At 68.4% G+C, this 80829-nt stretch carries 70 protein-coding genes and 1 riboswitch (1 of these 71 only partly in view); of the genes, 22 read left to right on the top strand and 48 right to left on the bottom strand.

The window, feature by feature from the left end:
• Positions 1-337: 337 nt before the first annotated feature.
• The 3 genes from DI276_RS45185 to DI276_RS45175 are packed head-to-tail and all read right to left on the bottom strand — an operon-like array spanning position 338 to position 3512.
• Complete coding sequence (locus DI276_RS45185) at positions 338-1693, bottom strand: polysaccharide lyase 6 family protein (RefSeq protein WP_232837356.1); 1356 nt, start codon at positions 1691-1693, stop codon at positions 338-340.
• Positions 1690-3033: a polysaccharide lyase 6 family protein gene (locus DI276_RS45180; protein WP_112275731.1), complete on the bottom strand. Its 1344-nt coding sequence runs from the start codon at positions 3031-3033 to the stop codon at positions 1690-1692. Before DI276_RS45180 ends, DI276_RS45185 begins: the two co-directional genes overlap by 4 nt.
• Positions 3034-3077: 44 nt before the next feature.
• Entirely contained in the window at positions 3078-3512 is a 435-nt protein-coding gene (locus DI276_RS45175; protein WP_112275729.1) for an NUDIX domain-containing protein, read from the bottom strand.
• 72 nt (positions 3513-3584) lie between these two features.
• Between DI276_RS45175 and DI276_RS45170 the strand changes: the two genes are divergently transcribed.
• From DI276_RS45170 to DI276_RS45145, 6 genes are all read left to right on the top strand, one after another.
• Positions 3585-4508: an SPFH domain-containing protein gene (locus DI276_RS45170; protein WP_112275727.1), complete on the top strand. Its 924-nt coding sequence runs from the start codon at positions 3585-3587 to the stop codon at positions 4506-4508.
• A complete protein-coding gene (locus tag DI276_RS45165; RefSeq protein WP_112275724.1) occupies positions 4508-4717 on the top strand; it encodes a hypothetical protein in 210 nt (69 codons plus the stop codon). Before DI276_RS45170 ends, DI276_RS45165 begins: the two co-directional genes overlap by 1 nt.
• Before the next feature lie 17 nt (positions 4718-4734).
• Positions 4735-6120, top strand: coding sequence for an AAA family ATPase (locus DI276_RS45160; RefSeq protein WP_232837355.1), 1386 nt, complete (start codon positions 4735-4737; stop codon positions 6118-6120).
• Between the two features lie 115 nt (positions 6121-6235).
• On the top strand, positions 6236-8500 hold the full coding sequence (locus tag DI276_RS45155; RefSeq protein WP_157985351.1) for a beta-glucosidase: 2265 nt from the start codon (positions 6236-6238) through the stop codon (positions 8498-8500).
• Positions 8501-8623: 123 nt separating this feature from the next.
• Positions 8624-8884 (top strand): 30S ribosomal protein S20, encoded by a 261-nt coding sequence (rpsT, locus tag DI276_RS45150; protein ID WP_112275720.1) that lies wholly within the window; start codon positions 8624-8626, stop codon positions 8882-8884.
• Between the two features lie 195 nt (positions 8885-9079).
• Entirely contained in the window at positions 9080-9901 is an 822-nt protein-coding gene (locus tag DI276_RS45145; RefSeq protein WP_112275718.1) for a class I SAM-dependent methyltransferase, read from the top strand.
• 30 nt (positions 9902-9931) lie between these two features.
• Here the strand turns inward: DI276_RS45145 and holA are convergent, their stop codons facing one another.
• Positions 9932-10909, bottom strand: a complete 978-nt coding sequence (gene holA / locus DI276_RS45140; RefSeq protein WP_112275716.1) for a DNA polymerase III subunit delta — start codon at positions 10907-10909, stop codon at positions 9932-9934.
• Between the two features lie 78 nt (positions 10910-10987).
• Positions 10988-11120: riboswitch (SAM riboswitch) on the top strand.
• Between the two features lie 11 nt (positions 11121-11131).
• On the opposite strand from holA, the gene thrC reads away from it, so the two are divergent.
• On the top strand, positions 11132-12388 hold the full coding sequence (gene thrC / locus DI276_RS45135; RefSeq protein WP_112275714.1) for a threonine synthase: 1257 nt from the start codon (positions 11132-11134) through the stop codon (positions 12386-12388).
• A 51-nt stretch (positions 12389-12439) separates the two neighbouring features.
• Here the strand turns inward: thrC and DI276_RS45130 are convergent, their stop codons facing one another.
• The 11 genes from DI276_RS45130 to DI276_RS45075 form a co-directional block, all read right to left on the bottom strand.
• Positions 12440-12661 (bottom strand): hypothetical protein, encoded by a 222-nt coding sequence (locus DI276_RS45130; protein WP_112275712.1) that lies wholly within the window; start codon positions 12659-12661, stop codon positions 12440-12442.
• On the bottom strand, positions 12619-15186 hold the full coding sequence (locus DI276_RS45125; protein ID WP_112275710.1) for a ComEC/Rec2 family competence protein: 2568 nt from the start codon (positions 15184-15186) through the stop codon (positions 12619-12621). Before DI276_RS45125 ends, DI276_RS45130 begins: the two co-directional genes overlap by 43 nt.
• A gap of 822 nt (positions 15187-16008) precedes the next feature.
• Positions 16009-16698, bottom strand: coding sequence for a helix-hairpin-helix domain-containing protein (locus DI276_RS45115; protein WP_112275706.1), 690 nt, complete (start codon positions 16696-16698; stop codon positions 16009-16011).
• 87 nt (positions 16699-16785) lie between these two features.
• A complete protein-coding gene (locus DI276_RS45110; RefSeq protein ID WP_112275704.1) occupies positions 16786-17679 on the bottom strand; it encodes a DegV family protein in 894 nt (297 codons plus the stop codon).
• 55 nt (positions 17680-17734) lie between these two features.
• Positions 17735-18430, bottom strand: coding sequence for a diglucosylglycerate octanoyltransferase (gene octT, locus DI276_RS45105; RefSeq protein ID WP_112275802.1), 696 nt, complete (start codon positions 18428-18430; stop codon positions 17735-17737).
• On the bottom strand, positions 18427-19032 hold the full coding sequence (locus tag DI276_RS45100; RefSeq protein WP_112275702.1) for a histidine phosphatase family protein: 606 nt from the start codon (positions 19030-19032) through the stop codon (positions 18427-18429). The genes octT and DI276_RS45100 overlap by 4 nt, the downstream gene beginning before the upstream one ends.
• Before the next feature lie 8 nt (positions 19033-19040).
• Complete coding sequence (gene rsfS / locus DI276_RS45095) at positions 19041-19424, bottom strand: ribosome silencing factor (RefSeq protein WP_112275700.1); 384 nt, start codon at positions 19422-19424, stop codon at positions 19041-19043.
• A gap of 141 nt (positions 19425-19565) precedes the next feature.
• Positions 19566-19769 (bottom strand): transcription antiterminator/RNA stability regulator CspE, encoded by a 204-nt coding sequence (gene cspE / locus DI276_RS45090; protein ID WP_030468099.1) that lies wholly within the window; start codon positions 19767-19769, stop codon positions 19566-19568.
• Between the two features lie 85 nt (positions 19770-19854).
• Entirely contained in the window at positions 19855-20436 is a 582-nt protein-coding gene (gene nadD, locus DI276_RS45085) for a nicotinate-nucleotide adenylyltransferase (protein WP_112275688.1), read from the bottom strand.
• A 179-nt stretch (positions 20437-20615) separates the two neighbouring features.
• Complete coding sequence (locus tag DI276_RS45080) at positions 20616-21785, bottom strand: cytochrome P450 (RefSeq protein WP_112275686.1); 1170 nt, start codon at positions 21783-21785, stop codon at positions 20616-20618.
• 16 nt (positions 21786-21801) lie between these two features.
• Entirely contained in the window at positions 21802-23067 is a 1266-nt protein-coding gene (locus DI276_RS45075) for a glutamate-5-semialdehyde dehydrogenase (protein ID WP_112275800.1), read from the bottom strand.
• A gap of 62 nt (positions 23068-23129) precedes the next feature.
• Between DI276_RS45075 and DI276_RS45070 the strand changes: the two genes are divergently transcribed.
• From DI276_RS45070 to DI276_RS45055, 4 genes are all read left to right on the top strand, one after another.
• Complete coding sequence (locus DI276_RS45070; protein ID WP_112275684.1) at positions 23130-25214, top strand: RecQ family ATP-dependent DNA helicase; 2085 nt, start codon at positions 23130-23132, stop codon at positions 25212-25214.
• A gap of 305 nt (positions 25215-25519) precedes the next feature.
• On the top strand, positions 25520-26176 hold the full coding sequence (locus DI276_RS45065; protein WP_157985350.1) for a hypothetical protein: 657 nt from the start codon (positions 25520-25522) through the stop codon (positions 26174-26176).
• A gap of 236 nt (positions 26177-26412) precedes the next feature.
• On the top strand, positions 26413-26622 hold the full coding sequence (locus DI276_RS45060) for an amidase domain-containing protein (RefSeq protein ID WP_112275680.1): 210 nt from the start codon (positions 26413-26415) through the stop codon (positions 26620-26622).
• A 118-nt stretch (positions 26623-26740) separates the two neighbouring features.
• Positions 26741-27652, top strand: coding sequence for a PrsW family intramembrane metalloprotease (locus DI276_RS45055; RefSeq protein WP_112275678.1), 912 nt, complete (start codon positions 26741-26743; stop codon positions 27650-27652).
• 1 nt (position 27653) lies between these two features.
• Here DI276_RS45055 and DI276_RS45050 read toward each other — a convergent pair whose 3' ends face one another.
• On the bottom strand, positions 27654-28376 hold the full coding sequence (locus DI276_RS45050) for an alpha/beta fold hydrolase (RefSeq protein WP_112275676.1): 723 nt from the start codon (positions 28374-28376) through the stop codon (positions 27654-27656).
• A gap of 40 nt (positions 28377-28416) precedes the next feature.
• On the opposite strand from DI276_RS45050, the gene DI276_RS45045 reads away from it, so the two are divergent.
• Positions 28417-29601, top strand: coding sequence for a cytochrome P450 (locus DI276_RS45045; RefSeq protein WP_112275798.1), 1185 nt, complete (start codon positions 28417-28419; stop codon positions 29599-29601).
• Here DI276_RS45045 and DI276_RS45040 read toward each other — a convergent pair.
• Positions 29579-29989: an anthrone oxygenase family protein gene (locus DI276_RS45040; RefSeq protein WP_112275674.1), complete on the bottom strand. Its 411-nt coding sequence runs from the start codon at positions 29987-29989 to the stop codon at positions 29579-29581. The genes DI276_RS45045 and DI276_RS45040 overlap by 23 nt on opposite strands.
• An 82-nt stretch (positions 29990-30071) precedes the next feature.
• On the opposite strand from DI276_RS45040, the gene DI276_RS45035 reads away from it, so the two are divergent.
• On the top strand, positions 30072-30971 hold the full coding sequence (locus tag DI276_RS45035; protein WP_198681296.1) for an AraC family transcriptional regulator: 900 nt from the start codon (positions 30072-30074) through the stop codon (positions 30969-30971).
• Here the strand turns inward: DI276_RS45035 and DI276_RS45030 are convergent.
• The gene (locus DI276_RS45030) at positions 30953-31327 is read right to left on the bottom strand and encodes a VOC family protein (RefSeq protein WP_198681303.1); all 375 of its coding nucleotides are present in this window, start codon (positions 31325-31327) and stop codon (positions 30953-30955) included. The genes DI276_RS45035 and DI276_RS45030 overlap by 19 nt on opposite strands.
• A gap of 77 nt (positions 31328-31404) precedes the next feature.
• Here DI276_RS45030 and DI276_RS45025 point away from each other — a divergent pair, with 77 nt between their 5' ends.
• Positions 31405-32670 (top strand): MFS transporter, encoded by a 1266-nt coding sequence (locus DI276_RS45025; protein ID WP_112275667.1) that lies wholly within the window; start codon positions 31405-31407, stop codon positions 32668-32670.
• Here DI276_RS45025 and proB read toward each other — a convergent pair.
• The 6 genes from proB to DI276_RS44995 form a co-directional block, all read right to left on the bottom strand.
• Positions 32663-33790, bottom strand: a complete 1128-nt coding sequence (gene proB, locus DI276_RS45020) for a glutamate 5-kinase (RefSeq protein ID WP_112275665.1) — start codon at positions 33788-33790, stop codon at positions 32663-32665. The genes DI276_RS45025 and proB overlap by 8 nt on opposite strands.
• Before the next feature lie 3 nt (positions 33791-33793).
• On the bottom strand, positions 33794-35245 hold the full coding sequence (obgE, locus tag DI276_RS45015) for a GTPase ObgE (RefSeq protein WP_112275663.1): 1452 nt from the start codon (positions 35243-35245) through the stop codon (positions 33794-33796).
• 103 nt (positions 35246-35348) lie between these two features.
• Complete coding sequence (rpmA, locus tag DI276_RS45010) at positions 35349-35606, bottom strand: 50S ribosomal protein L27 (RefSeq protein ID WP_030468120.1); 258 nt, start codon at positions 35604-35606, stop codon at positions 35349-35351.
• Positions 35607-35620: 14 nt separating this feature from the next.
• Positions 35621-35932: a 50S ribosomal protein L21 gene (gene rplU, locus DI276_RS45005; RefSeq protein WP_030468121.1), complete on the bottom strand. Its 312-nt coding sequence runs from the start codon at positions 35930-35932 to the stop codon at positions 35621-35623.
• A gap of 238 nt (positions 35933-36170) precedes the next feature.
• Positions 36171-39173: a translation initiation factor IF-2 N-terminal domain-containing protein gene (locus tag DI276_RS45000; RefSeq protein ID WP_112275661.1), complete on the bottom strand. Its 3003-nt coding sequence runs from the start codon at positions 39171-39173 to the stop codon at positions 36171-36173.
• A 216-nt stretch (positions 39174-39389) separates the two neighbouring features.
• The gene (locus DI276_RS44995) at positions 39390-40115 is read right to left on the bottom strand and encodes a TIGR03936 family radical SAM-associated protein (RefSeq protein ID WP_112275659.1); all 726 of its coding nucleotides are present in this window, start codon (positions 40113-40115) and stop codon (positions 39390-39392) included.
• A 204-nt stretch (positions 40116-40319) separates the two neighbouring features.
• On the opposite strand from DI276_RS44995, the gene DI276_RS44990 reads away from it, so the two are divergent.
• Positions 40320-41738 (top strand): S8 family peptidase, encoded by a 1419-nt coding sequence (locus tag DI276_RS44990; protein ID WP_232837354.1) that lies wholly within the window; start codon positions 40320-40322, stop codon positions 41736-41738.
• 86 nt (positions 41739-41824) lie between these two features.
• Here DI276_RS44990 and DI276_RS44985 read toward each other — a convergent pair whose 3' ends face one another.
• Genes DI276_RS44985 through DI276_RS44970 form a run of 4 tightly spaced genes read right to left on the bottom strand, consistent with a single transcriptional unit; the run spans position 41825 to position 46381 of the window.
• Positions 41825-43786 (bottom strand): TIGR03960 family B12-binding radical SAM protein, encoded by a 1962-nt coding sequence (locus DI276_RS44985; RefSeq protein ID WP_112275657.1) that lies wholly within the window; start codon positions 43784-43786, stop codon positions 41825-41827.
• A 60-nt stretch (positions 43787-43846) separates the two neighbouring features.
• Positions 43847-44692 carry an ABC transporter permease gene (locus DI276_RS44980; RefSeq protein ID WP_112275655.1) on the bottom strand — a complete coding sequence of 282 codons (846 nt, stop codon included), beginning with the start codon at positions 44690-44692 and terminating at the stop codon, positions 43847-43849.
• A 1-nt stretch (position 44693) separates the two neighbouring features.
• The gene (locus tag DI276_RS44975) at positions 44694-45467 is read right to left on the bottom strand and encodes an ABC transporter permease (RefSeq protein ID WP_112275653.1); all 774 of its coding nucleotides are present in this window, start codon (positions 45465-45467) and stop codon (positions 44694-44696) included.
• A complete protein-coding gene (locus DI276_RS44970; RefSeq protein ID WP_198681295.1) occupies positions 45467-46381 on the bottom strand; it encodes an ABC transporter ATP-binding protein in 915 nt (304 codons plus the stop codon). Before DI276_RS44970 ends, DI276_RS44975 begins: the two co-directional genes overlap by 1 nt.
• Positions 46382-46436: 55 nt before the next feature.
• Here DI276_RS44970 and DI276_RS44965 point away from each other — a divergent pair, with 55 nt between their 5' ends.
• Positions 46437-47030 (top strand): GNAT family N-acetyltransferase, encoded by a 594-nt coding sequence (locus DI276_RS44965; RefSeq protein WP_112275649.1) that lies wholly within the window; start codon positions 46437-46439, stop codon positions 47028-47030.
• A gap of 439 nt (positions 47031-47469) precedes the next feature.
• Here DI276_RS44965 and ndk read toward each other — a convergent pair whose 3' ends face one another.
• The 14 genes from ndk to DI276_RS44895 all read right to left on the bottom strand — a co-directional run bounded on the left by ndk (position 47470) and on the right by DI276_RS44895 (position 66907).
• Complete coding sequence (gene ndk / locus DI276_RS44960; RefSeq protein WP_112275647.1) at positions 47470-47880, bottom strand: nucleoside-diphosphate kinase; 411 nt, start codon at positions 47878-47880, stop codon at positions 47470-47472.
• Between the two features lie 78 nt (positions 47881-47958).
• Positions 47959-49401 (bottom strand): DHA2 family efflux MFS transporter permease subunit, encoded by a 1443-nt coding sequence (locus tag DI276_RS44955; protein ID WP_112275645.1) that lies wholly within the window; start codon positions 49399-49401, stop codon positions 47959-47961.
• A 40-nt stretch (positions 49402-49441) separates the two neighbouring features.
• Positions 49442-49924 (bottom strand): MarR family winged helix-turn-helix transcriptional regulator, encoded by a 483-nt coding sequence (locus DI276_RS44950; RefSeq protein WP_198681294.1) that lies wholly within the window; start codon positions 49922-49924, stop codon positions 49442-49444.
• Between the two features lie 48 nt (positions 49925-49972).
• Positions 49973-55372 (bottom strand): pullulanase-type alpha-1,6-glucosidase, encoded by a 5400-nt coding sequence (pulA, locus tag DI276_RS44945; protein ID WP_112275640.1) that lies wholly within the window; start codon positions 55370-55372, stop codon positions 49973-49975.
• A gap of 94 nt (positions 55373-55466) precedes the next feature.
• On the bottom strand, positions 55467-57392 hold the full coding sequence (locus DI276_RS51665) for a hypothetical protein (protein WP_198681293.1): 1926 nt from the start codon (positions 57390-57392) through the stop codon (positions 55467-55469).
• A gap of 21 nt (positions 57393-57413) precedes the next feature.
• Complete coding sequence (locus DI276_RS44935; RefSeq protein ID WP_112275638.1) at positions 57414-58922, bottom strand: alkaline phosphatase D family protein; 1509 nt, start codon at positions 58920-58922, stop codon at positions 57414-57416.
• Between the two features lie 51 nt (positions 58923-58973).
• Complete coding sequence (locus DI276_RS44930; protein WP_112275635.1) at positions 58974-59399, bottom strand: hypothetical protein; 426 nt, start codon at positions 59397-59399, stop codon at positions 58974-58976.
• Positions 59400-59438: 39 nt separating this feature from the next.
• On the bottom strand, positions 59439-60143 hold the full coding sequence (locus DI276_RS44925) for an ESX secretion-associated protein EspG (RefSeq protein WP_112275633.1): 705 nt from the start codon (positions 60141-60143) through the stop codon (positions 59439-59441).
• Positions 60140-61408, bottom strand: coding sequence for a hypothetical protein (locus DI276_RS44920; RefSeq protein ID WP_112275631.1), 1269 nt, complete (start codon positions 61406-61408; stop codon positions 60140-60142). The genes DI276_RS44925 and DI276_RS44920 overlap by 4 nt, the downstream gene beginning before the upstream one ends.
• A complete protein-coding gene (locus DI276_RS44915; protein WP_157985349.1) occupies positions 61405-62007 on the bottom strand; it encodes a DUF3558 domain-containing protein in 603 nt (200 codons plus the stop codon). Before DI276_RS44915 ends, DI276_RS44920 begins: the two co-directional genes overlap by 4 nt.
• A 4-nt stretch (positions 62008-62011) precedes the next feature.
• On the bottom strand, positions 62012-62317 hold the full coding sequence (locus tag DI276_RS44910) for a PE domain-containing protein (protein WP_112275627.1): 306 nt from the start codon (positions 62315-62317) through the stop codon (positions 62012-62014).
• Between the two features lie 215 nt (positions 62318-62532).
• Positions 62533-62940, bottom strand: a complete 408-nt coding sequence (locus DI276_RS44905) for a DUF4233 domain-containing protein (RefSeq protein WP_408610636.1) — start codon at positions 62938-62940, stop codon at positions 62533-62535.
• A complete protein-coding gene (folC, locus tag DI276_RS44900; RefSeq protein ID WP_112275791.1) occupies positions 62937-64268 on the bottom strand; it encodes a bifunctional tetrahydrofolate synthase/dihydrofolate synthase in 1332 nt (443 codons plus the stop codon). The genes DI276_RS44905 and folC overlap by 4 nt, the downstream gene beginning before the upstream one ends.
• Before the next feature lie 11 nt (positions 64269-64279).
• The gene (locus DI276_RS44895; protein WP_112275625.1) at positions 64280-66907 is read right to left on the bottom strand and encodes a valine--tRNA ligase; all 2628 of its coding nucleotides are present in this window, start codon (positions 66905-66907) and stop codon (positions 64280-64282) included.
• A 170-nt stretch (positions 66908-67077) separates the two neighbouring features.
• Here DI276_RS44895 and DI276_RS44890 point away from each other — a divergent pair, with 170 nt between their 5' ends.
• On the top strand, positions 67078-67980 hold the full coding sequence (locus tag DI276_RS44890; protein WP_112275623.1) for a hypothetical protein: 903 nt from the start codon (positions 67078-67080) through the stop codon (positions 67978-67980).
• 148 nt (positions 67981-68128) lie between these two features.
• Entirely contained in the window at positions 68129-70417 is a 2289-nt protein-coding gene (locus tag DI276_RS44885; protein WP_112275621.1) for an FdhF/YdeP family oxidoreductase, read from the top strand.
• Here DI276_RS44885 and DI276_RS44880 read toward each other — a convergent pair.
• From DI276_RS44880 to DI276_RS44875, 3 genes are all read right to left on the bottom strand, one after another.
• Positions 70410-72617: a glycosyl hydrolase family 28 protein gene (locus tag DI276_RS44880; protein ID WP_112275619.1), complete on the bottom strand. Its 2208-nt coding sequence runs from the start codon at positions 72615-72617 to the stop codon at positions 70410-70412. The two genes, DI276_RS44885 and DI276_RS44880, sit on opposite strands and share 8 nt — an antisense overlap.
• Before the next feature lie 67 nt (positions 72618-72684).
• Complete coding sequence (locus tag DI276_RS50590) at positions 72685-72840, bottom strand: hypothetical protein (RefSeq protein WP_157985348.1); 156 nt, start codon at positions 72838-72840, stop codon at positions 72685-72687.
• Positions 72841-72898: 58 nt separating this feature from the next.
• Entirely contained in the window at positions 72899-73456 is a 558-nt protein-coding gene (locus DI276_RS44875) for an ArsR/SmtB family transcription factor (RefSeq protein ID WP_112275617.1), read from the bottom strand.
• A 94-nt stretch (positions 73457-73550) separates the two neighbouring features.
• Between DI276_RS44875 and DI276_RS44870 the strand changes: the two genes are divergently transcribed.
• The gene (locus DI276_RS44870; RefSeq protein WP_112275789.1) at positions 73551-74135 is read left to right on the top strand and encodes a DUF2238 domain-containing protein; all 585 of its coding nucleotides are present in this window, start codon (positions 73551-73553) and stop codon (positions 74133-74135) included.
• Here DI276_RS44870 and DI276_RS44865 read toward each other — a convergent pair.
• Positions 74080-74571, bottom strand: a complete 492-nt coding sequence (locus tag DI276_RS44865; protein WP_112275615.1) for a hypothetical protein — start codon at positions 74569-74571, stop codon at positions 74080-74082. The two genes, DI276_RS44870 and DI276_RS44865, sit on opposite strands and share 56 nt — an antisense overlap.
• A 45-nt stretch (positions 74572-74616) precedes the next feature.
• Positions 74617-76131, bottom strand: coding sequence for a phytoene desaturase family protein (locus DI276_RS44860; RefSeq protein WP_112275613.1), 1515 nt, complete (start codon positions 76129-76131; stop codon positions 74617-74619).
• 65 nt (positions 76132-76196) lie between these two features.
• Between DI276_RS44860 and fdhD the strand changes: the two genes are divergently transcribed.
• The 3 genes from fdhD to DI276_RS44845 are packed head-to-tail and all read left to right on the top strand — an operon-like array spanning position 76197 to position 79068.
• A complete protein-coding gene (gene fdhD, locus DI276_RS44855; protein WP_112275611.1) occupies positions 76197-77024 on the top strand; it encodes a formate dehydrogenase accessory sulfurtransferase FdhD in 828 nt (275 codons plus the stop codon).
• Positions 77011-78141 (top strand): CaiB/BaiF CoA transferase family protein, encoded by a 1131-nt coding sequence (locus DI276_RS44850; RefSeq protein ID WP_112275600.1) that lies wholly within the window; start codon positions 77011-77013, stop codon positions 78139-78141. The genes fdhD and DI276_RS44850 overlap by 14 nt, the downstream gene beginning before the upstream one ends.
• Positions 78142-78180: 39 nt before the next feature.
• Positions 78181-79068 (top strand): alpha/beta hydrolase, encoded by an 888-nt coding sequence (locus DI276_RS44845; RefSeq protein WP_112275598.1) that lies wholly within the window; start codon positions 78181-78183, stop codon positions 79066-79068.
• A gap of 94 nt (positions 79069-79162) precedes the next feature.
• On the opposite strand, the gene DI276_RS50585 is transcribed toward DI276_RS44845, so the two are convergent.
• A protein-coding gene (locus DI276_RS50585; protein WP_157985347.1) for a serine hydrolase domain-containing protein crosses the window boundary here: on the bottom strand, positions 79163-80829 show its 3' portion. Its footprint extends 910 nt past the window's final position; only the last 1667 of its 2577 coding nucleotides appear in the window; its start codon lies beyond the right edge, outside the window; the stop codon is at positions 79163-79165.

Here is an 80829-nt window from a genome sequence, read left to right as displayed (position 1 = left end):
TCAAAGGAATACTCCTGACGAGGAGTATTCATATTACTGGCTGTGTTTCGGCACGCTGTTGAGTTCTCAAAGAACACGCGCTCACCGAGGTCGATCTCCGTTTCCGGAGACTTCCTAGCGGGGCTGGTGTGTCTCAAGCTTATTTGGTGTTTCTCGCCGGTGTCAAATCGGCCTCTAGGAGGCTTTCTCTCTCCGGCTTGTGCCCCGCTCGTTCCGGTTTTGATTTCCGGCCCGTTCCGCGCTGGCAGAGAGAACATTACACAAGCCCGTTTCGATCTCCAAATCGGGGGGTCCCAGTAGCCGCGAAACGTGCGACTACCAGGACATATGCGGTACGTCAGGGTGCCGTAGGCCCGACATCGGCCTTCGTGAGCGGCCGACGGACGGCCGCAACGTTGTACTCATCAGCCCCGACATCCGGCTTCCCCACCCGAGGCTGTGGGTCGAAGTCCGCCGTCACGTACGGGAACGAGGCGGCAGACGCGTCCACGGCAGGACTCCCCGGCGACAACCGCAGCAAGCCGGCCGAGTCCCGCACCAACCGCGGGTCGACGGTGCGATACCCGCCGGACGGCATCCCGGCAGCTCCGCCGAACACGATGTTGCCCTCGTACCGCACGACCGAGCCGGACTTCATGTCCACGAACTTCGCGGACGACCCGGTGATGACGTTGTTGGAGAGCACGCAGTCCTTCGGCAGGAACGCGCCACCGTCGCTGTCCACCACCGCCCCGGTGCCGATCAGCGTGTTGAACGCGACCGTCACCCGGTCCGGCCGGTCGTGCAGCTTCGACGTCGGCCCGGAGTCGGCCTCCTTGCCCGACCCGAACACCAGCTGCCGGTCCCGCCCGCCCTCGACGTAGTTGTTGATGATCCGGTGGTCGTTGCCGTGAAACCGGATGCCGGTGCCGAGCAGGATGTTGCCGTCCACCAGCGTTCGGTCGCCGTGGCGCAGCACGAGGAAGCCGCGGCTGTCGCGCATGGTGTTGTGCCGCACGACGTTGTCCGACGACTTGACCGAGATCGCTTCGGAGTCGCCGTTCGCCTTCTCGAAGAGGTTGTGCTCCAGCAGCGTCTGGGCTGACCCCTTCTGCCGGTCGCTGTTGCCGATGCGGACCGACTCACCGCCGTTGCCGCCGCTGAACCGGTGGTTGAAGAAGTAGTTGTGGTGCGCCCACGTCCGTTTGGCCATACCGCCGCGCGGACCGCCCACGTGCAGATAGACGCCCTCGTTCGTGCGGTTCTGGAACGTGTTGTGGTCCACCTCGGCGTCGTCGCCGTTCACCTCGACGAAGCCGCCGGCGTCATCGGGCACGACCGGCACGTTCAACTCGAAGGTGTTCCGCGTGATCCGCACCCGGTTCACGCCGACGGGTACCGCGAGCCGTCCGTCGTGCCGCAGGTCGAAGCCCTCGATCACCACCTGCGCAGATCCGGCGGCGAACACGAAGCCCGCCTTGCCGCGGATCTGCACCTTGCCGACGTGCTCGGCGGCGACCGTGAAGCCGGAGCGGCGGATCGTGATCGCGCCGGACGACGTGTACGTGCCGTCGGCGAGCTCGATCCGGTCGCCCGGCTGGGCCTTGTCCAGTGCCGTCTGCAGCGCGGCCAGCGATGTCACCCTGGTGACCGTGGTGGGCGCGGGCACCGCCGCACCCACCACGATCAACAGGCCGGCTAAGAGGACGTTCACGGCGCCGAGACGCCGACGTCGGCCTTCGTCAGCGGCTTGCGGGTCGCCGACGTGCTGTACTCGTCCGCCCCGACGTCCGGCTTGCCGGAACGGGACTGCGGGTCGAAGTCGCGCGTCACGTAGGAGTACGTGCCGACCGAAGCCTCGATCGCCGGGCTGCTCGACGCGAGGCGCAGCAGGCCGTTGCTGTCACGCACGAGCTTCGGGTCCGCGGACTTGTAACCGGACGACGGCATGCTGCCGCCGGAGCCGCCCCAGATGAGGTTGCCCTCGTACTTCACGGTCGAACCGCTGTGCATGTAGACGACACCGCCCGACGAGCCGCGGATGATGTTGTTCGCGAGCACGCAGTCCTTCGGCTTGAAGTCACCGCCGTCGCTGTCCACGACCTCGCCGGTGCCGATCAGCGTGTTGAACGCGACCGTCACGCGATCCGGGCGGTCGTGCAGCTTCGAGGTGGGGCCGCTGTCCGCTTCCTTGCCCGAGCCGAACACCATCGCGCGGTCACGGGTGTTCTCCACGTAGTTGTTGTAGATCTTGTGGTCGTTGCCGTGGAACCGGATGCCGCTGTTGAACAGCAGGTTGCCCTCGACCGTGGTGCGGTGGCCGTGGCGCAGCACGATGTAGCCCTTGCTGTTGCGGATCGTGTTGTAGCGGACGGTGTTGTCCGACGCCTTGACCGAGATGGCCTCGGCGTCACCGTCTGCCTTTTCGAACAGGTTGTGCTCGATGGTCGCGTACGCGGACTTCGACTGCTTGTGGCTGTAGCCGAGCCGGATCGACTCGCCGCCGTTCGAGCCGGAGAACTGGTGGTTGTAGAAGTAGTTGTGGTGGACACGGGTGCGCTTGGCGATCTCGTCGCCGGGCCCGGTGATCTGCAGGTACACGCCCTCGTTCGTGCGGTTCTGGAACGTGTTGTGGTCGACCTGCACGTCGTCGGCGCTCACGCTGAGCGAGGCGCCGTCCTTGTTGCCGGAGTACGTGTTGCGGGTGATGCGGGTGGCCTGCGCCTCGACCGGCACGTCCAGCGTGCTCGTGCCGTCGAAGACGAAGCCCTCGATGGTCACGTTCTGGACCTTGCCGAGCCGGAAGCCACCGCTGGTGAACACCGTGCCGCCGACGGTCTGGGCGGCGATGGTGATGCCGGACCTGGTGACCTCGACCGGCTGGGTCAGCCGCAGGCCGTTCGCGAGCACGATCCGCTGACCAGGTCGAGCGGTGTCGATGGCGGCCTGCAGGGAGGACGCGCTCGACACGCCGACAACAGCGGCGTACGCGGGCACGTGGACGAAGGACGACAGCAGGGCGGCCGCGCCGACGGCGGCCAGTGATCGGATCATTCGCCAACTCCGTTGATGGGCGAGCTGACGGCGGTAGTCGTAAGTTACCGCAAGATTCCGGCAGGTGGTGCAGTTCGATACAAACCAAGGGCCGTATCGACCGAGCGCAGGCGATCCAGTTGTCCGATGTCTGCGAGTGGGAACCACTGGGCGAGGTCGGTCGTGCCGCCTACCTCGTGGCGTAGTTCGCCACCCACGATCCGGACCTCGTACATGATCCGCAGCGCGTGGTAGTCGCGTTCTGGCTCCTCGCGGAACTCGGAGTCGATGCCGAGCAGCCGCAGCACCTCGACCTCGAAGCCGGTCTCCTCCTCGAACTCCCGGATGACCGCGTCGTACGGGTGCTCGCCGTGGTCGAGGCCGCCGCCGGGGAGGATCCAGTGTTTGCCCTCTCGGGCAATGAAGCGCGCGAGCAGGATCTCGTCGTCCTCGTTGATGCACACCCCGTACGCGGCCACGCGCTGCTTCTTCGCCTTCATGCGGATCAGCCTAGCTGGCGATCATGGCGAAAAAGTGATATCACTTAGATACTACTTCGCTAGGGGGTCTGGATGGTCGAGACAACAGTGCACATGCCGGCACCTGCTGTGCGTGAGAAGCACGCACGGGAGCTGCCCGGTCTGCCGATGTTCTTCGCAGGACTGGTGGTGTTCGCGGTGGGCGTGTGGATGCTGGTGGACGGCGTGATCAACGTGGTGGACGTGGATTTGACGCCGTCGCCCGCGATCCTGATCCTCGTGGTGCTGCTGTTCCTGGCGGCGGCGCTGATCATGAGGGGCCTGTTCACCGTCGCGCCCGGCGAGGCGCGGGTGCTGCAGTTCCTCGGCCGGTACGTGGGCACGGTGCGCACGGACGGGCTGCGGTGGGCGAACCCGATCACCACGCGCGAGAAGATCTCGACCCGGATCCGCAACCACGAGACGGCGACGCTGAAGGTCAACGACGCGGACGGCAACCCGATCGAGATCGCCGCTGTCGTCGTGTGGCAGGTGGAAGACACCGCGCGCGCACGGTTCGAGGTGGACGACTTCGTGCGGTTCGTCGGCATTCAGACGGAGACCGCCGTACGGCACATCGCGACCAGCTACCCGTACGACAACCACGAGGAAGTCGGGCTGTCGCTGCGGGAGAACGCGGACGAGATCACCGAGACGCTCGCGATCGAGATCTCGGCACGCGTGCAGTCCGCAGGCGTGAAGGTGATCGAGTCGCGGCTCACGCATCTCGCGTACGCGCCGGAGATCGCGCACGCCATGTTGCAGCGGCAGCAGGCTTCGGCCGTCGTGGCAGCACGGACCCGGATCGTGGAAGGCGCCGTCGGCATGGTCGAGCTCGCGCTGCACCGGCTCGCCGAGCAGGACGTCGTCGAGCTCGACGAGGAACGCAAGGCGGCGATGGTCTCGAACCTGCTCGTCGTCCTGTGCGGTGACCGCTCCACCCAGCCCGTGGTGAACGCCGGGTCGCTCTACACCTGATGGCTGAGCGTAAAAGCGTTCTGCTCAGGCTCGATCCGGCCGTGCACGACGCGTTGAGCAGGTGGGCGAACGACGAGCTGCGCAGCACGAACGCGCAGATCGAGTTCCTGCTGCGACGTGCGCTGGCGGACGCGGGCCGGTTGCCCGGCGAGGCGAAGAAGATGCCTCGCCGAGGCAGGCCGCCGAAGAAGGCCGAACCGGACGAATAGTGCGTACGGTGGGGTGGGTGGATCTCCATGACGCACGATCGCTCGCGTCGGCTCTGCGGGGGTTGTTCGACGAGGCCAGGAACCTGGTCTCCGAGGACGCGGAGTCGACGCTCGTCCGGATGGTCACGGGGCATCTCGGGTGCCCGATGACGCAGGTACCGACTGTGACGGCGAGGTTCGAGGGCTGGGAGCACGCGAACGTGCACCGCGGCATCGAGGCCTACCTCGCCGACCACTCGCCTGAGGCGGAGTGGCACGGCATCAGCGGCAACAAGATGCACATGTCCGTTGTGGACATGCTGGGCGCACAACACCAGCACTTCAGCTTCGAGCTGGGTGCGGTCGACTACATGACCGTGGCGACCGGCCCGGACACCACGATCGACGCGGTGCAGCTGGGCCTGGTCGCCACGTTCGCGCCGGACGGCTCACCGGTGGTGGTCGCCGTGCAGGGCCCGCACGAGGAACGCGGCGACTTCCGCTGCACCCTCCAGGTGCTCGCGGGGACCAGGGAGGCCTCGGCCGCCGTGCGGGAGGCGATCGAACGGCACATGCGCGAGCACGACCTGTTCCGCGGCCAGGTGATGGCGTTCGGGATCAGTGAGCACCGGGGGAACCAGCTGCTCACGTTCCTGCCCCGGCCGGCGCTGCGACCGACGGACGTGGTGCTGCCGGACGGGGTGCTGGACGCGATCGAACGCCACGTCGTGCGCACGGCGTCGCAAAGTGACCGGCTGCGCGCGCATGGGCAGCATCTGAAGCGAGGGCTGCTCTTGTACGGGCCGCCGGGCACTGGCAAGACGCACACCGTCCGGTACCTGATGGGACGCCTTGAGTCGACGACGGTGCTTCTGCTGAGCGGTGTCGCGATGCTCCGCTACCTGCGCGCCGCCACCTCTCTCGCGCGACGACTCGCGCCGTCGGTGATCGTGGTCGAGGACGTCGATCTGATCGCGCAGGACCGTTCGCACACCCATGACGGCAACCCCGTGTTGTTCGAGCTGCTGAACGAGATGGACGGCATCGGTTCCGAGGCGGACGTGACGTTCGTGCTCACCACCAACCGCGTCGAGGTCATGGAGAAGGCGCTGTCCGAACGGCCGGGGCGCATCGACCTCGCGATGCAGGTGCCGCTACCGGACGAGGTGGGCAGGGAACGGCTGCTGCGGCTCTACGCGGCGGGCACGGAGCTCGACCTGCCGGACGCCTCTTCGATCGTGGCGGCCAGCGACGGCGTGACGGCGTCGTTCGTGAAGGAACTCGTGCGGCGGGCGACGTTGACGGCGCTCGACGACCAGCCCGGCGTTGCCCGCGTCCGGCTGGACGAGGCGGCGATCGGGGCGGCACTGGCTGATCTGCTCGACGAAAAACAGGCGTTGACGCGCAGTCTGCTGGGTGGCTGAACAGGCGTTTCACCAGCATGAAACCGCTTCCACGGAGTTCCTCCGTTCGGCGGGTGTGCTGCCCGACTCCTCCACGCGATCGTGTGCGGCGGGCGCACGGGAACGTGGAGGAGTCTTGTCTTTGTTTTCCCGCAAGCGCGCCGGTTTCGGCGTGCTGGGCGTTGCTGTGCTTATCGCGTCGCTGACACCGGCAGGTGGTGTGGCGGCGGGCAAGGAGATCTATCTGGACGCTCGGGCGTCGACCGAGCGGCGGGTCGAGGACCTGCTGCGGAGGATGTCGCTCGAGGAGAAGATCGGGCAGATGGTGCAGATCCGCGTCGGGAAGCTGCGCGGTGACTGCAACAACGTCAACGGGCCGTTGGTCGAGTCGTGTCTGAAGGCGGTGCTTTCGGACGCACACACGGGCTCGATCCTGTCCGGTGGTGGTGACGCGCCGGTCGACAACACGCCGCGTGCGTGGGCGGAGATGAACAACGCGATCCAGCGCTATGCGTTGGAGCACAACAGGTTGAAGATCCCGATCATCTACGGTGCTGATGGCGTGCACGGGCACAACAACGTCATCTCCGCGACGATGTTCCCGCACCAGATCGGCCTTGGCGCCACGTGGAATCCCACGCTGCAGGAGCAGATCGGTGTGTCCGCGTCGAAGGCGTTGCGCGCCACTGGTGTGTTCTGGAACTTTGCGCCGGTGTCGGACATCGCGCGTGACACGCGTTGGGGGCGTTACTACGAGACGTACAGCGAGGATCCGTTCCTCGCCGGGCAGTTGGCCGCCGCGAACGTGCGCGGGCAACAGTCGCGTGTGGACGACACGGCGCAGTTGACCGCTACTGCCAAGCACTTCGCGGGCTACTCGGCACCGGCGAACGGGCACGACCGTGCGGCCGCGCAGATTCCGATCCGCCAGTTGCAGGACGTCGTGCTGCCGTCGTTCCAGGCGCAGTTCGACGCGGGTGTGCGCACAGTGATGATCAATTCCGGGTCGGTCAACGGCGTGCCGGTGCACGCGTCGAAGTACATGCTGCAGAAGCAACTGCGTGAGCGCATGGGCTTCAAGGGCGTGGCGGTCTCCGACTGGCAGGACATGAAGTACCTGGTGGACCGGCACAAGGTCGCGCCGGACTACAAGACGGCGATCGCGATGAGCGTCAACGCCGGCGTGGACATGGCGATGGAGCCGTCGAACGCGGCGGAGTTCACGTCGCTGCTGCTGGCGAACGTGCGCGACGGGTCGGTGTCGCGCGGGCGGATCGACCAGGCGGTGCGGCGGGTGCTGAAGCTCAAGTTCGACCTGGGGCTGTTCGAGAAGCCGTACGTGGACCCGGCCAAGGCTGAGGGCAATGTCGTCGGTGTCGACCGGTCGTTGGCGCGTCAGGCCGCCGCTGAGGGCACGGTGCTGATGAAGAACGACGGAGTGCTGCCGCTTTCCGGCGGTGCGAAGAAGATCGTCGTGACCGGGGAGACCGCGGACGACGTGCGACGCCAGCTCGGTGGCTGGACCGTCGAGTGGCAGGGCGTTCCGGACGACTCGCCGTTGCCGCCGACCGCGACCGTGCTGACCGGCGTGCGTGAGGCCGCTCCGGGTGCGTCAGTCGTGCACGCTGCTACGCCTGCGGCTGCTGCTTCGGAGGCTGCCGGTGCGAACGCGGTCGTCGTCGTCCTGGGTGAGAAGCCGGGTGCGGAGGGTCCTGCCGACACGGAGAACCCGGTTTTGACGCCCGAGCAGCAGGCGTGGGTGGACGCGGTGCAGGCCACCGGCAAGCCGGTGGTCGTGGTGCTGCTGACCGCGCGTCCGCAGGTGCTCGGGGCGGCGGCGGACGCGAACGCGCTGGTCGCGGGCTGGTTGCCGGGCAGCGAGGGTGGCCGGGCGATCGCCGACGTGCTGTTCGGCGCGGTGAACCCGAGCGGCAAGCTGCCGATCTCGTGGCCCAAGGCGTTGGGCGACCCGACGCTGACCTACGACCAGTTGCCGGGTGCGAACACATCGGCCGGGGCCAAGTACGACCCGCTGTACACGTTCGGCCACGGGCTGTCATATACGTCTTTTGCGACCTCGGGGGCTTCGGTGTCCGTAGATCGTCGGGACGGCGTGGTGAAGTTCACGGTGGCGAACACCGGTGGGCGTGCGGGCACTGTCGTGGTGCCGGTCTACGTGCGCCAGCCAGCCTCGCCTGTTCTGACGCCTGACCAGCGGTTGGTGGGCTGGACGCGCGTCGAACTGGCTGCCGGACAGTCGAAGCAGGTCGAGGTGTCGTTCAAGCTCTCGCAGCTCGCGCTGACCGTGGGCGACGTGGACGGCGACGGGCGGCGTGAAGTCGCGCGCGGTGCGTACGAGGCCGTGGTGGGGGCCGAGCGGGCCGGGTTCGTGGTGCGCTGAGCTGGCCTGATATCCTTCGTCGTCGTGAACGCGCGGCGCTCCGCCGTGGAGGAGAGCCAGCTCTGGCTGGTGCCGACCAAGCGCGTCACGAACTCCGGTTTCGACACAGAAGGGTGATGTCGCATGGCGAACATCAAGTCCCAGCTCAAGCGGATCAAGACCAACGAGAAGGCGCGTCTGCGCAACAAGTCGGTCAAGTCGTCCCTCAAGACGGCCATCCGCAAGTTCCGCGAGGCTGCCGAGGCCGGTGACAAGGCGAAGGCCCTGGAGCTGCTGCAGGACGCGTCCCGCAAGCTCGACAAGGCCGCCACCAAGGGTGTCATCCACGCCAACCAGGCCGCCAACAAGAAGTCGGCGATGGCCCTGCGCGCGAACGCGCTCTGAGCCTGAACAACTTCTTCGAAAGGGCCCGCTCTCCGTTGAGCGGGCCCTTTTCGCATCTCTGGTAGCGGTTCGGGTTGGGGTGCGTGCCAACGTTCGGGCCGGTCGAGCCCGGTCACGAGGTGCCGTGGCACCGCCGGGGCGTACTCAGTCCGGCGGATGGACTGCCGATCCGGTTGCGCGGTAGGGATAGGTCCCATGGAATCGCTTCCGCGCATTGACTTCGTGGAACTGCACGACCTCGACCGCACGCCGGCCGTGTTGCGCACGCTGCACACGGAGTCCATCGCGTTCATCTACCGGCTGACGGATGCCGCGCGGGAGTACTCGGTGCCGTTGTCGCTCGCGTTGCGGTCGGGGGCGGACCACCGGATCGTGGATCTTTGCGCTGGTTCTGGCGGGCCGGTGCCGCTGATCCAGCGCCGGCTGCACCGCGAGGGTGTGCACACCCAGGTGACGTTGACGGACCTGGTGCCGAACGTGCCTGCGTTCCAACGGGTTCAGGCCGGTCACCGCCGAGCGCTGCCCTCATGTTGCTCCGTGGACTACGTCGCTTCTTCGGTTGACGCCACGGATTGCCGGGTGGAGGGGACGCGGACGATCTACGGCGCTTTCCACCACTTCCCGCCGCCGCTCGCCCGGCGCATGCTGCAGAACGCCGTCGACACCCGGTCGCCGATGGTCGTCGTCGACACGAAGCGGTCGTTGCTGTACGTGCTGGTGTTCCCGTTCCTGACGACGTTGGCCGCGCTGCTTTCCGCGCCGTTCCAACGGAATCCGTTACCGCGCTGCCTGCTGCGGCTGGCGCTGACCTACTTGGTGCCGGTACTGCCGTTCATGATGTTCTTCGACAGCGTCGTGTCGTTCCTGCGCATGTACGGGCGCGGGGAGCTGCGCCGGATGGTCGACGGTCTGGACAACACCGAGTCGTTCACGTGGCAGATCGGCGTCGTGCCGGGCTTCACCGGAGCCCAGTACCTGATCGGGATTCCACGGTGGGGTCTCACTCGCGTGGAGTGAGACCCCTGTTCGCTTCGTCATCGACGCCGCTCAACGACGGCCGTGCGCGGCCACGATCTTCAGCACCGCGCGCTCCAGCGCGTAGTCGGGGTCGGCTGCCACGCCCTTCACGTCGGCGTTGAGCCCCGCGACCACCTGCATCGCGTCGGCAAGCCCCGACTGGTCCCAGCCGCGGGCCTGGGCCTGCGCCTTCTTGATCTTCCACGGCGGCATGCCGAGCGGGCCGGCCAGGCTGAACGGGTCGGCCCGGCCCACCGCGGACACGCGCGCGACCGTGCGCACCGCGTCCGCCAGCGCGTCGGCGACGAGCACGTGCGGCACGCCCAGCTGCATCGCCCAGCGCAATGCCTCCATCGCGCCCGCCCGGTCACCGGTCACGGCCTTCTCGGCGACCGCGAACCCGGTCACCTCGGCCTTGCCCTGGTGGTAGCGACGGATCTCCTCGACCGTCACCTTGCCGTCGGTGTCGGACACGAGCTGGGACGCCGCCGCAGCGAGCTCACGCAGGTTCGTGCCCACGGCGTCGATGAGCGTGGCAACGGCCTCGGGGTCGATCTTGCCGCCCGCCCGCCGCACCTCGTTGCGCACGAACGCCTCCCGATCACCGGGCTTGGTGACCTTGGCGCACTCGGTGACCGCGGCACCGGCCTTCTTCAGTTGTCCGGGCAGGTCCTTGGCCGCCTTGCTGCGACCACCGCCCGTGTGCACGACGACGAGCGTGACCCCGTCCGCGGGCGCCTTGACGTAGGAGAGCACCGTGTCGGCGATCTCCTTGCTGATGTCCTGCGCGTTCTGCAGGACGATCACGCGCCCCTCCGCGAACAGCGACGGGCTGACCAGCTCAGCCAGCTCCGGAGGCGTGAGATCAGTCACCTGCACACGGGTCAGATCGGCGGTCGGATCGGCCTCGCGGGCGGCCTCGAGAGCCGCTCGAACAGCACGTTCGACCAGCAACTCCTCCTCGCCGACGACGAGGTGCAGTGACTCCGGTGCGCTCACGCTCCGCATCCTCCCACGTCCCGGATCGTGGACGTTGGTGGCTGAGCAACGGACGGTTGCCGTAGCTTGGTAGCCACAACTGAACACCGCTCATCCAGAGGGGCAGAGGGACCGGCCCGAAGAAGCCCCGGCAACCGGCGTCAGCGCCGCAGTGCATCACTGCGCGCAGACGATCACGGTGCCAATTCCGACCCGTTCGATTTCGCGGGAAAGATGAGGAGATACCTCGCGATGACTGCTGTCTCTGTGCCCACGAGCACCAAGTTCGACCTCGGCCCTGCCCGCGCACTGCTGTGCCGGGAATGTGGGAATGAAACTCCTCTCGCTCCTGAGTACGCCTGTCTCGAGTGTTTCGGGCCGCTGGAAGTGGCCTACGACTTCGGCAAGATCCGGCGCGAGGACATCGAAGCCGGCCCCAGGTCGATCTGGCGCTACCGCGGCCTTCTCCCCGTTCCGTCCACTGTGGAACAGCACCCGAACACCGACCCCGGCGGCACCCGCCTGGTCGAGGCCGGCAACCTCGCCAAGGCCCTCGGCGTCCGCAAGGTCTGGGTGAAGGACGACACCGGCAACCCCACCCACTCCTTCAAGGACCGCGTGGTCGGCGTGGCCCTGGCCGCCGCCCGCGAGCTCGGCTTCAAGGTGCTGGCCTGCCCGTCCACCGGCAACCTGGCGAACGCCGTCGCCGCAGCCGCCGCCCGCGCGGGCTGGCAGTCGGTCGTTCTCGTCCCCTCCAATCTCGAGCGCGCCAAGATCCTGATGAGCGCCGTCTACGAGGGCGCCCTGATCGCCGTCGACGGCAACTACGACGACGTGAACCGCCTGGCCCAGGAACTCGCCGCAGAGCACGAGGACTGGGCGTTCGTGAACGTCAACGTCCGCCCGTACTACGCGGAAGGCTCGAAGACCCTCGGCTACGAGGTCGCCGAGCAGCTCGGCTGGCGCCTGCCCGACCAGATCGTGGTGCCGATCGCGTCCGGCTCGCAGCTCACCAAGGTCGACAAGGCGTTCCGCGAGCTCGGCCAGCTCGACCTGGTCGAGGCCACCCCGTACCGCGTGTTCGGCGCCCAGGCCACCGGCTGCTCGCCGGTGTCCGCCGCGTACAAGGAAGGCCACGACGTCATCCGCCCGGTCCGCCCGGACACGATCGCCCGCTCACTGGCGATCGGCGCCCCGGCCGACGGCCCCTACGTGCTCGACGCGGTCCGCCGCACGGGCGGTGCGATCGAGGACGTCACCGACGAAGAGGTCGTCGAGGGCATCAAGCTCCTCGCCCGCACCGAAGGCATCTTCGCCGAGACCGCCGGCGGCGTGACCGTGGCGACGGCGAAGAAGCTGATCGAGGCGGGCCAGCTCGACCCGGACGGCGAGACCGTGCTGCTGATCACCGGCGACGGCCTGAAGACCCTCGACGCGCTCGGCGACACGATCGGCCCGCGCGCGACGGTGCCACCGTCGGCCGAGGCCGTCATCAAGGCGCTGGCCTAGTCACCTCCTTCCGGTCCGGGGACGCTTTTCGCGTCCCCGGACCTCGGTTGTTCAGAAGGAAATCGCCTCCGTCTGCATCCACCCGGTGCGCGGGAAGGGTTTCAGGCCGTCCATCACGTGCGGCCCGATCGGCTCGACCTCCGCGCGCCACGCCACAACTCGTTGCGGCCACGGGTTTTCCACCTTCAGCACGTTGTAGTGGTGGTCGTGCCAGTCGTGCGGCGCGATCCTCAGCTCGTCGTCGAACAACTGCTCCGAGACGAGGTCGTACACCTCCTCCGGCTTGGCGGCCTCGGTGGGCGGCAGCACGTGCGTGACGACCGCCCGGTAGGTGAGGGCACGGCTGCCGTCGGCGAGTGTTTCGCAGATGTAGTAACCGAAATCGGGTTTGAGCTCGTCGTGCGGCCACGGCGTCGCCGCGTAGTTCGTCTGCCAGATCGCCCAGGCAAGTCCAGGCGTGCCACCGGGAACCGGGTGACGCGGGTCGTACAACCTGATCCAGACCATCCTCTTCTCCTTCTCACTATTCGGTTTCCCGGCAACACCGCCAGGTCGCCGTCCTTGTCCGTGCGCAACACCAACGCACCTCCCGCCCGCAACGTGTCGATCACGTGCTGGCTGGGATGCCCGTACCGGTTGCCCGTGCCCACGCTCACCAGCGCGATCCGCGGCCGCGCGGCCTTGAGGAACGCGGGCAGCGAGTACCGCGAACCGTGGTGCGGCACCTTGAGCACCTCGGCCTCGAGCCCTCGCTCCCCCAGCAACGCCGACTGTCCGGCCAGTTCGACGTCACCGGTGAGCAGCACGCGGCCCGCCCTGGTGTGCGCCTTGAGCACGAGCGAGTAGTCGTTGACCGTCGTGTTGGTGTCGTCTGCTGTCGGCGGCCGTCGCGGCCCCAGCACCTCCACCGCCAGTCCGGGCCAGGCAAACCGCTCGCCTGCCTTGGGTTCCACGACCCGCACACCGTGACTGCGGGCCTGCTCGGTCACCTCCTTCCACGCCCACGCGGGCTCTTTGAGCGGACCCACGGCGATCCCGCCCACCGCACGCCCGGTGAGCACCGCAGGCAGGCCCTGCACGTGATCCGCGTGCAGGTGGGTCAGCACGACGAGCGGAATCCTCTTGATTCCCAACGTCTTCAGACATCGGTCGACAGCTCCGGGATCAGGCCCGGTGTCCACCACGACGGCACGGTCCAGGTCGTCGGTCGCCAAGACCAGCGCATCGCCCTGGCCGACGTCGCAGGCGACGACCTTCCATTGGTCGGGCGGCCACGTCGGCGCCACAACCTTCATCGGCACCAACACAACAAACCCGCCGACCAACACCGCGACGATCAACGTCCGCGTCTTCTTGCGCCGCAGCAACAACACCACCACCACCGCAGCCGCCGCGAGCGCAATCGCCCCGATCCAGCCTTCGGGCCAGCCGACCGACGCACCGGGCACGGTCGCCGCTTGCCGCCCGACCTGGACCAGCCAGGTCACCGCAGGCCCCGCGACGTGCACGACGAGCTCGGCGGCCGGCTGGTACAGCGGCGCAACGGCTGCCGCCGCCACACCCAGCACCGTCGCCGGCGCGACCACCGGTCCGGCGACCAGGTTCGCGACGATCGCCACGAGGCTCACCTGGCCCGACAATCCGGCGACGAGTGGAGCCGTCGCCAGGCTCGCCGCCGTTGGCACGACGATCGCCTCGGCCAGTCCGCTCGGCACTCCGCGTGCCTTCAGCGCTTTCGACCACTTCGGCGCGACGAGCACCAACGCAGCCGTTGCCACCACGGAGAGCGCGAACCCCGGATCGCCGCCCAGCGCCGGATCGATGAGCACCAGGGCTATGACGGCAGCCGCGAGACTCGGGAGCGTCGACCGTCGCCGCCCCAGCACCAAGGCCAGCAACGTGACGGCACCCATGACCGCCGCTCTGAGGACGCTCGGCTCGGGACCTGCCAGGACCACGAACCCGATGAGCGCCGCCATCGCTGTGGCGGCCGCCGTTCGTGGACCGGCTCGGAGCCGCTTCGCCAGCAGGTAGACCGCGCCGCACACGATGGCGAGGTTCGCGCCGCTCACCGCGAGCAGGTGCGCCAGTCCGGCGGTGCGGAACTCGTCGACGATGCGCGGCACCATCTGGTCGGTGTCGCCCACCACGAGCGCCGGCAGGAGCCCGGCTTCCTCGTCGGGGAGGACCGCACTGGCCTCGCGCAGGCCGTCGCGGAGGTGATCGGCCCAGCGTTGCCAGATCGGTGGCGGCTGCGGGTCGATCGGCGGGCCGCGAACCCTGAGCAGCGCCGAGGCCAGGTCGCCGCCGCGGGGTGGGGCGAGCGTGCCTTTGACCGTGACCTTCTGGCCTGGCAACAGGTTCCGCCACTTGTCGGCCGGAGCCAGCAGGACCAGTTGGGCGCCGTTGGCGGTCGCGGTCATGACCACGTGGTCGACGCCTGCCTGGTGGCCGCCGAAGCCTGCGGCTCTGATGCCTCTTGGTCTGGTGGTGAGTTCGGCGGTCAGGGTCGTGGCGCGGCCTTCGTTGGCGGCCAGGCGGAGCGGGTGGGTTTCGGCTCTCAGGACGTTGCTGCCCACCCAGGCTGCGGCGATCGGGCCGGAGATCAGGAGGGCTATCGCGCAGGTTCTGGTCCACCAGGCTCTGCGCCAGGCGGCCAGGCCGATGGCTCCCGCTGCGAGGCCGGTGAGGACTGCTGCCTGCCAGTTGAGGAAGAGGCCGGCGATGGCCGTCGTCCACACCGCTGCTGCGGCTGGGACCAGGCGGTAGTCGTGGGTTATCGGGTGTCTGCGGACCATCGGGGCCTCCGTTGGGTGGTGGGAGGCCTGGGGTCAGGGGTTGGGCTGCCTTGGCGTGGTTGAGGGGGTTCGGTTCTCGCGTTGAGGTGAGGGAGTGCGATGGCTTGGAGGGTGAGCACGGGTAGCCGGGTTTCCGGGTGGTGCCAGGTGATGTCGGGCTGTTGGTGTTCGGCTGTGCGGGTGGGCTTCGGGTGGCGACTTTCCGGCAGCGGGGGTGTGGGGCTGCTGTGCGAGCAGATGCCGGTGGACGGTGTGGTTTGGCGGGTTATGCGGATGGATCGCATGGCGGAACTCCTGCTGATGAGCCGAGATCGGCTGAGGTGGAAGGTGCTGAAGGCATCGCCCTGGTCAGGCGAGGTCGCTGCGCATAGGCGGCAGGGCGTTTGAGTGTTGGAGGTGGGGGCGGGCTTGGGCTGAGCGGTGGTGATGACTGCGCCGTTGGGCTGGGCAGAAATGCGGGGAGCTGGGTGGTGGCGTCGTCGGGTTCAGCTGTGGCTGTGTCGCCAGGCCGGGCGAGGACGGCATGGTTGAGCTGGGCATCGGAAGTCGCGACGCAGTCGGACTGGGTGAGGGCGGCGCGGCCGAGTCGAGCGGTGGCGACGTCGTCAGGCAAGGCGAGGACGGCATGGTTGAGCTGGGCGCCGGCGGGTTTCGGCTGTGTCTGAGGTTGCGGCGGGGTGGGCTGGAGGGTTGGAGCGGGCCAACAGCGAGCGCAGGAGGTAGTGGATTGCTCGGGGTCAGCGGGCGGGGCGGTTGGGGGTGGTCAGGAGAGGAGGTGGGGCTTGGCGCGGGCGGCGAGGGCCTGGGCTTTGGTGGCGTGGGTCATGTGTGGACCAGGTCGGCCAGTTTGGCGAGCTTTGAGTCGCCTATGCCTTCTACCTCGCGGAGTTGGTCCACTGAGGCGAACGGGCCCTTGCGGGTGCGGTGGTCGACTATGCGTTGGGCCGTCACCGGGCCCACGCCGGGGAGGGCGTCCAGTTCGGAGGCTGAGGCGGCGTTCAGGTCCAGTTTGGACGGGGTGGCGGCTGCGGGGGCGGCGGCGGGCGGTGGGATGCCCACGGCTAGTTGTTCGCCGTCGGTCAGTTTGCGGGCCAGGTTCAGGTTGTGGAGGTTGGCGCCTGGTTTGAGGCCGCCGGCCAGGCGGATCGCGTCGGCCACGCGGGCGCCTGAGGTGATGGTCACCAGGCCCGGGGTCGTCACCTCGCCGATCACGTTCACCACCAGTTCCGGGGCCGGGGCTGTGGTGCTCACCAGGGCTAGGTCCGGAGCCTGTTCCGCGGCTGGGCTCTGCCACCAGCTGCCCAGGCCGATCACCGTGCAGGCGACGGCGATGCCCAGGGCCAGGAGGCCTCGGCGCGGGAGGCGGGGCAGGCGGAAGCGGCGGCGGGGTTTGCCGTGTTCGTCGGAGTCTTCTGAGCGGGCGTGGACCAGCGTCGGGTTCGCGCGGACCTTCGCGGCCAGGGCGGCCAGGCGTTCGCTCGGGCTGTCGTCCGGGTGGGGGCGGGGGAGCATGTGGGGGACGTTACGGAGTGGGAGCGGCGGGGAGACCGGCGTTGCTCCGGGGCTGTGGATTACTCGCGGGTTGTGGACAGGTCGCGATCACTCGGGGCTTGGGGACGGGGAATTGTCGGGGGTGTGTGGGAGGATGTCGGGTCCTCCCGGCAGCACCACCACTCCCAGCACGCCTGGGCCCGTGTGAGCGCCGATCACCGCGCCGACCTCGGAGATGACGCAACCCGTCGAGCCCGGCAGGCGTTCGTCGAGGCGGGTGGCCAGTTCGGCGGCACGTTCGGGGGCCGCCAGGTGGTGCACGGCCAGTCCGACCGGGCCGTCGCCTGCCGCGGCTGCCGCCAGGTCGACCAGACGGCCAACGGCCCGGCTCATCGTGCGGACCTTCTCCAGCGGCACGATTCGGCCGTCGTCCATGTGCAGCAACGGCTTCACGGCCAGCGCGGTCCCCACCAGAGCCGCCGCAGTACCGATCCGGCCGCCACGCCGCAGGTGGTCCAAGGTCTCCAGGCAGAAGAACATCCGGGTCTGAGCGGCCGCCGACGAGGCCGCCTCCTCCACGGCAGCGTGCGAACGCCCGTCAGCAACGGCCGCGCACGCGCGCAACACCGCGAACCCGAGCCCCATGCCCGTCGATCGCGAGTCCACGACGCGAATCCGGGAGGCGTCGATCTCCTCCGCCGCGAGCCGCGCCGCCTCCCACGTCCCGGACAACTCACGAGAGAGATGCACGGACACGATCGCGTCCGACGATGACAGGACGTCCCGGTACACGTCCGCCATTTCGCCCGGTGTCGGACGCGAGGTGGTCACGCGGCGGTGCTCGGCAAGCGCACCGGCCAGCTCGAAAGGACCGAAGTCGACGCCGTCGAGGCGTCCCGCACCGTCCACCGCCACGTGCAGCGGCACCACGGTGATCGAATGGCGCTTCGCGAACCCCTCGGGCAGGTATGCCGTGGAGTCGGTGACGATGGAGATGCGCACGAGCGACGAGCCTACGGGGCTCACTCCTCCGAGCGACTCAACGCCACGGACGAGATCACGCCCTAGGAGAGATCAACTCAGCCATGGCCTTGCCCACCAGCTCGTGGCCTTCCCAGCCCCAGTGCATCCCGTCCGGATTTCCGGCGCCGGACCGCACGTGCTCCCCGATCACGGCCGGCAGGTCCAGCAACGGCACTCCCGCACCCGAGGCCCACCCACGCACAGCCGCAACCGCAGCTGCGTGCCCGTGATGCACAGAGGCATACGTGGGCGCCCGGTGCACCGACGGCACGATCCCCACCGCCGGCATCGTGTACTGGAGGTTGCGCACCGACTGCAGCATGTCCCGCAGGTAGCGCGCAGTCAGTGCCGGAGGTAACGCCGTGCGCGAGTAAGGCGCCAACAGCGGTTGAGCAGCCGCATAACGCGCACGGACCCATCGCCGCAGCCAGTCAGGCCGCACATAACGCAGCCCCTCACGCAGGTACGTGGGCAACGGCGACGGCAACGTGTCCATGCTGCCGACAGCGAACACCAGTACGTCCGTAGCGGGCAGCAACGACCAGATCCGCGGGTCGCCGGTCAACGCCCACCAGGCGTCCCGGGCCGTCCACCCGAAACCGGCCGCCAGCTCCGCCGAACCCCCCAGCTCAGCAGCGCAGATGTTGTGCCACAGCTGAGGGTGATCAGCGGGTAACGGCCCGGAAGGACCGAAGAACGACAGCGAGTCCCCGAGGACGAGCAGTCTCAACGTGTGGTGCCCGCGTTGTACGAGGTCAGCCGCCACCGATCGTTGCGGCGGGTGAACACGGTCCAGTGGCAGTTCGAGATGCCGCCGAGCTGCGACCAGTTCTGCACCGGCAGGTCCAGCAACCGCCCGGTCAACGCGCTGATCAGACCCCCGTGCGCGCACAACATGACGGTCCCGGAGAACTCCGCGTCCACCTCGTGCACGACCTGGATGGCTCGCTCGGCAACCTCGACGCGCGACTCACCGTCCGGCGGCGTGTACGTGGGATCCGTGCGCCAGATGGTCACCGCACCCGGCCACTCCTGCTCCACCTCGGCCGTGGTCAGCCCCTGCCACTTGCCCAGATGGGTCTCGCGCAGCCGCGCGTCGATCCGCAGCGGAATGTCCGTCGACGACGCGAACACGCCAGCGGTGTTGCGCGCCCGTTGCAGATCGGAGGCGACCACGATCTCCGGTTCGAACCCGGCGAGCACCGGGACGGCGAACCTGGCCTGGTTCAAGCCGGTCTCGGTGAGCGCCGAGTCCAGATGACCCTGCAGACGACCTGTCGCGTTGTAGTCGGTCTCACCGTGCCGCCACAGCACGAGCCGGCGCAGGGCCATCAGCTACCTCATTCAGCCGTGGAGTCGGCGGGGACGTCCGCTTCGAACTCGATGCGCGGGCAGTCCTTCCACAGCCGCTCCAGGCCGTAGAAACTGCGCTCCTCCGTGTGCTGCACGTGCACCACGACGTCCACGAAGTCCAGCAGCACCCACCGGCCCTCACGGGCCCCTTCGCGGCGCACCGGCTTCGTGCCGGCCTCCCGCAGCTTCTCCTCGATGTTGTCGACGATCGCGCCGACCTGCCGCTCGTTGGGAGCGGACGCGATCACGAACACGTCCGTGATCACGAGCTGGTCGGAGACGTCGAGCACCATCACGTCGTGCGCCTTCTTGTCGGCCGCTGCGTTCGCCGCGACCAGCGCCAGCCGTCGTGCCTCGTCGGTGGCTGCCACGTCACTCCTCTGACTTCCGGCGGGCGTCGATACGCCCACACGAGTTACTGAGGGTACCGGCGACCGCCAACGGTTACGTCGGACGCAGGCATGAGGAAGGCCACCCCAGCGCCCTGGAGTGGCCTTCACCTGCGCCGAAGCTTAGAGCGGGCGGACCTGCTGGGCCTGCGGCCCCTTCTGGCCCTGACCGACCTCGAACTCGACCTTCTGGTTCTCCTCGAGCGACCGGAAACCCTTGGACTGGATCTCCGAGTAGTGCACGAAGACGTCTGCCGAGCCGTCGTCGGGCGCGATGAAGCCGAAGCCCTTCTCGGCGTTGAACCACTTCACGGTGCCTGTAGCCAAAGTCTTGCCTTCCACGAACCAGCAACAACCCGCTGATTGTGGCTCTCCTGGCCCACGGATGCACGCAAAATCCACTCGAACGTGGTCACGACTCGGAGTACAAGCCCGTTTTGGCGATGTACTGGACCACACCGTCCGGGACCAAATACCAAACCGGCTGGCCGGAAGCGGTCCGCGCGCGGCAGCCGGTCGACGAGATCGCCATGGCCGGGACCTCGATCAACGACACGGCTCCTGGCGGCAGGTGATGGTCGTTCAGCGTGTAACCCGGACGGGTGACCCCGATGAAATGGGCCAGCTCGAACGCGGCCGCGGCGCGCTTCCACGACAGGATCTGCTCGAGCGCGTCGGCACCGGTGATGAAGAACAGGTCGGCGTCCGGGTACTGCTTCTTGAGGTCCATGAGCGTGTCGACCGTGTACGTGGGGCCGTCGCGGTCTATGTCGACCCGGCTGACCGAGAACCGGGGGTTGGACGCGGTGGCGATGACCGTCATCAGGTAGCGGTCCTCGGCGGGTGAGACCTCGCGCGAGGCCTTCTGCCACGGCTGACCGGTCGGCACGAAGATCACGCGGTCCAGGTCGAACTTGGCCTGCACCTCGCTGGCCGCCACCAGGTGACCGTGGTGGATGGGGTCGAACGTGCCACCCATGACGCCGATGCGCATCGAGACAGCGTAGACGGGCGCGGGACCGCTCCCGTGGTCCCGCGCCCGTCGTGCTGATCACACCGCACGGCCCAGGGGGAGGACGGGCCGTTCGGGTCGCGGCTTACCCCGAAGCAAAGCCGCGCACAGGAGGAACGCCTCCCCCGATCCCCCATGACGCCATCCGCCCAAGATTTTTCTCACCAGGCGACGACGAGCTTCATCGGGCCCCTGACCAGCGAACCCTTGCGGAACTCGACGGGTTCCGCGAGCCGCAGACCGGGCATCCTGCGCAGCAACGTGCCCAGCCCGACCTGCAACTCCATCCGTGCGAGCTGCGCGCCGAGGCAGAAGTGGATGCCGTGCCCGAACTGCAGGTGCTGGCCCACCTCGCGCTCCAGGTCCAGCTCATCGCTGTTCGGGTAGACGGACTCGTCGTGGTTCGCCGACGACACGACCACCAGCACGGCGTCGCCTTCCTTCACGAGCGCGTTGCCGACCTGGACGTCCTCGGTCGCGATGCGCGTGAAGCCGGCGCCACTGCCCAACGGGATGAACCGGAGCAGCTCCTCGATGGCGTGGGGCAACGTCTCGGGTTGGTCCTGCAGCCGTTTCATGGCGTCCGGGTGCTCGAACAGCGTCACGACGCTGTTCGCGAGCATGTTCGCCGTCGTCTCGTGGCCGGCCACCAACAACGTGATGCCGAACCGGACGAGCTCGTCCTCACTGAGCCGGTCCTCGTTGTCACGGGCGGCGACGAGCGCGCTCATCAGGTCGTCCGCGGGGTGCTCACGCCGTTTGGCGACCAGCTCGGTGAAGTAGCCGTGCAGCTTCATCATGCCGTGCATCGCCTCTTCAGGAGTGAAGCCACCGACCGTGGACAGCACCTGGTTCGACCACATGCGGAACTCGTCGCGGTCCTCGAACGGCACGCCGAGCAGCTCGCAGATGACCGTGATCGGGAACGGCATGGTGAAGCCCTCGACGAGGTCGCCGGGGTTGTCCAGGCGGTCGAGCAGCTCGTCGGTGATCTGCTGCGCGCGCGGACGCAGCTCCTCGATCCGCCGCACCGTGAACGCCTTGGACACCAGCCGACGCATGCGCGCGTGGTCCGCGCCGTCGTGCGTGAGGATGGACCCGCCGGGCGCGATGAGCGGCTGCATCCGCGGCACGTCCTGGTTGATCGTTCGCGCTCGGCTGAAACGCGGGTCGCCCAGGACGAACTTCGTCTCTTCGTAGGAGGTGACGAGCCAGCCCTCGCCGCCGTACGGATACGTCACGCGCGTGACGGGCTCTTCACGCCGTAAACGTTCATAGGTCGGATCGAGGGCCAGGCCGTCGGTTTCGGAGAACGGGTAGGTGGGAGCCATGTCTCCGAAGGTAGAGCTACGCCTTGGGACGCGTGTGACCTTCGCCCCACACGACCCATTTAGAGGACGTCAGCTCGGTTAGGCCCATCGGACCGCGGGCGTGCAGCTTCTGCGTGGAGATGCCGATCTCCGCGCCCATGCCGAACTCGGCGCCGTCCGTGAACGCCGTGGAGGCGTTGACGAACACCGCCGCCGCGTCCACCCGCGTCGTGAACTTCCGTGCTGCGGCAACGTCGTTCGTGACGATGGCCTCGCTGTGGCCGGAGCCGTACGTCGCGATGTGCCGCACCGCGTCGTCGAGAGAGTCGACGACCTTCGCGGCGATGTCGAGGCTCAGGTACTCGGTACCCCAGTCGTCGTCGGTCGCCTCTTCGACGCCTGTCTGCTGGGCGAACGTGGCGTCACCGTGGATGATCACGCTCTCCTGCTGCAACGCCTTGGTGATGCGCGGGACGAACTCGTTCGCGACGTCCTTGTGCACCAGCAACGACTCCGCCGCGTTGCACACGCTCGTGCGCCGCGTCTTGGCGTTGAGGACGATGGCCTCGGCCATGTCGAGGTCGGCGTGCGCGTCCACGTAGACGTGGCAGTTGCCGACGCCGGTCTCGATCGTGGGAACCGTGGCCTGCTCGACGACCGCGTTGATCAAACCCGCGCCACCACGCGGAATCACCAGGTCGACCAGGCCGCGCGCGGTGATGAGGTGGGTGACGGACGCGCGGTCGTGGCACGGCAGGAGCTGCACGCAGTCGGCCGGCAAGTTCACGCTTTCGAGTGCATCGCGCAGGACGGCGACGAGCGTGGTGTTGGAGTGCTCGGCGGTCGAGGATCCCCGCAGCAGCGCGGCGTTGCCGGACTTCAACGCGAGACCGGCGGCGTCGACCGTGACGTTCGGGCGGCCCTCGTAGACCATGCCGACGACGCCCATCGGGACGCGCACCTGCTTGAGCTCCAACCCGTTCGGGAGGATGCCGCCGGTGAGCACCTGACCGACTGGATCGGCAAGTCCCGCAACGGTTTCCAGGCCGACGGCGACGCCTTCGACGCGGGCTTCGGTGAGCGTGAGGCGGTCCAGGATGTTGTCCGGCAGGCCCGCTGCCTTACCCGCTTCGAGGTCCTTCTGGTTGGCCTCGATGATCTCTGGCGCGCGCTGGCGGAGCGCGGCGGCCATCTCGTGCAGCGCGGCGTCCTTGCGCTCACGGGTGGCGAGGACGAGTTCGTCGGCGGCGACGCGGGCGCGGCGGGCTGCGGCGTGCACCTGGTCGCGCAGGTCATCAGTCACCCGCACAGCTTACGACCTGCGACAATCACAATTGTCAGACCCGCCTGGCAAGCTTGCTCCCCATGGACGACATCGCGTTGCGAGAGCTGGCCGACGAACGGCTGCGGGCACTGGCGGGCCCGGAGGCGGTGCTGCGAGACGACCAGTGGACCGCGATCCACACCCTCGTGGCCCAGCGCCGCAGAGCTCTCGTCGTCCAGCGCACCGGCTGGGGCAAGTCGGCGGTGTACTTCATCGCGACGGCGTTGCTGCGGCAGCTCGGCGAGGGACCGACGGTCATCGTCTCGCCACTGCTCGCGTTGATGCGCAACCAGATCGACGCGGCGGCACGGGCGGGCGTGCACGCGGTGACGATCAACTCGGCGAACACCGACGAGTGGGACGCCGTGCAGGAGCAGGTCGCGGCCGGCGACGTCGACGTGCTCCTGGTGAGTCCCGAACGGCTGAACAACCCCGACTTCCGCGACGCCGTGCTCCCCTCGCTGACCGCGTCCGCGGGCATGCTCGTGGTCGACGAGGCGCACTGCATCTCGGACTGGGGTCACGACTTCCGGCCGGACTACCGCAGGCTGCGGACGTTGCTGACGGAGCTGCCACCGGGCGTGCCGGTGCTGGCGACGACGGCAACGGCCAACGACCGCGTGGTCCACGACGTCACCGAGCAGCTGGGGCTGGGTGCCGACGAAGGAACGCTGGTCCTGCGCGGGCCGTTGGACCGCGACAGCCTGCGCCTCTCGGTCGCGCTGCTGCCGACCGCCGAAGCACGTCTCGGGTGGCTGGCGGAGCAGCTCGACCGGCTGCCGGGCTCCGGGATCATCTACACGCTCACGGTCGCGGCGGCGGACGACATCGCGGCGTTCCTGTCCGCACGCGGCTTCCCGGTGGCCGCGTACTCGGGCAAGACCGAGCCCGCCGAACGCGAACGCGCCGAGGAGGACCTGCTGAACAACCGGGTCAAAGCGCTCGTCGCCACCTCCGCACTCGGCATGGGCTTCGACAAGCCGGACCTGGGGTTCGTCGTGCACGTCGGAGCGCCCTCCTCCCCGATCGCGTACTACCAGCAGATCGGCCGGGCGGGCCGCGGCGTCGAACGTGCCGAGGTGATCCTCCTGCCGGGCCACGAGGACCGCGACATCTGGGCGTACTTCGCGTCTCTGGCCTTCCCGGCCGAGGTCGTGGTGCGCCAGGTGCTGTCGGCGCTCGACGGTGCGGGGAGGCCGCTCTCGACGGCAGCGCTGGAGCCGATGGTCGAGCTGTCCCGCGGCCGGCTCGAGGTGGTGCTGAAGGTGCTGGACGTCGACGGCGCGGTCCGCCGGGTGCGCGGTGGCTGGGAAGCGACCGGCCGCCCCTGGGAGTACGACGGCGACAGGTACGCGCGCATCGCCGAGGCGCGCAAGGCCGAGCAGCAGGTGATGATCGACTACCTGCGCACCCCGTCGTGCCGGATGAAGTTCCTGCAGGACCAGCTGGACGACCCGACCTCGCACGACTGCGGCCGGTGCGACAACTGCACCGGCGAACGGCAGTCGGTCGAGGTCTCGGAAACCGCGGCAGAAGCGGCCCGCGAACGCCTGCTGCGCCCCGGCCTCGACGTGGCACCGCGCAAGATGTGGCCCACCGGCATGGCCGCGATCGGCGTACCGCTGTCCGGCAAGATCCCGCCGTCCGAGGTCGCGGCGACGGGCAGGGCCCTGGGCCGTCTCACCGACATCGGCTGGGGCACCAGGCTCCGCGACCTGCTGGCCGACGGCGCCGACCGCGAGATCCCCGAGGACGTCTTCGCGGCCTGCGTCAAGGTTCTGTCGGCGTGGGGCTGGGACGACCGTCCGGTGGGCGTGGTGACCGTGGGTTCACGCCGCCGTCCAACCCTGGTCGGCAGCTTCGCTCATCGAATCGCTTCCATCGGCCGCCTGCCGTTCCTCGGCACCGTGTGGCTCGGCGAGTCGACGCACCGAGCCAACAGCGCCCAACGCCTGGCCGGCCTGGTCCGGTCCGGCGAGACACCGGACGTGTCCGGTGTGGACGGTCCGGTGCTGTTGCTGGACGACCACATCGACACCGGCTGGACGATGACGGTGGCCGCCAGGATGCTCAGGAAGGAGGGGGTGCCCGCGGTGTTGCCGTTCGCGCTGGCCGTCACGAACTGACACCCGGAGTTGTCCCGGTCGTGGCCTGGCGAGAACCCTGATCTGCCCGGCCAAGAGCGAGTCGACGAGCAGCACGCGCTTTCCGACGGCTGCGACACAGGCGGTCTCGCGCTGCCGTGGTCACGTGGTCGGCCGCGATGATCGCTGCTCGCTCAGTCGAGTTCGGGGCGAACAACCGAAGTCCGCGACGGGCTTCCCGTTGTGCAGCAAGCGTTGACCATTGAGACGGGTTGGCGAACTGCGCACCGAGGCCGTCGAGTCCTCGGCACGTCGACAGTGCTGATCCCCTCCGACACAATCGGTGCATGGTGGATCACAACGTGCGACAACTGCTGACGCTTCTTGTCTGCGCTTGTTCTGTCGCCGCCTGTACGGCCACCGAAGCCCGTGGACCCGTGCCGCGGCAGCCGCCTCTCCAGCAGAGCGACGGGGCCTCACCGCCGACCATCGAGACGATCGCCTCGCCTGGTCAGCCGAGCCAGCGGACAACGGATCTCGAGACGAAGCTCAGCACACTGCTGAACCGCCTCAAGCCGGCTCTGCGCGTCGAGGACACCGCCTCGGCGGCGAGCGCCGACCAGTACACGATCGGCGCACTCGTCACCGACGGGCCTGGCCGATACGGCGTCGTGGTGGTCAGGCTGGACGTCCCGCGAGGGAACCTCGTCGAGGCGAAATGCCCGCCGCAGCTCGAGAAGGTGTGCCGGACGCACCGAGCTGCCGATGGCCGCGACGTGTTGCTGACCGACCAAAGCGAACAGTCAGCGGCCACGATTCCCCGCACCGTCAGCGCCGAGGTGCTGCTGCCCAGCGGACATCGGCAGCGCATGGTGCAGGCGAGCGACCGCACGAGTGCGGCACACGGCCTGTTCTGGCGAGGAGCGGCACCACTCGAGGGCGCCCCACTCGACGATGAGGCGGTTCTCGAGCTGGCCACCGATTCGAGTCTTGTCATCGAGTGAGATTCACTCGATTGTCGAATAGCTCTGACAGCGCGGTTTGGACAGTCTCGTGCTGGGGATGCCAAGTTGTGGCGAATATTTTCCATTTCCGTTGTTGCGTCGTGCGTGACGGCGCCGGAGCTCGACGCATTTCGCAACCGGTTCGTCGGGCGCTACCAGCGGACGGTACCTGCGGAGGCGCCTCGGTCGAGCGACTACCGCGTGTCGCACGTGATCAAGTTCGTCAAGAACGGCGAATGGAGACAGCCGAGCGGAGCAAGTACCCGGCCCTCCCGCCAGACAACTCGAAGACGATGAGCGTCGGCGAGGTGTCCGCCAGGATCGACTCCGGCGTCACAGCCTTTGCGTACAACTACCAGGCAATGGTCGATTACGCCACGCGGTGGGCGTACGACCGCAATCCCAACTATCGGGCATTCGGCCAGGACTGCACCAACTTGATTTAGCTCAGCACGTCAATTCGCGGTGCTGATGCATGTGCCGTCACGCGTGACGGCACATGCATCTCGCGCTTCTCACCCCCCGGAGTTGTCCCCGTCGTGGCCGGGCGAGAAACTCGCGGCCATGGTGATGCCCGGGCCGACTGCCCCACGCACGCGCAGGTCGTGGCTGCGGATGTTCCTGATGGGACTGGCGCTGTGGGTCGCGACGGTGGTGATCACGTACCTCACCGAGAACGCCAACCTGATCCCGACGATCGTGTTGCTGGGCAGCTTCCTGGTGCCGGCGACGTTCGTGGTGTGGGCGTTCGGGCAAGGGCACTCCGGTGAGGTGACCGGGGAGATGGTGTTCCGGACGTTCGCGGTCGGCGGTGTGTTGGGGGTGCTCGGGGCGTCGGTGCTGGAGACGTACCTGCTGCATCCGTCGCCGTGGTTGTTCGTGGGTGTCGGGCTGATCGAGGAGGCGGTCAAGCTCGGCGCGTTGGCGCTGTTGACGCGGCATCTGGTGCACAAGTCGACGCGGGACGGGCTGGTGCTCGGGGCCAGTGTCGGGTTCGGGTTCGCGGCGTTCGAGTCGGCTGGGTATGCGCTCACGGCCGCGTTGACGGAGAACGGGCTGTCGTTGATGGACCTGGTCACGACGCAGCTGTTGCGCGGGTTTGTCGCGCCGTTCGGGCACGGGCTGTGGACGGCGATTTTGGGCGGGGTGTTGTTCTCGCGCAGTGTGCGGGAGCATTTCATGCTCACTCGGCGGCTGCTTTGGGCGTACCTCGGGGTGTCGTTGCTGCATGCGTTGTGGGACTCGATGAACAGCATCGCTGCCGTGGTCACCGCGGTGGTCACGGGTGCGCCTTGGCAGGAGCACGCGGAGCTGTTCACCGTCTTCAGCTGGCTCGGGCTTGCGCTGATCTCCGCGGTCGGGGTGGCGTGGCTGGTGGGTCTGGTGCGGATGTCGCGTCGGGAGTTCGCGCCGGTGCGCGGGTATCCGTTGCGCACGGACGCCAGGTGGTGGCCCGCTGGGCGGCCGCCGCGGTGAGTCAGCGGTCGAGGAAGCGCTGCACGGTGTCGCTGAACTCGGCAGGCCGCGTGCTGTGGATCCGGTGGCCCGCGTCGATCGTGACCAGTTCGCAGCGCGGGATCTCCGCGGCCACTTCTGCCAAGCGCTCCAACCGGATGTGGCTGCGCCGACCGGCGATCACCAGCGTCGGGGCCTTGATCGCGGCCAGGCCGTCCCACCACAACGGGTCTGGCGCGCGAAGCTGGGTCAGGATCTGCGGCACCATGCGGCGGTCGAACCCACGCCGGAGTCGGCCCTGCACTGCGAGGAACAGCTGCAGACCGCGGCGAGGGGCGTGAGGGTTGCCGGCGCGCGGCGGTGGCGGCGGGTCTTCCAGCACGAGTTTGCGGACTCGGTCTGGGCGACGGCCGGCCAGCAGCGCCGCGACGTGGCCGCCCAGCGAGTGGCCGACGAGGTCGAACTCGGCGATGTCGAGCGCGTCGAGCACACCCACCACGTCGCGCTGGACCGAGTCGAGGCGGTAGTCGCCGGTCCAGGCGCTGCCGCCGTGGCCGCGCAGTTCCGGAGCGATCACGAGGCGACCGGCGGCGACCAGTGAGCGGGTGAAGCGGGTCCACGTCGCCGATGTGCCGGCCAGTGCGTGCAGGAGAACGACTGGCTGGCCGTCGAGTGGTCCGTCCAGCCGATAAGCGATGCTCACGCCGCCCACGTTCAGCGTCGGCAGCGGAACCCGTGCTGGCATTGCGGACCGTCCCCCGGTGCGGTGTGGCACTGTCATCGCCATGATTCCGGACGTCGTGCGGTTTCGGCAGGCCGATCTCCTTTCCGCGCTGCACCGGAGATTCGGGCCGGTGGTGCGGATGGGCCCGTACACCTACCTGCTCGGGCCGGCGGCGAACCAGTTCATCTTCGCCAACTCCGACCTGTTCGAGATGGAGCGGGCGTTCCAGGTGTTGGTGCCGGTGGACGGGCCGACGTCGTTGATCGTCAGCGACGGCGAGGACCACAAGCGACGGCGTCGGCTCGTGCAGCCCGCTTTGGTGCACCGGCAGATCGCCAACTACGCGCCGGTCATGCGCGCCAACGCCGAAGCGGCGCTCGACGCGTGGCAGCCGGGGCAGGTCCTGGACGTGTACCAGGAGTTCCGGCGGGCGATCCGGCGCAGCACGATCCACGCGTTGTTCGGCGAGAAGCTGGCGCAGGACGCGGAGTTCTTCGGGGCGCACCTGCAGCTGCTGATCAACCTGATCGACCGCAACCCGGCGGTGGTCACGTTGCTCAGGAAGACGAAGGCACCGGCGTGGCGCAATGCGATGAGGGCACGCAGAGCCGTTGACACGCGGGTCTACAAGGCGATCGAAGAAACGCGTCAGGGCAACATGGCCGGAGACGTGCTCACCACTCTCGTGCAGAGCGACGGGCTGAGCGACCTCGAAGTGCGCGATCAGGTCGTCACGCTCATCGCGGCCGGCTACGAGACGACCAGTGGCGCCATGGCGTGGGCGGTTTTCAACCTGTTGCGGCACAACGGGGTTTGGGAACGCGCCCGCGAAGACGACGACTACCTCGCGAACGTCGTCAACGAGACGTTGCGGCTGTACCCGCCCGCGGTGGTGTCGGCACGGGTGGCCGCGCAGCCGTTCGAGTTCGCCGGGAAGAAGATCAAAGAAGGCACGTTCCTGCTCTACAGCCCGTACGTCACGCATCGGCTGGCCGAGGTGTGGCCGGATCCGCTGCGGTTCGACCCCGACCGGTGGGAGCGCAAGCCGGGGCCGCACGAGTTCCTGCCGTTCGGTGGCGGGCCGCACCGGTGCATCGGGGCCGGGCTCGCCACGACCGAGCTGACCGTGATGCTGAAAGCGTTGCTGCAGCGGCCGAAACCGGAGCTGCTACCCCAGCGCATCACGCCGACGAGTGTCGCCGCGATGCGCCCGAAGCACGGTCTCAAAATCCGAGCAGCAGGGTGACCATCGAGGCGAGGCAGGCGATGCCGCGCACGTGGTTCCAGAGCGTCCACTTGCGCAGGTACTCGGGCCAGTAGGCGTCGTCGGTGCGTTCGAGGCGGTTGTTCATCGGCACGTTGACGAACATGGTCAGCAGGAACGAGCCGACGATGTAGAGCAGGCCGCCCACGATCGCGCCCTGGAACACGGCGATGCCGCACAGGATCACGTTGCCGGCGAACACCGCCAGGAACAACGGGTTCTGGATGCGGACGTTCATGCGGCGCATGGCACCGCGGGCGTTCTCGGCGGGCAGGTCGGCCAGGCCGGGCATGACGGCCGTGGAGAAGGCGAAGAACAGGCCTGCCATCAGGCCGGAAGCGGCGGCTGCGATCAGCGTGATTGTCCCCATGCCGCTAACTGTGTCGGGTCTGCGTCGGACTCTCAATGACAATTCATCGCGCGAGCTTGCTCGTTCGTCCAGAATGGGTTCCATGACGGACGCGTTGGGCGAGGCACTGCACCTGCTGAGGATGTCCGGCACCTTCTACTGCCGGAACGAGCTCACCGAGCCGTGGGGCCTCACGATGCCCGACATGGCGGACTGTCTGTGGTTCCACGTCCTCACCAGCGGCCGTTGCGACGTCGAGGTCGACGGCGAGATCACCTCGCTCGACCCCGGCGACGTGCTGCTCGTGCCCGGCGGTCAGGGCCACCGGCTCTTCAACGGCGACGCGGAGGCGCCGATCGTCACCACGTTGCCGCACACGTTCGAGACCGAGAACTACGCGATCTTGAGATACGGCAACGGTGGCGCCGTGACGCACCTCGTGTGTGGTGCGGTGCGCTTCGACCACCCGGCCGCGAAGCACCTCATCAAGGTGTTGCCGAACGTGCTCTACGTAAAGCAGGCCGACGACATGCGCGCCACCATCGACCTGATGGCCGCCGAAGCGCGAAACCTGCGCCCCGGCGGCGAAGCGGTCATCACCAGGCTCGCGGACGTGCTGGTGATCCAGACGATCCGCTCGTGGCTCGCGCACGACCCCGCCGCGCGCACCGGGTGGCTCGGCGCGTTGCAGGACCAGCAGATCGGGCAGGCGCTGGCGTTGATCCACCGCGACCCCGCGCAACCGTGGACCGTCGAACGCCTGGCGCACCAGACCGCGATGTCGCGGTCGGCGTTCGCGGCGCGGTTCACGGAACTCGTCGGCGAACCGGCCATGCGGTACGTGACGCGGTGGCGCATGCACGTGGCGATGAACCGGTTGCGCGACCGGGACAGCACGGTCAGCGAGATCGCACGCGGGCTCGGCTACGAGTCGGAGGCCGCGTTCAGCCGGGCGTTCAAGCGGATCGTCGGGGTGTCGCCCGGTCAGGCGCGGGCGGGCTGAAGCAGGTCCCAGCGGTTGCCGTAGAGGTCTTCGAAGACGGCCACCTTGCCGTAGACCTCGTCGCGCGGCGTCTCCAGGAACCGGACGCCGAACGCCGTCATGCGGGCGTGGTCGCGGTCGAAGTCGTCGGTGTTGAGGAAGAACCCGACGCGGCCGCCGGTCTGGTCGCCGACTCGTGCTCGCTGCTGATCGGTGTCGGCCTGGGCCAGCAGGAGCGACGCTCCCCCGCCCGCCGAGACGACGACCCAGCGCTTGTTGTCCTGCGGGGTGTCCTCGACCAGCGTGAAACCGAGTCCGTCCACGTAGAAGCGGATCGCCTCGTCGTAGTCGCGGACCACCAACGTCACCAAACCCATGGATCGCACGCCGACCAGTATCGCCAACCAGTTGAGACGAACGCCCGCCTGGTCGCCGTGTGTGACAAGGTGACCACATGGTGGTGATTCCGGAAACCCATCGACTGCCCGTGCGCAAGCTCGTCGCGGCCTCCGCCGGGAACGCGGTCGAGTGGTACGACTGGGGTATCTACACGGCGTTCAGCATCTACTTCGCCACCCAGATCTTCCCGAAGGGCAACGAGGCCGCGGCGCTGCTGAGCACGTTCGCCACGTTCGCGCTCGCGTTCTTCTTCCGCCCGCTCGGCGGGTATCTGCTCGGCCGGTTCGCGGACCTCAGAGGCCGCCGGACCGCGATGCTGCTGACGATCGCGTTGATGTCCGGCGGGTCGGTGGTGATCGGGCTGCTGCCGACGTTCGACCAGGTCGGCTGGCTCTCCCCCGTCCTGCTGGTGCTCGCGCGGGTCGCTCAGGGCATGGCGTTGGGCGGCGAGGTGTCGAACGCGTCGGCCTATCTCGGGGAGATCGCCGAGCCGAGTCACCGCGGGCGGTACTCGTCGTTCTTCTACATCTCGACCGGGGCGGCGGTGCTGGTGGCGTCGCTGCTCGGGTTCTTCTTGTCCCGCAACCTCGACAAGGTCGCGATGGCCTCATACGGGTGGCGCGTGCCGTTCCTGATCGGCGGCTTGCTCGGGTTGATCGGGCTGTGGCTGCGGCGCGAACTGCCCGAAACCGAGCAGTTCGAGGAGAACAAGGCCAAAGCCGAGAGGCTGCGCAACCCGTTGCTGCTCACGTTGAAGGAGCACCCAAAGGCCGTCGGGCAGCTTGTTGGCGTCACGCTGCTCTCGACGTTGTGCTTCTACACGTTCTTCAGCGCGCTGACGCCGTTCGCCGTGAAGACCAAGGGCGCCAACGACATCGACGTGTTCCTGGCGCTGTCGATCGGGACGGTGGTGTTCATCGCGCTGCAGTACCCGATGGGATGGATGGCCGACCGGTTCGGGCGCAAGCCGCAGATGCTCGTGTGGTCGGCAGCGATGGCGTTGCTCGTCGTGCCACTCTCAAGCCTCGTCAAACCCGGCCTCACCAACCTGGTGATCGTGTTCGTGGTCGGGCTCGGGCTCTACACGGCGGTGACGTCGATCGCGCCCGCGATCATGAGCGAGCTCTTCCCGACGGAGCTGCGCGGCCTCGGGATCGGCGCTTGGTACAACCTCACGGTCGCGCTGTTCGGCGGGACCGCGCCGCTCGTCATCCAGGCGGTCGGCGGCACGGTGTTCTTCTGGTACGTGGCGGTGGGCGCGCTGATCTCGTTCCTGGTGATCCTCACGCTGCCCGAGACGAAGGGCGTCCAGCTCACCTAGTGAGTGGCACGAGGTCGTCGGCGTGCACGACCTCGCGGCGCTGCTCCTCCGGCAGGTCGTGGGTCTTGCGGCCGATCAACGACGGGAGCTCGGCAGCGTCGAAGCCGACCACGCCGCGGGCCACGACCTCGCCGGCCAGGCTGACCAGCTCGACGACGTCGCCGGCTTCGAAGTCGCCGTCCACGCCGGTGATTCCGGCTGCCAGCAACGAGCGGCGCCGGCCCACGACGGCGGCGACCGCGCCGTCGTCGAGGTGCAGGCGGCCGTTCGCGTCGGTGGCGTAGCCGAGCCAGAAGCGGCGTGCGGTGAGGCGTGAACCCGTTGCGGCGAAAGCGGTGCCGACGTCGGCGGCCGACAACGCGCGAGAAGCGTCCGAGGCGCCGGCCAGCAGCACCGGGATGCCAGCGGAGGACGCCAGGCGTGCTGCCGCGAGCTTCGAGGCCATGCCGCCGGTACCGAGACCGGACGCGCCAACCGTTCCTGCTTGCACGCCGTCCACATCGGACGCCGAACCGACCTCGGAGATCCGGACGGCGCCCGGCTTGCGCGGGTCGCCCGAGTAGAGCGCGTCCACATCGGACAGCAGGAACAACGCGTCGGCGCCGATCAGGTGCGCCACGAGGGCGGCCAGGCGATCGTTGTCGCCGAAGCGGATCTCCTCGGTGGCAACGGTGTCGTTCTCGTTCACGACCGGCACGGCGCCCAGAGCCAGCAGGCGCGAGAACGTGCGCTGCGCGTTGCGGTAGTGGGAGCGGCGCACCACGTCGTCGGCGGTCAGCAGGACCTGGCCGACGGTCAGCGAGTAGCGGCCGAACGAGTTCGCGTAGGCGTGCGCCAACGTCAGCTGCCCGACGCTCGCCGCTGCCTGCTGCGTCGCCAGGTCGCGCGGACGACGGGAGATCCCCAACGGCGCCAGGCCGGCGGCGATCGCACCCGAAGACACCAGCACGACCTGGCTGCCCGCGGCACAACGTGCGGCGAGGGCGTCGACCAGCGCGTCGAGGCGCGCCGGGTCGAGGCCGCCCTCGGCCGTCGTCAGAGAGGAAGAACCGACCTTCACCACGATGCGGTTCGCCGAAGCGACCGCGTTGCGAGCTTGTGAGACCGCGGGGGCCGTCACGGTTTACTCCTCGTCGAAGTCGTCGCCGTAGTCGCCGGGCGCGCGGCGGGCCTTCTTCAGGGCCTTGCGCTCGTGGGCGCCGATGCGGTCGTTGCGCTCAAGGCGGGCGTCCGTGCCACGTCCGGTCATCGTCATCGCGATACCGGCCGGCGTGGTCGGCTCCCAGTCGAACACCAGGTCGCCGATGGTGACCTGGCAGCCGGGAACGGCGCCCATCTTCACGAGCTTGTCCTCGACACCCAGCCTGCTCAGGCGGTCTGCGAGGTAACCGACGGCTTCGTCGTTGGAGAAGTCGGTCTGGCGGATCCAGCGCTCGGGGCGGTCGCCCTTCACGATGAAGCCACCCTCGACCGAGGGGTCCTCGGTCACGGTGAACCCTTCGTCGTCCACGGCGGTCGGCCGCAGCACGATGCGGGTCGATTCCTTCTTCGGCTGGGCGGCGCGGTACTCGCGCACCACCTCGGCGAGCTTGAAGGACAGCTCACGCAGGCCCTCGCGGGACACGGTCGACACCTCGAAGACCGGCAGGCCGCGGGCCTCGATCTCCGGGCGGACGATGTCGGCCAGGTCCTTGGCGTCGGGGATGTCGATCTTGTTCAGGATCACCACACGCGGGCGGTCCTCGAAGTTGCCGCCGAGCGACGGCGTGTACTCCGCCAGCTCCTGCTCCAGCGCGTCGATGTCCGCGATCGGGTCGCGGCCGGGCTCGTACGTCGCGCAGTCGACGACGTGGGCGAGCACCGCGGTGCGCTCGATGTGGCGCAGGAAGTCGAGGCCGAGGCCCTTGCCCTGCGACGCGCCGGGGATCAGGCCGGGCACGTCGGCCATCGTGAAGATGGTCTCGCCCGCGGTGATCACGCCGAGGTTCGGCACCAGCGTGGTGAACGGGTAGTCGGCGATCTTCGGCTTCGCGGCGGAGAGCACCGAGATCAGCGACGACTTGCCGGCGGACGGGAAGCCGAGCAGGCCGACGTCCGCGACGGACTTGAGCTCCAGCACCAGGTCGCGCGTCTCGCCCGGCTCGCCGAGCAACGCGAAACCGGGGGCCTTGCGGGCCTTCGACGCGAGCGAGGCATTGCCGAGACCGCCACGGCCACCGGCGGCGGCGATGAGCTGGGTGCCCTCGCCGACCAGGTCCGCGACGACCTCGCCGTCCTCGGTCAGCACGACGGTGCCGTCCGGGACGCGCAGGATCAGGTCCTCGCCGTTCGCGCCGTCGCGGTTCGCACCCGCGCCCGCCTTGCCGCTGGTGGCCGAGGCGTGCGGGCGGAAGTGGAAGTCCAGCAGGGTGTGCACCTGCGAGTCGACGACGAGCACGACGTTGCCGCCGCTGCCGCCGTTGCCGCCGTCCGGGCCGCCGAGCGGCTTGAACTTCTCGCGGTGCACGGAAGCGCAGCCGTTGCCCCCGTTGCCGGCGGCAGCGTGGATCACCACCCGGTCAACAAAACGAGCCACGGAACTACTTCCTCTCAAAAGGTCTTGAACAAGCAACGAGGGGCGGTGCCGGAAGACCGGTCCCGCCCCTCGCTGAGGTCTAACTATCGTGCGGAGACGGTCCTCAGACCGCGACCGGAACGATGTTGACGGTCTTGCGACCGCGCTTCATACCGAACTCCACCGCACCCGGCAGCAGGGCGAACAACGTGTCGTCCTTGCCGATGCCGACGCCGACGCCGGGGTGGAACTTGGTGCCGCGCTGGCGGATCAGGATCTCGCCGGCCTTGACGACCTGACCGCCGAACCGCTTCACACCCAGGTACTGGGGGTTGGAGTCACGGCCGTTGCGGGAACTGGACGCACCCTTTTTGTGTGCCATGAGAAGTCAGGTCCTCACTTACCGGTGATGCCGGTGACCTCGACGCGGGTCAGCTTCTGACGGTGACCCTGGCGCTTGTGGTAGCCGGTCTTGTTCTTGAACTTGTGGATGCGAATCTTCGGGCCCTTGGTGTGCTCGACGACCTTGCCGGTCACCGAGAACTTCTCCAGAGCCGCCGCGTCAGCGGTGACGTCAGTGCCGTCGACCACGAGCAGCGTCTGGAGGGAGATTTCGGTGCCCGGCTCGCCCTCGAGCTTCTCGACCTCGACGATGTCGCCGACAGCGACCTTGTACTGCTTGCCGCCGGTCTTGACGATCGCGTACATCAGGACGGAAGTCTCCTGCTACTCGATGGTGACGGGCCATGCGCCATCCCGCCTGGGAAATTCACCAGAGGGGGCACACGACAGGACCCGTTGGATAACGGGCCGTCCACAAGGTTACGGGAGTGGGTACGGCCGGAGCAAACCGGGGTGCCCTGATCACGTTCCCGCAGGCTGTGCGGTCCCTCACAACGCAAAACCGGGGCCGCCCAAAGGACGACCCCGGTCTCACGTCAACGCGTCAGTCCTCCTGGACCGGCGGGCCCGCGGGCCGCGACACGGCGCGGCGCCTGCGGGTGGTGGTGACCACCGGTGCGGGCAGCTGGACCTCGGGCTGCTTCGGCACCTCGACGACCAGCGGTGCAGGCACGTCGTGCGCGACCGGCGCACCGGCGGGGCGCTTGGCCGCACGACGACGCGGACGAGCCGCAGGAGCCGCCGCAACGGCCTCAGCGGGCTCTGCGACCGGCTCCGGCGCCACGACGGGCTCCTCGGCGACGGCAACGGGTTCAGCGGCCTCAGCGGCGATCTCGGCCACCTCAGCGGCCTCCTCCGCGACCTCGGCCGCTTCCTCCGCCACCGTCACGGGCTCGACGAGCTCGGGAAGGGCGTCCTCGATCACCTCGGCGGCAGGCTCCTCCGCCGAGGTCTCGACCGGCTCGACCTCGACCGGCGCCGGGTCCTCTGCCACCTCGTGCGGCACGTGACCGTTGAGCTCCTGCTCCTCGACCACGACCGCGTCGACCACTGCCTCGACGGGAGCCTGCGGCTCCTTGTCCCGGCGACGACGGCGACGACGACGTCCGCCGTGGCCCTCGTGGTCCTGGTCGGTCGCGACCACGTCTTCCGAGGTGTCCTCGGGCTCACCCGGCTCGACCACGGCGACGACCTCGGGCTCGGCAGGCGCCTCGACGGACGCCTCGACGACCTCGGCCACCTCGGCGGCCTGCTCGCCGCCGCCCTTGTTGCGGCGCGACTTGCGGCCACCGCCCTGCGACTGCTGTTGCTGCTGGCCGCCGCCGTTGCCACCACCGTGCGAGTGCACGGGCTCGGTGGACACGACCACGCCACGGCCGCGGCAGTGCTCACACGTCTGGCTGAACGCCTCGAGCAGGCCGGTGCCGACCCGCTTGCGGGTCATCTGCACCAGGCCCAGCGAGGTGACCTCGGCGACCTGGTGGCGCGTGCGGTCACGGCCGAGGCACTCGGTCAGGCGGCGCAGCACCAGGTCGCGGTTCGACTCCAGGACCATGTCGATGAAGTCGATGACGATGATGCCGCCGATGTCGCGCAGCCTGAGCTGGCGGACGATCTCCTCCGCCGACTCCAGGTTGTTGCGCGTCACCGTCTCTTCGAGGTTTCCGCCCGATCCGGTGAACTTGCCGGTGTTGACGTCGATGACCGTCATCGCCTCGGTGCGGTCGATGATCAGGTAACCACCCGACGGCAGCCACACCTTGCGGTCGAGCGCCTTCATCAGCTGCTCGTCGATGCGGTACTCGACGAACGCGTCGTTGTTGCCGACGTGCTTCTTCAGGCGGTCCTGCAGGTCCGGCGCCACGTGGCGGACGTAGCCGTCGATGACGTCCCACGCCTCGTCGCCCTGGACGACGAGCTGGGCGAAGTCCTCGGTGAACAGATCGCGGACGACCTTCACCAGCAGGTCCGGCTCTTCGTAGAGCAGCGTCGGCGCCTTGGTGGAGGTGCTGTCGGACTTCTCCTTGATGACCTTCCACTGCGCCTGCAGCCGCGTGACGTCGCGCGCCAGCTCCTCCTCGGAGATGCCCTCCGAGGCGGTGCGGATGATCACGCCGGCGTCCTCGGGGACGACCCGCTTGAGGATGTCCTTGAGGCGCTTGCGCTCGTTGTCCGGCAGCTTGCGGCTGATGCCGGTGGCACCGCCGCCCGGCACGTAGACCAGGAAGCGGCCGGGCAGGCTGATCTGCGTCGTGAGGCGGGCGCCCTTGTGGCCGACCGGGTCCTTGGTGACCTGGACGAGCACCGAGTCGCCGCTCGACAGCGCCTGCTCGATCTTGCGGGACTTGCCCTCGAGACCGGCGGCGTCCCAGTCGACCTCACCGGCGTACAGCACGGCGTTGCGGCCGCGGCCGATGTCGATGAACGCGGCCTCCATGCTCGGCAGCACGTTCTGCACGCGGCCGAGGTAGACGTTGCCCACGATCGAGCCGCTGCCCGACGACGTGACGAAGTGCTCGACCAGCACGCCGTCCTCGAGCACGCCGATCTGGGTGCGGTCGCCGCGCTCGCGGACGACCATCGTGCGGGCCACGGCCTCGCGGCGGGCCAGGAACTCGGCCTCGGTCAGCACCGGGGCGCGGCGGCGGCCGGCCTCGCGACCGTCGCGACGGCGCTGGCGCTTGGCCTCCAGGCGCGTCGAGCCGCGGATGCTGCGCACCTCGCTCTGCGCGGCCTCGGAGTCGGCCTTGTCGTCACGCGCGTCGCGGGACTCGCGGACGTGCACGACCGTGTTCGGCGGGTCGTCCTCGGACGACACCTCGTCGTCCGCGCCGGTCTTGCGGCGGCGGCGACGGCGGCGACGGCGGGTCGAGCCCTCGTCGCCCTCGTCCTCCGGCTCGTCGGCGGCGTCGGTCTCCGCGGTGGCCTCGGCCTCGTCGGCCTGGCCCTCCTCGGTCTCGTCGCCGGCCTCGGCGCCCTTGCCGCGGCCACGGCCACGACGACCGCGGCGACGGCGACGGCGGCCTTCGGCCTCGTCGTCACCCTCGGCCTCGGCCTCGGCCTCGGCTTCGGCTTCGACCTCGGCGGCGTCGAGCTCGTCCGCGGCGATCTCGCCGACGGACTTCTCGTCCTCGACGACCGTCTCCTCGACGACGAACGGCGACGCCGACGCCTTCGGCCGCTCGATCGGCTGCGGCGGCAGGAACACCGCGCTCGGGGCAGCGAAGATCGGCGCCAGCGCGGGGGCCTCGAACGCCGGGACCGCGGGGGCCTCGTAGTCCTCGGTGACCTCGCCGGTGACGACGTCGTCCCAGTCCAGCAGCGTCTCGGCGACCTTCAGCGCGACGTCGCGGCTCACGCTCGACTGCGCGCTGCGGGCGACCTCACCGAGGTCGGCCAGCGCCGTCATCACGTCCTTGCTGCTGACGTCCAGCAGCTTCGCCAGTGCGTGCACTCGCAGCTTGTCCGGCAGATCAGCCAGTTCAGGGCGTGCGGATACCACGCCCTGCCCGCCGGCCCGGCCGGCAGGCTTGTCCTTGTTCGACATGCAGCTCCTCCACCCCCGGGCGCGTCCCGTGAGGACGCGGCCGCGCAGGGGCCTCTCTTGTCTCTCTCCACCGCTGCTCGCGGCGGGAATCCTTGCCTCGCGCGCAGCGGCGTGGCGCCTCGAAGAGCGCACGCTTGCGCAGGTCCCACGACGACGCTGCTGGCAGCGTCGCTCCTCCTGATGCGTCGCGGCTGGAAGGTTCCGACGCTCCCCTTTTCAGGACTCTCTGTCCTGTTGGAGCGGGTCCACCAGCCTGCCTTCGCCGTCGAGCCGTCCCTGCGCCATCCGGGTTGCTCTCGCAGGTACCGGCGGCACGAGGTCGGCGACGACACGAAGCGCATTCAGCACGTCGTCGGGCCGCACGGTAGGCGTTACCTGCCGAACGACCGTCATGAGTATCCCACACGGTTGTGACAATCCGGCCTCATCGTGTCCGGCGTCGCTCGAACGTGGTTCGACCTGTGCGGACACGACGGCCGGCCGCACGTCGATGATCCTCTTGCCGTCCTTGGTCTGACGCTCGACTTCCACCCGCTCCAGCGCCAGGAAGTCGCCGACCGCCGCCGCGAGCCGCTCGGGCTCGACCCCGTCGAGCTCGATCCGCCACTCGCTCGCGTCGATGCGCTCGGTGAGGTTGCCACCGTGCGCCTGGACGATGTCGACCACGTCGATGCCCGGCGGCAGCGCCTCGTCGAGCGCGATCTTCAACGCCTCCGGGTCGACCCGTTCGACGACCGACACCTCGACGTACTCCGCCTCGCTGGCGACGCCGGTCGGTGCGGCACCGACCCACGACACCTTCGGGTGAGGGCTGAAGCCCTGCGAGTACGCCATGGGCACGCCGGCCCTGCGCAGCGCACGCTCGAACGTACGAGCGATGTCGCGGTGCGAGGTGAACCTCAACCTCCCCCGCTTGGTGTAGCGGAGGCGCAGTTTCTGCACGGCTGCGGCCGAAGGGTTGTTGGGCTGATGGCGGCTCAGTGGTGCTCCCATGGGTGTTCCGACGGGTGAGCGGTCCCATCGGCGCAGGCTGTTCGTCCGGTAGGACGGTACCGTGAACCCGATTCAGAACGTTCAGCTTGTCTAGATCGTTGCGCGTGGCTACGGTCCGGCTGTCTGGACGCCTTGCCGACCTGGAGGTCCCCGGTGCCTCTGCTCCACCGCGCTCGGGCTGCGGCGATGACCGCCCTGCTCGCGGCCGGATGCTTGGCGGTGTCCCTGCCCGCGGGCGCTGAGCCGCGCGTCTCCTCGTGCATCCAGCCGGGACCGGACCTGCGCTACCTCGTCGTGTTCTCCCAGCTCACGTCCGCTGCCGCGGCAGATGCGGAGATCACCGCGGCTTGTGGCTTCACGACCGTGTACTACCCCGAGATCGGGGTCGCTGTCGCCACCTCGCCAGATCCTTCGTTCCTGAAGTTGATCGGCCCGCAGCGCGCGTACAGCGCCCAGGCCGAGAGCATCGCGAGGCGTTCGGCGAAGCGTAAAAAGGACGACACGGAACTGTTCCGGCCCGCGGGACTGCGCTCCGGCGAGCAGTGGGACATGGATCTCATCAACGCCCCGGCCGCGCACGAGATCACCACCGGCTCGAAGTCCGTGGTCGTGGGCGTGCTGGACTCCGGCATCGACCCGCGCCACCCCGATCTCGTCCCGGCGCTGGCTCCGGAGCTTTCCGCGGGGTGTTTGACCGGTAAGCCCGATACGTCGCCTTCGTCGTGGGCACCGACGACCTCCCCCCACGGCACGCACGTCGCCGGCACGATCGCCGCCGCTGACGACGGCCGCGGCACCACGGGCGTCGCACCGGGCGTGCGCATCGCGTCCGTGAAGGTCGTCGACGACGACGGCTTCATCTACCCGGAGTACGCGGTGTGCGGGTTCATGTGGGCCGCGGCGCAGCGCATGACCATCACCAACAACAGCTACTTCATCGACCCGTACCTGTTCACCTGCCAGAGCGCGCCCGGTCAGCGCGTCATCTACGAGGCCGTGCGTCGCGCCGTCGACTACGCCACCTCTCGCAACGTGCTCACGGTCGCCGCGGCGGGCAACAACGCGGCGGACCTCTCCCGGCCTGGACGTGACTCGGTGTCACCGACGAACGGCGACGCGCAGACACGACCGGTTGATCCTTCGTGCGTGGTGTTGCCGGCGCAGCTCAAGAACGTGGTCGGGGTTTCCGCGGTCGAGTCGACCAAGACCAAGGCCGGCTACAGCTCCTACGGGCTTGGGGCGATCGACGTGACCGCGCCCGGTGGGGACACCCGGTCGCCCTCCGGCTGCGTGCTGTCCACCGTGCCGTCCGGCTACGACTACTCGTGCGGCACGTCGATGGCGACTCCGCACGTGGCGGGGGTGGCGGCGCTGATCGCGTCCACGCACCCCGACACGGACGCGTTGTCGTTGGGCCGCATGCTGAACGCGCAGGCGGCGACGCTGGCCTGCCCGGCGGACTACGACCTGAACGGGACCGGCGTGCAGGACGCGTTCTGCACGGGCTACTCGGAGTACAACTCCTTCTACGGCCACGGGTTGGTCGACGCGCTGGCCGCCGTCACGAAGTAGGCCGCTACGGCTCGCACAACGGGCACGGGGGGAGCTTTCGCACTCTCCTGCAGTGCGAAAGCTCCCCCGTGCCCGTCAGCTGAGCGCTACGGGGTGAGCGCCGGGTTCTGCACCGGTGAGCCGACACCGACCGGCGAGATCGGCAGCAGCTTGCGGCCCGTCGGGCCCACCTCGATGTCCGTGCCCATCGCCGGGCACACACCGCAGTCGAAGCACGGCGTCCAGCGGCAGTCGTCCTGCTCGCGCTCGTCCAGCGCGTCCTGCCAGTCGGCCCAGAGCCATTCCTTGTCGAGGCCCGAGTCGAGGTGGTCCCAGGGCAGGACCTCCAGCTCCTCGCGCTCGCGGGTGGTGAACCACGCGAGGTCGACGCCGAGGGGCTCCAGCTCCTGGGCGGCCATGGCGGTCCAGCGGTCGTAGCTGAAGTGCTCGCTCCAGCCGTCGAACCGGCCGCCGTCGCGCCACACCGCCTCGATGACCTTGCCGATGCGGCGGTCACCGCGGCTGAGCAGGCCTTCGATCAGGCTCGGCTTGCCGTCGTGGTAGCGCATGCCGATGTTGCGGCCGAGGCTGCGGTCGGCGTTGACGGCCTCGCGGAGCTTGCGCAGGCGGTCGTCGACCGTGTCCGGGTCGCACTGCGGGGCCCACTGGAACGGCGTGTGCGGCTTGGGCACGAAACCACCGATGGAGATGGTGCAGCGGACGTCGTTGCGGCCGCTCGCCTGACGGCCGGCGCGGATGACGTTCTTGGCCATCTCGGCGATCTGCAGGACGTCCTCGTCCTCCTCGGTGGGCAGGCCGCACATGAAGTACAGCTTCACCTGCCGCCAGCCGTTGGAGAACGCGGCCGAGACGGTGCGGATGAGGTCCTCTTCGGACACCATCTTGTTGATGACGCGCCGCATCCGCTCGCTGCCGCCCTCCGGCGCGAAGGTGAGACCCGAGCGCCTTCCGTTGCGGGACAGCTCGTTCGCGAGATCGATGTTGAACGCGTCGACGCGCGTGCTCGGCAGGCTCAGGCCCGTGTTGGTGCCCTCGTAGCGGTCGGCGAGGCCCTTGGTGATCTCGGCGATCTCGCTGTGGTCGGCGCTCGACAGGGACAGCAGGCCGACCTCTTCGAAGCCGGTCGCCTCCAGTCCCTTCTGGACCATCGCGCCGATGCCCTCGATGGACCGCTCGCGCACCGGACGGGTGATCATGCCCGCCTGGCAGAAGCGGCAGCCGCGCGTGCAGCCGCGGAAGATCTCGACGCTCATCCGCTCGTGCACGCTCTCGGCGAGCGGCACCAGCGGCTGCTTCGGGTACGGCCACGCGTCGAGGTCCATCGTGGTCCGCTTGAACACGCGGTACGGCACGCGGTCGCGGTTCGGCACCACTCGCTGGATGCGGCCGTCGGGCAGGTACTCCACGTCGTAGAAGCGCGGGATGTACACGCCACCGGTCTCGGCGAGCCTGGTCAGCACCTCGTCGCGGCCGCCTGGGCAGCCCTCGGCCTTCCAGTTCTTCACGATCTCGGTGATCTCGAGGACGGCCTCTTCGCCGTCGCCGAGCACCGCCGCGTCCACGAAGTCCGCGATCGGCTCGGGGTTGAACGCCGCGTGCCCACCGGCGACCACGATCGGGTCGTCCTCGGTGCGGTCCTTCGCGTGCAGCGGGATGCCGGCCAGATCCAGCGCCGTGAGCATGTTCGTGTAGCCCAGCTCCGTCGCGAAGCTGATGCCCATCAGGTCGAACGCCTTCAACGGCCGATGCCCGTCCACCGTGAACTGCGGAACCCCGTGCTCACGCATGAGCTTCTCGAGGTCCGGCCACACGGCGTAGGTGCGCTCGGCGAGCACGTCCGGCAGCTCGTTGAGGATTTCGTAGAGGATCATGACGCCCTGGTTGGGCAGGCCGACCTCGTACGCGTCGGGGTACATCAAAGCCCAGCGCACGGACGCCGCGTCCCAGTCCTTGACGGTCGCGTTGAGCTCCCCGCCGACGTACTGCACCGGCTTGGAGATCCGCGGCAGCAGAGGCTCCAACCTGGGGAAAACAGACTCGACACTCACGCGACCAGAGTAACGGCCCTCCCGCGCCAAGGCCGAATCGCGTGCCAGAACCAAATATGTTCAGTCCAGCAACAACTTCCCCAGGCGCCTCGCCGCCACCACCGTCCCCACGGCCGCCAGCACCGCGAAGTAGGCGACGTGGCCGAGCATCCCCCAGCCGACAACGCCCAGCGTGAGGCCCCTCATCAGCTCGATCGCGTGGTAGAGCGGCGTCCAGCTGACCACGACCTGCAACCAGCCCGGGTAGACCGACAGCGGGAAGAACGTCGTCGAGAACAGGAACAACGGCAGCACCGCCAGCTGAACCAGGTCGAAGTCCTGCCACGACCGCATGAACGTCGTCGCCGCCATCCCGACCGCCGCGAACGCGAACGCCACCAGCAACGCCACCGGCAGCGCGAGCAGCGCCCACGGCGAGACGATGAGCCCCATCCCGAGCATCACGCCGAGGAACCCGGCCGAGTACAGCCCGCCGCGCAGCAACGCCCAGGAGATCTCGCCGATCGCGATGTCCAGCGGCCCCATCGGCGTGGCCAGCATCGCGTCGTACAACTTGGCGTACTTGAACTTGAAGAACACGTTGAACGTCGCGTCGTACACCGCGCCGTTCATCGCCGACGCCGCCAGCAACGCAGGCGCCACGAACGCCGCGTAGCTGACCGGCTGCCCGTCCGGCCCCGCCACCGACGTCACGAACTGGCCGAAGCCGAGCCCCAGCGACCACAGGAACAAAATCGGCTCGAACGCCCCGCCGATGAGCACGAACCACGCGCGCCGGTTCACCAGCGCCGCCCGTTCGACGAGCATGCTGGCCTTGCCGCCGTAGAGGCCGGGCGGAATCACCCGCCACAGCAACCCGACACTGGCGGGCGCCGCGTTGTGGGTGGGATCGAGTGTCCTGGTCATGTCACACCGCCAGCCTGCGATGGAAGAAACGAGCGGCGAGCACCACGCCCACCGCGGCCATGGCGGCCAAATACACCGTGTGCCCGAGCGCCGCCAAGAACCCGAGCGTGCCGAACGCCGTGCCCCGCGCGAGCTCGATGCCGTGCCAGGCCGGAGTCAGCCACACCACCGGCAACAACCAGTCCGGCAGCTGGCTGACCGGGAAGAACGCCCCGGTGAAGAGGGTCATCGGCATGAGCACGAAGCGGAAGATCGTGTTGAAGCTGTCGGGCTTGTCCAACGTCGCGCTGTAGGCGATCAACGGACAGCTGAACGCCAGCCCCGCGAGCGTCGCGAACACCACTGCCCACAAAATCCCAGGCCCGGTGGCGGCCCCGAGCGCCGCCGCGATGGCCACGAACACCAGCGACCGCGCGAACAGCTGCGACCCGATCCACAGCACCTGCCCGTAGAGCACCTGCGCCGGCGTGATCGGCGTGGCCACCATGCCGATGTACGTCTTCTGCCAGATGAACGACGACATGATCGCGTAGGTGGACTCGAACGTGGCGCCCTGCACCGCCGTGATGACGACCAACGCCGGCGCGAGGTACTGCAGGTACGGCACGCCCCCGATCAACGCCGTGGACTGCACCTGCGACCCGAACCCGAGCCCCAGCGCGAGCAGGAACAACAACGGCGACAAGAAACTCGACACCGCCGTCGCCCGCCAGTTGCGCCGGTACCACAACCAGTGCTTCTCGAACCCGAACCACGACGCCCTGAGTGTCTGCATCAGTCCACCAACGTCCGGCCGGTGAGCCTCAGGAACACGTCCTCCAGCGAACTGCGCCGCACCAGACTCTGAATCGGCTGCACTCCATGCTCATGCACTTTCGCGAGCGTGTGCTCACCGTCCTGCGTGTACAACAACAACCGGTCCGGCAACACCTCGACCCGCTCGGCAAACCGCTCCAGATCCGGCTTCTCGGCCCCCGGCTGGAACCGCAGCTCCAGCACCTCTTTGGTGGAGTACCGGTTGATCAGGTCACTCGGCGACCCTTCCGCCGCGATCCGCCCACCGTCCATCACGACCAGCCGATCACACAGCTGCTCCGCCTCGTCCATGTAATGGGTCGTGATGATCAGCGTGACGCCATCCTGCTTCAACCGGAACAGCCTGTCCCACAACAGATGCCGCGCCTGCGGGTCCAACCCGGTAGTCGGTTCGTCCAACAACAACAGCTCCGGGTCGTTGACCAACGACCGCGCAATCGTGAGCCTGCGCTTCATCCCACCGGACAACGGCTCGACCTCGTGGTCCGCCCGATCCGTGAGCTGCGCGAACTCCAGCAACTCCGCAGCCTTCTCGCGACACTGCTGCCGCGACATCCCGAAGTACCTTCCATATATCTGCAGGTTCTGCCGGACCGTCAGCTCCGTGTCCAAATTGTCCAGCTGCGGCACCACCCCGAGCCGAGCCCGAATCTTGGGCCCCTCCCGGTCCGGATCCATCCCCAGAACCTTGAGCTCGCCCCCACTGCGCCCGGACACGCACGAGATCATCCGCATGGTCGACGACTTCCCGGCCCCGTTGGGCCCCAAAAACCCGAAGGCCTCCCCACGGCGCACCTCGACGTCGATGCCACGAACGGCCTCAAACGTCCCAAAATGCTTGGTCAGCGCCTTGGCCTCGACAAGGTTCTCCACCCACCCGACGTTAGCCAAGGGGTCCGACAATTTTCGACGCAATTACGATCGCCGCATGCCGGAGATCGAACTGCGGTGGCTGTCAGAAGCCACCGAACAGCAGCGCGCCGAGATCCACACCGTCGTCCACGACGTGGTCGCAGCCGGTGGCGCCGTCGGCTACCACGAACCCCCCACGCTCGAACGCATCTCACTCTGGCTCGACGGCGTCCTCAAGCAAGTCCGCGACGGCGACGCCGCTTTCGTAACCGCAGTCGTGGACGGGGTGGTCCGAGCAGTCGGTCTTTGGCGCCGTGGCGGTACCGCCGTCTTCCAACACCGCGCCGAAATCCAACAGATCATGGCCCACCCGAGCGCTCGCGGCCTGGGCCTGGGCAAGCTGGTCGTGCAGGGCTTGGTGGATCACGCCCGCGACGCAGGCATCGAGATCGTCATCCTCGGCACGCGCGGGAACAACCACGGCGCGATCGAGCTCTACGAGAGCATCGGTTTCCGGGAGTACGGGCGTTTGCCGAACGCCATTGCAGTGGGCAGTGAGCGCTGGGACTCCGTGGACATGTACCTGCCGCTCGGCTACCCGGAGGGCACGATCCTCAACGGGGCCAAGCCAGGCGGCCTGGGCTCGAGCCCCCGCCGGAACGGCGGCTGACTCCCCGCGAGGCCGAGGGCAAGCGGCGATGGCGCAGCCGAGCCGACCCAAGGCGCAGCCGAGGCGCTTGAAAGCTTGAAACGCGGTGCGGGCGGGTCCCCGTCACGAGTCGTGCCTGATCGTTTGCCGCTCCGGTGCGACTCGCAACGGGGACCCGCCCGCACCGCACCACCTACGCAACAGGCAGCCGCCCACAGCAACAGGCGTGCCTCAACCCGAGAGCGGCGTGGTACCCCCAGATCAGATTGGCGGCGGTTGGGGGCGGCGCCTCCCAAGGGGAAGCACGCAACAGCAACGGGAGCACACAACAGGGGAACGCTACGAAACCGGAACGCTACCCACCCCGAAGCGACCACCTACGAACTCGAAACCGCCAGCCGCCGACGGAGCAGGGGGACGACTTACGGACCCCACGCGCCCCGCCGGAACGGCGGCACAATCAGAGGTTCGGGAACCAGATCTTGATCTCGCGCTCAGCAGACTCCGGCGAGTCCGACCCGTGCACCAGGTTGTACTGCACCTCAAGCCCGAAGTCCCCACGAATGGTCCCAGGCGTGGCCTTCTCCACGGGGTCCGTGCCACCAGCAAGCTGACGGAACGCCGGAATCGCACGCACACCCTCAACAACGAGGGCCACCAACGGCCCACCGGTGATGAAGTCGACGAGGTCGTTGTAGAACGGCTTGCCGTCGTGCTCCGCGTAGTGCTGCTCAGCAGTGGCACGGTCAGCAGTCCGCAGCTCCAGAGCGGCGAGCTTGAGCCCCTTGCGCTCGATCCGGGCGATCACCTCGCCAACAAGACCACGCTCAACGCCATCGGGCTTAACGAGAACCAGGGTGCGCTCGGACACGACGACAAACTCCTCAAAACAGGTACGGGAAGTGCCGCCAAGGGTAACCGCGCACACACCACCCACTTCCACAGGGCACTAGTGCACCAGCACAGGCTGGTCGTCCCGCGAAACGGCAACCTGCCGCAGCACGAACACCGCCAGCCCCAAGGCCACCGCCACCAGCCCGGCCGAAATCCAGAACGCGAGGTGGAACCCCGAGGTCAACGCCTCCAACCGCCCAACCCCGGAAGCCAGCAACGACGACGTGTACGAGGTGGAGGTCGTGGCCAACACAGCCAGCCCCAACGCCCCACCCACCTGCGCAGTCGTGTTGACCAGCCCGGAAGCCAGCCCGGCCTCGTCCTGCGCAGCCCCGGACATCGCCAGCGTCATCAAAGCCGGGAACGACAGCCCGAGCCCGATCCCCAACGGCGCCACCGCAGGCAGGATGTCGAAAACATAAGACCCGTCCACCGGCACCTGCGTGAACACGAGCATGCCGACCAGCATGAACACGAGCCCCACGATCAACATGTTCCGCTCGCCGAACCGCGAGTTCAGCCGAGCCGACAGCGACACGGAGAACACCGCGATCGCACCGGCAACAGGCATGAACGCCAGACCGATCTGCAGCGGCGAGTACGCCAGCACCAACTGCATGTAGAGCGTCCCGAGGAAGAACAGCCCGAACATGCCGGCGACCATGGAGATCTGCACCAGGTTCGCGCCGGTCACGTTGCGAGACCGGAACACCCGCAACGGCAGCAAAGGCTTGGCAGCAGTCCGTTGCCGCAGCACAAATCCAACGAGCAGAGCCACCGCGACGGCGCCCAGCCCCAACGTCTGCAGGGAGCCGAACCCGTAGGACTCGGCCTTCACGATCGTGTACACACCGAGCATCACAGCGGCGACGATCAGGAACGCGCCCAGCACGTCCGCACCCTCGCGCAGGCCCAGACCCTCAGAAGACGGCACCAGACGAACAGCGGCCACCGCGGCGATGATGCCGATCGGGATGTTCACGAAGAAGATCCAGTGCCACGACATGGCGTCCGTGAGCACGCCGCCGAGCAACAGGCCGATGGACGCGCCCGCCGCCGCGACGAAGCTGAACACGCCGATGGCGCGCCTCTGTTCGTTGGGCTCGGGGAACATCGTCACGACCATGCCCAGCGTCACGGACGTGGCCAGCGCACCGCCCGCACCCTGCACAAAGCGAGAAACGATCAGCATCTCGGCGCTCAACGACAGGCCGCACAGCAGCGATGCCACCGTGAAGACGCCGAGGCCGATCAGGAACACCTTCTTGTGCCCGATCAGGTCGCCCAGACGACCCGCGAGCAGCAGCAGACCGCCGTAGGCGATCAAGTACGCGTTGACGACCCAGGCGAGACCCGCCTGGCCGAACTTGAGGTCCTCTTCGATCGCGGGCAGCGCGACGTTCACGATCGTCTGGTCGAGAACGATCATCAACATGCCTGCGCACAGCACGATCAGCGCGAGCCAGCGCGCGTCGGTCTTCGATCCCCCGGATTTCATAAGAGGAACCGTAGCAGATAGTTTTGTACGGGACTATCTACTACCCAACGGCATGACGCAGAGCACGTTTGCGCGGCGGCTTCGCACACGGCATCGGGGTGCTCAGCCGACCTTCGACCAGCCTCGTCAGGCCGTTGACCAGGCCGTCACGCTCGTCGTCCGGCAACGAGCCCAGCACGCTGCCGACAACCTCCCGGTACAGGTCGTCAGCCTTCGCCACCATCTCGCGGCCCGTCTCCGTCACGACCACGACGCGGGCGCGACGGTCTGTCGGCGACGGATGGCGCTCGGCGTAACCGGCGGATTCGAGGGCGTCCATCGTCACGACCATGGTCGTCTTGTCGATGTCGACCATGTCGGCGATCTCGGTCTGCGTGAGTCCCGCGTCCAACGCACTGGACAGCACGCAGCGGGCTCGCGGAGTCAGTCCGATCTCCGCGAGCCGCGCCGTCAGTTCGGTCTCCAGTGCGTGCCCCGTCCGATGCAGCAGCATCATCAGGTCAGTGCACCCCGTTGCGCCCATGAGGCCACGGTACCAACTAATCTAGAACCAAACTATTTCTCAGCGGAACTATCGCTCCAGCACCACGACCGAGCGCGCAGCCCCTGCCTTCTTCTCGCTGGTCAACGGCTTCCAGTCGCCCGCAGGCAGCGCGACGGCCTTGTCCGTCGGGTACGGGTTGATCACCACGACCAGCCCGCGCCGGCCGCTGTCCACGTCCGGCCCGACCGTGTCGTCGATGTGCATCACGATCACGCCGGACCCCGCGGCCGGGAAGGACACCTTCTGCTGCACCAGGTCCGCCGACCCCAGTGAGAACAGCGGTGACGACTGACGGATCCGCAGCAGCTCCAGGGTCGCGTCCAGCGAGGCCTGCATGTCCGCCGACGACGGGCGCGCCATGGACAGCAACGGCTTCGCGTACGGCCACTTCGACTCGTTGTCGGCCTTGGGCGGCAACCCGCGGCCGAAACCGTTGTCGCGCAACGACGGGTCGTACCGGTTGAACCAGTCACCCGAGTCGTAGCTGTTGCGGTCCAACGACTTCGAGCGCAGGAACTCGGTGCCCGCGTGCATGAAGGGCCGTCCCTGACCGAGCAGCGCCGGGGCCACCGCCACGGTCTGCATCTTCACCCGGTCAGCCATCGGAGTCTCAGGCTTCAACTTGTAGGCCAACGCGTCGAACAACGTCTCGTTGTCGTGCGCGTCGACGTACGTGATGGCCTCCAACGGCTGTCCGGTGTACCCGGCAGGAGACCCGTTGTACTTCACGTCCCGGCCGGACACCACCGGCCCGGCCGTCGACTGGAACCGGTACGAGGCCATGTTGCCGGCCATGCCCAGCTTCACCAGGTCGCTGTAGTTCTCCAGCCGCGCGGCCACATCGCCGTTGGCGGGCGAGGAGTTCACGTCGCCGGCGAGTCCGGAACCGATGCCCTGCACGCGCGGGTCGTCGTCGAACGGCCCGCCGCCGCGGACAGCGTCACGCAGCCGGTCGCTGAACGTGCCCACGCCCGTGCCGGCCATGTTCGCCTGCGTGGCCTGCTCGAACCGGGCGTTGCCGGCGACCTCGCCGAAGTCCCAGCCCTCGCCGTAGAGGCCGATCTTGCGCCCGTCCACTCCGTCACGTGCCACGGTCAGCGCGTCCAGCGCCGCCCGCACGGCGAGGATGTTCGCCTTCGGGTGGTGGCCCATCAGGTCGAACCGGAAGCCGTCGATCTTGTAGGCGCGTGCCCACCGCACCACGGAGTCCACGACGAGCTTGCCCATCATGGCGTTTTCGGTCGCGGTGTTCGCGCAGCACGTGGAGTTCGCGACCGAGCCGTCGAGGTTGAGCCGCTGGTAGTAGCCGGGCACGACCTTGTCGAGCACCGACGTCGGTGCGTCGCCGAACGCCGCCGTGTGGTTGTAGACGACGTCCACCACTACGCGGTTGCCGTTGTCGTGCAACGACTTCACCATCTCGCGGTACTGCTTCGAGCGCGCCCAGCCGTTCTGCGCGTCCGTCGTGGCGTACGAGCCTTCTGGCACGTCGTAGTGGAACGGGTCGTAGCCCCAGTTGAAGCCGTCACGACCGGCCACCGCACCCACACAGGCCTGCTGCTGGTCCGAGTCCGCAGGCAGCGACGGCAGATCACACGCGGGCGTGGCCTGGTCCGAGCGCTTCTCGGGGATGGTGGCGATGTCGAACGTCGGCAGCAGGTGCACGGTGTCCATGCCCGCGCCGGCCAACGCCTTGAGGTGCTTCATGCCGACGGAGTCGCGGTGCGTGAACGCCTTGTACGTGCCGCGATCAGCAACGGGCACCGACTCGTCGTTGATCGAGAAGTCCCGCACGTGCAACTCGGTGATCGCACCGCCGATGCCCTTCGCGACATCACGGGACCAGCCACCCGGCTGCGTCTTCGCGTCGCGCAGATCCGCGAACTGCGAGTGCGTCGAGTTCACCGACAGCGCGACCGAGTACGGGTCGGTGACCACGACCGTGCGCTGCCAGTTGGTGACCTCGAACTGGTAGTACTTGTTCTTCCAGTTGCCCGCGCCGGACCACGAACCCGAGGCGTCGTCGCGCTTGAGCTGGACGATCTTCGCAGGCTCACCGGACGGCTGGTCGAACAGCCGCAACCTCACGTTCTGAGCCGTCGGTGCCCACAGCCGGATCGACGCGCGGTCGTGGTCGAACGTCGGCCCGAACGTCAGTTTCGTTGCCGCGGCGGCGAACCGGTCGTCCAGGACGCCCGCGATCTGCACGCTCGTGCGGTGCCGGATCGCGCCACCCGCGTCGACGTGCACGGCGGAGAGCTTGTCCCGCAACGCCTCGTCGACGAACCCGCGCACCGCGAACACCGGCTTGCCCTTGAGGTGCGGGAACTGCACCGGCACCTCCTCGGTCGTGGGCGACAGCCGCAGCACTCGTGCGCCGTGTTCAAGCCGGTAACCGTCGGACTGGACCGCCGGGACGTCCCAGACGACCTTGTCGCGCGAGATCCAGATCGCCTTGGCCTTGGTCAGGTCGTCATCGGCGGCCGGACCGGCGTTCGTCGGCAGCAGATAGGTCTCGTTGCCCTGCAGCTGCCACACCTCGTTCCCCTTCTGGCCCAGGTCGAGGAACTGGTCGGGGCCCGGATCCTTGGTGTCGCCGCGGTGGATGATGTAGCTCAGCCCGGCCGCACCGGCCGCGAGCGGCACCGACCAGTACACGCCGAACGCGTCCCGCCCGTCCGGCACGCGCGACTGGTTCCAGCCCGGCGACGGCTCGGCGGAACCCGTCCAGTGGTACATCGTCCAGTCGGTGTAGTCGCCGTCCGCGCGGTTGTAGTGGATCACTGCCCGGTTCTCGGCGGCCGCGCGAGTAGCGTGCACCTTGCCGTTCGCGACCCACGCATGACCGCTGGTGAACTTGCCGGAAGCCTCGACCGTCGTACCGCGCACCACCGAGAAGTCAGTGGTGGGCGGTAGTTCAGCCATACCATTCGAGAGCGGGACGTCCGGCCGCCCGGCGACGCGGACGACGACACCAGCCGAATCACCCAGGTAGTGCACGACGGCCTTGCCAGTGGCCGCCTGCTCGGACGGGTGCACCGCCACGACGTTCTGCTTCAGCCACACCTCCGGCGTGCCGCTCGGGTCGACGAACCGGTCGGCCGAGGTGTCCTTCTCGTCACCCTTGTGCGCGATGATCCCGACCGACTTGGCGCCCGGCTTCAGCTTGACCCACGCGAAGCGCCCGTAGGCGTCCTCACCCGCGAACGGCAGCGGCGCGTTCCACTCGGTCGGCGTCTCGACGTCGCCCCAGACGTGCAGGCCCCAGCCGTCGTAGTTGTCGCGCTGGTAGTGCACGACCAGCCAGTCCGGGTTCTTCGTGCCGGGGTCTGGCACGGGCGGCGCGGCGACCAGTGACACGAACGCGCCGTCCGCACCGATCTCGCCCGACTTGGCGACCACGCGCAGCTCGACGCGCTTGCCGACCGCCGCACCCGGAAGTGCTGACAGGTCAGCGAAAACGCGGTACGGAGCAGCGTCGTCGGTGCCGAGCACGGTCCAGTCGCCAGTGCCTTCCACCCGAGCAGCGAACGTGGCCGCCGCGTTGGGCGTGCTGATGCCGTCCGCGCGGAGCTCGACCCGCTTGTCCAGCACGGTTCCGGCGGCCGGAGCGACCAGCGTCGGCGCCGGCTTCGACGCCGCGACGTCGCTGGTTCCCTTGAGCACCAACGACGACAGCGCGGGCACGGTCACCGTGACGCGACCGTTCTGGACCTGCGCGTTCTCGAAGGAGGTCGAACTGACGGGGATGGTCACCGTGGCCGGCGAGGTGCCCGCGTTGGCCACGACCAGGTGCTCGCGGCCGAGGATGCGGCTGAACGCGAACACGTCGGCGTCGGCGTACCTGAGCACCTGGTTGCCGTCACGCCACACCGGGTCTTTGTCGACCTGTGCGGCCAGGGCCTTGAGCTGCTGGTACAGCGGGTGCGAGGTGTTGAAGTTGTCCTGCGCGCCGGTGCGGTCGGAGCCGATCAGCTTCTCCGCCATGTACTCGGGCGTCTTGGAGGCGAACATGTCCTGGCGCGCCAGCTTGTCGCCGCCTGTGCCCGCGAAGCCCTGCTCGTCGCCGTAGTAGACGACTGGGTTGCCGCGCCACAGGTACATCAGCGTGTTGCCGAGCTTGAGCCGCTCCAGCAGTTCGGCGTCCGAGATGCCCGGCCGGTCGTTGCGGATCATCCAGGCGATCCGGCCCATGTCGTGGTTGCCCAGGAACGTCGGCAGCGACGAGGCGTTGGAGTCGGCGTCGGTGTAGCGGTCGTCGTCGAGCAGCACCTCACCGAGGCGCTGGGAGCCCTTGCCGGACAGGAAGCTCACCGCGCTGCTCTGGAACGGGAAGTCCAGCGTGCCCTGCATCTTGCCGGTGGTCGTGTACTTCGAGGTGTTCTCCGGTGAGGAGTCGAAGACCTCGCCGAACACGAAGAAGTCCTTCTTGCCCTTGCGGTTCGCATACTGCTTCACGTGCGGTGCGAGCGCCTGCCAGAACTCCAGGTTGACGTGCTTGACGGTGTCGACGCGGTAGCCGTCGATGTCGAGCGTGTCGATCCAGCTGGTGAAGATGTCCTTCATGCCGTTGACCACGCGCGGGTGCTCGGTCATCAGGTCGTCGAGGCCGGAGAAGTCGCCCTGCTCGCTCGACTCGCCGGAGAACGTCGAGTCGCCGCGGTTGTGGTAGAGCGTGGAGTCGTTGAGCCACAACGGGAACTTCGTCTGCCCGTCCTTCACCGGCGTGTACGGGAACGACTTCTGCGCGTCGAGCTTCGGGAAGTTCTTCTGGCCCGCGTAGTCGGTGATGTTGAACGGCTTGCCGTCGGCGTCCAGGTACGGCTGCGCGCCCGTGCTGACGTACGCGGTCTTGTTCTCCGCGTACTTGATGACGTCGGCGGTGTGGTTCGCGACGATGTCGAAGAACACCTTGATGCCACGCCGGTGCGCGTCGCGGATCAGGGCGCGCATCTCCTGCGTGGTGCCGAAGTGCGGGTCGAGCTTGGTGAAGTCGACGGTCCAGTACCCGTGGTACGCCGCCGAGTCGCCCTGGACCCAGCGGTTGAGGAACATCGGCGTCATCCAGATCGCCGTGATGCCCATGCCGTCGAGGTAGTCGAGCTTCTGGTGCAGGCCCTTGAGGTCGCCGCCGTGGTAGAAGCCCTTGTCGGCGGGGTTGAACCCGTGCTCGGCGGTGCTGGACCTGCCGCGGTCGTTGCGCGGGTCGCCGTTCGCGAACCGGTCGGGCATCACGAAGTAGAAGCGCTCACCCCGCAGGTCATCGCGCTTGGGCGGCAACGCAAGTTTTGCGTCCCCGTCGCGCACACCGGGCGCTATGTCCACCACCTCCCCCACGGCCAGGCGTTGCGGTGGTGCGGCAACGGCCTGGACGGGTGTGAGAGGCAGTAGAACCAGTGCAGCGAGCGCGGCGACGACCCGACGCATCGCGACCTCCTTGTCGCAACTTCTTGCAGGGTTGCTGCACGAAACCACGACAAACGGCGGGAAACAATACGTCGGGCCTTGCAAATATTTGCGATCAGCGGGTCGGGCGGTGATACGTCGGCACCACGTGCAGCGGATGCACGCCCCAGTCGTTGATCGCCTGCAGTGCGAGCAACCCGAGCCCGACGACCAGCTCGGCCGACGCCGGGGCCTCCAGCGTGGGCTTGCCGTCGAACTGCGTGTTCGCCGACGGCGCGGGTGAGGCGGAGGCAACCGCGACCGGGTCGTCGTCGAAGAGGTCCTGCACACCCAGGAACACGTACGGGTCCTGCCGCAGCTCGTTCTCCAGCAGCTCGACGAAGATCAGCTCGCCGCGCCTGGCCGCCGAGTACACCGCTCGACCGACCCGCTGGAACGCCTCGTGACAGGCCTCCTGCGTCGCTGCCGCCAGTGCTTCCTCGGCGCTCACCCGCACGAGCGTGATCTTGCGGCCCCTCGTGGCGCTGTCGTCGCCGTAGCGGTCGGGAACCAGCAGGTCGCCGCTCTGCTCGTCGAGCAGCACGACGTCGCGGAACCGGTGGCCCGGCGAGTGGTGGCGGGCCAGCCGCCCGAAGCCGAGCTCGTCCGCCAACTGGTTGTCGGGCAGCCGCCAGTACGTGCGCCGCTCCCCCTGCTGCAGCGCGACGTGGCCGCCGATCGCGACGCCGGGCACCGCGACGGCCGGCGAACCGGTGAACAGCGTGCGGGCGTCGTCCGCGAGGCTCTCCGCGGTGCCTTCCGACTCGACCGTGCCGCCGTAGCGGGTGAAGGTGATCGCCATGTCCAACGGGTGCGGGCCCCACTCGAGCATCGCCTGCATCGCCAGCACGCCGATGCCCCGGAACGCCGCGGGTGAGATGACCGCGTTCATGCCGGGGCCGCCCTTGAAGGGCGTGTTCTCGGACGGGGCCGGGGCGCACGAGACCAGAACGATGTCCTCGCCCTCGTGGTGCTGCGTCGCCATCATCGCGAACGGCTCGACCCGTTCGCCCTGGTGCACGATCGGTTCGAGGGTGAGGTACTCGTTGCGGCCGCTCGCCACCTCGATCATCCGGCCGACCCAGCGGTAGGCCTCCTCGAGCGCCTCTCGCGTGACCGCCGCGTACGCCTCTTCCCTGCTCACCTGCTGCAGGTTCAGCTGGACGCCGAGCGAGGCGCCGTCCGTCATGAACCGGTCCATCATCAGCGCGTTGCCGCTCTGCTCGTCGACCATGACCATCTCGCGGAACCTGCCGTCGCTCAGGGGAGAACGGCCGAGGGTTCCTCGCGCGAGCCTGCGCTGCAGGTCGTTGCCGAGCGTCTTCCAGTACGTCGTGCGCTCGCCGATCTGCAACGCGACGTAGCCCGCGACCGGGACGCCGCAGATCGCCGTCATCAGCGGACCACCGCTGAAGAACGCGGCGGGATCGGGCGCTGCCGGTGTCACGAACGCCGGATCCACCTGGGCACTGCGCACCAGCCGATGCACCCACGCCCGCACGCGGGACAACGGGTGCTGCGGGAACCTGCCGTCGAACCTCGGGTCGTCACCGGCGTGGAACGGCAGGCGGCTCTGCAGCTGCGGCGCGTACGGGTGCGGGAGGACCCAGCGCTCGTAGCCGACCTCGGCCGCGAGCACGCCCTCCCGCATGCCGGTGGTGCCGCGTTCCTCGGCGACCAGCGACAACACCGCGTAGGAGCCGGCGCCCTGCATGATCACCGTGCAGCTGAACGTCTGGCCGGGCCCCGCCATGGGCAGCTTGACGATCTGGAGCAGCGCGGGGTGGCCGCCGAGCTGGACGACCTGCGCCTCGATGAGGCAGCCGACCTCGCCGTGCTGCACCGCGAGCTCGTGCCTCAGTCTGGGCAGGTCGTCCAACCCGGCGGGCAGGTCCGGCGCGCCGTCGTGGCGGCTGAGCGAGATCCGGTCGCCGTTGCCCTGGTTGATCCAGGTGTGCTGGTCCTGCTGCTGGAAGCCGGTGGTGTCGAACGCGATGGGCACGCACCGACCCTATTGCGATCTTCAGCCGGCCTTGAGCGTTTTGGACCAGAGCGATGCGCCGGTTGCGTCCCGCAGCCACACCGTGAGCTCGTCCCTGCTCGCCTTCACCTCGCCGAAGTGCTGGAACCCGTCCAGCGGCGTGGTGTTGGCGGCAGGCGGGGCGTTCACGAACACCGCCTGCGGGCCGAACGTCGGGTCGAGCTTGTTCGGGCCGAACGCGCCGGCGTGCAGCGGGCCGGACACGAACTCCCAGAACGGGTCGAAGTCGCCGACGGCCGCGCGGTCCGGCGAGTAGTGGTGGGCGGCAGTGTAGTGGACGTCCGCGGTGAGCCACACGGTGTTGCGGACCCGGCGGCGCTTGAGCTCGCGCAGCACCCACGCGATCTCGTGCTCACGGCCGTTCGGGGCGCCCGGCAGGCCGTTCGCGACGCCCTCGATGTCGGCGCCGTCCGGGACGACGAGGCCGACCGGCAGATCCGCCGCGATGATCTTCCACGTGGCGGTGCTGCGGGAGAGTTCACGCACGAGCCACTGGGCCTGCTTGGCGCCGAGGATCACGCCGGGCTGGTCCTTGGGCGAGGTGTTCTTGTCCTTGTAGGTGCGCATGTCGAGCACGAAGATCTCGACGTTGCGGCCGTAGGAGAACTTCCGGTACACACGGCCGTCGACCGCGCGGCGCCGGTCGATCGGCATCCACTCGTGGAACGCCTGGAAAGCACGCTGTGCCAGCACGTCCACGCGCTTCTCGGTGTACTGCGGGAGGTCGAGGATCTCGCCGGGATACCAGTTGTTGGTGACCTCGTGGTCGTCCCACTGCGCGAACATCGGGACCTGGGCGGCGAAGCGCTTGAGGTTGTCGTCGAGCAGGTTGTAGGCGAACTGGCCGCGGTACTCGTCGAGCGTCTCGGCGACCTTGAGCTTCTCCGGCGTGACGACGTTGCGCCAGATCCGGCCGTCGGGCAGCGTCACCGACTCCTTCATCGGGTTGTCGGAGTAGACGCTGTCACCGCTGTGAATGAAGAAGTCCGGCTTGCGGTCGGCCATGGCCTTGAAGATCGGCATGCCGCCGAGGTCCGGGTTGATGCCCCAGCCCTGGCCCGCGACGTCGCCGGACCACACGAAGCGGACGTCGTCCCGGCCGAGCGGGGCCGTGGTGAAGCTGCCGGTGACGGGCTCGCTGCAGGTGCGGCCGTGCAGGTCCTCGGCCGTGACGCGGTAGTAGGCGGGACGGCCGGGCAGCAGGTGGCCGACCCGGACGTGCCCGGTGCCGCCCGTCTCCGGTGTGAGCAGCGGACCTCGGATGTGGCGGGAGAGACGGAAGTTCGGGTCGTTGGACACCTCGACGAGCATCCGGGACGGACGGTCGGCGCGGGTCCAGACGATGCCGCCGTCCCAGGTGACGTCGCCGGACTGCACGCCGTGGGTGAGGGTCGGACGGTCACTCTTGGCGAGGCTGATGCCCGAGGGCACCAGCGCCGCAGCCGTGCCGAATGCGCCTGCCTTGAACAACGTGCGACGGTCGAAGGTCATGCGCGGTTTCTAGTCGCCGGTTCTGACCGGCGACCGAACCCGAGATGAACTTCAGCAGCGCAGGTCGGTCCAGCCGGAGACGTACTTGCCGTCCGGCGTGGTCACGCTCGCGGCGGCGCGGGTGCACTTGTCGAGGGTGGCGGCCCCTTCGCCCCAGAGCTCCTGCTTCATGCTGCCCTGGGCACCACCGCGCGGGTACTCCTCGCCGTTCTCGATCACGGCGATCCAGTTCGACACGCGGTAGCGGTGGCTCTGCGCGTAGGAGTCCCACACCCACAGGTACGGGTAGTTCTTGCCGCAGCCGGCGAACTGCTTCACCGACGCGATGATCTTGTCCTGGTACTTGAGGTGGCCCGTGGTGCCGATCTGCTTGGCAGAGGGACAACCGGGGACGGTCTCGGCGGCGTTCGCGGTGCCGGTTCCGACGGACAGCAGCGTCGCGGCCAGTGCGGCGGCGATGGCGATTGGCTTTCTCACAGCCGCGACGCTGGTGCAGTCCGGTTAGGTGGCGGTAAATCAGGTCAGGCGCTTGAGCCAGTCCGTGATGATCTGCCGCGACGCGGGCGTGGCGTGCACCCACGTCTGGTGGTTCTGGTCGGTGTACTTGACCACCAGCCAGCGGCCGTCCTCGAAGTCGATCGTGGTGAGGAAGGTCTTGGCCCGCTGCCGCCCCTCGCCGTTGCGCTTGGCCGCGTACAGCTTCGCCGTGCCCTTGCGGGGCTGGGCGAGCAGCTGGCGCAACGAGATCGACGCCGACGCCTTGCCCGCCTGCCGCTCGTTGATCTCCGACTCGTGCACGTTGATCGACGCGCCCTTGCCGGCGGGCACGTCCGGCAGCTGCATCGCGAGGACCTCCGGCGCGTTCTCCGGCCGGATCGGGTGCAGCTGCACGAACCCGTTGTCGTGCACGGCAAGCACGCCGTGCTGCGAGTTCGCGGCGACCATCACGGGCTTGGTCTCGTTCGGCGTGACCGCGATCCACGCCGAGTAGTCCGTGTCCGCCTTGGCGATCAGGTGCAGCGTCCCCCGCACGTCCGGGTGGTCCAGCCCGACCCTGCGCAGCTCGCCGATGACATCGCGCTCGATGACCGCGCGCTCGTCGTCGGTCTCGCCGGGCGACTCGACCGACAGCGCCGGGTGGTACGCGCCGAGCCGCTCCTGCTTCCACAGCACGTCGAACGCGAGGTCGGACAGCTGAATGGACGAACGCAGCACGCTCACCCCCCGATCGTCGGCGGCGCGACCATCGGCATGTCACCGATGATCTCGTTGGTGTTCTCCTCGGTGACCAGGTAGTCGGCGGACTTGTGCTCCAAGTCGTCCTCCCCTTGCCCCTTCTGCCCCTGGCCGCCCATACCGCCCATGCCCGCGGCACCGGCCCGGCCCGCCGCACCCGCGGCACCGCCACGACCGCCGGCGTTCGCGCTCTCGCCCATGCCACCGAACACACCGGCCTTGCCGCCGGGCTGCTGCGCGCTCGTGCCGCTACCGGTGCCCACGCCGCCGATGCCGCCACGCCCGGCAGAGGAACCGCCACCGACCTTGCCGCCGCCACCACCGCCGGGACCGCCACCGAACTTGCCGCCGCCGGTGCCACCGGGTCCGCGCCCGGTGCCGCCGGGGCCGACGGGCACGCCGATGGGCGGGATGCCGGTGTTCGGCGGGCGCTCGATCACGCTGCCGACGGGCGGCTTGCCCCCGCCGGGGAACTCGGTCCTCAGCGGACTGTTGACATCTCCGCCGACGGCCTGGGATGTCGTGGTGTCGTTGCCACCGGTGATGCTGCCGGGCTCGGTCCACGTGCCGGACGGGCCCTGCGGGCTGCCGGGCGAGCTCGGGAATCCCGTGCCCGTGTTGCCGGTCGGGCGGCCGGCCGTGCCGATGTTGGAGGTCTTGTCGGTGCCGTTGTCGCCGCCGGTGTTGATCACCTCGACGTTCAGCGTGTCCGCCGTGACGCCCGGGAACTCCTTGGGGAGCTCGCTGCGGTTGGTGTTGCTGGCGCTCTGGAACTCCTTGTAGACCTTCCGGTTGTGCGACTCATCGCCGTTGTAGGCGTTGACCGCGTCCTCGGTGTCGGTGTCCCACGGGGTGGCGTCGTCCCAGAAGTTCGTGTCCGGCTTCTGCTCCGGCATGTTCTTGAGCTGCGCCTTGTTGTGGTTGAACTGGTAGACCTGGTTGGACAGCGAGTGGTCGGCCTGCCGCAGCGCGTCCTGCATCTGGATCATGGCCTGGTTGATGGGGTTGGCAGCGGCCTGCGCGGCGTCCGCGCTCGCCCCGGTCCACGCCTCGCCCAAGGTCTCGCCGACCTTCTTGAGCCTGGCCTCGATGCCGGCGTAGGTCTGCTCGAGCTCCGCGGCCTTGACCGCCGCCTCCTGCGCCTTACCGGTGCCAGGGCCGCCAGTCATCTGGGCGTAGATCTGATGCCCCGAGAACGCTTCGGCGCGGGAGGTGTCCTCGGAGAAACAACTGGGCGCGGGCCGGGTCATTTCGCACCTGCCTTTATCGTGGTGATTGCCAGGTTCGCGAACTCCGTGACCCCAGCGCACGGATCCGCGAAGTACTTGCTCTTCTCATCGCTCTGGAAGGTGAAGAGGATTGCCCTCTCGTCGGAGGCGCCGACGATGATGTCGCAGTCGCCGTCCTTGCGCTCGTCAGCGACGAGTGCGACGACCGCCGGGTGACCCTGGATCGCGGGCCGCTCCTCGAACGCGGCGTACGAGCCCTTCTTGCCGTAGGTGGTGCCGAGGCTCGTCCCGGCAGGGAGGATGACCATGCCGGTGGACATCTCCGCAGCGGTGAGCGCGCCGGACCACTTGCACGCCGGGCCAGGCGCACCGGAGTTCACCGAACCGGTGACGCCGGGCAGTCCGTACGCCGTCAACTGGGCCGCAGAGACAACGGTGCAAGGGGCGGCCTCGAAGGCCGTCAGGGTGAGCGGGTTCGAAACCTTGGGCGCTCCACCACTGTTGCCGGCGCTGGTCGGCTGGGTCGCGGTGGTCGGCGTACCGGTGGTTCCGCCGCTACCTGTGCCGCAGCCCGCCAGCAGCACGAGTGCGGCACCGGCGACGATCGTTCGGATGCGCAACAGCTCAGTCCTTCGGCTTGAGGTTCGCCTGGTTGCCCTGCTCGGTCTGCTCGTACTGGGTGAGCGTGGCCTTCAGGTTGTCGATCCGGGTCTTCAGCGTCTTCTGCAGTTGCTTGTTCGACGTCTGGTGCGCCGCGCCGGCGGTGACGGCCCAGTTGTTGTAGACCTTGCTCGGCATGTCGAGCCCGGCGGGCTCGACCGCGACCAGCGCCTTGCCGGTGTCGTTCGCCTTCTCAAGATCGAGGTAGATGGCCTCGTACTCCTTGATGGCAGCGCGCAGCGTCTCGAGATCGACCTTTGTCCCGCTCATCCCCAGTGCCCTCCCCTGCAGATTCGTGCGCTGAGCAGCATAGCGCCGGGTCAGGGACCTTGTCCGGGGTTCAAGGCGCGATCGGGTGAACAACGCGAAGTGTCACTCCGACATTGCGACAAGCGCGGGTACGAAGTGCTACGCGCTTCGTTCTTCGGTGCTTTTCGTCAGCACCGCAATTGAGCGTCGAGTGGCATTTACGACGGTCTTTGCGTTTACGTCTGCTGTTGTTGCTGGGACGGCAGGCGGCCCTCCGCCATGCGCTTCAGCAAGTCCTTGCGCAGCCACAACATGTAGGTCCACACGAGACCGAAGATCACGCCGATCACGCCCAGCGCGGGCAGCAGGATCCAGGTCGCGATCAGCAGCACGTGCAGGCCCACGACGGCGGGGATGGCCCACGGGCGGCGGACGAAGGCGCACATCGCGATGAACACCGCGATGAAGCCGAACGCCACCCAGCCGACGAGGGTGCCGACGCCGCCGTGCAGCTTCGCGATCACCGGCAGGGCCAGAGCGACGACGATGACCTCGAGGATCAGCGTGCCGGCCATGATGCCGCGGAACGCCTTGAGCGGGTCCTTCTTCGGCGCTGGTGCGGGAACAGGAGCTGCCTCGGTCACGCCGGCTCCTTTCCGAACAGGGCGCGGGCCTCGCCGGCGGTGACGACGGAGCCGGTGACGATCACGCCGCCGCCGGACAGTTCGTCCTCGGTGAGGTGGATGGCTTCCTCGATGGCGTCGTCGAGGCGCGGGCGCACCTCGAAGCGGTCCTCACCGAAGATCGGTACGGCCAGACCGGCGAGGACGTCCGGGTCCATGGCGCGCGGGGACGAGTTGGTGGTGATCACCAGTTCCTGCACGACCGGTTCCAGGGCCGAGAGGATGCCCTCGGCGTCCTTGTCGGACATGACCGCCACGACGGCCACGAGCTTGCGGAAGCTGAACTCGGAGTCCAGGGCGCGGGCCAGAGCCGCGGCGCCGTGCGGGTTGTGCGCGGCGTCCACGAACACGTTGGGCGCGGAACGGACGCGCTCCAGGCGGCCCGGGGTGACGACCGTGGCGAAGCCTTCGCGGATCGCCTCCACGTCGAGCTGACGGTCGGCGCCGGCGCCGAAGAACGCCTCGACGGCCGCCAGTGCCATGGCGGCGTTCGCTGCCTGGTGTTCGCCGTGCAGCGGCAGGAAGATGTCCTCGTAGACGCCGCCGAGGCCCTGCAACGTGATCAGCTGGCCGCCGACGGCCACCGACCGCGACACCACGCCGAACTCGCTGCCGAACCGGGCGATCATCGCGTCGACCTCGGCCACGCGTTCCAGGATGACCTTCATCGCCTCCGGCGCCTGCTCGCCGACGATCGCGACGGAGCCCGGCTTGATGATCCCGGCCTTCTCCGTGGCGATGTCCTCGATGCGCGTGCCGAGGTACTCGGTGTGGTCGAGGCCGATCGGCGTCAACAGAGCGATCTTCGCGTCGGCGATCGAGGTCGCGTCCCACGTGCCGCCCATGCCGACCTCGACGACCGCGACGTCGACCGGGGCGTCCGCGAAGGCCGCGTACGCCATGCCGGTGAGCACCTCGAACTTGCTCATCCGGATCTCGGACTGCGCGTCGACCATCGCGATGTACGGCTCGATGTCGCGGTAGACCTCGACGTAGCGATCAGGGGCGATCGGCTGGTTGTCGAGGCTGATCCGCTCGGTCGCGAGCTGCAGGTGCGGGCTCGTGTACCGGCCGGTGCGCAGGCCGATGCGGGTGAAGAGCGCATCGGCCATGCGCGACGTCGACGTCTTGCCGTTCGTGCCCGTGAGCTGCACGACCGGGTAGTTCGTCTGGGGGTCGCCCAGCACGTGCGCCAGCGCCTTGATCCGGTCCAGCGACGGCTCGAGCTTGGTCTCGGGCCACCGCTGGTTGAGCTCGTTCTCGACGTCGAGGAACTCGTCGAGGTTGATGTCCACTGTGCTTACGCCTCCGGCAACGCCGCGAGGCGCTCGTTGATGCGGGCGATCTCGGACTCGGCCACGGCCTTGCGCTCCTCGATCTTGGCCTTGACGTCGGCGGGCGCCTTGGCGAGGAACGCCTCGTTGCCGAGCTTCTTCGTCGTGCCCTCGAGCTCCTTCTGCGCCACGGCGAGGTCCTTCGCGAGGCGCTTGCGCTCGGCCGCGACGTCGATCGCGCCGGACAGGTCCAGCTCGACCTTCACCGCACCCTTGGGCAGACCGACCTCCAGCGTCGCCGAGACGGTGAACTCGTCACCCGGCTCGGTGAGCCTCGTCATCGCGCGGACGGCCGGAACCTGGTCGGTGAGGCCGACGCAGCACGCGCCGCGGACCTTGCCCGCGACCTTCTGGCCCGGCTTGAGGCCCTGCTCCGAGCGGAACCGGCGGATCTCGGTGGCCAGCTTCTTCAGGCCCTCGACCTGAGCGGCGGCCTCGAGGTCGCGCTCGGCACCCGACGCGGACGGCCACGACGCGATGACGAGCGACTCCGCGCCGGTCAGCGCGGTCCACAGCGTCTCGGTGATGAACGGGATCGACGGGTGCAGCAGGCGCAGCAGGACGTCGAGGACGTGGCCCAGAACGGACTGCGTGGCCTCGACGCGCCCCTCCGCGATCTGGACCTTGGCGATCTCCAGGTACCAGTCGCAGAACTCGTCCCACGTGAAGCTGTACAACGCCTCGCACGCGCGGGAGAACTGGAACGCCTCGAAGTTCGAGTCCACAGTGGACACGAGGGCGTCGAGCTCGTCGAGGATCCAGCGGTCGGCCGCCGTCAGCTCGTCGCGGGCCGGCAGCGGACGGGCCACCGTCGCACCGTTGGACAGCGCGAACCTCGTGGCGTTCCACAGCTTGGTGGTGAAGTTGCGCGAGCCGGCCGCCCACTCCTCCGCGACGGCCATGTCCGAACCGGGGTTCGTGCCGCGCAGCAACGTGAACCGGGTGGCGTCCGCGCCGTAGCGCTCCATCCAGTCCAGCGGGTCGATGCCGTTGCCCTTGGTCTTCGACATCTTCTTGCCGTACTGGTCCCGGATCAGACCGTGCAGGAAGACGTGGTCGAACGGCTGCACGTCGTCCATCGCGTACAGGCCGAACATCATCATCCGGACGACCCAGAAGAACAGGATGTCGTAGCCGGTCGAGAGAACCGAGGTCGGGTAGAACTTCTCGAGGTCCTCAGTGGAATCCGGCCAGCCGAGCGTCGAGAACGGCCACAGGCCCGACGAGAACCAGGTGTCGAGGACGTCCTCGTCCTGGCGCCAGCCCGCACCGGTGGGCACCTCGTCGTCCGGTCCGACGCAGACGACCTCGCCGTTCGGGCCGTACCAGACCGGAATCCGGTGGCCCCACCACAGCTGCCGCGAGATGCACCAGTCGTGCAGGTTGTCGGTCCAGTCGAAGTACCGCTTGTTCAGCTCCGCCGGGTGGATCTTGGTACGACCGTCGCGGACGGCGGCGGACGCCTTCGCGGCGATGCCCTCGACCTTGACCCACCACTGCAGCGAGAGGCGCGGCTCGATGACCGTGTCGCACCGCGAGCAGTGCCCGACGGCGTGCACGTACGGCCGCTTCTCCGCGACGATCCGGCCGTCCGCGCGCAACGCGGCGACGATCGCCGGACGCGCCTCGAACCGGTCGAGCCCCTCGAACGGGCCGTGCGCGGTGATGGTCGCGCGACCGTCCATGATCGTGAGGTTCGGCAGGTTGTGGCGCTGGCCGATCTCGAAGTCGTTCGGGTCGTGCGCGGGCGTGACCTTCACCGCGCCGGTGCCGAACTTCGGGTCGACGTGCGTGTCGGCGACGATCGGGATGCGGCGGCCGGTCAGCGGCAGCTCGACCTCGGTGCCGATGAGGTGCTGGTAGCGCTCGTCGTCGGGGTGGACGGCGACCGCGGTGTCACCGAGCATCGTCTCGGCGCGCGTGGTCGCGACGACGATCGAGTTCTCGCCCTCGCCGTAGCGGATGGAGACGAGCTCGCCGTCGTCGTCGCTGTGGTCGACCTCGACGTCGGACAACGCCGTCTGGCAGCGCGGACACCAGTTGATGATCCGCTCGGCCTGGTAGATCAGGCCGTCGTCGTACATCTTCTTGAAGATCGTCTGGACGGCACGCGACAGCCCCTCGTCCATGGTGAAGCGCTCACGCGACCAGTCGATGCCGTCGCCGAGCCGCTTCATCTGGTCGAGGATCTTGCCGCCGTACTCCTCTTTCCACTCCCAGACGCGCTCGACGAACTTCTCGCGCCCGAGGTCGTGCCGCGACTTGCCCTGCTTGGCCAGGTCGCGCTCGACGGCGTTCTGCGTGGCGATGCCGGCGTGGTCCATGCCCGGCAGCCACAGGACCTCGTAGCCCTGCATGCGGCGGCGCCTGGTCAGCGCGTCCATCACGCTGTGGTTCATGGCGTGGCCCATGTGGAGGCTGCCGGTGACGTTGGGCGGCGGGAGCACGATCGTGAACGGCGGCTTGTCGCTCTTGACGTCCGCCTCGAAGTAGCCCCGGTCGACCCACCGCTGGTACAGCTCCGCCTCTACCTCCGCCGGAGTCCACGCGGCGGGGAGGTCAGGACGCTGGGTTGCGGTGTCGAGTTCAGTCACAGCTGTCAAGTCTACGGAGCGCCAGGTATCGACTTGAACCGAGATACCTGCTAACGGGCCGATCGCGATCTACCATCCCGCAACCGCCACACGACCTGGGGAAACCTCGGGACAACCCGCACGGGCCCGTGAGCGTGGTGTTCGTGGCGAATCTACTTTGGGGGGAGCAAGTGCAGTACGACATCGAGGACCACCCGGACCTCAAGGACGCGGCGTGGCTCCGCGCCGCGAACAGACGGGCGAAGCGGGAAATCCGCAGACAGCGGCGACAGGCTCGCATGTACCGGCACGGCCGCACGGTCGTGGTCGCCATCGCGCTGGTCGCTGTTGGCGCGGTGCTGTTCGGGCTGTACCGGGCCGGGACGTTCGACACGGTCTCGCTGCCGCAGGTGACGCTGCCGACGAACGTTGCGCCGCACCAGGGCGTCAACGTCGAGAAGCCGTTCGCCGGCACCCCCGCCGAGCAGTGGGCGGACGGCGAAAAGGGCATCGTCGCGCCGGATCAGAACCCGGAGTACGCCGCGTCCTACGAAGCCGCGCGCAAGGCGCTCATCGCCGGGCACCTGGACCCGCGGGTGATCGCCGACCACGACATGGAGCCGTTCGTGACGCTGCTGGCGCCGACGCTGCGGGACGCCTGGCGCAACGACCCGAACTCCGGCTCGGCGGTGACTCGGCTGAAGAAGGGCACCACGCTGCTGCCGGACGGGATCAAGGTCGACGGCCGCATGTGGCCGGGCCGCGACGAGCACGGACGCCCGCTCGTGCACACGAGCTACCGGTTCGCGTACGCCTTCGATCCCGGCGACCAGCGGACGTTGCTGGACCAGTACGAGATCGTCGCCCTGGTCCGCTCCGACACGGACTACCAGCTCGCCGAAGACGGGGTCTGGACCGTCGCGAGCACCGGCTTCCGGTACTTGATTGCCTGCAAGGCGTCGAAAGAGGGTTTCATCGCCCCCATGTTCACCGAGAAGCGGCCGGTGCCCGCCGGACTGACGGAGGACGACATGCGCAAGCCGGAGGAGTGGTTCGCGCCGGACGCGCCAATGCCCACCAGCAACTGCGACTGATCACCCTTTCAGAGGTGCCGGGCGTGAGTGACGGCGATCACAATTGACCGTCACGGACCGTTCAACCCCTTGGGGCCCGTGACGGCGACGCCGCCGCGTTCTTCGGGGGCGCTGGCGGCGCCGACGTCGATCAGCGAAGAATGCACGTATGAGCAGCAAGCCCCCGCAGCACGACGTCGACGAGTCCGCGCTCGAAGTCACCACCCCGAAGACATGGGCAGCGGGTATTCCCGGTGTGCTCGTGTCGCTCGACCGGGCGGTCGAGCAGATGGGTGTCAGCCGGACGGTCAAGACGTTGCGCCTGCTCAACCAGCGTGAAGGTTTCGACTGTCCCGGTTGCGCGTGGCCGGAGCCGCAGGGCCACCGCAAGATGGCGGAGTTCTGCGAGAACGGCGCGAAGGCCGTCGCCGAGGAGGCGACGAAGCGGCGCATCGGGCCCGAGTTCTTCGCCGCGCACTCGGTCGAGAGCCTGCAGACCAAGACCGACTACTGGCTCGGGCAGCAGGGCCGCCTCACCGAGCCGATGGTGCTCGAGCCCGGCGCCACGCACTACACGCCGATCAGCTGGGACGCCGCGTTCACGCTCGTCGCCGAGGAGCTGAACGCGCTCTCCTCGCCCGACGAGGCGATCTTCTACACGTCCGGCCGCACCAGCAACGAGGCCGCGTTCCTCTACCAGCTGCTGGTCCGCTCGTTCGGCACCAACAACCTGCCGGACTGCTCGAACATGTGCCACGAGTCGTCCGGCGCCGCGCTGAACGAGACCATCGGCATCGGCAAGGGCTCGGTATCGATCAAGGACTTCGACCTCGCCGACCTGATCGTGGTCGTGGGCCAGAACCCCGGCACGAACCACCCGCGCATGCTCAGTGCACTCGAGGACGCGAAGAAGAACGGCGCGAAGATCATCGCCGTGAACCCGCTGCCGGAAGCGGGCCTGATGCGGTTCAAGAACCCGCAGAACGTCGCGGGCGTCGTCGGCCGCGGCACCGCGCTGTGCGACGAGTTCGTGCAGATCAAGGTCGGCGGCGACCAGGCGCTGTTCCAGGCGATCGGTCACCTGGTCCTGCAGTGGGACAAGGCCGACAAGAACTTCGTGAACGCCAAGACGCACGGCTTCGAGGAGTACGCAGCCGGCCTGCGCGAGCTCGACTGGGACGCGGTGCTCACCGCGACCGGCCTGACCCGCGAGCAGATCACCCGCGTGGCCGGCATGTTCGTCGACTCGCAGCGCACGATCGCCTGCTGGGCCATGGGTCTGACGCAGCACAAGCACAGCGTGCCGACGATCCGCGAGGTCGCGAACGTCATGTTCCTGCGCGGCATGATCGGCAAGCCGGGCGCCGGCCTCTGCCCCGTGCGCGGCCACTCGAACGTGCAGGGCGACCGCACGATGGGCATCTACGAGAAGATGCCGGAGAAGTTCTTGCAGGCGCTGGAGACCGAGTTCGGCATCCCGGTGCCGCGCAAGCACGGTTACGACACCGTCGACGCCATCAACGCCATGCGGCACGGGCGCGGCAAGGTGTTCATCGCCATGGGCGGCAACTTCGTCAGCGCCACCCCGGACACGCCGGTGACCGAGAAGGCGCTGGAGCAGTGCTCGTTGACCGTGCACGTCTCCACGAAGCTCAACCGCTCGCACGTGATCCACGGTCGCACCGCGCTGATCCTGCCCGCGCTCGGCCGCACCGAGAGCGACGTGCAGCACTCGGGCGAGCAGTTCGTGACGGTCGAGGACTCGATGTCGGTCGTGCACCGCTCGCGCGGCCGGTTGGCGCCCGCGTCCGACCAGCTGCTGTCCGAGGTGTCGATCATCTGCCGCCTCGCCCGCAAGACGCTCGGCGCCGCGCACCCCATTGCCTGGGAAGAGTTCGAGAAGGACTACGACGTCATCCGCGAGCACATCTCGCGTGTGGTGCCGGGCTGCACCGACTACAACACGCGCGTGCGTCAGCCCGACGGTTTCGTGCTGCCGCACCCGCCGCGCGACTCGCAGGAGTTCGCGACGGCCACCGGCAAGGCGAACTTCACCGCGAACGAGCTGACCGTGCTGGAAGTGCCGGAGGGCCGCCTGCTGATGCAGACCCTGCGCAGCCACGACCAGTACAACACCACGATCTACGGCCTCGACGACCGCTACCGCGGCGTGAAGGACGGCCGGCGCGTGGTGTTCGTGAACCCCGACGACATTGCAGCGCTGGGGTTCAAGGACGGCCAGATGGTCAACATCGTGTCGGAGTGGAAGGACGACCCGACGGGCGTAGTCGAACGCCGCGCCGAGTCGTTCCGGATCGTCTCCTACCCGACCGCGCACGGGTGCGTGGCCACGTACTTCCCCGAGGCGAACCCCTTGGTGCCGCTCGACTCCAAGGCCGACATCTCGGGGACGCCAACCTCGAAGTCCGTGATCGTGCGGCTCGAGCCTGCTATTTGACGATGACGCTGTAGTTGCTGGCACCACCGTTGGGTCCCAGTTGAACCTCGCCTGCCGGGAAACCCTTGGCGTACAGGCGGAAGGTCTTCGGGGACCCTTCGGTGTTGACCAGTGACAGGCCGCTGTCCACCCACAGCGCGTCCATCCACGGCCGTTTGCCGAGCCGCGTGTCGACCGCGACGTGGACCACCGCGTCGCGGTTGATCGTGAAGCGCGCCAACGGGTTCTGCGTCGCCGACTTCGAGTCGTTGGCGGTGCGGACCCACTGCGCGCCCGCGACCTCGGCCGGCACCGCGCTGAACGTGAAGTCGCGGTCGCCGTACTGCGCGACGCCGGCGCGCAGGCTCGTCTGCAACGACCAGTCGCCGGCGTTTCCGGTGTCCGCCACCGAAAGTCCGCTCAGCACCAGCTCGCCCGACGCGTCCCCGATCGTCAGCCGGGCCTTCGCCGACTTCGTGACCGCACCCGCCGTTCCGGTCACGGTGATGTCGGACGTGCCTTCCGGGGTGTCCGGCAGGGTCGCGACGGTCATCGTGGCGGTGCCGCCGGGGTTGACGGTGGCCGGGTTGAACTGGACCACCGCGCCGGCCGGGATGTTCTCCGCGTCCAGCGAGATCGGACCCGGTGAGCCGGTCGCTGTCGTGCGGATCGCGAACGACGCGGTCTCGCCCGGTTTGATCGTGCGCGCGGCGGGGTCGACGGTGAGGCTGAAGTCGTTGCCCACACCGCACTTCTCGGTCGAGCCGGTGTTCTGGATCCGCGGCGTGCCGGAGTTGCGAACGCAGAAACCATTGGTGTTGCGGAACAGGAAGTCCGTCGGGCTGCTCGTGCCGCGCTCCCAGCCGAAGCCGTCGAACGTCAGGTCGGTCGAGTTGTCCGCGATCACGGCGGGCCTGCCGTCGTTGCTGGTGAACGAGACTCCGCTGCCGCCGACCCACCTGATGCGGTCGGCGTACCGCACGTACCAGCCGTACGCGGGTCGTGTGCCGATGCTGTTCGGGTTGTAGTTGGTGCGCTGGTTGCTCGGCGGGCTGGTCGACATCGTGCCGTTGCCGCCGGGCACGTTGATCTTGACGTTGGTGAACGTGACGTCGCTGATCCGGCCGTCGACGTCACCGTGGATGGTGGGGCTGAACGACGGCGACGCGCCGTTGATCGTGATGTTGTCGTAGGTGATGTTCCTGATCGAACCGACGCCGGGGTTGTTGCCGCAACGCTTTCGGGCGCCGACCTTCATCATGATCGGCGACCGGACACCGCTGATGGTGATGTCGCGGTAGTGCACGTCGGAGATGTTCGTGCCGTCCATCGACACCATGCCGAGCCCGGACTTGTTGGAGCCCTGGATCTGGATGCGCTGGAAGTCGTAGCCGGTGAAGTCGCCGCACGTCTCCGAGCCGAACATCAACGCGTTGCAGCACCCCGCGCTGAGCTTCGTGTCGTAGACCTTCACGTTGCCGTTGGAGATCTTCTGCCCGAGCGCGTAGTCGCTCTTGAACGCCAGCGCGTCGTCGTTGCCCGCGAAATTGCCGTTGGTGATCGTCACATTGGTGGTGCTGATGACGTTCCAGCCGTCGCGGTCGCTCGCCGTGTCGATCGTCAACCGGTCGCTGACGACGTTCTTGCACCCGTTGATCAGCATCGCGAAGTGCCCGCCGCGACGCAGCTTGATGCCGCTCACGGTGAGGTTCTCGCAGCGCGTCAACGAGATGATCTTGTCGGCCTCGCCGCGGTCCGGGTTGCCGGTGATCAGGTGGCCGCCGCCGTCGATGGTGCCGCTGCCCACGAACGCGATGTTCGTCAGCCGGTCGCCCCAGATCATCGCGTTGTGGAAGTGGCTGTGCCCGTAGTCCTGGTACTCGTCCCACGGGTTGTCCTCCGGCGGGTCGTACCCGGTGCCGGACGCACCCATGATCGTCGCGCCCGCGTCGAGCTGGATCGTGACGTTGCTCTTCAGGTGGATCGAGTTGGGCGACCGGTACTTGCCCGGCGGGAACTGCACGGTCCCGCCGCCGGCCGCGTTCGCCGCCGTGATCGCCCTGTTGATCGCGGCCGTGTCGTTCGCGCTGCCGTTGCCGACCGCGCCGTAGTCCTTGACGTTGTGCACCGCCGCCTGTGTCGGACTTCCTGGGGCGGGTTGGGCCAGCACGGTCACAGCCAACAGCGCCGCAGCCACCGCCGCGCCGAGTCTCGGGAACACCGGTGTTCTCCCCTCGGTCGGGTTGAAACGTGGTGAAAACCTTTACAGCGGCGGCTGAGACCACACGCTACGCCGGTCGCACGCGACCGAACAGCCTCCAGCGGCGGCGACCCGCCGGAAGCAACCCGGCCCCGACCTGCCCCTCGGGCTTGGCGTCGACTTCCTCAGGTGCACGAACGAGCCGTCGGACGGTCGCGTCGGCCTCGAAGTCGGCCTGCTTCATCTTCGCAATAGCAAACGCATCGTAGTGCGACAACATGGCGATTCCCCTCAGGTCGGACCTACTCGGGTGAAACGGACGTGCTCACGAAGAAGCGCACCGCTCGCGCGCCTTCAGGTCGCAGTTCCGGGTTCTCCACGCGCTCGTCGAAGCGGTCGAGCAATGCCCGAATCCCACGCTGGACCTCGCGCAACTCTTCACGCGTCATGAACGACGTGGAACTGATGACGCCGTAGTGGTCGCGCCACTCATCCGACAGGTGCTCGTGCTGACGCGCGTACTCGCGGATGCGCTCGAACTCCTGGTCCAGATAGGCCATCTCGGCAGCCTGGGCAGCCAGCGCCCCCTCGTCGTCGAGCCCTTCCGCCGAGATCATCTGATGACGCTTCACGATCCGCCACGGCTTCTGCCTGCCAGGACCTTCCACCTCTGCGACGAAGCCGTACTTGGCCAGCATGTTCAGGTGGTACGAGCAACTGGCGACGCTCTCCCCGAGCTTCGCCGAGCACTGCGTGGCAGTGCTCGGTCCCTGCTCGGTGAGCAGGTTGATCAGCTTCCACCGGAACGGGTGCGACAGCGCCCGGAGTGCCTTGGGGTCAGTGATGGGAGCGTCGGTCATGGCACCACCGTACACGTATCAATAAACCTTTAGCAAGGTTCCTTGATGTATAAATCCTGATATAAAACCGCCCATGATCAGCCAGGCTGTGCGCATGACTCGGGGGCAGCGATGGCTGCTGGGGGCGTTCGGGGCACTAGTCGCAGCGACGTGGATCAACCCGCCATGGCCGGCTGAGCAGGCACTGCACAGCTCACTCACCGCGGTGGCGGTGGTGGGGCTGTGGCTGCTGAGACGCAGGCTGGACACCGCGCAGTGGGCGTGGGCGCTGGCCTTCCTGGCCCTGCACACGATCGCGGCGCGGTGGATCTACTCGTTCGTGCCGTACGACGACTGGACGGACGCGGTGTTCGGCGCGCGGCTGTCGGAGCTGTTCTCGTGGGAGCGCAACCACTTCGACCGACTCGTGCACTTCGCGTACGGCGTGTGCCTCACGGCGGTGCTGCGACTGAAGTGGTTGCGCTCACTGGAGATCGTGCTGGCGACCAGCGCGCTGTACGAGCTGCTGGAGTGGGCGATCGCGATGACGCTCGGCGCCGAGACGGCCGAGGCCTACAACGGGCAGCAGGGCGACATGTGGGATGCCCACGCCGACATGGCACTGGCTGCGCTCGGCGCGCTCGTCACCAGTCTGGCGAGTTCCGTGCGACGGCGGTCACCAGCGGCAACGACTCAATGACCGGCACCCGCAACAACTCCGCGGGCACGTCCGGGTCGCGCACCGGTTCGATGAGCTCTCGCAGCAGCGCGCCGACGACGTCGTCCGCGGTCTGGTCGACCTCGTGGATGAGGTCGCGCAGCTGATCAGCGGCGTCGTTGAGCACGCGCGGCCGCTGCGGTTCCTCCAGCATCAACGCCGCCAGCCGCAAGACCCGCCGGCACGTGCGCAGCCGCAGGCTCCTGCTCGCCGACTCCCGTGCGCCCGCAAGGCCGAGCCGTCCGCGCGTGCGCTCGATCCACGGCTCCACCGTCTCGCGGCGCCAGATCGGGCCGGACGCGAGCTCGGCGTCCGGCTCCGGAATGCCGTGCGAGCGCCGCTTGCGCCACACGGCCACCAACTGCCGGCTGAGCCCCATGGCGTCGGCGATCTCCGCGATCCCGTAAAAGTCCCCCACGCCGTCAACTGTAACCAGAGATAACGGCAGATGTCATCAAAAATTTCAGATGCGTTCGAGCACCGCGCGCGCCGCGTTGTGGCCGCCGATGCCGCTGACGCCACCGCCGCGCCTGGAGCCCGCGCCGCAGACGAAGACGTTGTCCACGTCGGTCTCGACGCCCCACTGGCCGACCTGATCGTCGGTCTCGGCGAACGGCCAGTCGAGCTCTCCGTGGAAGATGTTGCCACCCGGCAGTCCGAGCTCGTCCTCCAGGTCCAGCGGCGTGCGGGCCTCGATGCACGGATCGCCGTTCGCGTCGACGGCCAGACAGTCCTGGATCGGCTCCACGAGGTGGGCGTTGAGCTGGTCCAGGTAGCGCCGCACGAGCTCGTCGCGCAGCTCGGAGTTGCGGCCCTCGAACAACGACGCGGGCAGGTGCAGGCCGAACAGCGTCAACGTCTCGTGGCCCGCCAGCGACGGCCCGAGGATCGACGGATCGGTCAGCGAGTGGCAGTACATCTCGCCCGGCAGCACCGACGGCACCTGACCGGCGACGCTCTCCAGGTACGCGGTCTCCAGCTGGTCGTAGGACTCGTCGAGGTGGAAGGTGCCGGCGAACGCGAGCCGCGCGTCCACGCCCGACTTCAGCTCCGGCAGCTTGCGCAGCAGCATGTTGATCTTCAGCTGACAGCCCGGCGCGTCGTGGACTTCCTTGCCCTGCAACCGTCCCAGCACGGAGGGCGCCACATTGGACAATACAAAGCGCGCGTCGACGGACCCGCCGTCGTAGCTGACCGACGCCGTCTTGCCGTCCGACTCGATCGCGGTCACCTCAGCGCCGCAAATGATCTCCGCACCGGCCTCGCGGGCGACCCGCTCCAGCTCGGCGGTCACCGCACCCATGCCGCCGACCGGGACCTTCCACTCGCCGGAACCGTTGCCGATGACGTGGTAGAGGAAGCACTTGTTGGCGCGCAACGAATGCAGCGACGAGTGCGTGCCGATCAACGCGTCGGTGGCGACGACGCCGCGCACCAGGTTGTTGTCGAACAGCTCCTGCAGCGTCGCCCCGATCGGGCGTTCGAAGACCTGGTCCCACAGCCGGCCGCGTGCCACCGCGTCGACGTGCACGCGCAGGTGGTCCCGGGAAACCAGTGGCTCCAAAAGAGTCGGCGCCAGTGCGGCCGCCATCAGCTCCAGGTCGGCGTACCAGCGCTGCCACCGCTCCCAGTCGTCCAGCGACCCGCACACGGCCTCGAAGGACGCCGCGGTCGCCACGCCCGGCGAACGTTCGACCAGCAGCCCGGTCTTGCCGTTCGGCGTGTACGAGGACGCCGCACGCGGCTTCAACGCCAGCTTCAGGCCCAGGTCGGCGACGATCTGGTCGGGCAGCAGCGACACCAGGTAGGAGAAGCGGGACAGCCTGGCGTCGACGCCCTCCCACGGTGACGCGCTCACCGCCGCGCCGCCGACGTGCGGCAGCTTCTCCAGCACCTTGACCGACTTCCCCGCCCGCGCGAGGTACGCGGCCGCCACCAGCCCGTTGTGGCCGCCTCCCACGATCACGACGTCGTCCATGCCCCGAGACTCCTCCCACGTAGCCTGGTCGGTGGGGAACATAGCGGTCCGAAGGAGATGTGCACATGGGCCGAGTGACGGTGCGCCGAGCGGTCGAGCGGGTGTCGCCGAACGGTAGGCGGCGCCGGGTGGACGCGCTGGCGGCCGAGGAACCGCTGGAGCTGAGGGTCAACGGAAAGGCGTTGGCCGTCACGATGCGCACTCCCGGCCAGGACGTCGAGCTCGCGCACGGCTTCCTGCTCAGCGAGGGCGTCATCGGCTCGTCCGGCGACGTCTCGGTCGCCCGGTTCTGCGAGGGCACCGGGCCGGACGGGATGAACACCTACAACGTGCTGGACATCGCGCTGGCCGAGGGCGTGCCGCCGCCGGACACCGGGGTGGAGCGGAACTTCTACACCACGTCGTCGTGCGGCGTGTGCGGGAAGGCCGCGCTGGACGCCGTGAAGCTCAAGACCCGCTACTCCCCCGCGCTGGACGAGGTGCGGGTCACCGCGGAGGCGCTGACGGGCTTCCCGGACGCGTTGCGGGAACGGCAGAAGGTCTTCGAGAGCACCGGCGGGCTGCACGCGGCCGGGCTGTTCGTGCACGGCGAGCTGCTGGTCGTGCGCGAGGACGTGGGCCGGCACAACGCCGTCGACAAGGTGCTGGGCTGGGCGGTGCTGCAGAACCTGGTGCCGCTGACCGGTGCGGTGCTGATGGTGTCCGGGCGGGCGTCGTTCGAGCTGGTGCAGAAGGCCGCGATGGCCGGAATTCCGGTGCTCGCCGCGGTGTCGGCGCCGTCGTCGCTCGCCGTGGAGCTGGCCGAGGAGCAGGGCATGACCCTCGTCGGGTTCCTGCGCGGCGACTCGATGAACGTCTACACCGGAGGGGAGCGCGTGGTTGAGACCGCTTGACGGCGTCGTGGTGGTGAGCCTGGAGCAGGCCGTCGCCGTGCCGTACGCGACCCGGCTGCTGGCCGACCTGGGGGCGCGGGTCATCAAGGTCGAACGGCCCGGCGTCGGCGACTTCGCCCGGCACTACGACTCGTCGTGCGGTTCCGTGTCGTCGTACTTCGCGTGGACGAACGTCGGCAAGGAGTCGGTGTCGCTCGACATCAACCACCCCGATGGCCGTGCGGTGCTGGAACGTCTGGTCGCCCGCGCTGACGTGCTGCTGTGCAACCTGTCGCCGCGGGTGTGGTCCCGCCTGGCGTTGGACCTGCCTTCCTCGCTGATCGTCGGTGAGCTGTCCGGCTACGGCTGGGACGGGCCGTACGCGGACCGCAAGGCGTTCGACGCACTGGTGCAGTCCGAGGCCGGGCTTGTGTCGCTGACCGGCGAGGGTGACGTGGTGGCTCGCGCGGGCATCTCCGTGGCGGACATCGCGGCGGGCGTCCAGCTGCACGCTGCGGTGCTGGCCGCGCTGTTGCAACGCGGGCGGACGGGTGAGGGCGTGCGGCTGCGGTTGTCGCTGTTCGAGGCGATGGCCGAGTGGATGCACCAGCCGATGCTCTACGCCGCCGGGACGGGCGCCGCTGCCCCGCGGTCGGGCGCGCACCACCCGAGCATCGCGCCGTACGGACCGGTGGCGTGCGCGGACGGTGCCGTGCACCTGGCCGTGCAGAACGACGGCCAGTGGCAGCGGCTGTGCGGGCTGATCGGGCTCGCCGCGGAGGAGAGGTTCGCCACAGTGGCCTCCCGTGTGGAGCACCGCGCGGAGCTGCAGAAGCTGCTCGAACAAGCCTTTTCAGCCATGACCGCGGCCGAGTTGCTGGCCGCGTTGGACGCCGCCGACGTGCCGGCCGCAGTGACCCGCTCGATCACCGAGCTGCCTGGTCACCCGCAGCTCTCCACATGGGTTGACGTGCAGGTTCCCGGCGGATCGGTGCGGATGCTGCCGCCGCCCGTCGCCGGTTTCGAATGGTCACCGGGTGCGGTCCCTGCCCTCGGCGCGCACAATGATCACGTGTTGCGCTGGCTGGGTTGTTCGGAGGAGGAACTGTCCGCTTTACGCGCGCGTTCCGTCCTCTGAGCAGGAAACGAGGAACGGTACCCACGCGATGAGGTGAGCATGGGGGAACCGAGGTACAACCGCCGCACTCTGTTCGCGGCGATCGGGGTGGTCATCGCGACAGCCACCGGGGTCGCGACGTACGTGTCGTCGTCCTCGGAGACCACCGAACAGCAGATCGCCACCGCGGACCGGGTCAGGGTGAGTTCCACCTCCGCCGCCAAGCCGACGATCCACTTCGAGCGCGTGCACTCGGCCGCCCGCGGCCGCGAAGTCACCCTCGCCTTCTACCTCCCGGCCGGCGTGAACCCCCGCGGCCTGCCGATGTCGCTGCTGCTGCACGGCCTGCACGGCGACGCCCGCCACGCCTCCGTCGGCGACCTGGCCGACGTGCTGTCCTCGGCCGTCGCGAAAGGCTCGGTCCCGGCGTTCGGCTTCGTCGCGGTGGACGGCGGCGACCACTACTGGCACGAGAACATCCCCGGCGACAACCCGATGGCGATGCTGCTGGACGAGGTCCCCCAGTGGCTGCGCGAACGCGGCTACGGCGAGGCCTTCGCCGCGACGGGCGTGTCCATGGGCGGCTTCGGCGCGTTGCTCTACGCCCGCCGCCGCGCCGAACGCGGCGACCCGATCGCGGCCACCGCGGCCATCTCCCCCGGCCTGATCACGACGTGGCCGGAGATGGCCAAGCGCCGCGCGTTCAAGGACGAGGCCGAGTGGGCGTCGCTGGACCCGTTGCGGCACCTGAAGTCGACCGGCCCGACCGCGCTGGGCGTGTGGATCGGTGACCGCGACCGGTTCATCGAGGGCACCCGGCGGTTCATCCGCGAGGTGCGGCCAGAGGTCGGCACGGTGAAGGCCGGCGGGCACGACGACGGGTTCTACCGCAAGGTGACGCCCGACGTCGTGCAGTTCCTGGCCAAGTACGCGAAGCGCGCGGTTTAGTGGCGTGGCTCGCAACGTTGCCGGGGGAATTTGCGGTCAGACGGGCGCATCGTGGTGCGCGTGAATTACCTCGCCAACGTTGCGTGACACGCCACTAGATCCGGACCGCCACTCGTCCCCAGTGCAGCCACTTGACCCTGCCCTGCTCGTCGCGTCCACAAAGGACGATGACGCTGTGGTGGCCGTTCTCCGCCTCCACGGCGATCAACGCGTCGGCGCGGAGTCCGGTGTACTCCTCGACCACGTCCGGCACCTCGACGTCTCTGGCCACGGCCCGCAGCCGCACCCGCCCGTGCTCGCTCGCGGTGACGTGGATGTCGGCCCGCTGGGCGCGGTAGACCCCGGTGACCTTGTCGATGTCGATCGGCACGGGGACCGCAGGCGGCTCGGGGAACTCGTGCAGGGTCGCGTTCGCCAGCTCTCCCAACACTTTCGCGTGCACCGCCCGCACGATCGGCTGGGCCGCTCCCCCGTTGGTGAGCACCGTGAAGGCGAGGCCGGCTTCCGGAATCACCTGCAGGTACGCCCGGAAGCCCGGCGTCTGGCCGTCGTGCCACAGCCCGGTGAGGCCGTTGTCGTAGTCGTGCAGCAGCCAGCCCAGACCTTGCCTGCCGCCGAAGCCGAGGTCGGGTTGCACGACCTGGGATTCCCGCATCGCGTCGAACTCGGTGGTGTCGAGGTGCATCCGCACGAACGTGAGCAGGCCCCGCGCGTTCATGGCGAGCATCGAGCCGGCCGGTGCGACAGCCTCGGGTGTCTTCTCCTCGACGGGCTTCAGCACGCCGTCTTCGCGCAGGTGTCCCGAGGCGCTCCAGTCCGGGTACTCGGCGTGGCGCGTGGCGGCCTGCAAGCCGAGGCGGTCGATCAGGCGTTCGCGCAGCACGGTGTTGAAGGGCTTGCCGCGCAGCACTTCCACGATCCGGCCGAGCACCACGTAGCCGCTGTTGCTGTACATGTACAGCTCACCGGGCGGAGCGATCTGCTCCGCGTCCGCCATGCGCTCCAGGTACTTCACCAACATGTCGTCGCCGTTGCCGGTGTCGTGGAAGAGGTCGCCCTCGAAACCCGCGGTGTGGCAAAGGAGTTGGCGCGGTGTGATGACTCTCGCGGCCTCTTCGTCGGCCAGCCGGAACTCGGGCAGCACGTCGCGCACCGGCCGGTCGAGGTCCAGCAGCCCGTCGTTCACCAGCTCCTGGACCAGGGTGGCCGTCCAGATCTTGGTGACCGAACCGATCTGGAACAGCGTGTCGCTCGTCACCGGTTCGTTCGTGACGTTGTTGCGCACACCTGCTGCTACGTCAACGATTTCTCCGTTGTACAGCACCGCCACCTGCGCGCCGACGACGCCGCGCTCCTCCAGCAACTCGGGCAGCCTGCGGGTGAGCCACTCGGCCGGACTCTCGACGCGTTCGGCGTTCTGGCCGAAGTAGAGCCAGCGCCCGATCAGCGCGAGCACGGTGTGCGGCTCGTCGACGGCGATCAGGGCGTTGTCGTGCAGGGCGGTGAACTCGCGAGCCGGGCGTGCCACCGCCTTGGTGACTTCGGTGCGGCCCTCGAAGCGCACCTGCACGCGTCCCTCGTCGGCCGGCGTCACGTGGACGTCGTACCCGACGTTGCGGTAGACGCCCGCGAACCGCAGCAGATCAACCGGCACCGGCACTGCCGGTGGGACCGGGCGTGGACGCATCCGAACGCCTGACAGGTGCTCGAAAATCCCGCCGAACACGGGCAGCGCGGGGCCGCCGTTGGTCAGCAACGCGA

The sequence above is a fragment of the Lentzea terrae genome, from assembly GCF_003265345.1.
Taxonomy (GTDB): Bacteria; Actinomycetota; Actinomycetes; order Mycobacteriales; family Pseudonocardiaceae; genus Lentzea; species Lentzea terrae.
This window is presented reverse-complemented; position numbering and strand designations above follow the sequence as displayed.

Bases quoted from the DNA above. Each gene is read 5' to 3' on its own strand.
- DI276_RS45000 (WP_112275661.1), bottom strand. From the start codon at position 39,173: ATGTCGAACAAGGACAAGCCTGCCGGCCGGGCCGGCGGGCAGGGCGTG.
- DI276_RS45115 (WP_112275706.1), bottom strand. From the start codon at position 16,698: ATGCTCCCCCGCCCCCACCCGGACGACAGCCCGAGCGAACGCCTGGCC.
- DI276_RS45045 (WP_112275798.1), top strand. From the start codon at position 28,417: ATGATTCCGGACGTCGTGCGGTTTCGGCAGGCCGATCTCCTTTCCGCG.
- DI276_RS45100 (WP_112275702.1), bottom strand. From the start codon at position 19,032: ATGGCCCTGCGCCGGCTCGTGCTGTGGCGGCACGGTGAGACCGACTAC.
- DI276_RS45175 (WP_112275729.1), bottom strand. From the start codon at position 3,512: ATGAAGGCGAAGAAGCAGCGCGTGGCCGCGTACGGGGTGTGCATCAAC.
- DI276_RS45165 (WP_112275724.1), top strand. From the start codon at position 4,508: ATGGCTGAGCGTAAAAGCGTTCTGCTCAGGCTCGATCCGGCCGTGCAC.
- DI276_RS44875 (WP_112275617.1), bottom strand. From the start codon at position 73,456: ATGACCGACGCTCCCATCACTGACCCCAAGGCACTCCGGGCGCTGTCG.
- DI276_RS44870 (WP_112275789.1), top strand. From the start codon at position 73,551: ATGACTCGGGGGCAGCGATGGCTGCTGGGGGCGTTCGGGGCACTAGTC.
- DI276_RS45025 (WP_112275667.1), top strand. From the start codon at position 31,405: ATGGTGGTGATTCCGGAAACCCATCGACTGCCCGTGCGCAAGCTCGTC.
- DI276_RS45055 (WP_112275678.1), top strand. From the start codon at position 26,741: ATGGTGATGCCCGGGCCGACTGCCCCACGCACGCGCAGGTCGTGGCTG.
- DI276_RS45030 (WP_198681303.1), bottom strand. From the start codon at position 31,327: ATGGGTTTGGTGACGTTGGTGGTCCGCGACTACGACGAGGCGATCCGC.
- rpsT (WP_112275720.1), top strand. From the start codon at position 8,624: ATGGCGAACATCAAGTCCCAGCTCAAGCGGATCAAGACCAACGAGAAG.
- DI276_RS44980 (WP_112275655.1), bottom strand. From the start codon at position 44,692: ATGACCAGGACACTCGATCCCACCCACAACGCGGCGCCCGCCAGTGTC.
- DI276_RS45170 (WP_112275727.1), top strand. From the start codon at position 3,585: ATGGTCGAGACAACAGTGCACATGCCGGCACCTGCTGTGCGTGAGAAG.
- DI276_RS44910 (WP_112275627.1), bottom strand. From the start codon at position 62,317: ATGAGCGGGACAAAGGTCGATCTCGAGACGCTGCGCGCTGCCATCAAG.
- DI276_RS44860 (WP_112275613.1), bottom strand. From the start codon at position 76,131: ATGGACGACGTCGTGATCGTGGGAGGCGGCCACAACGGGCTGGTGGCG.
- pulA (WP_112275640.1), bottom strand. From the start codon at position 55,372: ATGCGTCGGGTCGTCGCCGCGCTCGCTGCACTGGTTCTACTGCCTCTC.
- DI276_RS44950 (WP_198681294.1), bottom strand. From the start codon at position 49,924: ATGGGCGCAACGGGGTGCACTGACCTGATGATGCTGCTGCATCGGACG.
- DI276_RS50590 (WP_157985348.1), bottom strand. From the start codon at position 72,840: ATGAAGCAGGCCGACTTCGAGGCCGACGCGACCGTCCGACGGCTCGTT.
- DI276_RS45060 (WP_112275680.1), top strand. From the start codon at position 26,413: ATGGAGACAGCCGAGCGGAGCAAGTACCCGGCCCTCCCGCCAGACAAC.
- holA (WP_112275716.1), bottom strand. From the start codon at position 10,909: ATGCGGAGCGTGAGCGCACCGGAGTCACTGCACCTCGTCGTCGGCGAG.
- DI276_RS45035 (WP_198681296.1), top strand. From the start codon at position 30,072: ATGACGGACGCGTTGGGCGAGGCACTGCACCTGCTGAGGATGTCCGGC.
- nadD (WP_112275688.1), bottom strand. From the start codon at position 20,436: ATGCGCATCGGCGTCATGGGTGGCACGTTCGACCCCATCCACCACGGT.
- DI276_RS45070 (WP_112275684.1), top strand. From the start codon at position 23,130: ATGGACGACATCGCGTTGCGAGAGCTGGCCGACGAACGGCTGCGGGCA.
- DI276_RS45180 (WP_112275731.1), bottom strand. From the start codon at position 3,033: ATGATCCGATCACTGGCCGCCGTCGGCGCGGCCGCCCTGCTGTCGTCC.
- thrC (WP_112275714.1), top strand. From the start codon at position 11,132: ATGACTGCTGTCTCTGTGCCCACGAGCACCAAGTTCGACCTCGGCCCT.
- DI276_RS44885 (WP_112275621.1), top strand. From the start codon at position 68,129: ATGAGCAGCAAGCCCCCGCAGCACGACGTCGACGAGTCCGCGCTCGAA.
- DI276_RS45065 (WP_157985350.1), top strand. From the start codon at position 25,520: ATGGTGGATCACAACGTGCGACAACTGCTGACGCTTCTTGTCTGCGCT.
- rpmA (WP_030468120.1), bottom strand. From the start codon at position 35,606: ATGGCACACAAAAAGGGTGCGTCCAGTTCCCGCAACGGCCGTGACTCC.
- fdhD (WP_112275611.1), top strand. From the start codon at position 76,197: ATGGGCCGAGTGACGGTGCGCCGAGCGGTCGAGCGGGTGTCGCCGAAC.
- DI276_RS45080 (WP_112275686.1), bottom strand. From the start codon at position 21,785: ATGGCTCCCACCTACCCGTTCTCCGAAACCGACGGCCTGGCCCTCGAT.
- DI276_RS45125 (WP_112275710.1), bottom strand. From the start codon at position 15,186: ATGGTCCGCAGACACCCGATAACCCACGACTACCGCCTGGTCCCAGCC.
- DI276_RS44955 (WP_112275645.1), bottom strand. From the start codon at position 49,401: ATGAAATCCGGGGGATCGAAGACCGACGCGCGCTGGCTCGCGCTGATC.
- DI276_RS45040 (WP_112275674.1), bottom strand. From the start codon at position 29,989: ATGGGGACAATCACGCTGATCGCAGCCGCCGCTTCCGGCCTGATGGCA.
- rplU (WP_030468121.1), bottom strand. From the start codon at position 35,932: ATGTACGCGATCGTCAAGACCGGCGGCAAGCAGTACAAGGTCGCTGTC.
- DI276_RS44935 (WP_112275638.1), bottom strand. From the start codon at position 58,922: ATGACCTTCGACCGTCGCACGTTGTTCAAGGCAGGCGCATTCGGCACG.
- DI276_RS44920 (WP_112275631.1), bottom strand. From the start codon at position 61,408: ATGACCCGGCCCGCGCCCAGTTGTTTCTCCGAGGACACCTCCCGCGCC.
- DI276_RS45050 (WP_112275676.1), bottom strand. From the start codon at position 28,376: ATGCCAGCACGGGTTCCGCTGCCGACGCTGAACGTGGGCGGCGTGAGC.
- DI276_RS44965 (WP_112275649.1), top strand. From the start codon at position 46,437: ATGCCGGAGATCGAACTGCGGTGGCTGTCAGAAGCCACCGAACAGCAG.
- DI276_RS44845 (WP_112275598.1), top strand. From the start codon at position 78,181: ATGGGGGAACCGAGGTACAACCGCCGCACTCTGTTCGCGGCGATCGGG.
- DI276_RS45145 (WP_112275718.1), top strand. From the start codon at position 9,080: ATGGAATCGCTTCCGCGCATTGACTTCGTGGAACTGCACGACCTCGAC.
- DI276_RS44975 (WP_112275653.1), bottom strand. From the start codon at position 45,467: ATGCAGACACTCAGGGCGTCGTGGTTCGGGTTCGAGAAGCACTGGTTG.